103 protein-coding genes and 2 tRNA genes (1 of these 105 only partly in view) are annotated in these 111931 nt (G+C 33.2%); 57 read left to right on the top strand and 48 right to left on the bottom strand.

Features of this window, described 5'->3' with window-relative positions; genetic code table 11:
* Positions 1-776: 776 nt before the first annotated feature.
* Genes ABJD27_RS07665 through ABJD27_RS07655 form a run of 3 tightly spaced genes read right to left on the bottom strand, consistent with a single transcriptional unit; the run spans position 777 to position 2983 of the window.
* Complete coding sequence (locus tag ABJD27_RS07665) at positions 777-1586, bottom strand: DNA/RNA non-specific endonuclease (RefSeq protein WP_348172085.1); 810 nt, start codon at positions 1584-1586, stop codon at positions 777-779.
* A gap of 30 nt (positions 1587-1616) precedes the next feature.
* Positions 1617-2417, bottom strand: a complete 801-nt coding sequence (locus ABJD27_RS07660; RefSeq protein WP_348172088.1) for a tetratricopeptide repeat protein — start codon at positions 2415-2417, stop codon at positions 1617-1619.
* A complete protein-coding gene (locus tag ABJD27_RS07655; protein WP_348172091.1) occupies positions 2417-2983 on the bottom strand; it encodes a sigma-70 family RNA polymerase sigma factor in 567 nt (188 codons plus the stop codon). The genes ABJD27_RS07660 and ABJD27_RS07655 overlap by 1 nt, the downstream gene beginning before the upstream one ends.
* A 90-nt stretch (positions 2984-3073) precedes the next feature.
* Here ABJD27_RS07655 and ABJD27_RS07650 point away from each other — a divergent pair, with 90 nt between their 5' ends.
* On the top strand, positions 3074-3529 hold the full coding sequence (locus ABJD27_RS07650; protein WP_348172094.1) for a hypothetical protein: 456 nt from the start codon (positions 3074-3076) through the stop codon (positions 3527-3529).
* 103 nt (positions 3530-3632) lie between these two features.
* Positions 3633-6263, top strand: a complete 2631-nt coding sequence (locus tag ABJD27_RS07645; protein WP_348172097.1) for a CHAT domain-containing tetratricopeptide repeat protein — start codon at positions 3633-3635, stop codon at positions 6261-6263.
* Between the two features lie 55 nt (positions 6264-6318).
* Here the strand turns inward: ABJD27_RS07645 and ABJD27_RS07640 are convergent, their stop codons facing one another.
* The 4 genes from ABJD27_RS07640 to ABJD27_RS07625 form a co-directional block, all read right to left on the bottom strand.
* On the bottom strand, positions 6319-6525 hold the full coding sequence (locus ABJD27_RS07640) for a hypothetical protein (protein ID WP_348172100.1): 207 nt from the start codon (positions 6523-6525) through the stop codon (positions 6319-6321).
* 111 nt (positions 6526-6636) lie between these two features.
* Positions 6637-8217 carry a vitamin K epoxide reductase family protein gene (locus tag ABJD27_RS07635; RefSeq protein WP_348172102.1) on the bottom strand — a complete coding sequence of 527 codons (1581 nt, stop codon included), beginning with the start codon at positions 8215-8217 and terminating at the stop codon, positions 6637-6639.
* Between the two features lie 87 nt (positions 8218-8304).
* Positions 8305-9105 carry a hypothetical protein gene (locus ABJD27_RS07630; RefSeq protein WP_348172105.1) on the bottom strand — a complete coding sequence of 267 codons (801 nt, stop codon included), beginning with the start codon at positions 9103-9105 and terminating at the stop codon, positions 8305-8307.
* A complete protein-coding gene (locus tag ABJD27_RS07625) occupies positions 9102-9665 on the bottom strand; it encodes a sigma-70 family RNA polymerase sigma factor (protein ID WP_348172108.1) in 564 nt (187 codons plus the stop codon). The genes ABJD27_RS07630 and ABJD27_RS07625 overlap by 4 nt, the downstream gene beginning before the upstream one ends.
* Before the next feature lie 113 nt (positions 9666-9778).
* Between ABJD27_RS07625 and ABJD27_RS07620 the strand changes: the two genes are divergently transcribed.
* The 15 genes from ABJD27_RS07620 to ABJD27_RS07550 all read left to right on the top strand — a co-directional run bounded on the left by ABJD27_RS07620 (position 9779) and on the right by ABJD27_RS07550 (position 29669).
* A complete protein-coding gene (locus ABJD27_RS07620; RefSeq protein ID WP_348172111.1) occupies positions 9779-10234 on the top strand; it encodes a hypothetical protein in 456 nt (151 codons plus the stop codon).
* Between the two features lie 61 nt (positions 10235-10295).
* Entirely contained in the window at positions 10296-10703 is a 408-nt protein-coding gene (locus ABJD27_RS07615) for a hypothetical protein (protein ID WP_348172114.1), read from the top strand.
* Between the two features lie 133 nt (positions 10704-10836).
* On the top strand, positions 10837-13512 hold the full coding sequence (locus ABJD27_RS07610) for a CHAT domain-containing tetratricopeptide repeat protein (RefSeq protein ID WP_348172117.1): 2676 nt from the start codon (positions 10837-10839) through the stop codon (positions 13510-13512).
* A 42-nt stretch (positions 13513-13554) separates the two neighbouring features.
* On the top strand, positions 13555-13917 hold the full coding sequence (locus ABJD27_RS07605; RefSeq protein WP_348172120.1) for a hypothetical protein: 363 nt from the start codon (positions 13555-13557) through the stop codon (positions 13915-13917).
* Positions 13914-18092, top strand: a complete 4179-nt coding sequence (locus ABJD27_RS07600) for a T9SS type A sorting domain-containing protein (protein ID WP_348172123.1) — start codon at positions 13914-13916, stop codon at positions 18090-18092. Before ABJD27_RS07605 ends, ABJD27_RS07600 begins: the two co-directional genes overlap by 4 nt.
* A 4-nt stretch (positions 18093-18096) precedes the next feature.
* Positions 18097-18834, top strand: a complete 738-nt coding sequence (locus ABJD27_RS07595) for a hypothetical protein (protein ID WP_348172126.1) — start codon at positions 18097-18099, stop codon at positions 18832-18834.
* A gap of 2 nt (positions 18835-18836) precedes the next feature.
* Positions 18837-20834 carry a S8 family peptidase gene (locus ABJD27_RS07590; protein WP_348172129.1) on the top strand — a complete coding sequence of 666 codons (1998 nt, stop codon included), beginning with the start codon at positions 18837-18839 and terminating at the stop codon, positions 20832-20834.
* 59 nt (positions 20835-20893) lie between these two features.
* Positions 20894-21145 (top strand): hypothetical protein, encoded by a 252-nt coding sequence (locus tag ABJD27_RS07585; RefSeq protein WP_348172132.1) that lies wholly within the window; start codon positions 20894-20896, stop codon positions 21143-21145.
* A 383-nt stretch (positions 21146-21528) separates the two neighbouring features.
* A complete protein-coding gene (locus ABJD27_RS07580; protein WP_348172135.1) occupies positions 21529-21720 on the top strand; it encodes a hypothetical protein in 192 nt (63 codons plus the stop codon).
* Between the two features lie 154 nt (positions 21721-21874).
* On the top strand, positions 21875-22471 hold the full coding sequence (locus tag ABJD27_RS07575) for a hypothetical protein (protein WP_348172138.1): 597 nt from the start codon (positions 21875-21877) through the stop codon (positions 22469-22471).
* A gap of 108 nt (positions 22472-22579) precedes the next feature.
* Entirely contained in the window at positions 22580-22954 is a 375-nt protein-coding gene (locus ABJD27_RS07570; RefSeq protein ID WP_348172141.1) for a hypothetical protein, read from the top strand.
* 5 nt (positions 22955-22959) lie between these two features.
* Positions 22960-25050 (top strand): M64 family metallopeptidase, encoded by a 2091-nt coding sequence (locus ABJD27_RS07565; protein WP_348202021.1) that lies wholly within the window; start codon positions 22960-22962, stop codon positions 25048-25050.
* 3 nt (positions 25051-25053) lie between these two features.
* Positions 25054-28587, top strand: a complete 3534-nt coding sequence (locus ABJD27_RS07560; RefSeq protein ID WP_348174132.1) for a T9SS type A sorting domain-containing protein — start codon at positions 25054-25056, stop codon at positions 28585-28587.
* 318 nt (positions 28588-28905) lie between these two features.
* Positions 28906-29091, top strand: coding sequence for a hypothetical protein (locus tag ABJD27_RS07555; RefSeq protein WP_348174130.1), 186 nt, complete (start codon positions 28906-28908; stop codon positions 29089-29091).
* Positions 29092-29462: 371 nt separating this feature from the next.
* Entirely contained in the window at positions 29463-29669 is a 207-nt protein-coding gene (locus ABJD27_RS07550; protein ID WP_348174128.1) for a hypothetical protein, read from the top strand.
* Positions 29670-29745: 76 nt separating this feature from the next.
* Here ABJD27_RS07550 and ABJD27_RS07545 read toward each other — a convergent pair whose 3' ends face one another.
* Positions 29746-30846 (bottom strand): ABC transporter permease, encoded by a 1101-nt coding sequence (locus ABJD27_RS07545; protein WP_348174126.1) that lies wholly within the window; start codon positions 30844-30846, stop codon positions 29746-29748.
* Between the two features lie 4 nt (positions 30847-30850).
* The gene (locus ABJD27_RS07540) at positions 30851-32986 is read right to left on the bottom strand and encodes a carboxy terminal-processing peptidase (protein WP_348174124.1); all 2136 of its coding nucleotides are present in this window, start codon (positions 32984-32986) and stop codon (positions 30851-30853) included.
* A gap of 196 nt (positions 32987-33182) precedes the next feature.
* On the opposite strand from ABJD27_RS07540, the gene surE reads away from it, so the two are divergent.
* From surE to lpxB, 3 genes are all read left to right on the top strand, one after another.
* Positions 33183-33956: a 5'/3'-nucleotidase SurE gene (surE, locus tag ABJD27_RS07535; RefSeq protein ID WP_348174123.1), complete on the top strand. Its 774-nt coding sequence runs from the start codon at positions 33183-33185 to the stop codon at positions 33954-33956.
* A 127-nt stretch (positions 33957-34083) separates the two neighbouring features.
* Positions 34084-34371, top strand: a complete 288-nt coding sequence (locus ABJD27_RS07530; protein WP_348174121.1) for a hypothetical protein — start codon at positions 34084-34086, stop codon at positions 34369-34371.
* 142 nt (positions 34372-34513) lie between these two features.
* Entirely contained in the window at positions 34514-35626 is a 1113-nt protein-coding gene (gene lpxB, locus ABJD27_RS07525) for a lipid-A-disaccharide synthase (RefSeq protein ID WP_348174119.1), read from the top strand.
* 227 nt (positions 35627-35853) lie between these two features.
* On the opposite strand, the gene ABJD27_RS07520 is transcribed toward lpxB, so the two are convergent.
* Positions 35854-38880: a DUF4062 domain-containing protein gene (locus ABJD27_RS07520; RefSeq protein WP_348174117.1), complete on the bottom strand. Its 3027-nt coding sequence runs from the start codon at positions 38878-38880 to the stop codon at positions 35854-35856.
* 244 nt (positions 38881-39124) lie between these two features.
* Between ABJD27_RS07520 and ABJD27_RS07515 the strand changes: the two genes are divergently transcribed.
* Positions 39125-39598 (top strand): C40 family peptidase, encoded by a 474-nt coding sequence (locus tag ABJD27_RS07515; protein ID WP_348174115.1) that lies wholly within the window; start codon positions 39125-39127, stop codon positions 39596-39598.
* A gap of 161 nt (positions 39599-39759) precedes the next feature.
* Here the strand turns inward: ABJD27_RS07515 and ABJD27_RS07510 are convergent, their stop codons facing one another.
* The 5 genes from ABJD27_RS07510 to ABJD27_RS07490 all read right to left on the bottom strand — a co-directional run bounded on the left by ABJD27_RS07510 (position 39760) and on the right by ABJD27_RS07490 (position 47390).
* Positions 39760-41424, bottom strand: coding sequence for a S8 family serine peptidase (locus tag ABJD27_RS07510; RefSeq protein WP_348174114.1), 1665 nt, complete (start codon positions 41422-41424; stop codon positions 39760-39762).
* A 14-nt stretch (positions 41425-41438) separates the two neighbouring features.
* A complete protein-coding gene (locus ABJD27_RS07505) occupies positions 41439-43616 on the bottom strand; it encodes a prolyl oligopeptidase family serine peptidase (protein ID WP_348174112.1) in 2178 nt (725 codons plus the stop codon).
* 75 nt (positions 43617-43691) lie between these two features.
* Positions 43692-45332: a S8 family serine peptidase gene (locus ABJD27_RS07500; protein ID WP_348174110.1), complete on the bottom strand. Its 1641-nt coding sequence runs from the start codon at positions 45330-45332 to the stop codon at positions 43692-43694.
* A 70-nt stretch (positions 45333-45402) separates the two neighbouring features.
* Complete coding sequence (locus tag ABJD27_RS07495) at positions 45403-45615, bottom strand: hypothetical protein (protein WP_348174108.1); 213 nt, start codon at positions 45613-45615, stop codon at positions 45403-45405.
* Positions 45616-45719: 104 nt separating this feature from the next.
* A complete protein-coding gene (locus ABJD27_RS07490) occupies positions 45720-47390 on the bottom strand; it encodes a helix-turn-helix domain-containing protein (RefSeq protein ID WP_348174106.1) in 1671 nt (556 codons plus the stop codon).
* A gap of 441 nt (positions 47391-47831) precedes the next feature.
* On the opposite strand from ABJD27_RS07490, the gene ABJD27_RS07485 reads away from it, so the two are divergent.
* From ABJD27_RS07485 to ABJD27_RS07450, 8 genes are all read left to right on the top strand, one after another.
* Complete coding sequence (locus ABJD27_RS07485) at positions 47832-48293, top strand: hypothetical protein (protein ID WP_348174104.1); 462 nt, start codon at positions 47832-47834, stop codon at positions 48291-48293.
* A gap of 564 nt (positions 48294-48857) precedes the next feature.
* The gene (locus ABJD27_RS07480; protein ID WP_348174102.1) at positions 48858-49310 is read left to right on the top strand and encodes a hypothetical protein; all 453 of its coding nucleotides are present in this window, start codon (positions 48858-48860) and stop codon (positions 49308-49310) included.
* A gap of 4 nt (positions 49311-49314) precedes the next feature.
* Positions 49315-50484 (top strand): hypothetical protein, encoded by a 1170-nt coding sequence (locus ABJD27_RS07475; RefSeq protein WP_348174100.1) that lies wholly within the window; start codon positions 49315-49317, stop codon positions 50482-50484.
* Positions 50485-50538: 54 nt separating this feature from the next.
* Entirely contained in the window at positions 50539-50712 is a 174-nt protein-coding gene (locus ABJD27_RS07470; RefSeq protein ID WP_348174098.1) for a hypothetical protein, read from the top strand.
* Between the two features lie 303 nt (positions 50713-51015).
* A complete protein-coding gene (locus tag ABJD27_RS07465; RefSeq protein ID WP_348174096.1) occupies positions 51016-51522 on the top strand; it encodes a DinB family protein in 507 nt (168 codons plus the stop codon).
* A gap of 215 nt (positions 51523-51737) precedes the next feature.
* On the top strand, positions 51738-53762 hold the full coding sequence (locus ABJD27_RS07460; RefSeq protein WP_348174094.1) for a ComEC/Rec2 family competence protein: 2025 nt from the start codon (positions 51738-51740) through the stop codon (positions 53760-53762).
* A gap of 174 nt (positions 53763-53936) precedes the next feature.
* On the top strand, positions 53937-55658 hold the full coding sequence (locus ABJD27_RS07455) for an AraC family transcriptional regulator (RefSeq protein ID WP_348174093.1): 1722 nt from the start codon (positions 53937-53939) through the stop codon (positions 55656-55658).
* 114 nt (positions 55659-55772) lie between these two features.
* Positions 55773-55991: a hypothetical protein gene (locus ABJD27_RS07450; RefSeq protein WP_348174091.1), complete on the top strand. Its 219-nt coding sequence runs from the start codon at positions 55773-55775 to the stop codon at positions 55989-55991.
* Positions 55992-56196: 205 nt separating this feature from the next.
* Here the strand turns inward: ABJD27_RS07450 and ABJD27_RS07445 are convergent, their stop codons facing one another.
* From ABJD27_RS07445 to ABJD27_RS07425, 5 genes are all read right to left on the bottom strand, one after another.
* On the bottom strand, positions 56197-56907 hold the full coding sequence (locus ABJD27_RS07445) for a GLPGLI family protein (RefSeq protein ID WP_348174089.1): 711 nt from the start codon (positions 56905-56907) through the stop codon (positions 56197-56199).
* A 64-nt stretch (positions 56908-56971) separates the two neighbouring features.
* Entirely contained in the window at positions 56972-57220 is a 249-nt protein-coding gene (locus tag ABJD27_RS07440) for a hypothetical protein (protein WP_348174087.1), read from the bottom strand.
* A gap of 806 nt (positions 57221-58026) precedes the next feature.
* Positions 58027-58566, bottom strand: a complete 540-nt coding sequence (locus tag ABJD27_RS07435) for a thioredoxin fold domain-containing protein (protein WP_348174136.1) — start codon at positions 58564-58566, stop codon at positions 58027-58029.
* Between the two features lie 103 nt (positions 58567-58669).
* On the bottom strand, positions 58670-60262 hold the full coding sequence (locus ABJD27_RS07430) for a peptide MFS transporter (RefSeq protein ID WP_348174086.1): 1593 nt from the start codon (positions 60260-60262) through the stop codon (positions 58670-58672).
* 42 nt (positions 60263-60304) lie between these two features.
* Complete coding sequence (locus ABJD27_RS07425) at positions 60305-62500, bottom strand: S9 family peptidase (protein ID WP_348174084.1); 2196 nt, start codon at positions 62498-62500, stop codon at positions 60305-60307.
* Positions 62501-62820: 320 nt separating this feature from the next.
* On the opposite strand from ABJD27_RS07425, the gene ABJD27_RS07420 reads away from it, so the two are divergent.
* Together ABJD27_RS07420 and ABJD27_RS07415 are read left to right on the top strand one after the other, a co-directional pair.
* Positions 62821-64128 (top strand): hydroxymethylglutaryl-CoA reductase, degradative, encoded by a 1308-nt coding sequence (locus tag ABJD27_RS07420; protein WP_348174082.1) that lies wholly within the window; start codon positions 62821-62823, stop codon positions 64126-64128.
* Complete coding sequence (locus ABJD27_RS07415) at positions 64128-65033, top strand: GYDIA family GHMP kinase (protein ID WP_348174080.1); 906 nt, start codon at positions 64128-64130, stop codon at positions 65031-65033. Before ABJD27_RS07420 ends, ABJD27_RS07415 begins: the two co-directional genes overlap by 1 nt.
* Positions 65034-65107: 74 nt before the next feature.
* On the opposite strand, the gene ABJD27_RS07410 is transcribed toward ABJD27_RS07415, so the two are convergent.
* The 7 genes from ABJD27_RS07410 to ABJD27_RS07380 all read right to left on the bottom strand — a co-directional run bounded on the left by ABJD27_RS07410 (position 65108) and on the right by ABJD27_RS07380 (position 72737).
* Positions 65108-67228: a peptidylprolyl isomerase gene (locus tag ABJD27_RS07410; RefSeq protein ID WP_348174078.1), complete on the bottom strand. Its 2121-nt coding sequence runs from the start codon at positions 67226-67228 to the stop codon at positions 65108-65110.
* 77 nt (positions 67229-67305) lie between these two features.
* Positions 67306-68604, bottom strand: coding sequence for a hemolysin family protein (locus ABJD27_RS07405; protein ID WP_348174076.1), 1299 nt, complete (start codon positions 68602-68604; stop codon positions 67306-67308).
* The gene (locus tag ABJD27_RS07400; RefSeq protein ID WP_348174074.1) at positions 68605-68799 is read right to left on the bottom strand and encodes a hypothetical protein; all 195 of its coding nucleotides are present in this window, start codon (positions 68797-68799) and stop codon (positions 68605-68607) included.
* Positions 68796-69368, bottom strand: coding sequence for an LPS export ABC transporter periplasmic protein LptC (lptC, locus tag ABJD27_RS07395; protein ID WP_348174072.1), 573 nt, complete (start codon positions 69366-69368; stop codon positions 68796-68798). The genes ABJD27_RS07400 and lptC overlap by 4 nt, the downstream gene beginning before the upstream one ends.
* Positions 69368-70750, bottom strand: coding sequence for a hypothetical protein (locus tag ABJD27_RS07390; RefSeq protein ID WP_348174070.1), 1383 nt, complete (start codon positions 70748-70750; stop codon positions 69368-69370). Before ABJD27_RS07390 ends, lptC begins: the two co-directional genes overlap by 1 nt.
* 18 nt (positions 70751-70768) lie before the next feature.
* Positions 70769-72019: a hypothetical protein gene (locus ABJD27_RS07385; RefSeq protein ID WP_348202020.1), complete on the bottom strand. Its 1251-nt coding sequence runs from the start codon at positions 72017-72019 to the stop codon at positions 70769-70771.
* Positions 72012-72737 carry a type III pantothenate kinase gene (locus ABJD27_RS07380; protein ID WP_348162193.1) on the bottom strand — a complete coding sequence of 242 codons (726 nt, stop codon included), beginning with the start codon at positions 72735-72737 and terminating at the stop codon, positions 72012-72014. Before ABJD27_RS07380 ends, ABJD27_RS07385 begins: the two co-directional genes overlap by 8 nt.
* A 349-nt stretch (positions 72738-73086) precedes the next feature.
* Between ABJD27_RS07380 and ABJD27_RS07375 the strand changes: the two genes are divergently transcribed.
* Positions 73087-73608 (top strand): hypothetical protein, encoded by a 522-nt coding sequence (locus ABJD27_RS07375; RefSeq protein WP_348162195.1) that lies wholly within the window; start codon positions 73087-73089, stop codon positions 73606-73608.
* A gap of 67 nt (positions 73609-73675) precedes the next feature.
* On the opposite strand, the gene ABJD27_RS07370 is transcribed toward ABJD27_RS07375, so the two are convergent.
* Together ABJD27_RS07370 and ABJD27_RS07365 are read right to left on the bottom strand one after the other, a co-directional pair.
* Entirely contained in the window at positions 73676-73897 is a 222-nt protein-coding gene (locus tag ABJD27_RS07370) for a hypothetical protein (RefSeq protein ID WP_348162197.1), read from the bottom strand.
* A 99-nt stretch (positions 73898-73996) separates the two neighbouring features.
* A tRNA-Phe gene (locus ABJD27_RS07365) sits at positions 73997-74069 on the bottom strand.
* A 227-nt stretch (positions 74070-74296) separates the two neighbouring features.
* On the opposite strand from ABJD27_RS07365, the gene ABJD27_RS07360 reads away from it, so the two are divergent.
* From ABJD27_RS07360 to ABJD27_RS07280, 17 genes are all read left to right on the top strand, one after another.
* Positions 74297-74632, top strand: coding sequence for an arsenosugar biosynthesis-associated peroxidase-like protein (locus tag ABJD27_RS07360; protein WP_348162199.1), 336 nt, complete (start codon positions 74297-74299; stop codon positions 74630-74632).
* Between the two features lie 46 nt (positions 74633-74678).
* Positions 74679-75737: an arsenosugar biosynthesis radical SAM (seleno)protein ArsS gene (gene arsS, locus ABJD27_RS07355; RefSeq protein ID WP_348162201.1), complete on the top strand. Its 1059-nt coding sequence runs from the start codon at positions 74679-74681 to the stop codon at positions 75735-75737.
* Positions 75738-75741: 4 nt separating this feature from the next.
* On the top strand, positions 75742-76431 hold the full coding sequence (locus ABJD27_RS07350) for a DUF2064 domain-containing protein (RefSeq protein WP_348162203.1): 690 nt from the start codon (positions 75742-75744) through the stop codon (positions 76429-76431).
* Positions 76432-76554: 123 nt separating this feature from the next.
* Entirely contained in the window at positions 76555-77040 is a 486-nt protein-coding gene (locus tag ABJD27_RS07345; protein WP_348162205.1) for a rhodanese-like domain-containing protein, read from the top strand.
* Between the two features lies 1 nt (position 77041).
* A complete protein-coding gene (locus tag ABJD27_RS07340; protein WP_348162207.1) occupies positions 77042-77656 on the top strand; it encodes a TIGR04282 family arsenosugar biosynthesis glycosyltransferase in 615 nt (204 codons plus the stop codon).
* Between the two features lie 19 nt (positions 77657-77675).
* The gene (locus ABJD27_RS07335) at positions 77676-78383 is read left to right on the top strand and encodes a T9SS type A sorting domain-containing protein (protein ID WP_348162209.1); all 708 of its coding nucleotides are present in this window, start codon (positions 77676-77678) and stop codon (positions 78381-78383) included.
* Between the two features lie 8 nt (positions 78384-78391).
* Positions 78392-79204 (top strand): purine-nucleoside phosphorylase, encoded by an 813-nt coding sequence (locus tag ABJD27_RS07330; RefSeq protein WP_348162211.1) that lies wholly within the window; start codon positions 78392-78394, stop codon positions 79202-79204.
* Positions 79205-79313: 109 nt separating this feature from the next.
* Positions 79314-80282 carry an arsenosugar biosynthesis arsenite methyltransferase ArsM gene (gene arsM, locus ABJD27_RS07325; RefSeq protein ID WP_348162213.1) on the top strand — a complete coding sequence of 323 codons (969 nt, stop codon included), beginning with the start codon at positions 79314-79316 and terminating at the stop codon, positions 80280-80282.
* 134 nt (positions 80283-80416) lie between these two features.
* The gene (locus tag ABJD27_RS07320) at positions 80417-81256 is read left to right on the top strand and encodes a phosphate ABC transporter substrate-binding protein (protein WP_348162215.1); all 840 of its coding nucleotides are present in this window, start codon (positions 80417-80419) and stop codon (positions 81254-81256) included.
* The gene (pstC, locus tag ABJD27_RS07315; protein WP_348162217.1) at positions 81240-82109 is read left to right on the top strand and encodes a phosphate ABC transporter permease subunit PstC; all 870 of its coding nucleotides are present in this window, start codon (positions 81240-81242) and stop codon (positions 82107-82109) included. The genes ABJD27_RS07320 and pstC overlap by 17 nt, the downstream gene beginning before the upstream one ends.
* Complete coding sequence (gene pstA / locus ABJD27_RS07310; protein ID WP_348162219.1) at positions 82102-82947, top strand: phosphate ABC transporter permease PstA; 846 nt, start codon at positions 82102-82104, stop codon at positions 82945-82947. The genes pstC and pstA overlap by 8 nt, the downstream gene beginning before the upstream one ends.
* Entirely contained in the window at positions 82947-83753 is an 807-nt protein-coding gene (locus ABJD27_RS07305) for a phosphate ABC transporter ATP-binding protein (RefSeq protein WP_348162221.1), read from the top strand. Before pstA ends, ABJD27_RS07305 begins: the two co-directional genes overlap by 1 nt.
* A 164-nt stretch (positions 83754-83917) precedes the next feature.
* Positions 83918-84829 (top strand): DUF547 domain-containing protein, encoded by a 912-nt coding sequence (locus ABJD27_RS07300; RefSeq protein ID WP_348162223.1) that lies wholly within the window; start codon positions 83918-83920, stop codon positions 84827-84829.
* A 6-nt stretch (positions 84830-84835) separates the two neighbouring features.
* Positions 84836-85564: a TIGR04283 family arsenosugar biosynthesis glycosyltransferase gene (locus ABJD27_RS07295; protein WP_348162225.1), complete on the top strand. Its 729-nt coding sequence runs from the start codon at positions 84836-84838 to the stop codon at positions 85562-85564.
* A 23-nt stretch (positions 85565-85587) separates the two neighbouring features.
* On the top strand, positions 85588-86703 hold the full coding sequence (locus tag ABJD27_RS07290) for a helix-turn-helix domain-containing protein (RefSeq protein ID WP_348162227.1): 1116 nt from the start codon (positions 85588-85590) through the stop codon (positions 86701-86703).
* Positions 86704-86812: 109 nt separating this feature from the next.
* Positions 86813-87307: a hypothetical protein gene (locus ABJD27_RS07285; RefSeq protein WP_348162228.1), complete on the top strand. Its 495-nt coding sequence runs from the start codon at positions 86813-86815 to the stop codon at positions 87305-87307.
* Between the two features lie 2 nt (positions 87308-87309).
* A complete protein-coding gene (locus tag ABJD27_RS07280) occupies positions 87310-87876 on the top strand; it encodes a YceI family protein (protein WP_348162230.1) in 567 nt (188 codons plus the stop codon).
* Between the two features lie 110 nt (positions 87877-87986).
* Here the strand turns inward: ABJD27_RS07280 and ABJD27_RS07275 are convergent, their stop codons facing one another.
* From ABJD27_RS07275 to ABJD27_RS07245, 7 genes are all read right to left on the bottom strand, one after another.
* Positions 87987-88502 (bottom strand): VOC family protein, encoded by a 516-nt coding sequence (locus ABJD27_RS07275; RefSeq protein ID WP_348162232.1) that lies wholly within the window; start codon positions 88500-88502, stop codon positions 87987-87989.
* 14 nt (positions 88503-88516) lie between these two features.
* Complete coding sequence (locus tag ABJD27_RS07270) at positions 88517-89785, bottom strand: outer membrane protein assembly factor (protein ID WP_348162234.1); 1269 nt, start codon at positions 89783-89785, stop codon at positions 88517-88519.
* A 73-nt stretch (positions 89786-89858) separates the two neighbouring features.
* Positions 89859-91133: a POTRA domain-containing protein gene (locus tag ABJD27_RS07265; protein WP_348162235.1), complete on the bottom strand. Its 1275-nt coding sequence runs from the start codon at positions 91131-91133 to the stop codon at positions 89859-89861.
* Between the two features lie 101 nt (positions 91134-91234).
* Positions 91235-91972, bottom strand: coding sequence for a hypothetical protein (locus tag ABJD27_RS07260; RefSeq protein ID WP_348162237.1), 738 nt, complete (start codon positions 91970-91972; stop codon positions 91235-91237).
* Complete coding sequence (locus ABJD27_RS07255) at positions 91959-92963, bottom strand: glycoside hydrolase (protein WP_348162239.1); 1005 nt, start codon at positions 92961-92963, stop codon at positions 91959-91961. Before ABJD27_RS07255 ends, ABJD27_RS07260 begins: the two co-directional genes overlap by 14 nt.
* 253 nt (positions 92964-93216) lie before the next feature.
* A complete protein-coding gene (locus ABJD27_RS07250) occupies positions 93217-94137 on the bottom strand; it encodes a hypothetical protein (protein ID WP_348162241.1) in 921 nt (306 codons plus the stop codon).
* A 96-nt stretch (positions 94138-94233) separates the two neighbouring features.
* On the bottom strand, positions 94234-94944 hold the full coding sequence (locus ABJD27_RS07245; RefSeq protein ID WP_348162243.1) for a DUF547 domain-containing protein: 711 nt from the start codon (positions 94942-94944) through the stop codon (positions 94234-94236).
* Between the two features lie 262 nt (positions 94945-95206).
* On the opposite strand from ABJD27_RS07245, the gene ABJD27_RS07240 reads away from it, so the two are divergent.
* The 4 genes from ABJD27_RS07240 (at position 95207) to ABJD27_RS07225 (ending at position 99467) form a co-directional block, all read left to right on the top strand.
* Complete coding sequence (locus ABJD27_RS07240; protein WP_348162245.1) at positions 95207-96508, top strand: FAD-dependent oxidoreductase; 1302 nt, start codon at positions 95207-95209, stop codon at positions 96506-96508.
* 11 nt (positions 96509-96519) lie between these two features.
* Complete coding sequence (locus ABJD27_RS07235; protein ID WP_348162247.1) at positions 96520-98118, top strand: 4Fe-4S dicluster domain-containing protein; 1599 nt, start codon at positions 96520-96522, stop codon at positions 98116-98118.
* 137 nt (positions 98119-98255) lie between these two features.
* A complete protein-coding gene (locus tag ABJD27_RS07230; protein ID WP_348162249.1) occupies positions 98256-98567 on the top strand; it encodes a hypothetical protein in 312 nt (103 codons plus the stop codon).
* A 15-nt stretch (positions 98568-98582) separates the two neighbouring features.
* The gene (locus ABJD27_RS07225) at positions 98583-99467 is read left to right on the top strand and encodes an MBL fold metallo-hydrolase (protein ID WP_348162250.1); all 885 of its coding nucleotides are present in this window, start codon (positions 98583-98585) and stop codon (positions 99465-99467) included.
* 8 nt (positions 99468-99475) lie between these two features.
* On the opposite strand, the gene ABJD27_RS07220 is transcribed toward ABJD27_RS07225, so the two are convergent.
* The 7 genes from ABJD27_RS07220 to pdxA form a co-directional block, all read right to left on the bottom strand.
* Complete coding sequence (locus ABJD27_RS07220) at positions 99476-100174, bottom strand: hypothetical protein (RefSeq protein ID WP_348162252.1); 699 nt, start codon at positions 100172-100174, stop codon at positions 99476-99478.
* A 123-nt stretch (positions 100175-100297) separates the two neighbouring features.
* Positions 100298-101644 carry an acetyl-CoA carboxylase biotin carboxylase subunit gene (gene accC, locus ABJD27_RS07215; protein ID WP_348162254.1) on the bottom strand — a complete coding sequence of 449 codons (1347 nt, stop codon included), beginning with the start codon at positions 101642-101644 and terminating at the stop codon, positions 100298-100300.
* A gap of 103 nt (positions 101645-101747) precedes the next feature.
* Complete coding sequence (gene accB / locus ABJD27_RS07210; protein WP_348162256.1) at positions 101748-102236, bottom strand: acetyl-CoA carboxylase biotin carboxyl carrier protein; 489 nt, start codon at positions 102234-102236, stop codon at positions 101748-101750.
* A gap of 31 nt (positions 102237-102267) precedes the next feature.
* Complete coding sequence (locus ABJD27_RS07205; protein WP_348162258.1) at positions 102268-103263, bottom strand: beta-ketoacyl-ACP synthase III; 996 nt, start codon at positions 103261-103263, stop codon at positions 102268-102270.
* A 171-nt stretch (positions 103264-103434) separates the two neighbouring features.
* On the bottom strand, positions 103435-103635 hold the full coding sequence (rpmF, locus tag ABJD27_RS07200; RefSeq protein WP_299678189.1) for a 50S ribosomal protein L32: 201 nt from the start codon (positions 103633-103635) through the stop codon (positions 103435-103437).
* An 11-nt stretch (positions 103636-103646) separates the two neighbouring features.
* A complete protein-coding gene (locus ABJD27_RS07195; RefSeq protein WP_348162260.1) occupies positions 103647-104192 on the bottom strand; it encodes a DUF177 domain-containing protein in 546 nt (181 codons plus the stop codon).
* A gap of 112 nt (positions 104193-104304) precedes the next feature.
* Positions 104305-105381, bottom strand: a complete 1077-nt coding sequence (pdxA, locus tag ABJD27_RS07190; RefSeq protein ID WP_348162262.1) for a 4-hydroxythreonine-4-phosphate dehydrogenase PdxA — start codon at positions 105379-105381, stop codon at positions 104305-104307.
* A gap of 61 nt (positions 105382-105442) precedes the next feature.
* Here pdxA and ABJD27_RS07185 point away from each other — a divergent pair, with 61 nt between their 5' ends.
* Positions 105443-106030 (top strand): riboflavin synthase, encoded by a 588-nt coding sequence (locus tag ABJD27_RS07185; RefSeq protein WP_348162264.1) that lies wholly within the window; start codon positions 105443-105445, stop codon positions 106028-106030.
* On the opposite strand, the gene ABJD27_RS07180 is transcribed toward ABJD27_RS07185, so the two are convergent.
* From ABJD27_RS07180 to mce, 3 genes are all read right to left on the bottom strand, one after another.
* A complete protein-coding gene (locus ABJD27_RS07180; RefSeq protein WP_348162266.1) occupies positions 106031-106276 on the bottom strand; it encodes a hypothetical protein in 246 nt (81 codons plus the stop codon).
* Between the two features lie 365 nt (positions 106277-106641).
* Positions 106642-106715, bottom strand: a tRNA-Ile gene (locus tag ABJD27_RS07175).
* 47 nt (positions 106716-106762) lie between these two features.
* Entirely contained in the window at positions 106763-107173 is a 411-nt protein-coding gene (mce, locus tag ABJD27_RS07170) for a methylmalonyl-CoA epimerase (RefSeq protein ID WP_348162268.1), read from the bottom strand.
* 106 nt (positions 107174-107279) lie between these two features.
* Between mce and rbfA the strand changes: the two genes are divergently transcribed.
* The gene (gene rbfA, locus ABJD27_RS07165; protein WP_348162270.1) at positions 107280-107672 is read left to right on the top strand and encodes a 30S ribosome-binding factor RbfA; all 393 of its coding nucleotides are present in this window, start codon (positions 107280-107282) and stop codon (positions 107670-107672) included.
* Positions 107673-108878 carry an FtsX-like permease family protein gene (locus ABJD27_RS07160; protein ID WP_348162272.1) on the top strand — a complete coding sequence of 402 codons (1206 nt, stop codon included), beginning with the start codon at positions 107673-107675 and terminating at the stop codon, positions 108876-108878.
* Here ABJD27_RS07160 and dusB read toward each other — a convergent pair whose 3' ends face one another.
* Both dusB and ABJD27_RS07150 read right to left on the bottom strand, forming a co-directional pair.
* The gene (dusB, locus tag ABJD27_RS07155; protein ID WP_348162274.1) at positions 108879-109871 is read right to left on the bottom strand and encodes a tRNA dihydrouridine synthase DusB; all 993 of its coding nucleotides are present in this window, start codon (positions 109869-109871) and stop codon (positions 108879-108881) included.
* 93 nt (positions 109872-109964) lie between these two features.
* Entirely contained in the window at positions 109965-111203 is a 1239-nt protein-coding gene (locus tag ABJD27_RS07150; protein WP_348162276.1) for a M28 family peptidase, read from the bottom strand.
* A 45-nt stretch (positions 111204-111248) separates the two neighbouring features.
* Between ABJD27_RS07150 and ABJD27_RS07145 the strand changes: the two genes are divergently transcribed.
* Positions 111249-111931: the 5' portion of a hypothetical protein gene (locus ABJD27_RS07145; protein WP_348162278.1), read on the top strand. It continues 427 nt past the right edge of the window; 683 of the gene's 1110 nt are visible here — the first part of the coding sequence; the start codon lies at positions 111249-111251; the stop codon falls past the right edge of the window.

Below are 111931 nucleotides of genomic sequence, written 5' to 3'. Positions count from 1 at the left end.
TAGATTCATTAAAAAACTAAAAGCCTTTTTTTTTAAAACGGGGTGGTTGTTCTATAGCATTTGTAGTTTTTTCGACACAAATGGTAGAGAACTTTCCGTGCAATTGCAATCTTCTTTATATGTAGTAAGTTAGATGGTAATCAAGTGAATGAATGGTAATAAAAAGAAAATAGACCGCTACGCTGTTAGATCATAGAAAATAGATTCATTAAAAAACTAAAAGCCTTTTTTTTTAAAACGGGGTGGTTGTTCTATAGCATTTGTAGTTTTTTCGACACAAATGGTAGAGAACTTTCCGTGCAATTGCAATCTTCTTTATATGTAGTAAGTTAGATAGTGACCTCGATACTATTTTGTACGTCTCAATTGCTACACTTATTCGACTCTCAAAATCACTCAGCCACCTATAAAGAGTATAGACCGCTACGCTCTTAGATCATAGAAAATAGATTCATTAAAAAACTAAAACTCTTTTTTAAAAATGGGGTGGTTGTTCTATAGCATTTGTAGTTTTTTCGACACAAATGATAAAGAACTTTCCGTGCAATTGCAATCTTCTTTATATGTAGTAAGTTAGACGGTAATCGAGTGAATGAATGGTAATAAAAAGAAAATAGACCGCTACGCTCTTAGATCATAGAAACCTTTCAAAACAGCTATAATTCAATTGGATTAAAATAGAGTAATGTTCTATTTTAGAGTACTACTCTATTTTTAAATTGCTATAGTTGTGTGAAAAGTAGTTATCCGCTTTCGCGAAAGCGTACAAAGAAAATTTACTTAAAACTCCACTGTTTGTAATCTGAAGAGGCTTCTAGTTTTGCCTCTGTTGCGTCATCCAGTTTTGGAAAGAAATCAATTCCTGTAAGTTGTTCTATATGGTCTACAGAAGTGACAAAGCTGTATAAAGGTTCTTTGGATTCTTGGTGATCCATTAAAAAAGCAATCATTCTTGGAGTGCCTCCTGTACGATCATAAATGATCTTATAGAAGGATGTAGGAACAGTAACTTCTTCAGTTCCTATACTCGTAGTATCATCTTTTAAAACACCGCCAGTAACCACAAAAACACCATCATATTTTTTTGCCCAATAGCGTACTTTTTGTTCTAATCTATTCCATACGCCTGCATTAAAGCTATGTTCTTGTGGCGTAATATTACTGGTTAAAAAGGTTTCGTCATAGGCTTCTTTACTAAACTCTCTATCTCCTGCAGGACATAAATGCCCACGATCATAGCCCGATTTTTTATAATTACGCCAGTGTGCAGAGGCTGTTTTTACAGCAGGGTCTACTTCAAAATAAGGACGTTTAAAATCACTATTGACTACTTGTGATTTCTTGAGTTCGTACCCCACCCATTCTGCTTGTTCATGGGGCTCACTATAACTCAAAGAATAATAATTATGATGAATCACTTGCCCTGTCGTAGAACTTGGCAAAAAATAACTGTTGGTGTTTCCCTTTTCCTGTGCACCAGCTTCTACAATAGGTTCATCTAGTTTTTGATTGGCATATTTCTCAAAAGCTAGGTATCCTAACATAAATAGGATCACAAGAAGCGGATAGGTATATTTTCGTTTCATTACCGCAAATATCGTTTACACAATAAAGAATCACAATTTTCCTAGAAGTTCTTTTGCTTCTATATACTTATAATTGGTAGAATCTTTAAGAATACGCTCAAGGGTTTCTTTTGCTTCTGAGATCTTATCAAATTTTAAATACGTCAACGCTTTATACCATAATGCACGAGAACGGTCAAGACTTTTCGATTTCTCTAAAAGATCAAATTGCGAGATTGCTTCTTTAAGGTTCTCTTTTTCTGAATAGATTAATCCTATATAAATATATACTCTAGGGTCTAAATCTTTTCCTGTACTTTGAATATATTCTTTAAAACTAGATAATGAATTATCTAAATCCCCTTTCTTAAAGTAAGAAGTTGCTTTTGATGCAAGTGTTTTATCATCTGATCTTGATATGAAAGAAGGTAATTCTGTTGTTTGGTAATAATCGTTATATAAGCTTGTATTAGGGTTTCCAGTAAATAATAATCCAAATAATACAATTATTACTGCAGCAGCAGATAGCATATAATATAAAGAGCGTGTTTTAGGTTTTTCCTTTTCAGAAGTTGCCAAATATTCTTCTTTTACTTTTAATAACTTTTTTTTTAAAACTTCTCCTTCTTCGCTTCGTATATAGGTATCTATTTCTTTTTTATAAGCACTATCAAAGAAAGAATCATCATCATAAGTAGTATCAGTAAGGTGATGGTTAAGTGATTTATACAATATCACTTCTTCTTTCAATTCTGTATTTGCAGCAATATCTTTCTCAAATCGAGTCATCTCATCCTCAGTCATAGTCTTACTGAGATACGCTTCTATTTTTTTATGTATATCTTCTTCCATTATGATTTGAGTTTTGCATAGTTACTATCTTTCTTAATCAAATCTCCAAGACGTTTTTTACATTTAAAAATACGCTGAAACGCCACATTTTCAGAAGCATAATTAAACTTCTTTACAATACGGTCGTAAGGTACTTTTTTAAAGTAATCTTTTAATAACTCCTTACAATTAGGAGATAATAATGTTAACTTTTCTTCAAAAAGATCCCATCTTTCTTGTGCGATAATAGCTTCACTATGATCACTTTCTTCACTTTTATGTGCTAAAACTTCTTCATTTCTTACCCATCTTTTTTTGGAATTTAATTCTTTACGCCATAAATTTTTACACGTCGTAAATAAATAGGCTTCAAAAGAAGACTTAATTTCTATATTACTCAATTTCAATCGAATACTCAATTGATACAATGCATTCTGAAAAACTTCTTCTGCGTCTTGTTGCCCTCCCTCATTTTTAAGTACAAAATGCCTTACTTTTGGAAAAACAGATATGTAGATTGCTTTGATGGTTTTTTCATCACCAGTTCGCAATCCTTCAAGAAATTCTATACCTTTTTCTTTAATCATATATTAAAAAAGAATTGTTAGGGGGGGGGTAAGATTATGAATCTTTTAGAACAGAAGGACAAAATAACATATAAATCTTAAAAATTAATTATGAAAACAAAAAAAATAATGTTATCCCTAGTAACTCTAGTTTTAATAATTACTGGTTGCTCAACAGAAACAGATTCACTTACAACAGAACAAGCAAATAGTAATCTTACTGTTGAAACAGTAACACTAGAAGATTTTGAAGATCTAGTAACTATCACCGATTTAAATATTGAAAATTCTAATCGTTTCTTTACTAATTGTATACAAGAAGAGCGTTATAGAATAAATTGGATAGGAGGAGCTGCTGTTGGTGTTGCAAACTTTGAAGATACTAGAGAGTTAACTAGATTACATTTTGAAAGTTTAGGACTTGATATAGCATTTCGCCTAACTCCAGCAACAGACTTAGAATTGTGGATTTTTAATTATGAAGGGTTTAATAATGGGCTTATATGTCCAGGGTCTACAACAAGAGAAGAAGTTGAAGGAAGTGACGTTGTCAATGCAGAAGAATAATTTTATTAGTTATAAACTAAAAAGATTTTTATCGGTTTTATGTTTAATATCTATTACGATCTGTATACACAGTCAAGAAGATATTTATGTAAAAATTAAAGCGTTGCCCATAAGTGATAGCTTAATTAGTCAAAAATTAGATTCATTACTTTTAGAAAATATAAGGGAATCGAATTTTGATGATTTTTCAATAGTAAGTAATCGATATGCTTCTTGGCTATATAATAGAAAAAGGGTTTCTAAATCATTAGAAACCCTTAACTTATCTATAAAATATCATAGAGGAGATACAATAAGTCTACAAAAAAAATATTATAAATTAGGTGTAAATTTATATAATACAGGCCAGTTTCAGGAAAGTTTACAGGCTCATCAAGAAATTTTTAAACTCTCAAATAACACTACTAGTTCTTTAAATGCTGATGCATATATTGAAATAGGAAGGGTTTATTATAAGAAAGGAGATCTTCAAGCTGCTATAAGATATTATGATATTGCTGAAGCTATATTACTAGAGCTAAATGAACCTCAAAAACTAGTAAGATGTTATTTAAACGCTCATAACGCATATAAAACTCTTGATATAAATAAAATTAAAGAAACAACATTAGCAAATCTTTTAAAAGCTGACTCTATAAGTAATATCCATTCTATTTCGTATATCAGAAAATATTCCATCAATAGAGCTTTAGGAGATCATTATGCTAGATATGGTATAAAGGACACTACCCAAGGTCTCATACATTTAAATAAAGCCCTAGAATTAGCTACAAAAAGACACGACTCTACAAGAATTGCACAAGTATATACCAATTTAGGGTTACTCTATGACACTTCAAATAATAAAAAAGCATTGTATTATAATGAACTTGCTTTAAAATTCTCCAAAGAGCAAAAGAAAAAAGCAACTATCTATGAAAATTTAGGCCTAAATAATGCTCTTCTTGGGAATATAGACATATCCATTAATCAGCTCCATAAAGCTCTTGAACTTTTAACAGGAAACAGTTTTAAAACAATTACAAAAGAGCAACAACATACAATACTAAATAAATATTACAGTGATAGTAATTTATGGATTATGTTGGGTAATTTATCTGAGGGGTATTTATTAGCATATGAAAAAACTAAGAATAAAGAACAACTAAAAGAGTCTATAAAATATGCTCTAATTACTGATGATCTTATTGACATCTATAATAAAAATAGTCAAGAAGAAGTTTCTAAACTTATATGGAGAAAAAAAGTGACTGAGGTCTATAGTCGTGCACTAAGAGCCTGTTTTCTATATAATGATACTGAGCATGGTTTACAGTTTATGGAGAAAAATAAAGCTCTGTTATTATATGAAGAAAATATCTCTAGAAAAGAAAAACAGAAATTAAAGTTACCAGATGTCTTAATTCAAAAAGAATTACAAATCAAAAAACAAATTAAAGAATTAGATCAAGGTGAAAATATCAAAATTACAGAATTAAGAGATGCGCTTACTCACCTTGAAGATAGTATCAAATCTATATATCCTGATTATGTAAAAACTTTAAAACCTTATCAACCCCTTTCTAATGATGATATTCAAAACACGTTAACATCTAATCAAGTTTTAGTGGAATACCATATTAATATAGATACAGGCTTCGGAATCTATCCTAATCCAAATAAGGGGTATATTATTTTTATTTCTAAAAATGACCGTCATTTTTTTGAAATAGAAGATGTTGATATATTAAGAAGCCACATACAGGAATTATCAGATATCAATGCAAAACCATTTGTACTTCAAAATGAAGTCACAGAATACAATAAATTATCGCATACTATATTTGATAAACTATTCCCAAAAGAAGTAAAAACGTTTATCAAAAACAAAGAGCTTATTATTATTCCTGATGATTTTTTGACGAGGATTCCATTTGAAAGCCTTGTTATCTCAGAGAGTCAGAAAAACATAAAGTATCTTATTCAGGAAAATCAAATTAGTTATAAGTATAGCTATACGTTTCATCAGGAGAATAGTGTTTTAGCAAATATGACATCAAAAAAGTATAATTTTTTAGCGTTTGCCCCTATAAATTTTGACAATCAAAATCTTATTGAACTTGTAAATAGCAGCACTGAAGTTGACAATATCAATACTCATTTTGAAGGTACTGTATATCGTAATAATAAGGCTACTAAAGATATTTTTTCTAATGCTTTAGGAAAGTATAATATTATTCATCTTGCTACACACGCAAATGCAAATGATACTATAACACCTTGGATAGCTTTTAGTGATGAAAAAATATATTTAGATGAATTAAGCTTATATCAAAATGATGCATCCTTAATTGTATTAAGTGCCTGTAATACAGGTACCGGAAAAATAGAAGAAGGAGAAGGAACGATGAGTCTTTCTAGAGGTTTTTTTTACGGAGGTGCACAAACTACAGTATCATCACTTTGGAGAGTAGACGATAAAGCTACTGCAGAAATTATGGGTGATTTTTATAAGAATCTACACGAAGGGCAATCTAAAGCAATGTCTCTTCATAACTCCAAAATAAATTACTTAAATAATCATTCTGGCTCTGAGCTTTTGCCTCATTATTGGGCATCATTTGTATTATTAGGAGAAACAGGGCCATTACCAGAAAAAAACTGGACACTACACATAGTCGTATCAATAATCATTGTATTATTTATTTTCATTCTTATGCGTATATATGTATCTAGAAAACAAAAAAGACAGTAAAGTATATTAGTAAATGCCGTTAAGAATAATACGTAACGGCATTTACATTAGAGTTTTAGCAATCTGCTCCTCCTCCTACTCCGAAACATATTCCAAATCCAGGAACACATCTAACTTGTCCTGGGCAGAAATCACCATTTTGCTCACAATCTAAATCAGAATTACAACTGATTGGCGCTCTTGATCCGCTTCCATTTAGCCCTCTTTGATCAGACTTGTTTAATTCTTTAATCCCCTCTAGTTTTAAAATGTTTTTTAACATAATATAAAAATTTATAATTAATTTTACTGTGAACATTTTGAGACACTCACAGTTTGTGTCTGTCCTTGCAAGAATGTTTTAGAGCCTAGTGAACGCTAGGCTCTTTTATATTTAAACCACAATTTCTTTATGTAAGGTAGTTTGTTGTTTTAATGTTTCTATAAATAAGAATAGATCTTCATATTCATAATACTTTCTAGGAAACTTCTGATTCCCCAATAATGTCTCTGGTGTATACTGTATATCATTTTGTTTTGCTAGATCACGATGTATTTGTAGTATTTGATCATCCATAAGCAACATATCATTTGGACTACCGTATTTTCCCAACCATTGATCTACGTCCCTATTCGCAAACCAATCTTTAAGTATGATAAAAGCACTTTTAGAATCTTTAGAATATTCTTCTAGTATTCGTTTTGCTATTTGAGTCGATGGATTTTCTTGATCTGCAGGTGTATTAAAAACAAATTGAACTCCAATACTTTCTGGATATTGTAATAGTAATTTATCGTATAGTTCAAAAGCGTCTACGCAATAACCACATAGAGGATTGGTGTATGCAGTTATTTGTATTGAAGCTTCTCGAGATCCAAAATAGACTTGAGCTTCTTTAGGTACATGTTTTAAAGTATTATTAATTCCTTCTCTCAATGCTGTATTAAAAAAAAGAGCGTTTCTTTTAAATTTTAAATACTCTTTTTTCACAGTAAATAACTCTTCATTTCTTTTGATTAGAGGCTTTACCTGATACCACAAAACGCTTAATGCAAAAGTGATCGCAGACATTTTTAATATATGATTAAATGAAAAATCCCAACTTGAGAATGTAAAAAATAACATTCCAAATTGGGATATCAGCACCACTGATATTAATAAGCAAAGGCTACACCATTGTTTTAACTGAACTCCTTGTAGATATATAGAATATCCTACAACCAACAAAGATCCTATAGAAACTACAAAGAGCACGTTAGTATAAACCCCTAAAAATGTAATCGTAAAAAAGAGACTCCCAAAATATATAATCGAAGCATCTCCTAAACCAAACCCTTTACCAATATTGCCTTGTTTTGAGGTAATAACTGTGCTACAACTTTCTGCTTTAGAAGAAAATGCACCACACACTTTTGCCGTAAAATCATCTTTTAACCCTACACTTTCTTTAGTTACTAAATAACTTAATAATAACCCTACAACTGTTAACAATGCATATACTACTTCTGCAATTGTATTCAAAGTCATAAGTAGAATCCCTACAACTAAAACACTTATATATAGTATTGATTTTTGAAAAATGACAAACTTTTTAAATGAAGTAGACACTTCATTTTCTTCTTGTTCTATTGCAATAATAGTCCCAGTCCATATTTTAGAAAAATCTTCAACAGAAAGGTTTTCTTTTTTATTGGTTATCGTTCTTATAAATAAAAATTGTTTCTTTTGTGTTACAAGTACAAGTTCTGTAGCTCCCTCCTTTTCTATAAGTGCCAAAAATAATTTAGGTAATTGTGGTAATCCATCTTTAGGAATATTAGCGGCTACATTATCTACTCCAAAATAATCAAGTGTATCTGTAATAGCTTTTAGGCTAGGGTAATCTTCATGAGAACGTAATTGAAGAGAGATATCTTCTTTTGAAAATGAGTTCTCATTTGATTGCAATAAAAAGCGAAAAACTAATTCGTCCATACGTAGATGTTTTTTATAAACACCTATATGTTCTAGACAAAAAGAATTCTTACCCTAAAAAATGAAAAAAAATTTAAATAAAATAAATTACAACTTCTCTAAAAGCGCTTGTGCTTCTTTATATTTATAATTTGAAGATGATTTTTGTATTTGAAGTAAGGTCATTTTTGCCTTTTCTTTATCTTCTATTTTTAAGAAAAGTAATGCTTTATACCACAATCCCATAGAAGCATCCATTAAGTCGCTCCTTATAAGTTGGTCAAAAGTAGCTTCTGCATTTTGAGAACGCCCTAACTCCATTTCAGAAATTCCTTTATAAAGTAACACACTCGCTTTATTGTGTACTACAGAAGCTACTTTAGGAGTAAGTATTGCTAACGCATTCTCATAATTCCCTGCTTCAAAATACTGCTCTGCATCTACAAGTGAAGTGTCTTCTTCTGTTCCACGTGATGCTAAAGAAGGGATATCTGATACTGTATAATACGCTACATATAATTCTTGAGGTGTTTGCTGTTGTGGCATTAATACGGCTATAGTAATCAATATAGCAACAAGAGCGGCACTAAGGTAATACAACCAAGGGCGTTTATTATTTGACGTGCTTTTTTTATAATTGCTTTGTGCCTCTGCAATTGCTTTTTTAAGTTGTGCCGTTTCTTTATCTCTATATAACGCTTCGTATTCTTGAAGTCGTTTTGGGTCTACATTTTTTGCAGAACTCCAATTATTTTCTGAGAGTGACTCAAAGAGTTGTTTGTGTATAAGTACGCTTTCGCGAAAGCGTATATCTTCAGACATCCGTTTTTCTACAAGTGCTACTTCTTCGGTAGATAAATGACCTAACAAATAGGACTCTATGTGCTTATTTTCTTCTTCTGGATTCATAATTCTTTTAAGGAATTATAACGATGGTCGCTGGTTATGGTTTGTGTCAACTTTGCTTTGCACTTAAACACGCGCTGTCTTGCAACAGTTTCTGAATTATAGCCCATTTCTTTAACAATGCGCTCGTACGAAACCTTTGCAAAAAACAGTTTGAGTATTTTTTTGCAATTTTCGGATATAGCTTCTAGTTTTTCTGTGAACAATTCCCATCGTTCTTGCTCAAATGCGGCTAGTGCCATATCTCGTTCTTCATGATGAAGTTCCATAACTGCATCTTCTGTTACCCTTGGTTTGTTTTTATTTAATTCTCTACGCCATAAATTTTTACAGGCTGTAAATAAATAGGCATCAAAACTACTCTTAATTTCAAAAGGTTCTCTACGGTAACGAACTGCTATTTGCAGTAATGCTTTTTGAAAAATATCTTCGGCGTCTACTTGCTGTCCTTTGTTTTGTATCACAAATTTCTTCACTTTAGGGAAGATTTTTGCATACATGACGCCTATTACTTTAGCGTCATTTTCAAGTAAAGCATTGAGAGCCTCTGTGTTATCAAGCATTCGTTAAAAATGATTAGGTAGACAAAAATAAACTTTTATATTTATGGGTAACAAATAATAGGATCATGTAACAGATATTGTATAAAATAAATATTAACCCTAAACTCATTTTTATGAAAAATACCATTTTAAAATTTACATTTCTATTATTTACTTTTATTTTAACAATTAGTTGTAGCGTAGAGCAGGAAAATGCTCCAGAGCAAGAATTGATCACCGCAAACTTATTTGGTGATCAAACAGAAACACCTTGTATAGATCCTAATTTAGACACTGATGGATATGGTATAAATATTTTTTTTATAGAGTATGAGCCTGGATTAACTAGAGAAGAAAAACAGGTTATACGCGCTCCATATTGTGGTAGTATTATCTCTATAGAATTATGTGACATGAATCCTAATGCTGAGATCTGGACAGTAAGAGGACCTTGTCACAACAATGGTCCTCTCCCATTAGTATGCCAGCCAGGGATGATTCCTCCTGTAGACCCTGATTTAAAACAAGCTTCACATGCTAGTGATTGTCGAAATACAGGTATGACAGATATAGACTTAATTACAAACTAAATAGATTAATAAATTAGAAGTACGGAACAATACCCTATACTTTTAATCCTAAACATTTTTTATGAAAAAAAACATTTTAAAACTTACATTTCTACTATCAATTTTTATTTTAGTTATTGGTTGTAGTACCGAAGGAGAAAATCCTGTCGAAGATCAAATAACTACAAATTTATTTGGATTTGATGATCAAACTGAAATTGAAACGTGTGCAGATAGTTCCCTCTATATACCTGAAAATTGTATATCATATATGTATATAGAATATAGACAAGGCACCACAAATAAGCAGAAGTCCGGGATAAGGGCTCCTTATTGCAATTTTATGCTTGCCGTAGATCAATGTGATATCAACCCAAATGCTGAGATTTGGACTATATTAGAGCCTTGTATAGAACAACCAAGTGTAATACCACCAGTAGATCCTGATTTAGAATCTATCGTATACCCTTCTGTTGGTCTTTGTTTATAAATATTTTTAATAACTCAAATTATAGTATTTATAAAATATGTATTTTGAAAAACATATACTTATTTAAAAATAAAATTTGAAATTATTACAGAATATATCTATTTGGCTTTGTGTGTTGTTTTATATAAACAATATGCAAAGCCAAAATTATTTTGACACATATAACTCACTATATGCTAACCAAGGGTATACTTCTAAAACAAAAGTAGATAGTTTACTAACACTATGTGAATCTTCAAAAAATTATAAAGATTATAGTACTATTGCTTCACAATTTTCAATTGAAATTTACAAATCGAATCTCAAAGAAGCTATTCATTATGGAGAGCTTGCTTTAAAAAAATACCCTACATCTAAAGTAAAAGATTCTATCTACGCTACGTTTCGCTTTCGTCTAGGTTTTTTCTATAGTGTAACTAAAGAATATGACAAGAGTAACGAATTATATCTTCGTATTATTGAGGAAGGAATTGACCAAGCTAGAATAGCCCAGTCGTATTCTCGATTAGGTCTTTATTATAATGTTATAGGTGATTATTACAAAGCCGAAGAATACTTTAAAAAAGGCATTTCTATTTTAGAGGAATTACAAGATTATTCAAAACTAATTAACAACTATAATAATCTCTATCTGGTATATTCCAATCAAGGCCCCAAAGCGAGTCTAAAAAGCAAAAAGATATTAGATCGTATACTTGCGCTTGAATCAGATGGTTTCATCACCATAAAACCTTCTAGAAAATCTGATATATACACAAGATATGCAGATTATTATACTCAAACAGAAACGTTTGATTTTGAAAAAGCAAGGGATTATCATTTCAAAAATATAGAGTTACTCAAAAGAGAAGGAATTACTCATAACAACTGTTCTATATATATTAATTTATCAGATCTTTATAATATTGCAAAAAAAGATAGTGCTAACTATTACATTCAAAAAACGCTAAAGAATTGCCCTCAAAATGCTGAATACTCTTATCATCATCTAAGTCAGTATCATAGATATAGAGGAGATTTTGACAATGCACTAAAAGCCATACAAGAATCTCTTACCATAAGTACAGGCATAAAAAACACTAAGACAACTACGATATCAAGTGCTAAATTAAAAGAAACAAAAAACAAAAATTATGTATTTACGGCTTTTGTAGAAAAAGCACATGTACTAGAGCAACTATACTTAATAAATAAGGACTCCAATTACTTATCACTAGCCCTTGATAATATCCTAATGGCAGACATATTAATTGATATTATACTAGAAGGAAGTAGTGAAGAGAAATCCCAATTACATTGGAGAGACAGGGGGTCTTTATTATATATACAAGGTGTTAGAATTTCTAACATGCTTAATAAGTATGATACTGCTTTTTATTTTATAGAAAAAAACAAAGCATTAATACTTACCTCTGGGATTTCTATAAAAGTTAAGAACAAGCAACTCCCAGACTCTATTCAAAAACAAGAGCAAGAATTAAAGAAAGCTATTTTAGCATTAGAAACTACGATTACACAAACAGAAGATGTAACAATACAAAAGGAGAAACACGAGTCTCTCTTTCATCTAAAAACTCAATATCAAGATCTAACTGATTCTATCACAATTGCCTTTCCTTGGTATTCAAAAAACACGTTAAAAGATCACTTAACAACCATAGATGAAGTACGGTCGGGCCTAGACAATACAAAAGCTATTATTTCTTATATATGGGGAAGAAATCAAGATGACGATACAGAGTCTGTATATGGGATGTACATCGACACAGATATCACTGAAATTTTTGAAATAGAAAACCCTGATATACTTAAAAAAAACATCACCCAATACAGAACTGCTATAGCTAAGCCATTTGAGACAACATCTGAGCAACATAAATATCAAATAGCAGCACAATCATTATTTAATATTTTAATCCCTTCCAAAACAATAAAAGCGGCTATTACTCATAAAGAATTACTAATTATTCCAGATGGAGAATTACAGTATATTCCATTTGAATCATTCTTACTTTCTAAAGACCCAACAGACTATTTTATTACATCAAATAAGATAAATTACTCCTATTCATTATCGTTTTCAAAAAGAAATGAAGTGCTTCAACGAAAATATGATACCGAATTTACAGGATTTGCTCCTGTACAATTTTCTTATGACGATCTATATTCTTTACCTAAAAGTAATTTAGAAATCAGTGCTATAAAAAAGAATATAGAAGGCATTTCATTTCTAGAAGAGATGGCTACAAAAGATAATTTCCTGACCAAGTCAAATAGTAGTAAAATAATTCATTTAGCAACGCACGCAGATGCATCCTCAAATCCCTGGATTGCATTTCGAAATACTAAATTACAAGCCCACGAATTATACTCATATCAAAATAATGCAGAGCTTGTAGTACTCAGTGCTTGTAATACGAGTGTCGGAGATATTGCCTATGGTGAAGGTGTGATGAGTCTAGCTAGAGGTTTTTTCTATGCTGGAGCAAATACTGTCGTATCTAGTTTATGGGAAACCAATGATAAGGTTACCGCAAAAATTATGGATTCATTTTATTCATATATAAAAGAAGGAGACTCTAAATCTGATGCATTATATCAAGCAAAACTCGATTATATACATGATAGTAATTTATCAAAACAATCTCCATATTATTGGGCTCCATTTATTTTAATAGGTGAAGCAGACACATCTCTATACACTTCTAACACAAAGACATTTTACGTTCTTATTCTTATAGGTATCATCCTTATTATTTTCATTTTATATAAAAAAAGAAAAAAAATATATTTCTTGGGTAACAAATAATAAACTACAGGAACAACAAGGAGAAACACTTAAAAAGTCTCCTTGAACAATATTATTACTTATCGACTACAGGTACTATCAAGAATCAATACGATTACTATTGATCAGAAAGAACTTGTGTTTCAAATACAAGGGTACCTATCGTATGTAAATCTTCATACTATTATAGGTGTTCTTCCTCATTTTCCAGATAAAAACATAGCTTATTTGAGAACAGGTCTATCTGCGAGTTTAGGGTTTACGCTTATAGGCCTGATCTATAAAACAGAAAAGTTCACCTCAACTTGTACTATTCATTCTCAATACGCTTTCGCGAAAGCGTACCAAACCTTCAACCCTTTTTGTGAACAACGCACCTCTATTCATCAATCACTAAACAAACACTCAAAAATTACATTATTATGAATAAAATCATACTATTTATTCTATGCGCTTTTAGCATATCCCTGAATGCAACATCAAATCGATCTTCTAGTATCTCTTCTACTGGAATTATCGCAGATTTACGTTATATGGATGTTTCAGTAACGGCTGGGTCAAACCAAATAGATGCTCGGAATGGGTATCTTTTTACAGCTGCAGACGTTGGAAAATTAATAGCTATTAAAAAAGGGCACCATAACCCAAGTTCAACTGCTGAGATTCCATTTACAACACCTGGACGTATTGTCACTGTAACAGCTCAAGTAACAAGTGTATCTACAGACGGTACTTCTGCAAGTATAAATGGTGTTGCCCCTAATCAAGGCATAGATACAAGGGCGTATGTATACACCAACAATTATGATGCATTACAAGCACTTATAACTGCTGGTGGAGAAATTACACTTAGCCAAAATGGAATTATTGGTGTCAATCCTTTTTATCACAACGATTATACAGAAACAACAAATAAAGCTTTAGTCTTTCCAGATAATGTAACAACAACGATTAGAAATACTAGTAATGCTCGTATTAAACTATGTTCAGAAACTATAAACTGGGATTACAAATTTGCATTATTTGCTAGTCAAGTGAGTAATCACGATATAAAGCTTGACGTATCATGTATTCCACCTGATGAAGCGAGTACGAGATGGGGAGGACAATGTTCCTTTTTTACAACCACTTTATTTTCTGTTAATGGAGCAGAAGACTCTGTCCGAACTATTGAATTGAAAAACACAACTCCATTAACTAGTGATATAGATACTGGTACGGATCCTTTCTGGAATTCTTATTTCAATGGGGTAAAAGGAGGTATTGAAGGCACTACTAGCTATCAAGAAATTTTTATTCTTAATGACGATCCAAATGCTGAAGTTAGAACTAGAAATGGGGGAATCTCTCAGTTTGGTGGTGATTCTCAGATCACCATTACAAATCTTAAAGTAAATTATAGCGGACATTACATAGGTGAAAATGGAAGAAGCTTTACTTCTGAAGGCATCTATACCGAAACTGATGGAGGACGTTGGCTGTTTGATAATTTTAAAATTGAAAATGGAGTTCTAAAACCTACTAATCCTAACGCAGATTTTTCTTGGTATGATTATGTCGCACCTTCTAGAGCTATGGGAGTACGTATTAATGGAGGGCTTTTTTATCAATTTCACATAGATAGTCCTATGGAACCAAATTTAGCAGATATCATAAACGGACACAATTTAGATATTTCTAATACTGGACTACCAAATACAACTAATGCAACAATAGTCATCCAGTTTCATGATGACAATAGACCAACTCCAAGTGAGACTGTTCCAAATCCCCCTAGTCGTTTAATAATAAGTTCTAACACTGTAAGAACCTTTGGACATCCTAATTATGTTCATCCAGATGTAGCTTTTAGAATTACAAACATAACCAGCGAGTTTGGACACTGGAGGTATTATGCGACTGGAAATCAATATTTGATAGATCCTAACGACGTTAGTTTAGGGGAGGTAGATACTATTATTAAACCTGCATTTTCTGAAATTTATGACTCCAATATTCAAGGTACGGGATTACAATTTCAAAACTTTGGAGAAGGGACTAATAACCAAGAAGTAGCTAATGCTACCCGAGGGACTTTAAAAGTGGTGAATAGCGATATAAAAGCTCGATTGATCTTTGGAGAATTAGAACTCACAGATACTGAAATTGACGGAGAACATGTTTATGTTAATAGTTTAACGAGCAATGGTGGAAATCGTCTTGAATTTCAAGTAGTTGATGTTTATGATTCTGACTTTATCAGTCTTAATGATCACTATGATGGGAACTTAGTTCGTTTTTTAAAAGAAGACGTTTTAGTAAAATTTGACAACACAACTTTTGGTACAAATTACGGAGGAGAGCATTTATTTCCTTATGTCCCTAATGGAACATTACATTATCTAAATAATACTGATAACACCAATCGTCTCCCTAGGTTTGACAATAGTATTAATGAAACCTATTCTAATGAATTTACTGAAGAAAGCACTGTTATTTTTGAAAATTGTGAGTTTGCACATGTCGATGGTAATTCACTTTTTTCTAAAGGTTTTAATAACGGAGTCATTAGAGATGGTGCAAAAGTAGAATTCAGAAATTTCAAATTCAGAAATGCTATAGGTTTAGGAAAACTCATACGTCCATATTTTGCTCCTGAGACTAAAAATAATGGAATGGCAGATATTCCAGTAGGTGATGAACTGGCAGTCTACATATTCAATAAAACACATGATTTACCATATTCTTTTGATGGATCAGATATTAATGCTATTGGTGCCAGAATATCATTTTCTAATCAACACACCTTAGCCAATAAATCAGCAAGTATTATTGTTCCAACATTTACAATAAATGGTTCCGGACATCACTTTTTTACTACAGATTGGGCAAATGGTGCCTATGTAGATGGAGAATTCACACTTCGCATCACGGATGATTTTGTTCGTTTCAACCCATATTATACCAATGGAAATACGAACAACAAAAGATCAAACACTACACTTTCAAATTTAGTATTAAATACATCAGGAAAAAGGCAAAATGGAGAGGTCATTCGTTTTAAAGTAGATCCTAAACAAAATAGAGTCATAGAGATAGGTTCGACATTGGGCGGAAATCCAATAGACAAATATTATGTAGACTCCGATCCAACAGGTACACCTGGTCTTGATGGAGAAATTGTGTATTTAGAAGGAGATGATACTACTTTTTGGACACATGCAGTATCTCATACTGATATTTCCAACACTTCACATACTGTAACACCAGAACTCGTTGACGGACACACAGAAATTGAAACCAACATTCATTTTTCTATAAAACAAGAATTACGATCTGAAACACCATGGGAAGATTTTGAGTTTACGCTTACAGACGACAATGGGGATACACACACGTTTACAAATTCATCAACTGGTTTTTTTAGAACAAATCTTGGTCTAAGTACCGAAGTCCATCCTGAGTATATAAAGCATTTTTGGACATTTGAATCACAAAATGAAACTGGTAGTATATTGTGTTATATAGAAAATCGTACTGGGAAAATTATATTCGAACAAGAACTCCCTTTTGGACTTGCTCCTTTACAAGCATTGACTATTACTAAAGGTTGGAAAGTAGCTTCTCAAGAATGGATTCCTAGCACAATGCCTTCAGACTGCCAAGTAGATATCTTATTTGATTTTGAAACTGCCGAGCAAGATTATAGTGATGGTAATGACTGCACGATGTTTCCTTTTGGACACTTTAATCCTGCTTGGAATACAGCATTCCCATGGAAGGCAACTAAGTATCACGCCGCTCACTATATCGTAACAGATGAAGCTGTCTATAATGCGCAAGGTTGTAATTATGAAAACCTATGGATGTTTCCTAATGGCACTTATAATAACAATCCAGCAGATGCTTCCAACACAGGAGGAGAAAACTTTGTTATGCTATGGGCTCAAAAACAAATAGGAGCTCCTGAATACAATGGTATTACAACAACCATAGATGGATTAACTCCTGGAGAATATTACGAAATAAGCTTTGAGCACTCCCCTATTTCTACATCGGCTTCTGGAGGTACAAGACAGACGGAGTTATTACAATATATGCCTTTAGTAAATTTTGGAGGCACAGAAGTTTCTGATACACCCGTGAATTATCAGATATATTCTACTACGTATACAAATCAATGGTATACCACTACAATAGTCATGCAAGCTACAGCAGCATCAGAAACACTAAGTATTGAGTTTCCTATACTACCAGATCCAGCCAATATTGTTAATGATGGTTATGTAGGAATAGACAATATTAGAGTTACCTGTAGTGATACCTCAACAGGGAATAGAACGGTTTTGAGTAGTTCAGAAATAACTACTAAAGAATCTTCAAATAAGCAAATAGCGATCTATCCTAATCCTACTACTGATATTCTTCATATAGAATTGCTAGACTCTTCTAATCAAATAAAATCCATTGAACTATTTAATATTCAAGGACAACTGGTTTGGAAAAACGAAACCATCAAAGATCAGTACATCAATATCTCTGATCTTAAAAAGGGAATATACTTCATCAATATTCAAACTAACAATCAAGATTTAATTATTAAAAAAATTATAAAACAATAAACTCATGAAAAAACTAACACTATTAATCGTATTACTTACAATAAGTATAGCAGCAACAACAGCACAAACAAATGTATTTCCCGATGATGGAAATGTAGGAATTGGCACTACTGCGCCAGTTCAAGAACTAGACGTAAATGGAACAACAAGAACAAACCAATTAATTGTTGGGGATGCAGCTACCATCCCATCCTTTGCAAACGCATGGCTTGAAGGTGGTTTCTCTTCACAGCTATTTTTCAACACTACATCTAGTCCTGTTGATGAAAGAGTTTGGGCTATGTCTGCCATTAATGGAGACTTTAAAATATTTGCAGAAAACGATAACCTATCTGCCTTACAAGAAGCTTTTGTCATCAATAGAGGGACAGGAATTAATATAGAAAACGTGTTGTTTCCTAATGGAAATGTCGGAATAGGAACATCCTCATTTGTTGATGGAAATGACACGTATCGTTTTTCAGTAAATGGAAAAATAAGAGCACATGGTGTTAAGGTGTATACCACTTGGGCAGATTATGTATTTGAAAATGATTATGATTTAAAATCTCTAGAAGAAGTTGAAGATTTCATTAAGCAAAATGGCCATTTACCTAATGTTCCTTCAGAAGCAGAAGTTCTTGAAAACGGTATCGAATTAGGAGCCATGAATGCTAAGTTATTGGAAAAAATAGAAGAGCTCACACTATATATTATTGAGTTAAACAAAAAGATTGAGGAATTAGAAACTAAAATTGACTAAATATGAAATACATAAAAAATGTAATCCTATTTGGAATATTAGCTTTTTCACAATTGATATATAGCCAGGATTTTAAAGAATTCTACATTGAAGTAGCTGAGGAAAGTTATGTTCCAAAATATGATAAAGTAAAAAATAGATTTCTAATCAATAAAGAACTTAATGATTCAAAATCGATAAATGATATTTTAGATGAATTGAACATATCCAATTGCATCAATATTAAAGAGATTTATGACAACGTAAATACTACTATAGTAAGAATCAATATTCATCTAGGAGATGAAAAAAGAGTACTCTTATTAGTGACAAAACTAGTTAATGATTTTAGTCACTATAAAGGCTTTGAAGAGTTAACCACTTATGAAACCTTGTTGATGCCTAATGATTTTGAGACCTTGGATGCAAGCACTCAAATAAGTCTTGATTCAAACGAACAGAATGACTTAATCATGATAAGAGCACAAGAAGCATGGGATATTGAATCTGGGAATGAAAATGTTTTAATAGGAGTTAGTGATACAGGCTTTCATGTTAATCATCCAGATCTGCAATCAGAAATTGTGGGTGGCTTAGGAAATTATGATACAGGCGTTAACCCTACTGCTTATTATGATCCATCAGTTCATGGATCTGGGACATTAGGGCGTGCAACAGCAGCTACCGATAATGGAGAAGGAATATCTTCTATTGGTTTTGATACAAAAGCTGTTGTTAATAGAGGGTTATCTGTATACGCTATGCAAGAGCTATCTTTAATAGGTGCTAGAGTAGTCAACGGTAGCTTTGGTTCTCCTTCAACTACCAATGGTAATCAAAACGATCAAAACAGAATTAATAACATTGTTGCTAATGGAACTGTTGTTGTCTGTGCAGCGGGTAATGGCCCCTACAGAGGAGGAACCATAGGAACGAATGGTATTTACACTAATGAAAGCTATGCAAGTAGATATGTGTATCCTGCTTCATATGGAAATGTGATTTCTGTTTCAACAGTGGGTAATAAAAATGATATTGGAGTTGATACTGATGGTGATCCACAAACGTATGATAATTGGAAAGACGTACATCTTATTAAACAGCCATTTCCTTACACATATCATGGTACTGATATTCCCATAAGCGAGACCAATATATCATTTCAACATAATGATTCTATAGATATTGTTGTTCCAACTTATTATGGCACTCCAGCAATTAAACCAAGAGAAGACGTTAATGACCAATATAGAAATCCAGGTCTTGGAGGCACATCATGGGCAGCTCCTGTTGTTGTAGGAACTATAGGATTAATGGTTTCAAAAAATTACTGTTTAGATCCTAAAGAAATTGAGACCATTTTAAAACTTACTGCTGTTAAAATAGATACAATCCCTGAAAACCTACCTTTCTATGGTAGACTAGGAGCAGGAAGATTAGATGCATATGAAGCAGTAAAAATGTCTAAAGACATGGCTGAAGAATTTGGAACTGTAGAGGTAAAAGATAGAATTTTATATCGCCCTTGGTTTTATAAGCTTACAACTGCACCTTATGAAATAAAAATGAGTAACAACTCTGTTTCTGGTACTTCTAAATTAAAATTTAAGGCGAGAAATAATATTGAAATATTGAGTGGTGATTACTCCCCTGAGGATGGAGGCTACATTAATTTAAACATTGATAGTTCATTAGTATTGAATTGTGACCCTCCTCAACCATATATTCCTCCTGTAGATCCAGAACCTATAGATCCAGAGCCAGGAAATGGTCAACCTACAAATGAAGATGTAATGCTTTCACCAAACCCTACTAATAGGCATTTTATAGTAGAATTAAATTACGACGATGATGAAGTTTCACAAGTTTTAATACATAATTCCCTTGGAGTACTGGTAATGGATGTTACAATAAATGAGCAAGAAGAAATAGATGTTTCAAGTTTAAGTACAGGTTTATATTCTGTCAAAATATTTACTACTCAAGGGTATGAATTTAGTAAACAATTAATCAAATATTAAGTTTTCATACTGACCAAAAAAGAACAAAAATTCAATAAAAACAATTAAAATTAAGCATCATGAAAAAAAAGAAAATCAAACTTCAATTTGATAAAAAAGTGATTTCTAACTTGACTAAAATACAAGGAGGTCAAGAAATAGGAGTCGGGACGCTTTCTAACGCTCCTGATGCGCAAAGTATATGCCTATGTGGACCAACTACAGATCCTAATAATACAGTTCCTACTCCTACTGATCATCCAGCTGGTTCCTGCATACAAATTATTTGTACTGATATTAATCGTTATTCTTTAGATCGAAGAGATTGCTAAAATCTAATATGATCATTAGTTAAATTAAAAAAGAAGCTATCTGAAAAGGAGTGATTTTCGTCAAACTGAACTTGTTTCAGTTTCTCATAATACTAGCAGTTGTTGAGATAAGATTTTGAAATAAATTCAAAATGACGCACCAAATTACTTTTCAGATAGTCTCTACAATCATTTTTTATTTTTATTTCTGATGCTTTTATACGCTTTCGCGAAAGCGTATACATCTACATTTTCAAAATTTCATGGCTCTTCTGTATTAGAAAGCTACAAGACTAACGATGCTTTATCTCATTGATCTAAAAATATTTCTCTCGCGAAGAATAGACACAACCTGTGAGTGTCTTTAAATGTTCACAGCAACTATCATTTTATAAATACTTATTATGTTAAAAAACATTTCAAATTTAGGAAATACACTTAGTAAAGAACAACAACAAAATACTTTAGGAGGTATGAAACCATTTGGAGAAGTAGTATGTCTTGCTCCTTATATCAAGTCTTCAGAAGAAGAGCCATGTAACAGAGGGTATCATCCTCATCCTACGATGGGACATTGTATTTGTTGTAGAGATTAATAACACCTCACAATTACTAAGGGGTGCTTTGTATAAGTTCCCCTTAGTTCATCTACCAATCTAATTGATAAACCTTAATGTAACTAACTACACTTTTTTATTTGAATTTTCTTAGTAAAAATCAATTGAAAAACACACATAAAACAATCACATCATGAAAAAAACAATCACATTCATTTTCGCATTCATTGTATCTGCTTCTTTCTTAATTTCTTGCTCAACAGAGACAGAAGAAGAAACGATTGGATTAGAAGAAAAAATAACAGATCAAAGTTTAGAAAGAAGAGGCACTACTACTGGGCATGTTAATTTTTGTTATGCAGAAACGGTACCAGTAAGCCCTTCGGCAATGACTCTATGTTCAGACGTTTATTCTTTAAATGACATCACAGTAAACGTACCCTATAATGCTGAAACTAATGACATCGTAGATGAGCTAAAAGGCGTTTTTTACTGCAATGAAGAATTCAGTACTTGTATGGGAGCTCCTCAACCTCTAGAAGTATGCTCGGTAACCTTTAGTATTGAAGAGAGTCCTAATCTTTTTGGAACGTATGATTTTTTATCTGATGACATTAGTCCAGCAATATCTAACCAAATAAAGCAGCATTTTGCTTGTGTTGCAAAAGACTATGGTGATTCTACATATTCAGAGTATCAAATAGCGCATGTAACTTTCTATCAAGATCAGCTTTTATGTGATAATTGTACTAGGTATCTCGTGGCTCAAGTAAGCTACTATGTCTACTAAAATAATTGTTTAAAAACATAAAAATCAAGTATGAAATTTATTCTTCAGTTGAGCATTTTACTGCTTTTCTTTCAATCAAGTTATGCTCAAGAAAAAACAACATCGCGCATGGCATTTTTAAATTATGCTATAACACAAAATGATAATGGAACATATGAGATCAAACTCATTAACAAAAAAATTGTTGAGGGGACCTTTAAAAAGAAAGCTTATAAAAAGTATACCTCTACAGACAGGTATATTTCTTGTAACCAACTAGATGGAAAATCAAATACGCTTGACCTTTTTGAAATTAAAGACCCATTAAATACATATGTAGAATACGTGAATGGGGAAGAAAACTTAGCCGTAAAAGAAATTTATTTAAAAGAAACTGTCTTTTTTGTAAGAATACCATTAGAGAAAGAAGCGACAGAAATTAGGCTAACCATGGTCGATCCTACAAATAAAAGGGCAACCCAATTGATTACCACAAAAATCTAACATATATGAAATCAATATACTTAACAATTCTATTATTTCTGTTAGGAACTACTACGTTACTGGCTCAGGTATTTCCAGTTGAACCTATTCAAATTAATGGCCCTGAGGAAAATAGAATTAATCTAGTGATGCTACCTGATGGATATACCTCAGCTGAGTTAGATAACTTTATTAATGATGCTACGGACTTTGTCACTGAGCTATTCTCGCAATCGCCATACCAAGAATATCAAGAGTATTTTAATGTGTATGCAATCAGAGTACCTTCTAATGAAAGTGGAGCAGATCATCCAGATACGGCTTATGATGAAAATACAGCTATAGAACTTACCGATGTAGTCGACGTAGATAATTACTTTGGATCTACATTTGATTATTTTGACATTCACAGATTACTGGTAGCGACTAACACAGTAGCTATAACGAATGTACTAGCTGATAATTTCCCTAATTATGATCAAACTATGATCTTGGTCAATAGTCCTGAATATGGAGGAAGTGGAGGAAATTTTCCTACAGCGTCGTTGCATTTTCGATCAAATGAAATAGCCATTCATGAGTTAGGCCACTCTTTTGTCCAATTAAGAGATGAATATTGGGCGGGTGATTTTTATGCAGAAGAAGGCATAAATATGACACAAGAGTCAGACCCAAGTTTGGTTCGCTGGAATAATTGGGTAGGCGATGATAATGTAGGTGTCTATCAATATTGTTCAGCACCAACTAGTTCTTGCTCTACTTGGAATAGACCTCATCAAAACTGTAAAATGCGATTGTTAAATAACCCTTTTTGTGCTGTTTGTACAGAAGGGACTATAGAAGCAATTCATGAGTTAGTTGAGCCAATAGATAATTTCTATCCCGCAAATAATACAACCATTTTAATTTCAGATGATCAAACATTTCAGTTACAACTAGTCCCTACAACAAATTTAAAAATCACGTGGGAGCTTAATGGAAACATTGTAGCAAACGATATATCTTCATTAAACCTACAAATCAGCGATCTTAACACAGGAGGAAATACACTTACCGTAAACGTTGAAGATATCACGCCTATGTTACGTGTAGATACTCATGAAAACGTACATAATTATCAAGTTACTTGGAATCTCGAAATAGCAACTTGTCCAATTAACGTCTATGGTAATTTTGACACTGCAGATGCAACATATGCCGATAATGATTTATGTACTGCTTTCCCTTTTGGACATTTTAATGCTGCTTGGAATACACCGTTTCCTTGGAAAGCCATTGAGTACTACGCTGCCTATCACGTATTATTAACCGAAAACTATTGGGATCAGTATAATTGTACTTCTATTGTAAATCAAGGTACCGGAACAAACATCTGGATGTTAGGAAGTTCAAATCCTATTGACACTTCTCCTTCGGGTAATGAAAGCGTCATGGCTTTTTGGGCAAAACGTAAACATAATGAAGCATTCTATAGTGGAGTACATACACAACTAGATGATCTAGAAATTGGAAAAGAATACAGTCTTACTTTCTATGATTCTCCCGTATCTACTCCTGGAGGAAGACAAACACCAAATCTATATTACAAAACCAAAGTAACTCTTGAAGATGGTAATGGTATACAAACAGAATGGGATGGACCTGAAGCGTATTATTACAGTTTTAGCACAACAGCTCCAAATACTTGGTACGCAAGAGAAATGACTTTTGTTGCCACAGATACAAGTATGAAATTAACTTTATCATTCCCTCTCTACCCAGATCCTAATAATATTGTAAATGATGGATATGTTGCCATCGACGATATTAAAATAAACTGTGTAGAAACGATTACAACTGTTTTTGAAAATGATAATAGTATAGTTACAACCTCAGATAAAGATCAAATTGTAATCTATCCAATTCCTACAAAAGAGCATCTAAACATAGAACTATTAAACACATCTAATCAAATAGAAACCATTGAGATTTTTAATATCCAAGGACATCTTGTATGGAAAAATGAAGCTTTTGAGAATACTACAATCAATATCTCTAATCTTAAAAAGGGAATCTACTTCATCAATATTAAAACTAGTAATGAAGCTATAGCGATTAAAAAAATTATAAAAGAATAAATTATGAAAAGAGAATCTACATTACTTTTTTTCTGTTTTTTTATTTTGGGATGTTTACACGCCCAAATAAACAGTGGTTCCCATACTTGTAAGGAATTTGCATCTAAAAAACAGCCTTACTTACATTGTCAGAATACCTCACATTATGATGAGGACAAAAATCACAGTAAAGAAATGTCTGCGATGGATCGCTTTGGAAATTATTATTGTACTGAAGTACTTAATACTAAAAATAAATCTACTACTCAAAAAAGAGTAACTACCGGAGGGCATTTTAATACTTTCTATGACAACACTCCTACTCCTTTTAGACTAATTATAGATCAGGTTTTTGAAGACCTTGAACAGCTATTGATCTTTCAAAAAGATTGTGATGGAAATTTTCCTCAAGTAGTTTTTACAATTCAAATGGTAGACTTCTCAGATGAAGGTACAATTGCAATAGAAGATCAACCATTAGCGACTGGTACCGCATTATATGCTGCTAATACAAGAAGAGGTACTATTATTAGAGGAGATGTGTGGAATAAAATAAATTTAGGAACAGGTTATAACACAAGTTCTAATGATGGTATTATCCAAATAAATCAAAATTTATTAGACTCTTTTTATATAGATAATCTTGTTGATGATATAAATAATGACGGAGTCATGGATGTAGATGGAACTAATCTAACTGGAGATTTCTATGACCTTTATGGGATTATCCAGCACGAAATATTACATGCCATGGGATTTATCTCATTTCTAGATGAACATGGTAATGGAATTACATCTAGTGATTTTATATCTCCATTTGATACATTACTTTTTAATAACGCTATACCCTTTATAGATACATCTAATCCATATGACTGGGATATTTCTGCAGGAATTAATCCTAGTGTAGCATTTCAAGATCCATGTCCTACAAATACGATTCAAACAACAAGTCATACATTCCCATTACACAGTATGGATAGTGATGGTAATTTTGTACAACCATCTCATATAAATGACACTAACAATTGTACAAATGGCGTAAAGTATATCATGTCCCCTTCTTATTCGTATTTAGAATATAAACGACTACATCATGATGAAGTACGTATACTTAATGAGTTAGGATACCAAACAACATCAACGTATGGATCAGAATTTTTAATTACTGACAACACAACTCCAAATCCAAATAGAGATCCTAATTTCTCTGCAAGTAATATCAATATCGCCTATGCAATTGATGACCCTTGTGAAGAAGAAAGTTACTTTACATTTAATGAATGTGATGGTCCATTGTATACCATAGATGTTATACAAAACGATATCATAGCTTCTAATTACAGTATTGTGAATACCGAAGTGATTAATCTATTAAAACCTGGTAATATCACAATAGCAGATAATATTCAGGTTGAAGTACAGAATAATACAAATAGTATTACCCTAAATTATATAGATCAAGGTCTACTTGGAAGAGAGTATAAGTTGCGTTATCAACTTATAGAAAATACTACAGGTCGGTTAAGTAATCCTGCAATCGTAACATTTAAAATACTTCCTTGCTCAGATCATTTAGTGGATTTTGACTGTATTTCTGAAAATACAGATTGTAATTTAATATGTAATTCTGAATTCATTACCGATTATGATTTACCATCTCATCCTCTTGTGCTTAATAATACTTTTTCAAGTGGGACAAGAGTTCCCTATGATTTTATGCCTGGATGGTATCCGATAAATCATAGAGCAAGATACTTTTTTGATGTCTATAACCTTACAAATTTAGTTGCTCATATACCTGCTATTACTGATGATATAGTTAACAATAATGGAGTTTTTGCTTTGGAAGGAACAAAAGGAGTCATGACAAAATTAACTTCTAACTTACAACCTAACAAGCGTTACATAGTAAGTCATTTTAGTAAAGGGCTGAGTGATGAAGAGGTAAAAAGAAGGTATCGTATTGGTTTTTTTGAAGATATAGATCAAGACACATATTATCCAGACGCTCCTCCTCAAGAAAATTCACCAAGTTATCTAGCACAGTTAGTAACAAATTTCACTTCAACCTCTGATCAAATTTCACAACACGTGTATTCATTTGTTACTGATAAAGAATATGAAGGTGCTTTTGTTTCTGCAAGAAACTCTGCATTTATTTTATTTGATCACTTAGAAATTATTGAAGATACTATTCAAGAAATTGAAACAGAAGTTGAAGTTGACTGCTCTCTAAATGAATTAACAACGATTGGTACAAATTTATGCACTGTCAGAGGGATGAATTTTTCTTGGTGGTTAGCTGGTGATGATGACCTTTTTTATACCAGTGATGATATCCAACTCACACTAAATGATACTGACCTGATTACTTCGGACAATACCTCACCAATAGCTAATGGTTCAGAATTAACCATTAGCAACATTACCTCCACAGAAACGTATCAGTTAAGACGTAACATGGATGAGACAACTGGTCTGCATTATACAGAAGCAAATGGCTTGATTGATACGGTAACTATTCCTGCTGCTGACACTACTAGTTTCATTGATAGTATAGATATTCAAGTTTCTTGTATTGAAAACTGCCAAGTAGATATCTTATTTGATTTTGAAACTGCCGAGCAAGATTATAGTGATGGTAATGACTGCACGATGTTTCCTTTTGGACACTTTAACCCTGCTTGGAATACAGCATTCCCATGGAAGGCAACTAAGTATCACGCTGCTCACTATATCGTAACAGATGAAGCTGTCTATAATGCACAAGGTTGTAATTATGGAAACCTATGGATGTTTCCTAATGGCACTTATAATAACAATCCAGCAGATGCTTCCAGCACAGGAGGAGAAAACTTTGTCATGCTATGGGCACAAAAACAAATAGGAGCTCCGGAATACAATGGCATTACGACAACCATAGATGGATTAACACCTGGAGAATATTATGAAATAAGCTTTGAGCACTCCCCTATTTCTACATCAGCTTCTGGAGGCACAAGACAGACTGAAGAATTACAATATATGCCTTTAGTAAATTTTGGTAGCACAGAGGTTTCAGATACACCTGTAAATTATCAAGTTTATTCAACCACTTATACAAACCAATGGTATACCACTACGATAGTCATGCAAGCTACAGCGACTTCTGAAACACTGAGTATTGAGTTTCCTATTATACCAGATCCAACTAATATTGTTAATGATGGATATGTAGGCGTAGATAACATTAGGATTATGTGTAGTGATGCTCCTATCACGACTGAAGCTATGGAAGTCTTAACCGACATAGAACCAAACAGTAAAGAATCTCTAGATAATCAGATTGTGATTTATCCTAATCCTACAGAAGGAGAACTCTATATAGAACTTCAGGGTAAAGCAAACCAAATAGAAACAATAGAAATATTTAATACACACGGACGTCTTCTTTGGAAAAAAGAAATGGTAAACAGTAACCATATTAATATAGCTACCCTTAAAAAGGGCATGTATTTTATGAAGGTAACGTTAAGAGACACGTCTTCTTTTATCAAAAACGTAATAAAAATGTAATTAGAACATATTATGGCTTAAAAAAGCGAACTACTCTTGAGTAGTTCGCTTTTTTGGTTTACGTTTAGAAAGAGAAGGTTTTTTAAACAATAAAGTAGCAGAAACGTTAAAATTCACAACTATTCGTTGTTAAAATTCACATTATCAGATATTTAACTATAATATTTTTTTATTTTTAAGTAAATAAGCATTTTCATCAATCATTTGACTATCAAACTACTATAAATGTAGTATAAAAATACTCTTGCAAGGATAGACACAAACCTTGGGTGTCTTTAATGGATCAAGGCAATCATTAAAAATCAAAATGTTTTATCTATGAAAAATTTATTAAAATTAGGAAAAATCCTAAACAGAACTGAACAATTATCAATTAATGGAGGGATAGGAAATGCCTGTCAAATATTTGTTTGTGAATCTGACAGCGATGGCTGTTGTTGTTATGATAATCCAAATAGAGCTGATGGAAGAGGAACCTGTATGAATGGAATGTGCTGTGATTAAATAACCATATAATAGGCTTAAACCAAAATATTTTTTTTGTGGAGAAATAGACAAGACTATTGACATGTCTTTAATCAAAATTTATTCATTTTAAATCTCACTAGTATGCTAAGAAATATTTCAAACATAAGAAAGATACTTAGCACCTCAGCTCAAAAAGTACAACAAGAAATAATTCTTGTATTGCTTGTTATGACCATTATGTTCTCGTTTCTAGAGATAAAATTGAGCTAGGAAATTGTTTTGATAATTGCCAGCAAACCACGTGTTAATATTGATTACATATATCACACGCGTACATTGCTAGGATAGATATATGATGAGTATCTCTAATTTTTCATCAACATACATGAACCATAAATACAATTATTATGTTAAAAAAAATCTCAAATTTAAACGGAGTTCAAAAATTGAACAACAAAGAGCAAAGAGAAATTAAAGGAGGTCTAAATGATTCTAGGTGCCCTATATACACAGCAAGGGAATGTAGAGATTGCGGTGGCTTCCCTCTTAGTAATGGATGCTGCTTAGGTACCCAAGCTGTACATTCGTGTCTTACTGGAGGAGGTGAAGATTAATTCTACATAAAATAAATAATGCCAAGGTATATATAAACCTTGGCATTATTATATATCATCATTATTTAAAAATAGATTAACTCTTCACATCCAGTGCATCCCTCAAAGCATTTCCTACCAACATAAATGCCATTACAAGTAACATAATAGCTAACCCAGGGATGACAGCTAAGTAGGGTTTTCCTAAAATAATATAGCTATAATGATCTTTAATCATAGCTCCCCAACTAGGCATAGGTGGTTGTGCTCCTATTCCTAAAAAACTTAAACCACTTTCTATAAGAATAGCTCCTGCAAAATTTGCAGCAGAAATCACGATAAGAGGCGCCATAATATTAGGAAGAATATGTCTTAAAATAATACGTCCATCTGTATATCCTAAAGCTCTTGCTGCAGTGACATATTGCATTTGTTTTACTCCCATAACCTGTCCTCTCACCACACGTGCAACCTCAACCCACATCGTCAATCCTACAGCTATAAATACTTGCCAGAAACCTTTCCCTAAGGCCAATGTAATAGCGATCACTAGTAATAAGGTAGGTATAGACCAAGTCACATTAATAACCCACATAATAGCAGTATCTATTTTTCCTCCAAAATACCCAGCAACTGCCCCCATAAGTACACCTATAAGAAGGGATATAAAAACGGCTACAAAACCTATAGAAAACGAGATGCGAGTTCCCACAAACATACGACTCATAAGGTCTCTACCATATTTATCGGTTCCTAATAAGAATTTTCTTGAGGAGATATTCGCTTTCGCGAAAGCGGACACAGCAACCCCTTCTTCCATATCCAGTCGCTTAGAAATTCCTTTTATATCATCCCCAGCATATGGCGTATACATAATATAATCATTCTCTAAGGTATAATCTGTTATTGGAATTTCTGTATCATTATTACGCTTTCCAAAGAAAAGAGAACCTATAGAAAATGATTCCTTTTCTAATGTAGAAGGAATCGTAAGCATCGTTACTGAAAAACCTGGAGATCTAGAGTGTATAGACAGATGCATTTGGTTTGCATTCTGGCTATTATCCGGTGCAATCACATAAGCAAATAGTGCAATAAGACCGCAAAACACAATATAGCCCAAACTCAAAACGCCCCAAAAGTTCTTCCTGAACTTTTGGAGCGCTAAACCTGTAAGAGAGTTTGTGGCTTGCGACATAGAATTAATCTTTTATCGCAGCTATTTTACTCTTTCTTATATTATTGATCTTTAAGTCTTCTAGCACATTAATTGCTTCCTCTACATAAATATCTTTTGCAAGACTTTTGTGCCAGCGTTCTCTCTTTTCTTTTAAGATTGTGTCATTTTTAAACAACTTTAATTCGTAAGGTAATGAAGCATATGTAAGATTAGAATCATAATCATCTATAGCGTCAAAATGCTTTGTGTCCTCTTCACTTTTAAGAACTCTAGCTTTATATCCTTCGAAGCTTAAATCCCACTTTGTTTCTTCTCTACGTTGTTTAAGCCATTGTGCGTACTCATTAATAAGTTTAAGTTGCTCACTTTTTGAGATACGAGCTACACTACTTTCTATTGTTTTCTCATAATCTATATAACCATCCCAAGCATCATAAGTCGCTGCTCTAATTCTATCCCAAGGTAATGGGTTTTCTTGATCACGCTCTCCTATATCAATATAGCTGTATAAATCTGGAACGATAACATCACTCTTTACTCCTTCTAGTTGTGTAGATCCACCATTAACACGGTAAAACTTCTGAATTGTTACTTTAAGTGATCCCATATCTCCGTGATCATTTGAACGTAACCATCTATTAAGAGGGAAGAAACGTTGTACAGTTCCTTTTCCGAAGGTTTGTTTTCCTCCTATAATGATGGCTCTTTTATAATCTTGCATCGCTGCTGCAAGGATCTCACTAGCAGAAGCCGAGTTTTCATTTACTAAGATCACAAGAGGTCCATCCCATAATATTCCTTTATCTTCATCATACAATGTATCTGGCTCTTCTCCACTTGTCTTAACTTGTACAACCGGTCCTTCCTTGATGAAAAGCCCTGCCATATCTACAACCGCTTTAAGAGAACCTCCGCCATTATTACGTAGGTCTATAACGAGACCTTCCATACCTTGTTTTTTAAGGCGTATAATTTCTTCTTTGATATCTGTTGCAGCATTACGTCCATTTTGATTTTCTGTATCAAAATAAAAACTAGGTAGATTAATCACCCCATAATTATGATCATCTTTTCTTACAGAAGCAGATTTTGCATACGTCTCTTCTAGTAATACAACATCTCTAGTGATGACAATATCTTTGATACTTCCGTCTATTTTACGCTTTACATTAAGGATTACTTTGGTGTCTTTAGGGCCTTTAATAAGTTTGATCGCATCATCAAGACGCATCCCTTGTACATTGGTAGCTTGCTCATCTTCTTCTTGTGCTACTTTTAATATAATGTCTCCTGCCTGCAATTCTTCCTGTCTCCAAGCGGGTCCTCCAGAAATAATATCGGTTACGTGAATTTCTCCACTTCTCTTTTGAAGCCTTGCTCCTATTCCTTCAAACTGACCACTCATACGTTGGTCAAATCGGTCTTTATCTACCGGTGCAAAATAATTAGTATGTGGATCATACTCCTCTACAATTGCATTTAAGAATGTCGCAAAATAATCTTTACGTTCAAGTTCATTAGTAAGATCAAAGAAGTCCTTCATTGTTGTTGTTAAGTCTTCTCTTACTTTTACCTCAACTGCTTTATCAGAAAGAATTTCTTTACCCTCTTCTGCCTCGGCAGTTTTGGTTTGAGTATCTTTCATATCATAAAAAGAGCTAAGAGCATTGAGCTTTAATTGTAACCTCCAGCGCTCTTTAATTTCTTTTTTATTCTTTGCAAACTCTAACTTCTCGTAGTCCGTATCTATCGTTTCATTTTTTGTAAAGTCAAAAGGTTTAGAAAGCACTGCTTTCTGAGCTTCTTCTGCTTCTGCAAATCGTTGTACAAAACGGGTATAGGTAAGATCAAAAAAGGTAAGATCCTTTTGTTTTACCATATCATCTATTTTGTCTTTATATACTGCAAACTCTTCGATATCTTTTTTATGAAAAAATCGTCTAAAAGGATCTAGTGCATCTATATAATCTTCAAAGACGGACTCAGAAAAAGAGTCGTCCATATCTTTTGCATCAAAATGACCACGTTCAATAACGTAAGAGATAAGATCTAATAATAATTTGTCCTTCTCAGGATCTTCTATTTCTTTTGTAGTAAAACTACAGCTCGCTACAGAAAACAATAATGCGAGAGCTATTAATTTTAAATTCCTTGCCATATAATCGAGTATTTGCATTTTTTAACTACCAATGTACATTAAAAATTGTGCCATCTTTTACCATACCGTCGTAATTTTTTGTTAAACCTTAAGTGACACCCTATCAATTTAACTTTAAAAAATAAGATCAAAATTGAATTGATTTTAGGAAAAGCAATTTACGTATTTTAGCAGATAGAATCCAACTAATAATTGAATGACTGACAAACCTCTTATTCTTGTCACAAATGATGACGGAATTACGGCCAAAGGAATACGCACACTCATAGATGTTATGCTCACTATAGGCGATGTGGTGGTAGTAGCTCCCGACAGCCCTCAAAGTGCCATGGGACACGCCATTACTATAAACGACACCTTGTATTGTGACCCTATGGAACTCGACGCACATGCCACTCATAAAGAGTATAGCTGTTCTGGCACACCAGCAGATTGTGTAAAGCTTGCTACTCAGCAAATTTTACCTCGCAAACCAGATATCTGTGTAAGTGGGATTAATCACGGGAGTAATTCTTCTATTAATGTAATTTATAGCGGAACAATGAGTGCTGCCGTAGAAGCGGGTGTAGAAGGTATTCCAGCCATTGGATTTTCCTTATTGGATTATAGTCCTAATGCAAATTTTGACGCATGTAAATCCTTTGTAAAAGAGATTACACTAAGCGTATTAAAAAACGGACTTCCTAAGGGAATTGTCCTCAATGTCAATATCCCCAAGCTTCCATTTTCTGAAATCAAAGGCACTAAGGTATGTCGTCAGGCAAAAGCGATGTGGGTAGAAGATTTTGATAAACGTACCAATCCTCAAGGGAGGGATTATTATTGGCTTTCGGGAGAATTTAAAAACCAAGACAAAGGAGAAGATACTGATGAGTGGGCACTTGCACAAGGATATGTTTCTATTGTCCCTGTACAATTTGATCTTACGGCACATCACTTTATACAGGAGCTTAATACGTGGGAATTTTAAGCTTATTTATACGGGGAATGTACATTTTTACGCTTTCGCGAAAGCGTCATAAGGCACATCCTAAAAATGATCCCTATTTTTGCATACATTATCTAACTCAACATAGCGAAGACCGCTATCTTTACTTATGAAAAAAGACGTCATTACAGGAGCGATCGTAGGACTCATTGCAAATACCATAGGGGCCACATTATATGCTTTGTTTTTAGCTTCTAAATATGGAATAACACTACTAGAGGTATTACAAAATGCTACAGATGATGGATATTTTGGTAAGATAGTCACCTTAGGTGCTGTACTTAATCTTGTTGCCTTTTTCATTTTTATAAAAAAGAAGCAAGATTATAAAGCGCGTGGGGTATTAATGATTACTGTATTAATCGCTGTTGCGATCATGGTTCGTAAATTCTTATAATTTGAAATGAGCATAAACAAATTAAATTTGTTGTTTATCAATCATAATAATTACATTTTTTATGCGAAAGCATAGCGGTTGATCTAAACAAGAAATTTTTATTTATTTCGTTTTCAATGAAATAAAAATTTTAAAAAAATAAATGAAATATTACATACTTGTAGGAGAAGCTAGTGGAGATTTACACGGATCAAATCTTATGAAGGCTTTGTATCATGAAGATCCAGACGCAGACATTCGTTTTTGGGGAGGCGATCTTATGCAAGATGTAGGTGGTACACTGGTCACTCATTATAAAAAACGTGCCTTTATGGGCTTTATAGAGATTATTAAAAATCTCTTTACGGTCTTAGGTTTTATAAGTGATTGTAAAAAAGACATTGCGGCTTTTAAACCAGATGTGATTATTTTTATAGACAACTCTGGATTTAATCTCCGTATTGCAAAGTGGGCAAAACAAGAAGGGTTTGTAACCCATTATTATATCAGTCCGCAAGTATGGGCATCACGTGCAGGGCGTGTAAAAACCATTAAGGAAACTATAGATCATATGTATGTTATTTTGCCTTTTGTAAAAGGGTTTTATGACAAGTATAACTATCCTGTTCATTTTGTAGGACATCCTCTTATTGATGCGATTGCGGGTCGTACACAAGCAGATCCAGATGCCTTTGCAAAAGAACATCAACTAGACGAGCGTCCTATCATTGCGCTGTTACCAGGAAGTCGTAAACAAGAAATAAATGCTATGCTTAGTGTGATGCTCAGTGTGGTAGATGACTATCCTGATTATCAATTTGTGATTGCAGGAGCTCCTAGTCAAGATGCCTCTTTTTACAAACCCTTTCTTAAGAATAGTCAGGTACGTTTAATCATGAATAAAACGTATGATGTATTGAGTTTTGCAAATGCCGCCCTCGTAACTTCGGGTACTGCAACGCTAGAAGCCGCTTTGTTTAAAGTACCGCAAGTGGTGTGTTATAAAGGAAGTCGGATCTCGTATGAAATTGCCAAACGGATTATCAAACTAGAGTATATCTCGCTGGTGAATCTTATTATGGATAAGTCTGTAGTGACAGAACTTATCCAGAATGACTTTACTACCAAAACGCTGAAAGCATCTCTTACCTTAATACTAGACGACTATCATCGTGCGGCTTTATTTCTAGATTATTATGACCTAGAACAAAAACTAGGTGGTCGTGGCGCAAGTTCTAAAACAGCGAAGATGATTGTGGGACATAGTAAAGATTAAGAATATAGACCACTGCGCTGTTAGAACATAGACGATTCCTATAGAAGCACTTTAATAAGCATAGTTGCATCCTATTTTCGCGAAAAGCGAAAACCACACCATTCCCTTTATATCATTTTTCTGAATTAAAAATAGAGTAACACTCTAAATTAGAGTACTACTCTATTTTTGATCTATGTTCTATGCTCTTTTATCTCTTCTCTCTTCTCTCTTCTATAATAAAAAAGCTACTCTTCTTCTTTTAACTCCTGTTCTTCCTCTTTTTCCTTTCTAAGTTGTGCAATGGCTTTTACAATTTTGGCTTCTATAGGGTTCGGTGCATCTTTTGTAGGATCATAGGGTGGTAAATCTGGAGGAGTGGTTCCTAGTTTTAAAAGGAGTTTTTTAGTTCTCTCCAAGTAAAAACGGTCTACATAGGGCTCTCCTTCTCCCCAATATTTTTTATACGCTAATAAAGCATGATCTGTAGCCTTTTGGGTATCCCCAATGGCTTCCCATAATTGAGCCAATGAAAGATGGTGGGGATTTCTCATTTTCTCAAGTTCCAACGCTTTTTCTTTAGGGTTTTGCAGCGTTCCTAGTTTTAGTTTTGTTAACGCTAATAACGTTTCTTCTTGAGGTTCTACTTTACCAGTTTTTCGAGCCATCATAACAGCTTCCAAAAGGTTTTTTTCTGCTCCTTTCAATTTATTTTTATCTATATTCCATACACCTCTGAGTAATAACAAACGTCTAATTACAGTTCGATTTTTACCTTTTCTCGCTTTTTGTTCTGCATGTATTAAGTCTTTTTCTTTAAGCTTTCTTATTCGATATTGATAATTACAAAATACACTTTCAGCTGTTCCTAAACGATATAAACTTCTAGACCAAGATTTGTTAATGTTTTTTTCTATCCACTTCCATTCTTCATTTGCTTTTTTATATTCTCCTATAAAAATTAAACAATAAAAATAATTACACCGTCCTAAAAATTCAATTCCTTGTGAATACACCAATATTGATCCTTTGATAGCAAGTATAATATACTTTATACTTTTCTTTGGCATAGTAATTCTCAGAAAAAAAACACTCATCGAACAAAGAGTAACTAAAAAGTTATGAGAATACATTCTCTCTTTCAATTCATATTCTAATATATTATTAAACATCATTAGTGCCTTTTCTATTTCTCCAGAATAACCTATACTAATAGCGGCCGAGTTAAGAATTATACTACTTGCAGCTTTACTAACTCCTTCAGGCATCTCACTCCAAGAATTTAAAAAAAAGGGGCGTAAAAGCATAAGGTTCTCATTATGAGCCTCTAAATTAAACTTAATTGCAATTGACAATTCACCTACATAAATTTCATAAGCTTTCTGAAACTCTCCCATTTTGAGCAATGTTCTAACAATATGTATTCCATTACTCACATCTTCTAAGGTTTCCACTTCTTCATAGGGTTTATGTGCTTTTTGAGAAAAATAATCTACTACTAGCTGTCCATACGCTACGCGTTTTTCTGATTGGAGACTTCCAGCGACGACACCTCGTACTACAGGATGGAGATTATACGTGCTGCTCAAGTGATCGTATTGTACAAACCCTCGTTGTTCCAAATTCTTTACCGTTTCTTTTAATAAAGAAATGGCTTGAGGTTGTGATACATTTTCTGCTTCTATATCTAGATGTGGATTAAAGGCACAAAGTGTAGGGTAATCTATAACATCCGTAAGCATGGATAAGGTAGAGAGTAATTGCTTACTCATAGGATGTAAGCTTTCCAATGCTGTTTTAAGAATATGGTTTCTCTTTTGAACTAAGTCTAAGGTTCCTAAATTGAGTTTCCCACCACCTAACTCAGGATCATCTACCCATGCATCAAAATTATCTCTATCAGGTAAGTAATCTGTGATTAAGCCTGCCAATACGCCAATGACTAAAGGGTGACAATCACAATTTTCAGAAAGATAGTTTTGTATTTTTTTACTATCCCCAGAAACACCACAAGATTTGATCAAAGCTTCAGCATCTTTAGGGCGTAATCCTGTTAAAGGGAAACGCTGTACCCCTGCAATAGGTAAATTAGAAGGGTTGATCAACACTTTAGGGATGAGTCGTGAGCTGATTAAAATTTTAGATGGTGCAACTGAAGCTAATGCTAAAATTAAGTCATCATCTTGTGGGCGGATAGCCGCACAGGGATTTCGATCACTCATGATATCGGTAGGGTCATTCACCTCTTCATCTAGAATTTCAGCTGCATCAATCCTGTGGTATGCCACTAAAACTCTTTCTAATCCATCTAGAATAAACAGCCATGGTTTTGCTCTAAGATGTGCCAGTAACAATTCTGTGAGTTCTGGCATTTTCTTCTTCTTAAACTCCCCCAATAATTTTTGTGTCATATACGCCAAAGCATGTCTACAAAAGTCAGACATCAATGCTCCACGTTCATAAAACGAATACCAGAATTTCCCTGCCCAATCGGTACGTGTTTCCGAAGCGTGATTATTTGTCCATTCCCAGGTCAACATACTTTTTCCATTCCCGCCTATCGCCTCAAAAAGTAAGACAGGATGCGGGTCGGAAGCTTGTGCCCAATCATTTAGTTTTTCTAATTCTGCTCTTCGTCCTACAAACTTATGAGATCCTATATAGGGAGGTTGCGCATAGAGATTAGGAGGGATATTAATGATATTTTCTGTTTCCTTTTTTTTCTCAAGAATATCTGGAGTAGTGATAACGGGAGCCTTCTTTTCTGCTATTTCCCTGCGCAATTGTGCCATGACATGAGGCGCTTCTTTTGCAAAATGCGTTAGGTCTTCAAACTCAATATAAATCCGCCCTTTCTTGGCTTCTTTCTTAAAATCTTCCAGCTTTTCTATTTTAATCAGATCAGTTTCTACATCATGCTTTTTTACGGGATGATCATCGTGCATAATAAACATAAGCGTAGGCAATCCTAATGCTTGTGCTTTTTCATACTCTAACCTTGTGATCGAATACCCATGAGGGTTTAAGGTGTTAGATTCTATGATTTGTCCATACCTATGGCTTATTAAACCGATATAGGCAGCACTTTTCTCCACCATACTCATAGAAGAACTATAGACAGAATCATCTGTTCTAGCAACGTGCGATTCCATTCCTACGACATGCAAATCTTCTTTTTCTAGCGCGTCTTTTATAACCTTTCTATGTTTCTCTAAATCGCGAAAAGTACTAGAAATCATTACCCCATAATAGGAATTGGTGGCTGGAACGGTCATAAAAGTATTGTTTTTAAAACATGTATACTGTGTGTTTTGGAGAACGATACGTAGCCTTCTCCACACATCGACTAATGTAAAAGCCTTTGATATGTTTCACATACTCACTTATACTGATTTTTATATCATCATTTCTAAGGATTCTATACGTTGTCTTATACTCTTTGGTTTTAAAATAGCATTTTCACAACCGTTATATTTTCCTCATATTTGTTTTACCCAAATCAGGATACAACGATACTTTATGAAAAAACTATTCCTCTTTCTTTTTACAGCATCTCTACTTGTTTCTTGTGGCGGTTCTAAAAAAACAGTTTCAAAAAAACGTAACATTCCCAAAACCGAACGTGTGGTTTTACACGCACAAGCATTTAGTGGGACCAAGTATAAATTTGGCGGGACAACTTCAAAAGGAATGGATTGTTCTGGATTGGTATATGTGGCATTTCAGAAAGAAAATATTGTATTGCCTCGCGTTTCTCGCGATATGGCAAAAAAGGGGAAACCCATCTCAAAAAGCAGTGCAAAAAAAGGAGATTTGGTATTTTTCAAAACCAACAAAAATAGCAAACAGATCAATCATGTAGGATTGGTCACCGCTGTAAAAAGTGGGCAGATTTACTTTATACACTCTACCTCTTCAAAAGGAGTACTCACCTCTTCACTAGAGGAACGGTATTGGAAACGAGCCTTTGTAGAAGCAAGAAGAGTGTTGTAAACTACACTTACTTCACAGTGTATAACTCTTCCTGCAACAGATTCCATTACGTTAGGAATGACAAAGAGTTAGTGATAGAAAAAAACCATTATAAGACAATTTTATAATATATCATTCACCAAATGCTCATAGAAAGGGGTCACCTAATCGTTTGGGCAAATTTATTTTTTCTTCTTTGCTTTCACAAATTCTTCTGCCATCAACATGGCATTATAGGCATTTACAATCTTACCTGATTTTGAGAGCTGATTAAAAGGCAACTGCTGATCAGGGTTTTCTTTAGTAGGTACATCCACAAGAATGTCATACTCCACGCCAGAATCCATAAGTATTTGTTTTACTTCTGAGGCTTTAAGCGATGGGTAGTATGAAAAAAGAAGGGCAGCTACACTACAAGTTACAGCTGAAGCCATAGAAGTCCCTTGCTCAAATCGGTACTTATTTCCTGACATAATAGTGTATATACTATCAGCAGGAGCAAATAAGTCAACGTTTTCTTTTCCATACGAACTAAAACTACTTTTTAGTCTTTTATCTAAATATCGTGTTGAGCTCCCTACTTTAATAAAGTTTGATACAATTTCTTTTCCTGTTAATAAACCTCTATCATCTGGAAAGTTCATTATGTCTTTTTCATCTAGATTTGTTGATGTATTACCTGCAGATGTGACTATAAGTACATTATTTTTTTCAGCATATGTAATCGATTCTTCAATCCATTCATTGTTTAATGAAAAGTTTTTACCAAAACTCATATTTATTACTTTAGCACCATTATCAACAGCATACATTATTGCTATTGCAATATCTTTTGTGTGTCTATCCCCATTTATTGAATTCACTAATGGCATAATTTTAATTTGAGGAGTAAAATTATAAACAACATCATCATAAAAACAAAAACCTAAGGCACCAGAGACTCTAGTACCATGAGTGTATTTATCTGTATTAAAATTTATATTACCATTTCCGTAAATACGATCTTCAATATCATTAGGATTGTCATTTTGTATTATTCTTTCATTATAATACGGATTAACAGCTTTCTCTATTCTCTCTTTCGCTTCTTTTTCGTAAATAGAAATATAGCTTTCAGTTATACCATACTTCTTAGCCCCATACATCTTTTTTATTTGTAATTGTAAATATTCATCTTCTGGATGTTGTTTTTTAAGGCTATCTAAATCACCTAATTCGTAATCTAAATCAGGAAAGTACTTCCTTAATTCTTTTAACCCCTCTGTTCTAACCCTCCTAATAAGTTTAGAGTACTCTAACTCTTCGTTGGCGTACTTTAACTTACTCTCATAGATTGATTTAGCTTTAAGGTAATTTTTCAACTTTAAAGAATCTTCAACTACAAAATCATTTTCAGAAAACATTGAAACAAATTTGGCATATACTCTAATATATTCTTCATGTTGAAAATCGCTAATCTCCCCATCATCATTTCCTAAAAAATTCCAACCATAAACATCATCTTTATATCCATTATTGTCATCATCAACATTGTTATTAGCAATTTCATCATCATTAACCCAAACACGTTTTACCAATCCCTTATGAGAAATTTCTACTGGAGTATCTAAAAGTGCAATTATTACTTCTTTACCTTTTTTATCTTTTAATAATTTTGAATATGCAGTATTAAAACTTAAGCCAGGGATTGTGTCTTTTTCTATATCCAGATGTTGCCAGTTCTTTTCTTGAGACTCCGTTAAGGGTTTTACCTTAACCAGCTTACTCCAAGATACTTGGGTGTCTTTTTGTTGTGCTTGTGAAATGATTGTAGAAAAAAGAGTCAGAAAAACAATAAGTATTCTCATGTAAGGAATATATTTTATTCTTTTAATTGATAATCTGGATGCCCTGTTTGCCAGAGGGCAAAAGATAAGGTATTTGCAAAAAGCTTATAAATTGAATTAGCAGAACTGACACTTCCTCCATGACCAGACTCAAAATCAACATTAAATAAAATGGGCTTTTCTGATGTAGTACTAGCTTGAAGTCTAGCAACAAATTTTGCTGGATCCCAAACCACAACTCTTCCGTCTTTAGCACCTGCATAGACATATACAGAAGGATACTTTACCCCTTTTTTTATACTATGGTATGAGTCCATATTAAAAAGTGCTTTAAATTCATCTTCTTTTTTAACTGTCCCAAATTCCTTAATACTATTCAATCCATTTGGTTGAATTTCTGATCTAAGCATATTCATGGCTGGAGATATAAAAATAGCTGTCGCATACAATTCTGGCCTTGTGGTTATAGCTTTTCCAGCCATTATTCCACCAGCGCTAGTTCCCCATACAGCAATCTTAGAAGGATTAGTATATTTTTCATCAATTAAATATTCTGTAGTAGCAATCAAATCTTTCCAAGTATTTGATTTATTAGTTTTTGTTCCATCTTTATACCATTTGTCACCTTTTTCTCCACCACCACGCACATGAGGAATTACTAAAAGTCCTCCTTTAGTTACCCAAGTTAGAAATAAAGAATTAAAAAATGGTTTTAAAGACGTACCATATGAACCATAACCGTATAATAAAACTGGATTTTTAGAATTTAACTCTACATATTTTTGTTTTACTATAGAAACTGGTAACATGACGCCATCATGCGATGGTATCTCAAATTCAAGAACTTCAAGGTCATTAAAATCGGAGTAATCTATAGGTTTGTTTAAATTCAACTGATCGAATTTATTCTCTTTTATACTATACTTATAAGTTATAGGATTATTTAACCAGCCACTACTAACTATCCATAAATCAGAAAATTTAGCACCTAGGCTTGAAATAGTAATTTTACCCGATTTTGTAGGCATATTTATAATTCTTGTAGTAATACCATCTGTAAAATAAAGAGTCGCTTCAACTCCGTTTCTTTCTACTACATAAAACACTCCATCTTTTGTAAGTTCATAATCAGTTATTGATTGATTATTCATCGGCTCTGCAATGACTTGGTATTCTTCAAAATCAGGTTGATGTATATTAGTTTTTGCAAGTTGATAGTTGGAATTATTTAAAGCAGTTAAAAAATATAAATTATTTTTAGCAGGAATAAATCTTCTAACTTTATGCTTTTTCTTAAATAATGGTTTCCAAAGAACAGAAGTATCAGCTAAATCTTCCACTCTTTTATAATACGTGTCTTTAAATCTTGAAGAGCCACCTACTTTAGCATAAGCATATATATCTTCTTGATGATATATTGAAATTGCAGGAAAATCTTCTTTTGATAAAATTAAATTTTTATCAGTTCCAGCTTCTAAAATTACATTACGTATATCTGGGTTTGTACCTAAAGAATATAAAACAGATTTAGTTTCTAACCAATAGTCAGGTGAATTGGGATTAGTATGAGGAATATAAACATAAATAAAACCACTGTCATCTGGCAACCAATTTACTCCATAAAATGAAACTGGATCTGTATTTTGAATAATTGTATTATCTATACTTCTTGACTTCACATCCAAAATAACAATAATTCCAATTTCATCTCCACCTTTCACTAGACTTACTGCTATTCTATCTCCTTTCCAATTTGGTTTAATATAGTTAATATTATACCCTTTAGTAATAGCATTATCTGAAGGGTTAAATAAAAAATGCTCTTTGCCTCTCAAAGAATCTCGATATGCAATATAAGCTACATTTAATTGTTTTTCTTTTTTTAAATAAAAATACTTACCGTCGTTTGTTTTCTTTATTCCATAAATACGGAAGAGACTGTTTTGATTAAAAGATTTTTGCGTTTTAATTAAAGAATCTCTTCCATTTAATGAGTCTAATATCTTATTCGCAAGAATTGATTGATTTTTCATCCAATTAGACACAATACTATCTTTTGTATTTTCAATATTCCTATATGGATCAGAAATAGTAATACCGTGATAGGTTTCTGTAATTTCCTGATTAGCGATAAAAGGATATTTATAGTTCTCTTTTGAAGATGTACAAGAAATGGTAATGAGAACTAGTACAACTATTAGGATTTTATTCATTGGATTTGATAGCATATACGAATATGGAGTAAAACATATATTTTTGATCATAGCTAGGGGTATGATATATGGATATTATTTTTTCTTCTTTTCTTTTACAAATTGCTCTGCCATCAACATGGCATTATAGGCATTTACAATCTTACCTGATTTTGAGAGTTGATTGAAAGGAAGTTGTTGTTCTGGATTTTCTTTAGTAGGGACATCTACAAGAATGTCATATTCTACACCAGAGTCCATAAGGATTTGTTTTACCTCTGAAGCGGTAAGCGATGGGTAATAAGCTCGTATAAGAGCTGCAATACCTGACACTAAAGGGCTAGATAACGAAGTTCCACGTTCCCATTTTGTTTTATTGAATGGAAGGAGTGTTTGAATAGAATCTCCAGGAGCAAATATATCTACTTGCTCCTTTCCATAATTAGAAAATCTACTTTTTAATCTTTTATCTAAATGTCTAGAAGAAGAACCTACTTTTATAAAATTATTACTAAACTCAATATTACCCTCAGTATCATTAGGATAATTATAAATAGAAGGATTATCAATGTTATTATATGAATTTCCCGCAGAAGAAACAATAAGCACTTCATTTATCTGAGCATATAAAATCGCATCTTTCACCCAACTATCATGAGTTGAAAACTCTTTGCCAAAGCTTAAACTAATTATAGAAGCTCCATTATCAACAGCATATTTTATAGCTACAGCTATATCCTTATCAGGATTTTCTCCAGATCCAGAAATAACAACAGGCATAATTTTAATAGGAGACATTTCATTATTTTCTTTAAAATATTCATAAAAACGAGCAAGGATACCACTAACTATAGTACCGTGCGTTGCTTCATCTAAGTTAGAAGAAACATTATTATTACCATAATAGATATCATTAATGTTATATGGGTCATCTTTTTGAAGTGATCTATCATTAAAATCAACATTAAGGGTTTCTACCAGATATTGAGTTGTCTCTTTTTGATATTTTAAAATAGATTCATAATTCCAATTATTTTCTAGAAAACCTATTAAAATTTTTGAATATTTTTTAACTATTGAATCTGAAGAAGAATTTATTAAACTATTAAGGTCCCCAACAGTGTATTTATTCTTTTTAAGAAGAGGAACTATTATTTTTTCTTTTTCCGAAACTATTCTTTCAAGCATATCGGCATATTCCTTATCCTCTTTAGCTTTTTTTAGCTTACTATCTAATTTTTTCTTAGCACGTTCATACTCTTCTAGGGTGATTTCTACAGTAAGGTTTTTATTTTCATAATCTCTCACTACTCTCACATACTCATTTACAGAAGCAGAACTAGAAATTCCTTGATTATTCCCTCTAAAATTCCATCCTTGGATATCATCTACATATCCATTATTATCATTGTCTATATTATCACCTTCTATTTCTTTAGAGTTTCTCCAAATTATTTCCGATAGTTTATCTGAATAGATGTCTATTTCTTGATCTAAAATAGCAATTATTACAGGAGTTATTTTTCGTTTAGGAAGGGTTTCAATCGCTCTACCTAAACTTACACCAGGAGTTGTATCTTTCTCTATGTCAAGATGCTGCCAAAATAAATTAGAAGAGTTCTTAACCTCTATCTGTTTTATCTCTTTAGAAAAATTAGTATATCTCTTATCATCATTACAAGATATTTGTATAAAAAACAGACTATACAATAGTAAATATATCCTTTGTATTCTCATAGATTTATTTCTGTATACAACTAAAGAGGAGAGAAGTATTTATCTTCTCTTTAGTTGTATATCAAGTTAATTATTGATTTTCGTTTCCTTGCCCATTTGGGACTTCCTCCTCTACCCAATCTGCTGAATCATTTATACATTTCCTTACTTTTCCAGGTGCTGGAGCTTGCGGATTTGTTGTATTATTCCCATCTCCAGTGGGACCATTACCTCCTTGAATATTATTTAAATCACTGATTCTTGAAATTATAAATTTTCTAAAAGAAATTTCATTTTTTTTCATTTTAATATTATTTTGATTACTTGGTAAATCTAATATTCATTTTAAAAGTAATCTCTAAAAATTTAGGAGTTATACATCACATTCGCGAATTCAATGTATTTTAATCAACTTTTCTTATTGAGTTCTTTAATAAAAAGAGAAGGCTTAACTTTAGTAAGTTTTCGAAATGCATTTGAAAATGATGCAGGATTATTATATCCCGATTCAGCTGCAATAGCTTTAACTGTATAATTCCTAAACATCTTATCGCGTTTTAATCGATCTATGGCATATTCTACACGCAATATATTTATGTATGATGAAAAGGTCAAGTTCCTTTTATTATTGATAACGTAAGATAAGTACTTAGGGTTTGTTTTAATTTTTTTTGACAAGTTTTGAATTGTAATATTGGAATCTAAAAACCCATTATTCATTTCAAACTCTTCAAGGGAATTTGAGATTTTTTGAATTATATCATTCCCTATATTTGGATAAGATTTAGGTTTTATATCTTCATTACTAATTAATATAGTTTCAGATTTATTTTCAATTAGATAATCTAATCGAGCTTTAATTTTTTTCTTTTTAAAGTATTGATATATAAAAGCACTAGTTATTAATACTAAAATCAATATTGTAAAACTTATTATTTTATTTGATAATTGATTTCTTTTTTCTGATTGAGCTATTTCATTATTTTTTTCTTCTATAACTAAAGGGATATCATGATTTTTATAAATCCTTTTTGCTAAATTTAAGTTATATGAATTAATAATACTATCAAGTCTGAATAGACGTTTAGAATAATACAATTCTAAATCTATTTTTTTCGCTTTATTATAATAGTTAATCAGTATAGGGTACATTGATCTAATTTCGGGAGTTAGATCATTTTGAATATTAAAAATTGAGTCTACAATTTTAAATTTTTTCAACCCCTTTATAGTATCGTTTAGGAACAAATAGCTTCTTCCTTGATAAAAATTAGATTGGGATAAATTAATTAAGTCATTTTGTTTTATCAAAAAGGAATCTAATCTTGATAACTTCTCTATTGTCTTATTATAATTCTTAGTATGAAAACTTATATACCCTTCGTTCATCAAAAAAAAGTTGTACATATTATTATTAGTTTTTTGTGCTCTTTCTAACCCTAGTACATTGTAGTATACAGCTGAATCTATTTTATGTAGGTGCATGTTAGCATCTGCAAGTCCAAATAAGCTTAATAAATAATTATTATTAGTAATTTCGATAGAAGTGCTATCAATGTTTTTTTTAAACAGATCTATAGCCCCTTCATAATCTTCTACTCGATTTTTCAAAATAGCAATTCTATAATTAATTTCAGGTAATAAATCTTTATTAGGATATTTTTTTGCATACGACTGTCCAGCAAGGTAATTTTCAAATGATTTTAGAAACTCTTTTCCTTCAAAATAAATTTCAGCTTTTTTCATATAAGCTAAAGCAGGATGATAAGCATTCGGTTTGATAGAAGACAACTTTATTACACTGTCCGAATGAGCTAAACCTACTCCATTTTGGTTCAACTTTAATTGTGCTAATAAAAAATGCCCTGTAATTCTTACTGTAGTATCAATTTTCAGTTGTCCTAACTCTATTAATTTATATCCATAAATACTTCTTACTTCTTCGTTTCTTTCATCATAATACTTAGAAATCAACTCACTAACACTTAAATCCTCGTTAATATCTTTATTTAGTTGCCCATAAATTTCATTCGGAACAAATAAAATTATTATTGAAATTAAAATTTTGGATAGAAACATTTGAAATTTTAACGAATTATATAACACAATTATACAACACAATTAACAAAACACATCATATTTCTAAATATCAGAACCTTGAATAACATCAAATTCACGAATTAAGCCTATAAATTCAAGAATTTTGACTTATTGAACTTGCTCTTCATCTAAAAATCTTTCACTTTTGACCTATCAACAATAACAAAACCATCATTAGGTTTTCTCAAAAATCAAATAGTGACAAAGTAAATATCCTATAAAAAAGAGAATCCTTCTACAAGGTAAAAGATCTCACAGTTTTCGAAAAAACAAACTAATGCCTGTCATTATAAAATAAAGACACAAATGTTTTAAAACAGGTAACGGTTTACCCAATGTGAGGTGCTCTCACTTAAAACTAAGCCGCGGTCACCGAAAAGCGAATGAGTAGGCAGCAAAAATCAATTAAAGTTTTAGTATATGAAAAAAATAAAAATATTTATAACGTTAACAATTATAGCGATCACAGGGAATATAAATGCTCAGGCACAAGATAATTATACAATCACAGAAGGTCCAATTATTATATCACCAACAATGAATGATAATTCAACTATTCTAGAAATTCCAGATGTATGGAAAAACAAAAGAAGTGCAAAAAAAACAAATTCTGGAGGAATCAAAACTGTCACAAAATTCATGAAGGAATTCGACGGATTAGTAAAAATTAGCTTTGATAAAAATGGAGTTACACAAATACTAGTTCCTAAGAGTAAGAAATTTCCTAAAGATTTATTAACTAGTAATACTATCTCTAATACGAGAGATATTGGTGATTGTCCAAGTGCAAATAATTGTCTTTTTGATACTCAAACGGAGGCAGGCACTGTACTTTGTATTGTTTATTCTCCACTGTGTCACTTATTGAGTTTATTCTTCTAAATTAATATTGAAGCGGTTTAAATTTTTTCATTTAGAAGCTTTATTTATCATAAGACATAAACAACTTGTATTTTATTCATTAGAATCAAAAGAATTTAAACCGCTTCAATATTTTAAAAAACTATTTGTCCAATTAGAATAGAAAATCAGTATTTCAGAACTTTGTATAAATAGCTATTTAATTAACCTAAAGTTAAAAAATATGCCAAATTTCATTTCAAGTATTCTATTATTAGCAGTATTAGCATTAATAATATATGCTTTATATGTATTGTTCAAAAACTCTAAAATGAAACAAAGTAATAAGATTATTTGGATCATCATCATCATTATGATGCCTCTCATTGGAGCAATTCTTTTTTTGATAATAAATAAAAAATAACTTTTAACATGTTTATTTTGATTTAAAATATACCAAAATCGAATACCAAAATAGCTTAAGTCTGATCAATTTTCAATAAAAAGTAATGAATCTTTTTTAATAATTATTAAATACATTTTCGGGTTTTAAATTCTTAAAGCGTCATTACTGAAAGATGGCGCTTTATATTCAAAAAAAATCATATGAAAACAATACTCATCACACTATTCTTAGTGTGCAATATTACTATTGCCTTTTCTCAAACCACAATGATCACAATTGGAAGCAGAACTGGCTGTACAGGCAGAGGAATTTGTACGATAACAAATACTCCTGATACAGACAATAAGACTGTAAACACAAACAATGCTTCTTTTATTCACATCAAAGAAGGAACTACAGTTTTACGAATCTATAGAAATAAACTTACGCAAGATGAACAAGATCGCGTATTAGGAACATCTATTACATCAAAAAACAAAGATTCATTACAATTTATAATGGAAGAAGCCTTGTCCCTATCTGAACAAGTAACAGCTATAATTTCAATCACACGCTCAAAACAGATAACTGAGTTAGAAGCAAAAACATACCCTACAATCATTACAGAAGATTATATCGATATCACGATTATAGAACCTAACACAAAAGAATAACAGTATGAAAATCATCATATACATCACTATCATTTTATCTCTTTGTGGTATTCAAAAGATCTATGCGATTACAGACACCGTTATGATCAAAGAACCCTCCATAGAAGAATATATAACACAATTATATATTGAGATAGAAAAAACCAAGGCAACCTATCAAGAAAAGTATATGAACATCTCTCTTGAGTTATCCAAAGCCAATCAAAGTATTGTAGAAAGCAATACTAATGACCAAAAACTATATTGGTTATTAGAAAAAGGCAAGCTTAAGGAAGAAAGGGAACGTCTCAAACTGAATGAACTTTCAGATTTAAGTAAAATACGATATATCAAAGGTTTACAAATCATCAAAATTTTATATGAAAAAACCCTTGCGCTAGACCATCATTTTGCATCTGTAAGTACGTTTCATGAGATTAATAAAATTGCCAACCCTAACAATTATCCAGAATTTAAAAATATTAAAGAAACTATAGGCGCTAAAGCAGATAAAAAGAAAGGTTTTGACCTTACTAATATCTTAGGGAATAATATTTATGCATCGGTAGCTCATTCGTTTATTTCTCTATTTACTAGTGATGGAACTTCTAAAACACAAAAAGAAGAAAGCCTTAAAGATGTAGAGTGCATTTTAGATTTTACCCTACGGATGCACAATGACCTTAATACGATCTATTTTGAAACGGTATTTCTGCAAAAAAGTAATGACAATATCATCATTGAGTTGCAACAACTCTTTGTAGACTTTACAAAACCTATCAAATATAAAACACCATTAAAAGAATGTCGTAATAGTGATGATTGGGATAGTGTAAGAGAACATCTAGACACCTATTTAGAGACACTCAATGAAGCTTTGGCAGATGATAGTAAACGTTACAAAGCACATAAAATGCAAATTAATTTAGAGTTTCCTATAGATAGGCTTTTACAATTTATTACACAGTACAATGCTTTTATAGATCAGGGAGCAAAATTTTATGAGAAGTTCGGAATTATGCTTGATAGCTACGAGAATGAAAAACAATGTGCAAGTAAGATTCCTGTGGAATATAAAAAACTCAAAGAAGGTATTATTGTGGCAATAGATAAATTCAATACAGCTTATAAGCCTATAGAAATTAATGGGAGTAAAATGAAAGAAGTGCTCTACGGACTTAATGAATATGATTAACCAAAAAATATTTCAAGAGCAATAAATCAATTTACGATCAACACAAAAGTAAATATGGAAACAACAATCATCGAAACAAGTATAGACTCTATATTCTGGCAAGTCTTTTTAGTCATCTTTATAATTTTGATGATATATCTAATCATTAAAGCAATAGGTTTTATAAAAAAGGCATTTCGTTATATAGATATACAAACAGGACACTTGAAAAACAAAAAACATGGATAATCAACTCCTTTAAAACAAAAAGGAGAAGGGATGTTACAATCTAATTTTTATGAAGCGCATAAAGTAAATATTAGGAATTCCCTTCTCCATATTATAAAACATACACCAAAATAAAACAAATAAAGCGCTAATACCTTTTAGTTAGTTTGGTATTAGTTAGGGGACTGTTTTTAAAAACTATAGCACGCGCGCTATGATATTATATATCCCTATACACTATATATAAATATTATAGGTTATAGTTTTTAAAACAGTAAACCAATATAAACTATCCGTCGTATAACTTAAAGACACTAATGAATTATGAATACTAAAATCATTGATATTATAAGTCAGTTTAACTGCATTCATGAAGGAGAGTTATGGGTAGGCACCAACTTTATGGACAAAGTTTCTGGAATTACAGAGGGTACTGCTTTTATACGTCCTATTCCACAAATACACAGTATAGCAGAGATCATGGCACATCTTACAATCTGGAACCAAGACACCGCTTATAAAATAAGAAATAAAAAAGGAAAGGTACTCGATAACAGTCCTGAGAACTGGAGATCAAATGCTACATTACAAGAAATAGGATGGTCGCAACTCAAAACAGATTATGAGCAAAGTATCTTAGAAATTGTAGTCCTTTTAGGAAGTAAAAGCGATACATTCCTACAAGAAACTTATAATGATATTGATTTTAAAAAAGAACAACCATTTCAGTTTGCAATAGATGGTCTCTTACATCATACTGTATACCATTTGGGTCAAATAGGCATTACCATCAAATTACTTATAAGCAAAGAATTACATGTACCATTTTAAACCTAAAAGAGACATCATACATATTCACTTAAAGCTTATTAACTAAATCTAAACAAGGTTAGTCTGGTTTAAAATGACATCTTTCAGAATTATAAAAAATAAAATTAAGATGATTAAATAATCTATCATCAATTACGCTACCCCATTCATATGATAACACAATAATAGGTGCTGCCATTTCTAACAGGTTGATACCTTAGAAAAGCACGCCTATTTTGAATCATTTTAATCTTCTTTTTGGGAAAGCAACATCTGCATTTATTCTAGGTATTATTGTTAGCACCTATATATCTATATCGTTCTCTCTTCTTATTAGTAGTATCATTATTTTATGCATATTCCTTTTTACTTGTCATGTTTTAGCTCAAAAAAAACAACAGTGGTCTATACCTTTTGGTATAGGAATTCTACTATTATTTTTTAATATTGGAATTCTAAATACATCAATCAGAAATCCATTATTAAACCTCTCCCATTACACACACAAACAAGACACAAATACACATACATTCCTTTTCTCAATAGAGGGAAAGTTAAAACCTACAACATATCATAATAAATATGTTGTTATTCTTCATCAGAAAGATAGTATACAAACAGCAGGTAACGTCTTACTCAATATACAGAAGGATAGCACAATGTCATCCTTAGAAATTGGAGAATGGTATTATATCCGAGCTCCTATAACAAATCTCCCAATTCCTAAAAACCCATACCAATTTGATTATGGACAGTACTTAAAAAGAAAACAGATATATGGACAATTCTTTGTAGATAAACAAGAGATACTATCTTCTAATCAAACATCAGAAAACATGTGGGTATGGTCTTCCCGCTTTCGCGAAAGCGTACTCTCAAAACTTAAAAGAGAAAAATTCACCCCAGATCAATTGGTTATTATCAAGGCATTACTCTTAGGGCAACGACAAGGGATTGACAAAGAAATAAGCACTCAATATGCAAATGCTGGAATGATGCATATACTTGCTGTTTCTGGATTGCATGTAGGAATTATATTGCTTCTATTACGGTTTATTACACATCCTATTGCCTTTCGAAGAATTCGTTGGATACGATCAGGAATTATTATAGGGTTATTATGGTTCTTTGCATTTATCACAGGATTATCTCCTTCTGTATTAAGAGCTGTTACCATGTTTAGCTTTTTAGAAGTAGGTGATACACTAGGTGGAAAACGAAAAACCAATGATGCGCTTTTATTTTCTGCTTTTATTTTATTAATTATAAACCCATCATTACTGTATGAAGTAGGTTTTCAATTGAGTTACACTGCTGTTATTGCCATCTTATGGATACAACCTTGGTTATATAGTTTTTATACTCCTAAATATTATATCCCTCGTAAAATCTGGGGTATTATCACCGTAACAATTGCTGCCCAAATAGGAGTTGCACCTTTAAGTTTGTTTTATTTTCATCAGTTTCCAGGTTTATTTCTACTTTCTAATAGTGTTGTATTACCATTCCTGGGTATTCTGCTATCTATAGGAGTCCTTATAATATGTCTAAGTGCATTCTCAATATTACCAGACTGGTTAGCTATTTTCTATGGTAAAATTATCGACACTTTAAACCATTTCATACAATGGATAGCAATTCAAGAAGCTTTTGTCATCACCCACATATCTTTGACCTCTCTAAGTATGTTTATGATATATGTCATACTCATAGCTTCTATAGCATTATTAAAAAAATATAGTTATAAAAAAATCTTGACACTATTTATAATCGTATTAATAAGCATATCTATTAATAACTATAATAAATATTATGGTGAGGAATCACATCTCACTATATTTCATAAAAACAGACAAACGCTAATTGGAATATATACAACAAACGAAATAACAGTATATACAAGAGATAGCACCTATCAATATAAAGATGATAATCGTATAGAAGCATACCAAAATACTTTCCCTTTAGATAACATCTGTGTGCTTCCTATGCAAAATTATTTTAGCATAAAACAAAAAAAGCTACTCGTGATAGATAGCTTATCTATCTATACTATTTCTGGTATGCAACCCGATTATGTTTTATTAAGTCAATCACCCAATATCCATCTAGATCACCTTATCTCCTTATATCCTAATACAACGATTATAGCAGACGGTACAAATTACAAAAGTGATATCACTCGTTGGAAGGCAAGTTGTGCGCAACAAAAAATCCCTTTTCATAGCACGTATGAAAAGGGGTTTTTTAGAATACCATAAGGATTTATTCTCAGAAGTATATTTAAAATAATCATGATAGCATTGTCACATATCCTGTGTTGTCATGTCTATATAATCACATCTTAGTCCATGCTTTTTTTTACTACACGACCAGTTTGAAATATGTTCTAAGTTTTCTTTTCAAATTGACTAATTTAGAAATTAAAAAAATTGATGATCCTATTATTCAAGTACTTAAACGCCATATTAAAAAGCGTACCTCTTTTCCTCCAGATTCTATTACTCTGCTTTCTCTCACAGATCTGTATAGGTCAAGAAGAAAATTTTACCATCCCAGATTCCCTTAAGGATAAAAGCTATGAGTATTTGTTTAAGAAAAGCATTAACAATTATGAAGATACACTTACTTCAACGCTATATCTCAACACCTACCTCAAAAAAGCAATTATAAATAATGATAAATATGAGAAATCCAGTGCTTTAAATTACCTTTCTTATTATGAAAAAAATAAAAATGACAAATTAAGACTTCTAAAAAAATCATTAAAAGCTACTCAAGGACTAGATAGTATATATGCTGTCACTTCTCATGTAGCACTAGGTATTCATTATCATAGGTATTTTGAATATGACAAAGCACTATCTCATTATCTCACAGTGCAGGAGCTTTCCATAAAATATGGTGATAAAAATTATGAACATATTGCTTTAGATCGAATAGGTATCTTAAAAAAAGATATTGGAAAACATGACAAAGCTCTGGAATTGTTCAAAAAGCGCTATACTTATGAAAATTCCAAAACGCATAAAGATTCATCACAACTAGCTATAATAGTCTTACGTCTTGCAGAATCAATGCGTTATAATAAAAAGCATGATTCTGCCTCTTATTATTACCATCATTACATCCTAAATAAGATTCCTTATTATCATGATATCTTGACTTTAAATGAAGGAATTAATCTGTATGAGAGTGGCAAATTTGTTGCATCTGAAACATTATTGCTTAAGGCTGCTTCAGAATTAAACTTTAATGATCTTTTTGACAGAAATTACTATATACTATCGCAACTCTATCTTGGAAAATTAAAGCTAAACTATTATAAGGATTCAGAAAGCGCAAAAACATATTTGCATCGAGTAGATTCTCTTTTAGACAAAACGAATATCATAATCCCCGAAACCAGAGAAGTCTATGAATTTTTTATGTCTGATTATAAAGAGCATAAAAACGATAGTGCGTATTTCATTATGATCAATAAGCTATTACGATTTGATAGTCTTGTTGCAACAAGAAAGATACGTATGAGCGATAGACTTCATTCAGAATTTGATACTCCAGGATTATTAAACAATAAAGAATCTCTAATTAAACGATTAGAAAATAAAACAGAAAAGCTAAATACTAGAACACTTTACCTTATTGTCTTTGTCATTCTATTAATCGGCATATCCGTTTTTCAATTCAAAAAGCATAGGGCTTACAAAAAAAGATTTAATCAAATCATCACTGGAACAAAGAATAAAAAAGTGAGGAGCGTATCTAAAAACAAACACGTACTTTCAAAAAATATCACGATAAGTGAGGAGCTTATCGATTCCATACTAGGCAAGCTGGAAAACTTTGAAAAAAAGAAAGGTTTTTTAAAAACAAATTTAAAAGTCACATCATTAGCAAAAAGATTTTCTACCAATACAAAATATTTATCCGAAGTTATAAAGATACATAAAGGAAAACCCTTTGTGCACTATATCAATGATCATAGGATTGATTATATTCTAAACGAATTACAAGAGAACAACATCTTACGACATTATACAATCAAAGGCATCGCAGAAGAAGCCGGCTTTAACACTTCTGAATCTTTTGCCGCTGCATTCAAAAAAAGAACAGGACTTAAACCTTCTTATTTTCTAAAAAATCTAAGGAAATAAAGCATGTATTGTTTATCGAAATTCGCGAATTTCGATAAACACATGATATTACGAAACTAGTTAAATACTTAAAAAAGATAGATTTGACAGCATAACTTTTAAAATTAAGGAACTATGAAAAAAATGAAAATGCAACTGCGTATTGAGAAGACAACTATTTCCAGATTGACAAATCTTAACACCATAAAAGGAGGAGACACTACAGGTACTTTGGATTGTCAAATCATTAGTGAGTTTCCTCCTGGTTGTCCACCACCAATAACAAAAAAAAGCTGTCCTCCCTGTGCATTGACAGGAACAGAAATAGGAGGAATGACTACAGATTGTCCTTAAATCTTTGTAATATTCATAATGATTATATCTATTGAAATAAACCTTTTAGAATATATAAATTCTAAAAGGTTTTATTACTAGCTTACTAAAGCTTATAAACATAATTGCAAACAATATTCTCGATATTAAGAAAGTTCTTTTGGTCACTTACCAAAGCCTACGGATGCCGATACACAAATGCATTTTACCGACTCTATTTACTTCACTAGAAACCGCTGTTCTTTCGCATTCTTTTTGATAATTTGCGATATGCTTCTTTAGTAATCACTTCTCCTTTGTTTGGTGTTTTTATTTTATTTTTGGGTAGTGTCTTGAACTCAAGGCTACTTAACTGCAATGAGAACATCTTTTTCTCAACTTCTACAATTAACCCCGGAAGTCCTCCATATCCTTCAGGACCAAAAGGAATCGGTACATTGGGCGCAAACCAGACAACTATCGGTTTCCCGCCACAATCAAAACAATTAAGAATCGCTTTTATACATTCAAATTCTCTTATTTTTTTTCGCTCTTTAGTGATAGTAAATTCCAAGAACAAATTATCCTGAATACGATACTCCTTACCCAAACCAAAGAATGTTCTGATAGACACATCCTGCTCTTTGTTCTGATAATGTACTCCTTTATCTGTTAACGCTTTGGCCAATTTTTGACTCAACGCTGTACTGTTTCCAGTACTTAATTGTTCTTCCCTATAGTACAAACTCTCTTTGGCATCAAAATAAAGTACAAAATCAAAGTCTTTTGAAGCGTTTAAGATCTGCTTTATAATAGCATTAGCTTCACCGTCATTTTGATCCAGTATGGCATTTACGTCTTTAGGAATAACACGATACTGAGCTACTCCTGACTTTTGTGACTGTACATTTACAAAAACAAATAGGCTAAGTACACTACTTACTAAAAAATTCCTCATTATTAAATTATTAAGAAGGGTCTTCGTTCTATTAATAGAATAAAGACCCCATGTTTAAGATTAATTATTCAAGTATCTCGTCCATATTTTTACATGCAAAATATACGGCCCAATAAACGTCGTCATCGCATAGTACTGCACCACATGCAGCTACTTCCGCAATAATAGCCAATGCAATACATGGATCCCCCTCTAGAGTTAGATCACTAAATACAACTTCCTCTGCAGGCGCTACATTTACTTCGGCAGATGCTTCTGTAGCTTTAGTAATAGTCGAAAACATACATAGCCCAAAAGCTAGAATTAAAAACATTTTTTTCATTTTAAAAAAATTTAAATAGTTAGTAAAATATTTAGACTTAATGAATATGAGGTACCATCTATCCAGCTAAGAATTTGAATTTTCTATGACATCGTCAAAGAATTAATATACCGCGACTAATTATAGACACTCGCAGTTTATGTCTATTCCTCGCGAGAGAATATCGTGTTGAAGCATAAAGCCAATAGAAGTAGTTTCTATCACAGTACAAATGCAAAATCATAAAATGGGGAACTAGTCCTGTGAAAATCTGACAACTACACTAATAAAAGGCTCTGGAGTTTCAGTTTATTTTTTAATTTTAGATATCTATTAATCAATTATTTATGATTGATCATATCTAAACATTGCCTTACAAATCAACAAAATAAAATGTAGTCAAACAATCTTGACTTATTGGAATTCGCGAATTTCGAGGACGATTTTATCGGCTAATCTTTATATTTAACTCGGTAGTAATAAAGTTCGTTTTATTTTCAAAAGATTGTATGCGTGATAGACGATCACTAGTCATAGTATGAATACAATCTTTCTAGTACATGAGAAATAAGATCTTACGAATGGATGTTGCGCACCGGTATAGATTATAAATCACAGACGTGTATCTACTTGTCTACTGTATAAACATCGTTTGAGGTTTTTAGTACGCTTTCGCGAAAGCGAACCAAAGATCATCATAAAAAGGTATAAAATACTTCTCTCCCATATACTTATTATTTACTATGAGATATGCCCAACAAAAAATCCCTTTTCATAACACGTATGAAAAGGGATTTTTTAGAATACTGTAAGGAGGTTTACTCTCCAAAAGTGTATTTAAAATTATCTTGATACGCTTGCCACTTGTCTTGTGTGGTCAAGTCTTTATAATCATCATTTTGGATCATCTTAAGGAAAATCTCCAGTTGGCGAGGCGTTTTATATCCTACTACTGGCTGAATATAATTACCTTGTTCATCAAAGAATACAATACTAGGATATCCTCTAAGCTTCATAGCCTGTGCAAACTCATGTTGGCTATTACGTCCACGACGGTTAGGATCATGTCTAGGATTGGTATATACATTATCTAAGTAGTTGACCTCTTCTGTCCCCTCTGCATTAAACTTTACAGGATAATAATGCTCATTAATAAAATCTGCTACTTCTTTATTCCCAAAAGTATTTCGATCTAGTAATTTACACGGGCCACACCAAGTAGTGTACGCATCTACAATGATTTTTTTAGGCGTTTCCTTTTGTGCAGCAAGTGCTTCATCAAAAGTCATCCATTTTATTTCTTGTGCCGTTAATGTGCTCACAAAAAGGAATACACACATATAAAGTAAATTTCTCATCATCAGTATTTTTTTCTATGTCTCTATGTTTGTCTATCCCTTACAAACAAAAAACGTTCCAAGATAAGGAACGTTTTCTGAAAATATATAATGTGTTACAAGATTAACGTATCCCGTGCATTTTCCTTAACAATGTTTTATTTAAAACTACTAGGACTATTCCTGCCGCAACAGGTATCAATGTAAATATCAAGAAGAATGTAGATAGTCCATATTCTTCACTAATTGGATCAATATAACTAGCAGTCCAACCACCAATTACTCCTGCCAAAAAGTTTGAGATAAACCATACTCCAAACATTAATCCTACCAATCTAACAGGTGCTAGCTTACTCACATAGGATAACCCTACTGGAGAAATACATAATTCTCCCAGTGTATGAAACAAAAAGGCTAGAATCAACCAAATCATACTTACACTTGCTGTTTTTGCCCCATCAGGAATAGCCATTGACCCATACGCTAGGAAAGCAAATCCTAAACCTAGAAGCACAAGTCCAATCGCAAACTTAATAGGTCCCGTTGGATTGAATTTTGTCTTCCATAACTTAGAAAAGAAAGGTGCAAAAATGATAATAAACAATGAGTTTAAAACAGAAAACCATGATGCTTTAACTTCAGTTGCATCACTAGAGAATTCTCTAACTAACATCCAAATAACGATCGCCCAAATGATAGCAAAACTAAGTCCTAACCATATATTTGAAAGTGCATATTTTTTAAAGGTTTGTTTAAATAATAAAAACAATACATAGGTGATCACCAAAAGAGGTACTACAGTAATAATGGTATTAACAATATTAAAGGTAGTAGCTGCTGAACCATCTAGAGCTCTATCTGTATAATCTGCTGCAAAAATGGTCATAGAAGAACCTGCTTGCTCGAAAGCCCACCAAAAGAAAACAGTAAACAAAGCAAAAATACCAATAACCATTAATCGATCCTTTACAACAGCAGAATTTTCAGCTTCTTCTACAGTATCTTGAATAGCTTCCTTCGTTTCTTCTAAACTGTCTTCAATCGCATCATCAAAATCTTCAGCATTTTTTGGTGACAATCCAATTTTCCCAAAGATTTTTTGAGCAAAATAAAATTGTAACATACCAAAAAACATAAATACGCCAGCAAGACCAAAACCATAATGCCATCCAACACTTTCTCCAATATATCCACATAGTAAAATACCTAAGAACGCACCTGCATTAATCCCCATATAGAAAATGGTATATCCAGCATCTTTTTCTTTTCCTTGATCCTTATACAATTGCCCTACCATAGAAGAAATATTCGGCTTAAATAAACCGTTTCCTAGAATAAGAAGTGTCAAACCAACGTAAAAGAAAAGGTCTACAAAAACCTCAAGAGCCATAGATGCGTGTCCAAGTGTCATGATTAATGCACCAAGAATAACCGCATTTCGATATCCCATGATCTTGTCTGCTATAATACCCCCAAGTACAGGAGTTAAATACACAAGTCCGATGTACCAACCATAAAGAAGCGTAGCGTCTGCTCTTTCCCAGCCCCAGCCACCTTCATCAGTAATAGAGGCTACCAAGAAAAGTACGAGTAATGCACGCATTCCGTAATAAGAAAAACGTTCCCACATTTCTGTAAAGAATAGCACAAACAGTCCGGAAGGATGCCCTAGCACTGTTTTTTGATTGGTTTCAGAACCTCCGTATTTAAATTCCATAGGTGTAAATATTAATTAATAATTAGGTTGTTATAAAGTTGATTATAATTTTTCTTTAATGAAGTTGGTCATCATCGTATAGAGATGATAGCGCGTATTTCCTCCAAAGATCCCATGGTTTTTATCAGGATAATTAAAGTAGTCAAATTGCTTATCTGCCTGTACAAGTGCCTCGACAAGTCGCGTTGTGTTTTGTACATGTACATTGTCATCTGCACTTCCGTGTACTAATAAGAAATCTCCTTTTAATTTTTGCACATGACTCATTGGAGAGTTAGTATCATACCCACTTGGATTTTCTTGTGGAGTTTGCATATAACGCTCCGTGTATATCGTATCATAAAAACGCCATGAAGTTACTGGCGCTACAGCAATTGCCATCTTAAAGGTATCTGCTCCTTGGAAAAGGCAGTTGGATGCCATAAATCCTCCATAACTCCATCCCCAAATACCTATTCTATTTGCATCTATATACTCTCTTTTTCCTAATTCTTTTGCTGCATCAATTTGATCTATTACTTCATATTTACCCAATTCTTTTTGAGTCATTTTTTTGAAGTCACGTCCTTTAAGTCCTGTTCCTCTTGGATCTACACAAACCACAATATAACCTTCCTGAGCAAGCATCTGGAACCAATAGTCATTTGCTCCTCCCCAACTATTCTTCACAGATTGAGAACCTGGACCAGAATATTGATACATAAACACAGGATACTTCTTGGTAGCATCAAAATCTAATGGTTTGATCATATAACTATTAAGATCTTCTCCATTAATGTTTAATGTAAAAAACTCTTTTGGAGATACTTTATAGGTATTATATAATGTTTTTAAAGCTTCATTATCCTTTATGGTTTTAAGTAATTTCCCATCAGAGGCATTGTGTAGTGTAAAACGCCAAGGCGTTGTTGCATCACTATACGAGTTTATAAAGTATGTAAAATCTGCGCTAAAATCTGCGCTATTTGATCCACTTTCTACAGCAAGTGATGTTTTATTTTTCCCATTAAGACTTATAGCATATACGCCTCTGTTTATAGAACCGTTTTCTGTACTTTGATAAAAAATACGTTGTGTAGTGGCATCATATCCATAGTAACTCGTCACTTCCCATTTTCCAGAAGTTACTTGATTTTTAAGAGTACCATCTGCATTATGATGATAAATATGATTCCATCCATCTTTTTCACTCGTCCATATAAAACTATTATCGTCTAGGAATGTCAAATCATTAGTAACATCTACATAGGCCGCATCTCTATCCTTAAGCGCTTGAGTCACTTTATTTGTCGCTGCATTATAAAACACTAATTTCAAATCATTTTGATGTCTATTAAGCGTTTGTAAAGACAATACATTAGGATCTTTGGTCCATTGTATTCTAGGAATATAATAAGCATCTATATTTCCTAAACTTAATTCTTTTGTGTTTACTACATTGGTTCCAGTAAGTGCTGCTCCTAATGAATAGATATGCAAACTTACTTTTGCATTTGCTTCTCCCGCTTTAGGATACTTAAATACTTGTTGTTTTTGGTATAATTCATTACCATATACATCCATAGAAAATTCTGGGACATTGGTCTCATCAAAACGAATATATGCTATACGTTCTCCATCGGCACTCCAATCAAAAGCACGTACAAAAGCAAACTCCTCTTCATATACCCAATCGGTAATTCCATTTATAATACTGTTTTTCTTCCCGTCAAATGTAAATTGTCCCGTAGTATTTGCATTGATATCAAAAACATACAGGTTATTATTTTTCCCATAGGCTATTTTTGATCCATCTGGAGAAAATGTAGGTTCTTGAATAAGGTCATCAGATACTTTGGTGAGTTTTTGAGAAACTAGATCATATACATAATACTCTCCAAGTGTAGATCGTCTATAAATAGATTTAAGCTGTGTAGATAACAAAACTTTTTGCTCATCTGCACTAAACTCATAGCTTATAAAATAATCCAATCCTTCGATATCTGTTGTACTTACCGCAGTACGTACTTTTTCTCCAGTTTCATAATTGTAAATATCAACAGAGCCTACTCGAGTATTTCTATCAAAATTTTGAACAGCGTACTCTTTCCCATTTGCTAGAGAGTGTAAAGCTTGTAAACGTTCTGTCCTAAATGTGTTCTTTTTCCAAATGTCAGCAACAGTAATTGACTTATTTTGTGCTGTAATGGTGGGGGATGCCAATAAGAATATGGCAATCATTAAAGTATAGATTCGCATAAAAATCGCAAAATTTTAGTAAAGGTTTTCCAATTTTACTAAAAAAAGATCAGAAAACACGCTATTTGGTGTTAAATACTATCAAATTGTTAAGAAATAACATGTATCAAAAAAAATACCAAAATCCTCATAAACCCATATTATGTTACAGTACTTCACTATGTACACAAAAAATACAAGTTAGTATACACCTCGCTTGACTCTATACATTACAAATTATGTATTTCCAAAGTCATTTCAAACGTTCATAGACTTTCTAGTGTATACTCTGGGTTTATGAACTTTCTGCCTATATTTGTGATGACTACAAACCAAACAGAATGACCAAAAAAATATCAGGTTTTTCAAAACTTTCCAAAATACAAAAGATTGACTGGCTCACAGACACCTATTTCTCAGGAAAAGAAGCCGCTACACAAGTGCTTAAAACATATTGGAACACCGATAAGAAACTACAACAACTTCATGATGAATTTATAGAAAACACCCTTACAAATTACTACTTACCCTTAGGTGTTGCTCCCAATTTTTTAATTAATGGGAAGCACTATACAATTCCAATGGCTATAGAAGAAAGCTCTGTTGTTGCAGCCGCAAGTAAAGCGGCCAAGTATTGGGGAGAGCGTGGAGGTTTTAAAACAACGATTCTAGGCACCACCAAAATTGGTCAAGTACATTTTACATACACTGGTGATAAAACAAGTTTACAGTCCTTTTTTACAGCAACAAAAGCCACGCTTATTAAAGATGCCAAACATCTTACGGCAAATATGGAGAAAAGAGGTGGCGGTATCATAGATATACAACTCGTAGACAAGACAGAATCCCTAGAAAATTACTATCAACTCCACTGTGAATTTGAAACCCTAGATGCTATGGGAGCCAACTTCATTAATAGTTGTTTGGAACAATTTGCCAAAAGTTTTGAAAGAGAGTTTAATGCAGATATACGCTTTCGCGAAAGCGAACTCTGCATCATTATGAGCATTCTCTCAAATTATGTCCCTAATTGCCTTGTAAGAGCTGAAGTGAGTTGTTCTGTAAATCAACTCACCGAAAAAAATATAGATGGGAAGGAATTTGCTGCAAAATTTGCGCAAGCCATCGCCATCGCCGAAGTAGAACCTTACCGTGCCGTCACGCATAATAAAGGAATTATGAATGGTATAGATGCTGTCGTACTTGCTACAGGAAATGATTTTAGAGCCGTAGAAGCTGGTGTACACGCATTTGCTTCTAAAGAAGGATCATACCAAAGCCTTACGCACGTAACTATTGAAAATGACATCTTTACTTTCTGGATTGATATCCCATTAGCACTCGGGACCGTAGGTGGACTCACAAAATTACACCCACTTGTAAAATGGTCTTTTGAGTTATTACAACAACCTAATGCAAAAGAACTTATGCAAATTATTGCTGTAGCTGGTCTAGCTCAAAATTTTGCAGCTATAAAATCACTTACAACAACAGGAATTCAACAAGGGCATATGAAAATGCATCTTATGAATATTCTAAACCAACTGGATGCCAATCCTTCTGAAAAAGAACAAGCGACTACCCACTTTAAGACACATCCAGTTACACATAGTGCTGTCGTTTCTTTTGTAAATAAAATAAGATCTTAATGCGCTCTTTTTATAGCCATGGAAAACTACTACTCACAGGAGAATACCTTGTTCTAGATGGGGCGACAGCGCTTGCATTACCCACAAAATTAGGGCAACAATTAACGGTCTCTAAAACGACAGGAAAGACACTTCATTGGCAAAGTATATTACACGATGGATCCGTATGGTTTGAAACAGAAATAACGACACCTTTAAAAAAACAAACCCATAAAGACAGTATTATTAATCGCTTATATGAGATTTTACTAGCTGCTCAAGTGCTTAATCCTACTTTTTTACAAGAAACTCAAGGTTACAAAGTAGTAAGTACATTAGAATTCCCAAGGAATTGGGGTCTTGGATCTTCTTCTACATTAATCGTAAATATTGCACAATGGGCTTCTATTAATCCATATGAGCTATTAGAAAAAACGTTTGGAGGAAGTGGTTATGATATTGCTTGCGCAACTACAGAAACGCCTATTACATACATACGTGCTTCAAATACTCCTACAGTAAATACAATTGTGTTTAATCCATCATTTAAAGAGCAATTATTCTTTATACATCTCAACCGAAAACAGAATAGTAGAGATAGCATTACACATTATAGAAACCTTCCCATAAAAGAAATAGAAAAGCATGTTGCTACTATTTCTTCAATAACTGAGGCATTAATTACAGCTCAAAATAATCTTCCTTTATTTGAAGAGTTAGTGTTTGAACATGAATCTTTGCTTTCAGAAATTATTCAGACGAAGACTATAAAAGAGCAATTTTTTCCTGATTATACAAGAGGAATAAAAAGTCTTGGAGGTTGGGGCGGTGATTTTATCTTGGCCATAGGAACTATAGAAGATATGAGCTATTTTAAAGAAAAAGGATATATGACCATCATCCCTTTTTCTGATATGATTCTCTAACATCTCAACTCAACATAAATGAAAAGGGATCGCATATGCGATCCCTTTTCATTTATACTGTGATATATCCTATATTAATAGAATACACCTCTATTGTCTTCAATATCTGCTGCTGCCTTAAGAGCTTCAATCACTTTTGCATTTACACCAGCTCTTGCGCTATTAGTTTGTTGAACAGCATATGTACCATAATTTTCTAGTACAGGAGCATCTGTCTTCTTAGTCACTTTTATAACATATATTCCTTTTGCCCCTTCAATAGGATTAGACGTTTCTCCTTCTGCAAGAGAAAATGCAGCTCCTACTACCTTAGGTTCATCTCCAGCTCCAGCAATATTAGGACTTGTCATATTAATAGAGCCAGAAGTCTTAACTGTTTGGCTTTGATTCTGTGCAATAGCATCTAATGTTGTTCCAGAGATACCAGTTTTAATTTGTGCAGCTTTCTTCTGATTACGTATAATAGGAAGTACTCTAGCAGATGCATCTTCTGAACGTTGTAATCCTTTATTAACTTTACGGGTTATCTGAGCTACTATATATCCATTATTCACTTGGAAACGCTTAATATCTCCTACTTTTGCATCTTCTTCAAAAGACCATTGTACAATAGGACGTTGTGTCCCTTGCCCTGGTAAAGTCTCATCCATTACTCCAATATTATTTACTGGACGCACTAAATAACCGTTTTCTATTGCTAAAGCTTCAAAATCTCCTTCACCAGCTCCAATTTCAAATTTTTGAGTATTTGTATATACTTCAGAAATTGTTTGATCAGAAGGTAAGATCTCTTTTGCTACAGAAGCAATCTTAAGCACTTTTTGAAAATTCTTTTGTTCTATTATTTCTATAATGTGAAAACCAAAATCAGTTTTTACAATATCTAGAGAACCTTCATTATTATCAATGATATAATCTCTAAAATCTGGTGTATAAATATTTGGATTTTGAAAACCTAAATCTCCTCCTTTATCTTTATTAGAAGTATCTGATGAGAATGTTGCTGCTAATGTTGCAAACTTACTCTTATCTCTTTTTACAACACTTAAAATACTATCTGCTAACTTAGTTGCTTCTTCTTCTGTACGAGTTTCAGAAGAACGTAAAGCTCCTTGGTATGACACTAAAACATGACTAGCTTTAACTGAATCAGGCATTTGGCGTGTTTCAATAACACGATCCAACTTCATATAACGTCCATCTTTATAAGGGCCATAAATATCACCTGTTTCTAACTTAGAAATTGTGTCTCTTACAATACCAGCAAGGTCTTTTTTGAAGACAAAACGATCCGTGTATGGAAGGTCAGAGTTTTCGCTTAAAAATCCTGCTATATCAGTTGTCTCTCTAAGTCCAGCAAGTGTATCATTAATCTTTGTAGATCTATTATATGATATTAATTCTTTATTAAGAAGAGTCATCATAGATTCTTTAAGTGCATTCTCATCTTCAAGACTCGCTTTCTCTTCAAAATTCACAAAACGAATATCACGTGTAGCATCTGTCTGATAATCATCTTTATGTGCATTGATATACGTTTCTATCTCAGCTTTAGACACTGCTATATCTTCATCAGGAATGCTAGCATAAGGAATTTGCACAAATTGAATATCTACAGAGTTACCACCTAATCTATAGGCAACTTCGCCATCTTTAAGCGTAGCCCCTAATCCAGCTTTTACTAGATTATAGTATACGTTTTGCTTTTCTGTATTTGCAAGTGATTCTTCAAAAATGATCCAATCTTGATAATCTCTAGGATTTCCGCTATCTTTTAACGTAGCAATAAATTCCTGCATTTTACCTTCGCTATAATTTCCATCTGCATCTTGAAATCTAACATCATTTTCTAATGCACCTTTTAAAAGATCTGTAATACGGTCTTTCCCTATTTGAATTCCTAGTTCTTCGTACTGTTCTTCTAAAACCATACGATTTACTTCTTGATCCCAAACAGAGTTTACAGCTCTAGTGGTTGTCCCAGTAGGTCCTAAACGGCGTACTTGTTGTTCTACTTTACGAGCAAAATCTTCTCGATCAATATCTTCTCCATTGATAGTCGCAACAGTATTTTGTTTTGACGAATCAAAACCACCTTGATCAATGATACCTGAAAAGATAAATGCAAAAAGCGCTAATGCAATTATAAGTATTAGATATATGCTTTTACTTCGTATTTTATTTAAAATTGCCATCTGTCATTTATTTATTCTACAATAGTGGGCGAAAATACCATTTTCTTATAAAATAAAAAACAAAAAAGTGATAGGATTTACGCTTCGAGCAAGCAGATCTCTATAAGCTCTATTTTTGTATTAGAAGTCTCTAGAATATTGAACTGTAAGTGATCTATAATAATAGACACTCCTTCTTCAGGAATCTCTTCTGTATGACTTAACACAAGACCTCCTAAAGTTTCGTAATTTTCACTTTCGGGAAGGTTTAATTTATACGTTTCATTAAGGTAATCTACTTCTAAACGTGCAGATAAATGGTAGTGTCCTTCTGCAAGAACATCTTCTTTTAAATCTATTGTATCATGCTCATCTTCTATTTCTCCAAAGAGCTCCTCTATAATATCCTCTACTGTCATCATTCCACTAGTGCCTCCGTACTCATCAATGACCACGGCAATGCTTTTACGTTTCTTAGTAAGAACATTAAGAACATCTTTTACAAGCATTGTTTCCGGCACATATACCACAGGTAACAAAACACTACTTATTGTTTTAGGTTTTTTAAACAACGCAAAAGAATGTACATATCCTACAATATCATCTATCGTATCTTTATACACCAAAATTTTAGAAAGTCCTGATTCTATAAAAATAGTATTAAGCTTACTTGGTGTTGTATTTTCTTCTATTGCAATGATCTCTGTCCGAGGAATCATTACTTCTCGAGATTTTACTTCTGAAAAATCTAATGCGTTCTGAAAGATTTGAATTTCTGTGTCTATTTCTTCATGTTCAGACACAGATTCCATCTGTTCAGAAATATAATTCCCTAATTCTACTTTAGAAAAAGCCAATTGCACATCATCTCCTTCTGTTTTAAATACGTTTTTCAAAATAACATCGGATATCCAAATTACAAAGGAACTCAGAAAACTAAAAATGACATAGAAAAAATAAGCAGGCAAAGCAAAAAACTTCAAAAGCTTATTGGCGTATATCTGAAAAAATACTTTAGGCAAAAACTCAGCCGTAAGTAATATCACAATCGTAGAAATAATCGTCTGACTTAATAGACTGAAATCAGAAACAAAGGTATTGAGTAATTCAAAATTTTTACCGAAAGGCATACCTTCCAACCAATTTTGCAGCACATCTCCCATATAGTATCCATATACGACCAAGGCAATATTATTACCTAAGAGCATGGTGGCTATAAATTTTGAAGGCTTTGCTGTAAGGCGTGTAAGAATTTTAGAGAGAAAGTCTTCTTTCTTTTTTTCAATCTCAATATGAATTTTATTTGCCGATATATAGGCAATCTCTAAGCCTGAAAAAAAAGCAGAAAGAATGAGCGAAATACAAATAATCGCTATACTACTCTCAATTGTTCCCATTTAAGGACGATTTCTTTTTTCAAACTTTTTTCTAAAATGTCTTCTAAAAAAGAACATACCTATACTAATAACGGTAAAAAATAAAAACAGATAGGCATTATTTCTGTCTTCATTCCATTTTGAAAAGGTTTCGTAACCTGCTAATATTGCTATGATAGCATATATCCATTCTGTAAATTTTGCGTAGCGCATCATTCTTCTTCTGTGGTTTCTTTTACGTATTGTTTACTTACGTTGTTTAAAGATACAAAATTTGTAAAGTCTTTATCAGAATCAAACAAATCTCCAGCATTACGAGATCCATCTGCCGTAATAAGGGTATATGGTTGATCTGTAAATATCCAGTTATTAGATTGGTCCCAATATAATTGTTGTGCATTAAGGGTAACAGAGTCACTTGTAAATAGCGTTACATTCTGACGTAAATCTATCAAGTTTGTGCCTTTAAAACGTATTGCGTATTCTGAAGTGATGATATTTTCTTTACCATCATCATCTATAAAAACAACTTCTATTCCTTCCGGAAATTCTTCATAAGGGAAACTCGCATTTCCAAAATCTTTAAGCAAAGGAGTCTTAAGATGAGCAGTTACTTTACCAGAATCTGTATACTTAAGATTAATTCCAGTTCCTTCTGCAATAGCTGCATCAGACTTCATACGCATTTTACGTATCTCTTCTCCTTTTCCTTTACAACTAAAACACAAAGTCACAGCAAAAGCTGTGACTAAGTAGAGTATATATGTTTTTGTTTTTTTTATCATTATAGATTAGGAACTTTCACACTTGATCCTATCCAACATCCTATTCTAACTGTCTGACCTGCTCTGTTTCCATTAAAGATCATTGACTTATCAGGAGCTTTCCCTCTATATGAAGCTGCTGTTCCATTTGCTGTTTTTGCAAGTGACGGACTTACACGTCCTGCACGTTCTGCAGTATTTGCAGCTAACCAGTATACTGCTCTTTTATCAAATACTGAATCTCCACAATTATTTACACTAGAAGCATACATTGCTGCAATTTTCAAATAACATCTACCCATAGATGGGTTTTCTGCTAAGGCTTTATTATAAAGACCTCTTGCTTTTCCATAGCTTCCAGACTTTCTAGCTTTCTCAGCAAGTCTGTAGTATGATTTTGCTTTTTCCTTAGGATCAGTCTCAAGGTCGATCGCTTGTTGAAAATATCTTTGAGCTCCAGCGTTATCTCCTTTTTTATCGGCAAGAATACCTAAGTACTGTGCAGATTTTGCAGATGGCTCAAGGTTATGTAATTGTGTTACTAATTTTTGAAATAAATCAGAATCTGTACAATCTTTACCCGCAAGACGTCCTGCTGCTTTACGTATCCAATTGATATCATTCTTATTTTCTTCGTATCCTTTATTATATAAAGGAATTAAATTCTCACAGTTTCCTAGGATTCCCATTTCGGCATCCGTACCTCCAGCAAAAGTAGCAAAAGCTTTAAGGTTTTTACTATATCCACTTTTTCTTTTCTTTTCTTTTGCGGTCAATGCAGTACCTGACTCTTCCTTATCTAATAACTTCTGTAATTTAGAATCTAATTTAGTAGCTTCCTTATTAAGTTTTTCTTGAGTCTCATCATATAGATCAAATACGTCTTGAAGCGGTAATTGATTTGCTTTATGCAAACTTACAGCAAGCTTAAAACGAGTATAGATACTTTTTGAACTAGTAATAGATTCTGCATCTTTAGCAAATGCTGCATTAAAAGCATCATATTGAGACTTTGCTGTACCTATCTTATTATCAAAAAGAATTTGAGCTTGATCTGCTGCATTATCTCCTGCCGGAGTTTTTGCTGCAAAATATTGCTCACGTTGTTTTAAAAAGGCAATAAGATCTTGAGCTACTGCTGTTTTTTCTGCTCCTGTTGCTTTCTTAAGATCTGCTTTAAGTAAACGCTCACCATATTGGTATAAGGCCAAAGACCAGTTAGGGCAATCTTTTCTTAATTTTTCAAAAGAAGGCCTCGCTGCTTCGTAGTTTTTAACTTTTGCAGCTTCTACAAAAATAGAACCTGTTGTTATACACTCCTCACTTATTTGGGCGTTAAGATTTGCAGTTCCAGTCATCATCAGTACGATTGCTGCAAAAAGTGTAGTTAATTTAGTTTTCATAATCTAAGGTTTGTGCTGTTAATTAAATTTAGTTTGTCGAAACCAAGTATTATCGTTGAGGGATAAGCTAATCCCCACATTAAAGAAGTTTTCTTCTACCAATCCTGAATTTGTTGTTCCGCGCTGTCCGTACTCAAAAGTAAAATTAATATTACTTAATCTTCGTCCTGCTGGCAATCCAACTCCAAAAGATATGCCAAACTCGTTTATATCTTCATTTCCTATCTCAATCCCATTCTGTTCATAACGAAAACCTGCACGGTAAGTCACTCTCTCAAAGTAACTTGTAATAGAGTTGTATTTAGGAATATAAAATCCTCCTAATCTCACTTGAGATGCATCATCAAATCGCACATCTTCTAAAACAAACCCTCTATTTGTAAACGTACTAGTTTTCTGATTTGTATACTCTGCACCTACAAACCACTTTTTAGGCTCACCAATTCCCGCCCCTAATGTAATAGATGATGGAAAATCAAAATCTGTGTCTACTACTGGTATATCTATGATATCTATATCTTGTACTAATCCCAAGTTATTAAAAATTACAGAAGATATTTGACGTTGATTTTCGGCTTTAACATCAGATGCTGGTATATACTTTACAGAAGTGCGCAATTCTAATTTCTCAGAAATCATGCGATCATATTGCGCTGCAAGCTCAAAAGTAAACCCTGATATATCAGAGCGGTTACGTTCTCGAGTAGCTAGCTCTACCTCATCTTGAGTCCGAATTGTTTCATTTTGAATATTTCCAAAGTTATAATTTACACTAGCTCCTATATATAGACCTTTACCTACATTATACCCTCCTGCTAAGAATACTCTATTCACACCTCCTCTACCAGTAAATGTATTTACAGCATCAGATGTACTATTATCTAAGTCATATCCTACCGATGTAAAAGGAACAAGTCCAAAAGTTACTCCAGCTTTTTTTGAAATCGGAAATCCGAGTGCAAGATAATCTACCGTAGTAATAGATGTATTATCCTCTACATTATCTTCCTTAAGAGTCACTTCTGAATGTCCTCCTCCTATTGTAAAAGCTACATATCTTAAGCGACCTAGCTGTGCAGGGTTTAACAAGTTAATATGCAAACTGTCGCTATATAAGCCCATACCACCCATGGCACGGCTTTCATAGCCTCCTCTAAATTGTTGTGTCCCTATCCCAAAAAATGAGTAAGGTGATACAGTCCCGCCCTCTTGTCCATAGGCATTTCCAGCGATCACGAGCACTACTGCAATAATAATTTTTTTAATCATTCGTTCGTCTTAATATATAATTTAAGCCCTCCATCAAAAAATTAGAGTGCGCAAAGATGCTATTTTTTAATCGTTTTGACAAGATTTCTGCATCTCCTCCTGTCAAAATAATTGTATCTACCCCAAAATCGCTTTTATATTGATCAATTATTCCATCAATTTCTTTGGCAATTCCTATCATAACTCCAGAATGAATTGCCGTTTCTGTTGAGTCTCCAACAATTGTTTCTGGTATTTTCATTTCCAACAAAGGTAGATTTGCTGTCAAGTTATTTAATGTTTTATATCGTAATTGAACTCCTGGAGATATAGCTCCTCCTTTATAATGCCCTTCTGCATTTATAAAATCATAGGTAATACAGGTTCCGGCATCTATTATTAACCCATTTTTTCCTGAGTACGCTTTCGCGAAAGCAGCCACCAAAGCCAGCCTATCTACTCCTAATGTCTCTGGAGTTGCATAGTCATTTACAAACGGCAAAGGAGTCTTATGGGACAACAGTATTGTAGGAAATCGAAGCTGAACAGATCTAGCCTGTTCTTGCGACAACCTCCCCACAGAAGAGATAATTGCCTTCTTTACAGGGTAGTCTGCCACAAAATCGCCTAATTTTTCTACAAATTGAAGTAAAGTAATCGTTATTTTTGCGACTATAACATCATCGTCAAAAACAGCGACCTTCACTCTAGTATTTCCTACATCTATAATAAGTTGCATACCTTATAATATGGATTCAAAAATACAAATTGAAAAATACTACCCTGTTAACAGAATCGTAAAAGACCGTACTATTTTGAAAATTGGCACGTCATTAACAAAAATAGCGGGTTGTTAACACATAAATTCATTTTTAAGAACTTCAAAACCATTTTTTAGTAAGTTTGTAAACATAAGTCGATAACTTATACAATAACAACTTGCGCATTTATTTCATCACTAGAGGGAGTTAGAGGACATTTGTTTCATAATTAAAACTCAAAACCCCTTTAAATTATGAAAAAAGTAATTCTAGTAATTGCATTTGCCCTTGCAGTTCTTGTAGGTACGACTACAAATTCAACCCCAAATGAAAGACAAATTGACAAAGACAAATACGAAGTCCCACCAAACGGATAGGAAAAAGCGTCTTATTATTGGAGGTGTGATTGCAATAATTCTTGCAATCACACCTTTTTTATTTTATCTCTACAAATACGCCCCAGACAATTCTAAAATTTGGGAAACTACTTTATTTACGATTGAAAGTAAAGGATTTAGTAACGCACAAGCATATATACATGCTCTTTACACAAAAATCACCTTTGTAATTATCACATCACTATGGTTTCTAACCTCTAAAGATTGGTGGAAATGGGCTATCTTAATTCCATTAACAATGTTTTTATTTCAGTTACTAGGAGTTATAAATTATCAGATTTCATATATCGACAATTTTGATTTTTGGTACTCCCTCCCTATTATCATGCCTATTATTGTCTTTTTAATATGGATAAGTCGCGAACTTAATAAAACGATTGGTCATCTAGATCTTAAAGATGAGATTGAAGAAGAATTAGAAAACTACAAAAAGAACAACAACGTAAACTAGTCCTATATAAAATTCATAGTACATTTATAATAACATGTAATAGAGAACTATACATACCTCTATAGAATTATTCAGATGGTCTTCCTTTAAGTCGTTTTTCTATTTTTCGTTTTTTCTCTGTAAGGCGTTTCATCATATCCATCAATTCTGGATCTTTTGTTTCCTTATAAATTTCATTAAGAGCTAGTACAAGTCGCTTTGCTTCTCTAGATGCTACCACTCTATCGCTGGTAGACATATTACTCATTTTGGCATTTTCAAAATCTACTGCTTCTTTTAAGAGATCCATATCATTCTATTAGTTAGGTTCTATAAATATAGAAAAGAAGTTGAATAAAAGAAATAATATTAAAAACAAAAAACCCGATCAAATGATCGGGTTTTTCTGTGGTACCTCCAGGAATCGAACCAGGGACACACGGATTTTCAGTCCGTTGCTCTACCAACTGAGCTAAGGTACCTCGCTAATGCGGGTGCAAATATAAAACCTTATTTAAAACTGAACAACAACTTTTTACAAAAAATAAATATAGAATTGTATTTTTATACGCAAGCCCCTAAAATCAATAACTTAAGAAGCATAATTTTCTATTTTAAAAAAAATAAAATCATTTACTTAAATTTATCGTAAGTAATTGGACAGGATTACGATTAATTATACATTAGCTTGCGTAATTACGAACGAACTATGGCAGATCAATATTATGACCCAAAAGATCTTAGAAAATTTGGTAAGATCACAGAATGGAGTGAAGAGTTAGGCACTAAGTTTTTTGACTACTATGGTAGTGTATTTGAAGAAGGAGCACTTACAGCACGTGAAAAATCACTCATTGCACTCGCAGTAGCACATACAGAGCAATGTCCATATTGTATAGATGCCTATACCAAAGATGGGTTGCAGAAAGGAATCACAAAAGAAGAGATGATGGAAGCTGTACATGTAGGAGCCGCGATAAAAAGTGGTGCCACTCTTGTACATGGAGTGATGATGATGAATAAAGTAAATAAACTAGACGGATAAATTATTCGTAAACAATATAGAGTTCACTAAGTATGTGAACACGCTTATGGGAGCAACAAAGTCACTTAAGAAAAGCGAAAACGAACTAGCAGATGCAAATCGTCAGTTAGAAATACTTTCTAATGGTATTTTCAAAAATGGAGAGTTACCAACATTTGCAAAAAAAATAAAGGAAACAAATCAGTTTCCGCTACGTCCACGTAAATTAGAAATTCTACAAATCAATGTAGGATATATGTGTAATCAAGTATGTGATCATTGCCACGTAGATGCTGGTCCAGATCGCAAAGAGATTATGACTTGGGAAACCATGGAACAATGCCTCGAAATTATACGAAATACAGGAGCGCATACCCTAGATCTTACTGGTGGTGCTCCTGAAATGAATCCAAACTTTAGACGTTTTGTAGAAGAAGCTAGTAAAGCTGGGATTAAAGATTTTATAGTACGTAGTAACCTAACCATTATAAGAGCAAATAAAAAATACTACGATCTCCCTGAATTTTTCAAAAAACACAACGTACACGTTATTTCTTCTATGCCACACTGGACAAAAGGAAAAACAGACAAACAACGTGGGGACGGTGTTTTTGATAAATCTATAAAAGCGTTACAAGAATTGAATGCGGTAGGATATGGTATGCCTGATAGTGATTTACGATTAGATCTTGTATACAATCCATCTGGAGCTTTCTTACCAGGAGATCAAGCAAGCATGGAAAAAGACTTTAAAAAAGCGTTAATAGAGGATTTTGGAATTCAGTTCCATAATTTATTTGCTATTACAAATCTTCCAATTGCGCGATTTTTAGATTACCTTATTGCCTCAGAAAATTATGAAGATTATATGTATCAACTAGTAGAGGCATATAACCCAATGGCTGTTGCAAATGTCATGTGTATAAATACGATCTCTATAAGTTGGGATGGATGGTTATATGATTGTGATTTTAATCAAATGCTAGGACTTAAGGTAAATTCGAAAGTCAAGCACATTTCTGAGTATAACGAAGAAGTTTTAAATAATCGTGATATTATTATATCACAACACTGCTATGGATGTACCGCTGGTGCAGGAAGTAGTTGTCAAGGAACTGTAGCATAAACCTGTGAATCTGCAAAAAACTGCCATATTAATATTTGCTCAATCTGCTCAAAAAGAAGCAGCAAGTAAGCCATTTAAAAATGCGGCAAAGGTGTTTACGCAGTTAAATAAACATACGATTACCACAGTAAAAAATAGCAAATTACCCTATTTTCATACTACAGAAGAAGCCCAAGTAGGTGCCACTTTTGGAGAACGATTAACAAATGCTATACAATCGGTATACGACCAAGGATATGACAATGTTATTACAATAGGTAATGACACACCTCATTTACAGACACATCACATTTTAGATACTGCAAAAAAACTAGAGAAGCATTCCCTTATTTTAGGCCCTTCTAAAGACGGAGGGTTTTATCTTATTGGATTGCATAAATCTCAGTTTAATCCTACGACATTTTTACAACTCCCGTGGCAAACTAAGACACTTGTAAAAGAACTTCTAAATACATACACAGAAGAAATTGAGCAAACACACCTACTCACAACCTTAGAAGATATTGATATCGCTATAGATATTAAAACAATCATCAAAGAACTTCGCACAATAGGGAATAGAAAACTAAGACAATTATTAGAAGCTATTATTTCTATAAACCGCATAATTAATACAAAAAGGAATCCTTTTATAGAGGCATTCTTTCAAAATCTATACTACAACAAAGGATCTCCTATATCACTTCTCACTTAAAATCACATACTTTTCACAAGTATGATTTGTTTATTCCATAAACAAATAAGGTCGGCATTACATCAATACATATATGCATTTTTTCTATAAGAAAGATTGCACAACATTAGAAGTCATCCATAGATGAGAATACTCGTTATTATATTATTTTTTACACTATCTACTGCGATAGGGCAGGAATCTATTGATCTTGTTTTAAAAGAATATAATAATCGCACTGTGCCTTATATTTCGGTAGAACAACTACATAAAAACAAAGACACCTACCTCATCTTAGACACACGTAAAAAGGAAGAATTTAACGTGAGTCATATCCCTGATGCTGTTTGGAGTGGAGAGAAGTTGGATAATTACGCTTTCGCGAAAGCGTACCCAGACAAATCACAACCTATTGTTGTGTATTGTTCGATAGGAGTGCGTTCTGAAGATTTTGGCGAAAGCCTACAACGCTTAGGATACAAAAATGTATACAATTTATATGGAAGCATTTTTATGTGGAAAGACAAAGGGAATACTGTTTTGAACAGCAAAGGAAACCCATCAGATAGTATACACGTATATAGTAAAACGTGGTCAAAATATTTAAAAACTGGCATTAAAGTATATTAACGTGAGCACAGAAAACACAAATAACTTGCTTCTTATATTCACTCGAAACCCAGAACTAGGGAAAGTAAAAACACGACTTGCAAAAGGAGTTGGGCAAGAAAATGCGCTTACAATATATAAGCAGTTATTGCAGCATACACATGATATAGTGATCCAAAATAATTGCAATAAACGAGTAGGATACTCAGTAAAAGTAAGAGATCATGACATCTGGGAATCAAGTTCTTTTGAAAAGTTTGCGCAAGAAGGAGACGATTTGGGACAACGTATGGAAGATGCATTTAAAAAAGCTTTTTTAGATGGATACAAAAAAGTAATTATTGTAGGGAGTGATCTTTATGACTTACGACCTCGTCACATAGAAGAAGCATTTACAGCATTATCTACTCACAAAGCAGTCATAGGCCCTGCCAAAGATGGAGGCTATTATTTACTCGGAATGCAGCAGCATATCCCATCTGTTTTTAAACAAAAAGAATGGGGAAGTGATACTGTTTTAGAGAGCACATTAAACGATTTAAAATCATACACAGTTCACACATTAGAAGAACTAAACGATATAGACTTTGCAGAAGATTTAAAACCTTATCCAGAGTTTAGCAAATACATTAACTAATTAAACTACAATCGCAATCATGAAAAAATTTACTATCTCCCTTTTAGTCTTTATAGGCTTAACGACAATCACTCAGGCTCAATGTTTTAGAGAAGGTGCTCTTACAGCTATAGATGACCCCACTCAATATCCAGTAGAAGGCACCGCTTCTATTCTATTTCAAACAGACGGTACAAAACAAGTTGTTTTTGCAGATGATTTTGCAACCGTACAAGGTATAGAGTTACGTGTATTCCTAACGACCACAGAACGCCTTGGTCAAGGAGGTGCAGAATTACAAGTTACTACAGAGCCTTTACAAGATGATAATGGTGGTCAAGATATGAATGATCCTATTACAGGTATGAAAGTATTTGATGTTCCAGATGGTGTTAACCTTAGTGATTATGACTATATCATTATACAGTGTGTCCAAGCAGATGTATTATGGGGGCGTGCAAGTCTGGGAGCTAATCAAGGAGCAGATTGTGATACTTTAAATACAGAAGATCACCCATTTGACGCAGTTGCTATCTCACCAAATCCTATGCAGGATCAGTTTACAATTTCTGGACTTACTACCCAAGATACAGAAATAGTCATTTTTGACATTTTAGGAAAAAGAGTATACACTCAACAAAATGTAACAAATCAAACAATCAATGTTTCTTCATTAAAAACAGGCATCTATATGATGACTATGATTTCTGGAGATCAACAAACAACAAGAAAACTGATTATTCAGTAAATCATATTATGACAAAATTCATTCAAGAGACTACAGAATACCTTCAAAAGAAAGGATTTGAGAACCCAGAGATAGGTATTATTTTAGGAACAGGACTAGGTCAGTTATTAGACAAGATTGACATCATAAAAGAAGTTAGCTACAATCACATCCCTAACTTTCCGACAGCAACAGTTGAGTTTCATAAAGGCAAACTAATTTATGGTGAATTAGAAGGAAAAAAGGTCATTGTAATGCAAGGGCGTTTTCATTTATACGAAGGATACTCATTAACAGATGTTACTTTCCCAGTAAGAATCATGCATGCTTTAGGTATTAAAAAGCTATTAGTATCAAATGCGGCTGGAGCAGTAAATCTCGACTTCAAAAAAGGAGAGTTAATGCTTATTGATGACCATATTAATTTACAAGGCGGATCGCCTCTTGCTTTTAAAGGAGTAGAAAAACTTGGTGAGCGTTTTACAGATATGAGTGCTCCTTATGACACAACAATGAATGCAACATTAGAAAGCATTGCTTCTTCAAAAGGAATTAATTTACACAAAGGAGTATATACTTCTGTTGTAGGACCTCAACTAGAGACACGTGCAGAATACAGATATCTTAAAATAATAGGTGCAGATGCCGTAGGCATGAGTACTGTACCAGAAATCATTGTTGCAAATCATTTAAATCTTCCTGTATGTGCTGTTTCTGTACTAACAGACGAGTGTGATCCTGACAATTTAAAGCCTGTAAATATTCCAGAAATTATAGCTATGGCTGGAAAAGCAGAACCTGAGATGATTACTTTATTTACAGAATTAATAAAAAAAATATAAACGAAAATTAATACGACTAAAAAGTCCAAAATTAAGTTTCACAATAAAACTAAACGAAGAATTAAAGAATTGCTATGTGTTCTTCCCTAATAAATTAAAACTAGAAAATATGAGTTACCTAGATGCAACAGTAGATGTATATAAAGAAGCAGCTTTGACACCAGATGTAGGACTTTGCTGTACAACAAACCCTATTTGGGAACTTCCTGGACTGAAAATTCCAAGAATCATGCAGGAGATGAACTATGGCTGTGGTAGTACTGTAAATGCCAGAGATCTTACCAACGAACCTAAAATGTTATATGTAGGAGTTGGTGGAGGTATGGAGCTATTACAATTTGCCTACTTTAATAGACACAAGAGCGGTGTTGTAGGAGTAGATGTTGTAGATGAAATGTTAGAAGCTTCTCGTAAAAACTTTGTTGAAGCTGAAGAATTAAACCCTTGGTTTAAAAGTGATTTTGTAGATCTAAAAAAAGGAGATGCTCTTAATCTACCTGTAGATGACAATACTATTGATGTAGCTGCTCAAAATTGCTTATTCAACATATTCAAAGCAGAAGATCTAAAAAAAGCGATTGAAGAGATGTATCGTGTTCTTAAACCACATGGTCGTTTAGTAATGAGTGACCCTACTTGTGAGCAACCTATGAATGAAGAATTACGTAACGATGATAGATTACGTGCCCTTTGTTTAAGTGGAAGCCTTCCTATTTCCGAATATGTAAAAGCACTTACGGATGTTGGATTTGGAACTATAGAGATTAGAGCCCGTAAACCATATCGTATTCTTAATCCTGGTGATTATCCTACAGATGAATTAATCTATATCGAGTCTATAGAAATTGCAGCTATCAAAGACCCTATGCCAGAAGACGGGCCTTGTATTTTTACTGGAAAAGCAGCTATTTATTATGGTAGCGAAGAATATCTTGATGACAAAAAAGGACACATCCTTCTAAAGAATCAACCCCTTGCGATTTGTGATAAAACAGCAAATGATATCGCAGCTTTAGGACGTGATGATATCTTTATCAGTGAATCTACATACCATTATGATGGTGGTGGATGCTGTTAAAATATAGCTTATCTACTATTTAGACATTCGTTAGAACAATTCTAACGAATGTCTAAATCTCTATCAATCCAATTCATCCTAAAGTAAAAATTATAAGAGTATTTAAAACACTCTTAATTAAGATATCCCTAATTATGAAGCATCTCCTCTTATTATGCGTATTTGCTATACTAGTTAGTTCTTGTTCCAATTCTAGCTCTAACACCAAAACAATAACTATTGCTGGGTCAAGTACTGTATTACCTATTATCTCAAATGCTGCAGAACTTTATAAGGAAACACACCCTGATATAAAAATTATAGTAAATGCAGGAGGATCAGGAGTCGGTGTTAATCAAGTGGGAAGTCAAAAAGTAAATATAGGCATGATCTCTAGAGACATTACTTCTAAAGAAAAAGGATTGTATCCTTCCATACTATTTAAAACTCAAGCTATTGGGAAAGATGCTGTTATACCTGCAATCTCATCTGAAATATATGATGCTGGAATCACAACTTTAACATTAGAGCAAATTGCAAAAATATATAAAGGAGAGATTACTAATTGGAGCGCTTTGCAAGGTCCAAACAAAGACATTCTTGTTATAGATAAAGAAAAGTCTAGAGGCACTCGCCATGTATTTATGGCTACTGTAATGAATAACAAAGAGGCCGACGCACCTGGCGCAGATCTTGTCTTAGGCTCAAACAACGAAGAACAAACTGCTCTTGTACAAAGTGATGCAGCCATAGGAATGCTCTCTATGGCTTGGTTAAATAATGATGTTAAAGGTACTTCTATACAAACACCAAATGGAGAGCCTGTCGCCCCAACCTTATCCAATATTATAGAAGGAAAGTTTCCTATTACAAGAGATCTAACAATCGTAACAAATGGGAACCCTACAGGGGAGGTCAAAAACTTTATAGATTTTTTACTAAGCCCCCAAGGTCAATCTATTGTAACAGATAACGGATATGTCAGTATTAAATAATAAAATAGGAAAAGGCTATGTATTACTAAGCACGTATATCTGCGTAGCCGTTACGCTTCTTATTTTTATTGTTTTATTTTCTAATAGTTATGACGCGCTACATCAAGTAGGATTAAATCTTTTTACATTAGAATGGAATCCGTCTTCTAATAAGTTTGGTGTTTTATCTATGTTATATGGAACTATAACAGTGACCTTTATTGCTCTTATAATAGCCACACCTCTAGGAATATCAGCTGCTATTTTCACATCTCAAATGACTTCTTCAAAAGGTAGAATACTTATAAAATCTACTTTAGAACTCTTAGCGAGTATTCCATCTATCATTTATGGACTTATAGGAATTGCTTTTTTCAGCACTTGGGTCGCTTCCATTTTTGATTTATCTACAGGGCGCACATTATTTACAGCAGGCATTCTACTTTCTTTTATGATATTGCCTACAATTATTACACTATGTGATGATGCGTTACATAATATTCCTAAACACTATAGTGAGGCCTCTAAAGGGTTAGGTATGTATCCTTATGAAATTATAAAGAATGTTCTCTTACCAATTGCCTCAAGAGATATTGCCGGAGCAATTTTACTGGCTCTTGGACGTGCATTAGGAGAAACTATGGCCGTTATGTTATTAATTGGGAGCATTGATAAAATCCCTGATCCATTTTACAATATTCTTTCTCCTGGTCAAACCATCACTTCCAAATTAGGAAGAGAAATCGGAGAAAGTGCCTTCGGCTCACTTCATTTTAGCGCATTAAATACTATAGGGTGTTTGCTTATGGTGCTCGTTATTATCATTACAATAACTACCCAAGTACACTTTAAAAAAGAGCGTTTATATGAATAGAAAAAATATAAATAGCATTTTTAAAATAGGCATATGGTCTGCAGTTACTATATGTTTTGGAATTCTCTTTTTCCTAATTACTGTACTCGTCGTAAAAGGAATACAGGCCATTAGTTTTGATTTCCTATTTACATCTTCTAAAAACTTTGGTGCAGAAGGAGGAATTATGTATCAAATCATAGGGAGTATTATACTTGTCATAACAGTAATAGTTTTAAGTGCTCCTGTTTCTATTGGTGTAGCCATCTACAAAAGCGAGTACATAAAGAGCTCTTTTGTTCAAAATATGACAGACACGTTAATCTATACTCTAAATGGGATCCCTTCTATTATATATGGAATATTTGGATTAATATTTTTTGTAAACATCTTAAATACGGGTATTTCTTGGTTTGTAGGAGCTATTATATTAGCCATTATGATTCTCCCAACGATTATACTCTCTACATATCAATCAATCAATAGTATTCCAAATGCATTTAGAGAAAATGCGAATGCATTAGGACTTAATAAATGGCAAGTAATTACATCTGTTCTATTACCAAGAGCATTAAATGGAGCTTTTACAGGTTCATTAATAGGTCTTGCAAGAGCCATAGGAGAGACAGCTCCTATTATGTTTATAGCCACCGCTTTTTCTGGAGTAACCATCCCAGAAAGGATACAAGAACCTATAAGCACATTACCTACACATATACTCGCTCTCGCTCAACAAGCAACAAACCCTCAAGCATTACAAAATGCATGGGGAGCAAGTCTAGTTTTAATTACACTCGTTTTCTTACTAAGTATTTCTGCCCTTGTAAGAAGAATCCAATTTTCTAAACTTAATTACTAATGGATATACAAACAATAACACATAAAAACATTCAAACAGATTTAGGCACTGTTGAAATATCTATTTCTAATTTTAGTCTTGCATTTCATGCAACCAAAATACTAAAGGATATTTCTGTTCATTTTTACAAAAACAAAGTAAATACTTTGATAGGCCCATCTGGAAGTGGCAAATCAACCTTATTAAGATGTATGAATCGCATCAATAACACTACGGAAGGGATAACAACAAAAGGCGCTATTCTATTCAACTCTAAAGATATTTTTAAAGATAATAATGATTTAAGCTATTTAAGGAAAGATATAGGAATGGTTTTTCAGCGCCCTTGCGTATTTCCAAAATCTATATTAGAAAATGTAGTATTTGGAATTCAACACCTTAAAAAACTATCCAAAACTGATAAACTAAAAATTGCCGAAAAACACTTAAAGGCGGTATCATTATGGAATGAAGTCTCCGACAGATTAAACGAGCCAGCAAGTTCTTTATCTATAGGACAACAGCAACGTCTTTGTATTGCAAGAGCTATCGCTATAGAACCTAAAGTAATCCTAATGGACGAACCTACCTCTTCATTAGATCCTATCTCTTCAAAAACCATTGAAAACCTTATACAATCTCTAAAAAAACAATATACAATTATACTTGTCACCCATAATATATCTCAAGCACAACGTATTTCTGATCAAGTAACATTTATTTGTGAAGGGAACATTATAGAAACAGGAAGTGCAGAAAAACTGTTTAATCACCCTGAAAAAATACAGACTAAAACATACCTATCTGATAACTTTTGTAATTGCTAGCAAGTTTTATGAAACAAAAGAATTATTTACAAATGTAAAGTATGGCGTAAATTTTGGACTAAACACCTGTATTAAGAATACATTATATTAAAAATAAAGCGCACATAGAGATATATAAAATCTATAAAGAAATTAATTCCAAAATGTCCCTTAAAACTAAAAACATGAAATATTATATACTAGCAATAGTCATTGTTTCAGGTATATTAACAGCTTGCGGAGGAAGTAAAAAAATAGTATCCGCTCAGCCTACTAAAGATATAGCTATCGCAGAAAAAGACATTACAGAGCGTAAAGCTCCTGAAGTCGAGACAGATATCATTGATACTCCAAATACTCCTATAGAAGAGGCAAAGGAAGAAATCGAAGAAAAAGAGATCGAAGCCTCTGTAGTAAAAGAAGAAATAGTAAAAGAAATCCTCAAACCATTAGAAGCATTTGATCACACTTCATATGGCGATCTCGTTGTAAAATATGTATCACCTGAAGGTAATGTAGACTATGATGGTTTTAAAAGAAATTGGGGGGTTTTAAGAACTTATATAAAAGCTTTAGGCGAGAATATGCCAACAGATCAATGGACTAAAGAAGATAAACTTGCCTACTGGATGAATGCTTATAATGCGATGACTGTAGATCTTATTCTACGCAACTATCCATTAGCAAGTATCAAAGACATTAAAGATCCTTGGGGGCAACGTTTCTGGAAACTTGGCCAAAAGTATTACAATCTAAACGAAATTGAACACAAAATCCTACGTAAGATGGGAGATGCTCGTATTCACTTTGGCATCAACTGTGCTTCTTTCTCTTGTCCTCCACTTCTTAATGAAGCATTTACAGCTCAGAAAGTAGACACACAATTAGATGCCCTAGCTCGTCGTTTTGTAAATGATACCGAACGCAACACAATTACAGCAAATAGTATTGAGATTTCAGAAATTTTTAATTGGTTTGCAAAAGATTTTAAAACTAACGGATCGGTTATTGATTTTTTAAATAAGTATTCTGATACCCAGATTGCTTCTAATGCAAAAAGGAGATATAAAGATTATAACTGGTCACTTAATAAATAAACATATTTGGGAACTCCCAAAATATCAATAATAATACCCACGCTCAATGAAGCCGAGAATATCACTCGGCTTTTGGAGCATCTTATCATTACAAAGGCGACGCCGACACCTATAGAAATCATCACTGTAGATGGAGGAAGCAATGATGCAACAACAGATTTGATAGACAAATATATCAAACAAAATAGTCATCATACTTCCATAAAATTCACCGCTACGTCTTCCCCAAAAGGAAGAGCTAAACAAATGAATGCTGGAGCAATCATAGCAAAGGGGGAGATTCTTTACTTTTTACATGCAGATAGTTTTCCTCCAGAAGAATACGATCAATATATTATAAACGAGGTAAACAAAGGAAATGATGCAGGATGTTTCCGAATGCGTTTTGACAGTAATCACTGGTGGTTACGACTTGCCAGTTGGCTTACTCAATTTTCTTGGAGAGCTTGTCGAGGAGGAGATCAAAGTCAGTTTATTACAAAAAAATTATTTGAAGAACTCGGGAGATTTGATGAACGCTTCATTATTTATGAAGATAATGATCTTATAAATAAACTTTACGCTAGACAAAAATTTGTAGTCATTAATAAAAAGATAACAACCTCATCTAGACGGTATAAAAATAATGGTATCTGGAAATTACAATATCATTTTTGGGCAATTTATATAAAAAAGTGGTTTGGTGCTTCTGCAGAAGAACTACACGAGTATTATAAAAAGAAGATTGCTTCTTAAACGCACTTCATTATCTTAGAGGGGTGAAATCGGTTGACCTTATCTTAATCATACTATTATCTATAGGAGCTTTTCAAGGAATTATCTATGGTGCTATTTTATGCCAAAAGAAAAGCATGCATTTTTATGCAAATCGTTTTCTAGCAGCTATTCTCTTCTTTTTTTCTTATCGCCTTATCGTAGAAACATGCAAGGTTTTCGGGTATCTTCGATATGATTTCTGGTATCAAATCCTTCTAGAATACAATTGGATTTACGGGACATTACTCTTCTTTTTTGTAAAGAGTTATGTGCAACCAGATTTTCGCTTAAAGCGAAAAGATTACATCCATTTTTTACCCGTTATCATTGAAATCATTTGGAGTTTCTTTATAAAATCACAAAATTTTTACTGGGACGGTACACGAGAGAGTTTATCCTGGTTAGGGTATTACGGATATATGGCTTGGATGTTATATCCTACCATGTATATAATCTCAAGCATGCTTCTTATTTACTACACAACGAGGGCTCAAAAGCTACTCAAACATCTTCCTCAACAAGTAAAATACCAACTCATACAAGGCAAATTAGATTGGATCAATCGTGTTGTACGAGTCATAAAGATATTTGCCATTGTGTATGTGCTAGGGATTCTCATAGATTACTTTTTCTTTAATTTCGCCAGCAATCTATTTTATGGACACCCTGTCTTTATAGGAATGGCAATTATTACCTATTGGTTAGGAATCGAAGGATTCTCTAGACGCAAGGATGAAGCTTTTAAAATTGTTCAACAGCTTTCCGATAAAGAGCAAAAACAGTTAGAAAAAATTGCTGTAGGTATTCAGAAAATAATGATAGAAGAATCTTTATATAAGGATCCCGAATTGACGTTAAGTACGCTTTCGCGAAAGCTAAAAACAAAACCTTACCTGATTACAAAATCTTTAAATACCATACTTCAAAAAAAGTTTACAGATTATGTAAATGAACTTCGCATTGAAGAAGTAAAACGAGCATTACAAGATCCTAAAAACAACAATTATACACTACTTGCTCTCGCTTATGACGCAGGTTTTAATTCAAAAGCTTCATTTAATAGAGCTGTAAAGAAAATTACCGGAAAGCCTCCTAGCTCTCTAAAATCAACACTTTAACAGGTTCAACTTTAAAATTGAGACTTCAAAAAATGTGTCATTATCAGAATTGAGACGACTCGTATCTCTTTCTTAATTCATCTTTGTATCAAACAAAAACGTACAAACGATGAAGAAGTATCTTATTATATGTCTTGTCCTATGTACCACATCTCTCTTAGCGCAAAGAGACTGGAGTGGTCCCAAAGGAAACGAACCATTGCCCGAAAAGTTACAGAACGTTAGAAGAGCAATTGACGTGATTAATTTTCCTAAAGAAAACGATCCTATAAAAATTGGAGATCGTTATTATTGGAAACATCTTACCTCCATACTTTGTAAAGAAAGTCCTGTTGAGATTATAGATTATGGAGCGTATTTATTTTATGACGGCACTTGGAATCTTAGAAAATCATATCCTCTTAAAGAATTAGACAAAACTTTTGGCTCTAAAAAACAACAATTGCTTCAAGGAACTCCATATAGTTGGACAGATAATCAGCGCATAGGTAAAAACCTATATGGAGGTTGGGCTCTATGGTACTTTATAGGTATCACAGAAGACGGAGAAACTATTTGCGGTTACGACACCATTAACACAACAACCCATCTTTTAAACAACTAATTATGAAAACATATTTCAGCATACTCTTTATAATGATTACATCCATTATCTGGAGTCAAAATACACATACACCTACTCAAGAAAGCAATACACTCACTTGGCAAGGAAAAGCAGCTTTGGGAAGCTATACACCAGAAGGTACTCTAAAAATTAAAGACATAGAGATACAAGCGACAGATTCAAAACTACAAGCGCTTACTATTGTAGTAGATATGACATCTCTATATCAAGAGAACGTACAACTCTCTGGGCATTTACGTGGTAAAGATTTTTTTCACGTAAAAAAACACAAAACAGCTGTTTTTAAACTATTAAAATCTGTAGACATAACAAGTATTGATTGTATTCTTACTGGAGCAATGACAATAAAAGGCAAAACAAATACAGAGTTAATTGAAGTACGCATTACCAAAACAGAGACTCATATTACTATAGATTTTAATCACACTATGGACCGTACTCAATATGATATCAATTATAATTCTCCTTCTATTTTTAAAAGCCTTAAAGAGAATGTTATTGCCGATAATTTTACACTGAAAGGAACATTAGTTTTTACAGAAGAATAATAGCACTAATAATTTTATCATACTATTACAAGTATAAAAAAAGTCCTCAAGCTATGTACTTGAGAACTTTTTTTTACAGAAGTGTTATCTTATAATATTATAGGTATAGATTACAAATCCCCTATCAACTCTACAAATGTACCATCAGGATCCTGTATAAGCACAAATGTTTTTCCATCTGGCAATTGTATAGGTGTTTCACCCAATGTCGGAATATTATTTTTCTTAATACGTTCTATAACCAGTGCTATATTTTTAGGAAAGATTGTAATATACTGCATCCCTGTATCATCTTGAATATGTTTTTGTTTAGGGTGTGTAGCTCCCTTCTTAAAACTCATCAATTTCCATTGTGCAGCTGTAGGGTTATCTTCTAGTTTAAGTACTGTTACATCAAAAGGCAATCCTCCTGTAAGACCAGTACTTTTTCCTATATCACCTGTAACACTAAATCCCGGTACTTCTTTCATCCCTACAACCTCAGTATAAAAAATCTTTGAAGCCTCAAGATCAGAAACAACAACACCTATACTTATTCCATTTTGCTCAAAGTCAGTCTGTGCATTTATTGTCATACCCATAGTTACAACTATTAAAAAAAGAATTGTTTTTATTACACGTCTCATATGTACTATTTTAGTTAGAAGTATTGTCCAATTCCAAAGACTAATCCGCTGGTGGCTCCTTGGGTAATACCATATCCATAATCTACTCTAAAAGTAGCATTAAAGATCTTCTTATGAATAAATCGAAAACCCACACCTGGATAAATTCGTATATTTTGATCATCTCCAAAATCTCCAAAATCTCCTCCAGGATTACGCCAACTACCTGCATCTACAAATGCGTTACTTTGAATAGCAAACCAAGTCTTATCTACAAGTGTATATCGATATTCTGTATTAAGAACAATCACGCCTGTACCGCGATCAATCGTATTTCCTACCCCTCGAACATTTAAATTATTATCTACAGAAAAAGGTGCAAAAGGAGAGTCTGCATTTGTAGCTAGACCTCCACGCAATCTACTCGCCCAATTTCCTTTTTCGCCAACTCTCAAAAAGTATTGAAAATCATTCCACCAAATCAAAAAATCGGGTAATGTCTCATTACTTGCGATGACATACTGGATATTAAATGTACTCTTAAAGCCCGAAGTATATTGATAATAGTAATCCAAATTATCATACTCATATACTCCTTTAAACAATAACTTATCTACACTTAATGCTTGAGGAACAAGATCACTAGTTGCTCCAAAAAGATATTCATAATCTTCGTTAAAAATGGTTACTCCAGTTTCTATTCTATGCTTAAAGTTAAAAGAATATAGTCCTAAGATTTCAAATGAGGTGTTATTATATTTATAGTCTGCTGTGCCTTCCTCTAGAAATACAGGTTCTTGTGTCGTTAAGCTTTGAAAATTTAAAGCTAAACCTATCTTATTATTAAATACAAAAGGAGCTCGTAGGTTAAAACCAAACGAATCAAAAGTATCTCTTTGATAAAATCCTCCAAAAGCAATATTACGACCTAAAGTATTAAACTCATACAAGCCTACTCTATAAGCAAATTCATCATCATTTGTCGTATATACATTAAGTTGAGGGTTAATCGTAAAATTCTCTTCTATATTATAAAAGACATTATAACTATTAGTCTCATTAGAGTAAAAAACTTGATAATATGCATGAGAGACTGCTGGTAACCTTTTTAATCTAATAATATCGTGATCTAAAACTGTAGAATCTAGAACTTGCCCTTGTTTGGCATCACTTATTAATCTAACAAAAGAACTCTTAAGGCGCTTATTACCTTGCACTTTTACATCTTCTATATATTGCTCCTGAGCATATCCTTGTAAAGACAAGGATAGAAGAAAGAGTAATAGTATCGATTTTTTAAGCATTATCCTTTATAATCAGAATACGTAAATATAATTAGTTCAAACGCTAAAACTAGTATTATTGCAGTGTTTATCTTTAAAAAAACTGTCCAATCCCAAAAACAAGTCCACTTGTTTCATTTTCTCCGATACCAAAGCCATAATCCAATCTAATGACCGCATTAAAAATACGCTTATGTATAAAACGCACTCCTAGTCCTGGGTTAACACGAATCGTACTCCCATCAAAGAGTTGATTGACATCATTTCCTGGAGTACGCCAAGACCCTGCATCTATAAAAGCATTACTCTGTATTACAAACCAGCCTTTTTCTAAAAGTGTATGCCTATACTCGGTATTAATAACGACAGAAGCCGTCCCACGATCTACAGTATTTCCTACCCCTCTAATATTAATTTGATTATCCAATGCAAAAGGCGCAAAAGGAGAATCCTCATTTGTGGTATAAGACAAACGCAATCTATTTGCCAAATTTCCTCGCTCTCCAATTCTAAAAAAATACTCAAGATCATTTGTTCCTACAAAAGCATCTTCTAAGAATTCTTCACCTCCAGAATTAAATATATACTGAGCATTTGCTTGATTTCTAAAACCTGAAACATATTGATATTCTATATCCAGATCATTATATTCATACTCACTTATAATCCCTACACTATTTGCTTCTAATTGATCTGGCAATCCAAGATCTGGTTGATCTGGTTCTACTAAATAATCTTGACTTCCTACCGAAAACCCCAACTCTACTCTATTATGAAAATCAAACTCATAAATAAGACTTGCTTGAAATGCTTTATTTTGGAATCTAAAATCTTCAGAAGTTGAGTCATCATTTACAAAAATAGGTTCAAAAGTGACATTATCTTGATAGTTAATTCCTAACCCTAATTTATTTGTAAACAAAAAAGGTGCTTCCCAAAATATACCATAAGAATCAAAAACATCTCTAGAATAAAACCCTCCAATAATCTGTCCTCGTCCAAACAAATTAAACTCAAAAGCCGAAACCCGAAAAGCAACATCTTCATCGTTATTTGCTTGAGAAATTCGTATTCCAGGAATTATAGTAAAGTTTTCTACAATAGTATACGTAAGGTTATAATCTGTTTCGGAGTTTTTGACAATCGTTGACGTCGCATTGGCAACCCCAGCAAGTCTATTAAGGCGCTCTACATCTGTAGCCACTTTTAAGGAGTCATAAACGCTTCCAGGTTTTACTTTGACAAGTCGTTTTATAAAAGATTCTTTAGTACGTTTAAGTCCGTTTATTTCAATTTTCGTAATAATTGCTTCTTGAGATATTGCAAAAGAAGAGACCATTAAAACCAGCAAGAAGATGGTTTTTCTCATATCAATTTCGATTTTTGTAGTTTTTAGGATTTAGACGAAATATCTAGTAGATAATTACAAAGTATATTTATAAACACGTAATGACTTTACTACATTTAAGATCAGAATGTTGACTCAAAATTTACTTGTAATAATGTGTTTACCCAATTATCTTCACTCACTCCCATAAGCGTAAAACCATACGTATCTCCATCAATCAAATCTGGAGGAGTTTCTTGTGTAATATTGAGCACTACATTGTCCAATTCATAGTATCTAAATTGAGGTTCAAACGTATAAGTTCCAGAGAGCAATTCATTAGACACATCAGACACTACTTGAAAGTAAATAGCATCTAAAGGCTGTACAATAGTTTCCCATTTAAAAAGTGGTGTTCCTATTTGAGATTGATCAATAGCTACATCCATACTAAAATTAGTATTCTGAGATTGATGTCTTAATCGTATAGGATTTGAGAGATGTAATATTCCGCTTTCGCGAAAGCTAATAATCACCCATTTCTCTTGAGATGTTTGTCTTGTAAACGTTTTGAGATATCCATTAAAAAAATTCTCTTCTGGAAGATCTATTTGGACGTAATTTTGATAATCATTTTTATCTACACTTGCATTTTCTGTTTCAAAATAGCGTAAGTCTGTTGCGCCCGGTCTTGGGTATACATACGCAATAATCTCATTAGGGTTTACAGAACCCGATGCACAAGCTATGACATTATCTATCTCAATAGTTTGCTGAGCAACCAGTGCCGCTAATGTATCATTTTGTTCAATGACCGTGTCGTCAGAACCACAAGCAACTAGTAAAAATAAGAATCCAAATAATAGATTAATCCTTTTCATAATATTCTTTTATTACAACTTCTGCTGGTTTATTCTGAGGTGTAAATCTATTATTATTACTTCCTCCAGATTCTGAATGATGGATAAACCATTTCCAAATAAATCCACCTGCAAACCAATCTTCCTTCCAAAGTGCTTCAAAAGTCCCTCGTGTAGTATTTGTCTGTGCTTCTAGATTTACGGTAGTCACAGAATGATCTGAAGTCCAAGGTTCTTTTGCTGTAAAATCGACACTACGATATCCCCACTCCGTAAAAAGAATTTTCTTAGCATGTGTGTTTGAGAAAGCAGACAACTCTCCTTTCCACCATCGCCATCCATCTATCACACTCTCCACTGTTGGTGTCTCCATCTCCGACAATGGAAAATAAGCATCTACCCCAATATAATCCATCTCATCCCAAAAAGGAACTCGTTTATATTCATCCCAATTTGCGGCATAAGTAAGTTTTCCAGTATACACAGCTTTCACTTTTTTGATAAGACCTTTCCAGTATTCTGGGCGATTTGCAACAAATTGTTCTAGTTCTGTTCCTATAGAAAATAACTCAGCATTGGTTTCTTGAGCAAGTGTCGCATAATCAAGTATAAATTTGGAATACGATTCTTCAAGCATCTTCCATTTCTCTTCGGTATCCATTTTAAGATACCCAGTGTACTCTCCTCTCCAAATCCATATTTGAGGTTTGACCATCACTTTTATACCATTAGACTGCAATAACTTGATATAAGATTTTGCACCATCACGTCGCTCTCCAAACCATTGTCTATCTGTATTATAAACAACCGAAGGGTTATCTAATCCTCTTACAAACCCAAAAGGCATGACCGCAGCATAATTTGCCCCTACATGCATTACTGGTTTTACATGTTCTTGCGTGACTTTATCTCGTGAAGCGACAAAACTTATACCATTGATTTTTTCAGTTTGTGCTACACTATTTTGCACAAGAAAAAGAAAGATTATAAAAAAGCGAATACTTGGATGCATAGTTATTTTTTATGGATCAAATTACAGTATTATACAGATATCTCTGTGTTAAATTCATCACAACTTCAGCACCAGTATAACGTGTTAATATAAACGGTAAAAACCCTAAGTATAAATTAGGGTTACCAAAAATGTAATCTTAAAAAAGGCTCGCAAAGCTTCTATAACCGGTTTCAAAACTTTGCGAGACACTTGGATACGATAGCCTAGAAGATGTATAGGGGTACCTCGACTAGGCGATGTATACTATTTCTTAAAGGACATAACGAAGCCCTAGATTATAGGATTCTCCTAATCCTGAATCATTCCCTCTCGCAAAGTAGCTAAACAATGCCTCTACGTTTAAGGATTTTGTAAGTTGGTACTTTGCTCCAGTTCCAATAGCTGTTAAGTCTTGCTCAAAATCATTTCCTAAATCTATAAGTTGAAAATGCTGACCAAATACTTGTACTGTAAACTTAGAACTAGGGAAGTAACTTAAGAATACTCCAGGAGTAAGACGTAAACTATCATTTGCAAAACTTCCTTCAGATCTTCCATCACCAGTATCAAAAATTAAGTCATCTCCAAAATTAAATTCTGTATTTAGATCAAAAAACAATTGCCATTCATTACTACTTCCTAAAGGAAGATCATAGAAAAATCTGTTTTGAAATGTAAAACCATCTTGATCAAAGAAAACACCATCATCAAACTCACTATCAATAAGTGGGATTACAATAGAACTCTGAATAGAAAAATTACTTACACTTTTAAAAGGAACAAACTTAACACTAGGGGCTATACTTGTAATACCACTTCTAGCAGTTCCTCTCTCTCCATCAAAACTAAATACATCAAATGCTCCTCTTCCTCCAATAGTATTTGATCTAAACTCTAAAATAGCTCCTACACTCACTCTTCTATTTTCTGAAACCCCATAAAATACATCAAGTGTAGAGGTGAAAAAATTCTGTCTTGCGACGTCTATCACATCTCCATTACTATTTGCCTCTCTAGTTTGGGTAAATAAGTTATTAAACCATTTAATGTCAACTTGTCCTTTTCCTATCAATTTTGATGGCGTTAAGTTTTGTATTACAGAACCTCCTTGATCATCGTTATCTGTATCATCTTGTGCAAAGGCGCTTATGGTAAATAATGTAACTAACGCTAGTGTAAAAATCTTTTTCATTTTGTGTTTTTTGGTTTGTGCTTCCCAAACCTGATCATTTTCAATTATGCAGATCAGGTAGGAAGTCTTTTTATAAAAAATTGTATTCTTATAATGTTATTTTACTTGGTTTAATGTCCAATCATATGGGTAGTAAGAAACTTTTGCTTTTGCAGGAATTGCTTCTTTTCTAAATTTATTGATATAGTCTACTTCGTTCCCATTTTGAGTAAAGTCTCCTTTATACCATTCAAAGATTTGAGATAATTGGACTTTATTCCCCTTTACTTTAATAAAGTTAGGATTATTAAGTGCTATTGTTGTTTGTCTTTGTAATTGTGCTTCTAATTTTGCAGGGGTATATGCTTCATTAATAATAGGAGGGCATCCTAAACCTGCACATACTAATACAAAATGAAAACGTGCTTCTTGAGGAAATACTTTCCTAAGTAATTTGTTTTCAAGATCATTTAGCGTTGTTTTCGTACCACCTATCTCATGAGTTGTTTTATCAAAAAATCCATTTATTTTCAAAGGTCCTTTTACAGGATACTTCTCTACAATACCTTTTATTACAGTAATATTATATGCATTAATCCAAAAAGCCTGGTATGTTTTTGCATCGCTTTTTGAAACACGCACCCCTTTTGCGAGAGTTACAAGTTCATTAAGTGTTTCAGGGTTACTTTTAATAGTTTTATAATCTACACGTCCATTTTTTATATATGTACTAAAGAATACATCTGCTTTATTTATAAACGTATCTACATTTTGCCCGTAACTCACGGCAACAAATAATAAAGTAAAAAGAGTGGCTATTCGTTTCATTTTAATTTCAATTTTTATGTTGGCTTCTGTCGTTATTTTTTTTATAGTCTTACAAAACTAGTTGTCAAATTTTCCTTTTTTTTAAAAAAAAATCCCCGTAGTAAAAACCACATAGACCTTACATTTTAATTCATTATTTAAAATAATTCTAAATACAGGCACATTGTTAAGTTCATTATCTTTAAGACGACCTTAATTAGGAATTTTATTGCGATTGCTATTTATAATGCTTTCGCGAAAGCTAAAAAACAACTACCCTCATATGGAAGAACATATTGTTATCATAGGTAATGGAATTTCTGGCGTAACAACTGCTAGACATATTCGAAAGTTATCTGACAAAAAAATAACCATAATTTCTGCAGAGACCGATCATTTCTTTTCTCGTACAGCACTTATGTATATATACATGGGTCATATGAAATATGATATGACAAAACCATATGAAGATTATTTCTGGAAAAAAAACAGGATCGATCTTAAACGTGCTTTTGTAGAAACCGTAGATCATGCAAATAAACAATTACAATTTGCAGATGGAAGCACCATGGCATATGATAAACTTGTACTTGCAGTGGGTTCAAAACCCAACAAATTTGGATGGCCAGGTCAAGACTTAGAAGGCGTTCAAGGAATGTATTCAAAACAAGATCTTGATGCTCTAGAAAAAAATGCACCTGACAACAAAGCATGTAATCGTGCTGTTATTGTAGGAGGAGGATTAATTGGTATTGAAATGGCAGAAATGCTACGTTCTCGTAATATTCCTGTCACATTTTTAGTGCGAGAAGATAGTTTCTGGAATGGTGTATTACCAGCTGGAGAAAGTGGGATGATAAATCGTCATATTAAAAATCACCATATTGATTTACGCTTAGGCACAAATCTAAAAGAAATCTTATCTGACGAAAACGGACGTGCACGTGCCGTAGTCATCCAAGAAACAGGAGAAGAACTACCGTGTAATGTTGTAGGACTTACTGCTGGAGTATCACCAAATGTTGACTTTTTAAGAGATAGTGGTATTGAGCTAGGAAGAGGCATTAAAGTAAATCGTAAACTAGAAACAAATATTCCAGATATTTATGCAATAGGTGATTGCGCAGAACAGCACGAAGGTATCGGAATGCGTCGTCCTATAGAAGCAGTATGGTATACAGGACGCATGATGGGTGAAACACTTGCTCAAACTATTTGTGGCAATCCATTAGAGTACAAACCAGGTCATTGGTTTAATAGTGCTAAGTTTTTAGATATAGAATATCAAACATATGGATGGGTTTTTGGAAGACCACAAGAATACGAACAACAATTTCACTGGATTCATGAAGATGATACAAAATGTATTACTGTATCTACCCATAAAGACTCAGGAAAATTCTTAGGAATAAATACTTTTGGAATTAGAATGAGACATGAAGTCTTTGACAAATGGCTTACCGAAGAGCGATCTACAGATTATGTGATCGAACATCTAAAAGAAGCCAATTTTGACCCAGAGTTTTATAAATACTTCGAGCAAAATATTATTACTGCTTATCAAAATCAATTACAAACCACATAGTACTATATATAATGAATTCAAGACTAAACGAGAGTATGTCTCTAGCTAAGCCTAGTCCACAGGACATCTCTATTAAACAAAAAGTGGCACTTGCATTAGGTTTTCTAGGACTATTTATTATGGTGCTTGCCTTGGCAAATGTAGATATGCCTAATAAAGGAGTTTTTCTAACGATCGCTATAGGGCTTATTTCTACAGGAACTGTTATTTATGCAAATGACGCTTATCTTACCAAGTTAAAAGGGATTAAAAATGATGGATTATGGTTTAAGTCTATCTCTTCAAGAGGAACTTGGGGGTGGATTTTAGGAGTCATACTTACTGCATTTTATATTGTCTTATATTTTAAAGCAGAATTACTAGGACTTGGTAAAGATGGAGCAGCAAATACAGGGCTTGTCTCTTTATTTGACCCTTTAAGTAATCTCTTAAGTGGACGGCAAGCTAGCGAATGGTTTGTATACGGTGCATTATATACCGTTGCTATTATCATATTTGGATATAAGTTTATCTTAAAATATCGTCATAATCGTTACCAGCAATTACGTACTGTATCTGTCATGTCATTCCAATTTGCATTTGCATTTATGATTCCTGAATTAATGTATCGATTAAACTCAGATGTTCCTTATAATGATTTAAAGAACATGTGGCCGCTTAATTATTATGCTTTTGATCAATGGCGTGTAGATGGATTTATAAATTCTGGAACGATAGGTCTTGCCTTTCTTATACTAGGAATCCTATCTATTTTTGTGATCTCCCCATTCCTTACGTATAAGTATGGAAAACGCTGGTATTGCTCTTGGGTATGTGGATGTGGTGGTCTTGCCGAAACTGCTGGAGATGCTTTTAGATCTCTATCTTCAAAGAAAATGTCTGCTTGGAAAATTGAGCGTTGGTTAATACACACGGTCTTAGTATTTTCTGTAGTCATGACAGTAGGAGTCATTTACACCTATCTTGGATACGATCCTGACAAATATTGGTTTAATAGAACAACTTTTCTTGTTTTTATAGGAGTATTCTTAACGGCTATATTTGCAGTAGTGATGCTTTTTAAGCGTCAAGAATTAGGAAAAGATGCACGATATGGAGCAATAGGATATGCTTTAGTAATGCTACTTCTAGTTGTAATACACTTAACAGGAACAACAGATGAAATCTTTTTTATGCAAGCAGGAACACTGCGCTCTGCCTATGGATTATATATAGGTTCTATCTTTTCAGGAGTAATAGGAACAGGATTTTATCCTATCCTAGGAAATAGATCTTGGTGTCGTTTTGGATGTCCAATGGCTGCTGTCTTAGGTTTCCAACAACGTATGTTCTCTAAGTTTAGAATTACTACAAATGGAGGGCAATGTATCTCTTGTGGTAACTGTTCTAACAGTTGTGAGATGGGGATTGATGTAAGAGCTTATGCTCAAAAAGGAGAAAACATCGTACGATCTAGTTGTGTGGGTTGTGGTGTATGTTCGGCTGTTTGCCCTCGTGGAGTTCTAAAATTAGAAAACGGAGCATTAGAAGGCCGTATCAATCCTACAGATGTATTATTAGGAAATGACGTAGACCTAATGGATTATGTAAATAACAAGAAAGTGAGTTAATCTACTTACTGTTCATAGTTTGCTTTCGCGAAAGCAAAAAATAAATAAAAAACCGCCTCAGATGAGGCGGTTTTTTATTATACATTTAGAACTCAATTATTTTTTCAAAATCAATCAAAGAATAAACTTTACTCTATATGCATACTGTTATTATTGGAATAGAATTTCAAAAAAAGAGCAAGAGAAAATATGATGCTGATCATATTGAAAATATTATAGAAGACATTTCTCACAATCCGAAAATTGGAAAAAAAATACAAGCAGTTAATAATATCTATGTACTAGACATAGGACGTACTAAAGATAAAAAACACGAATATCAATTAGTTTATTATTATCAAGGAAAGAATACTCCATTATTCATTATCACTATTTTCAAAAAAAAAGAAAAAGATCTTTTATCTAAAATTATAAGTAGTTTAATTATTGAAACTTCAGCAAAAATTTGAAATTAAAACCTAATTATGAATCTAAACATTACAGCCTACTCCACAGCTTTATTTTCTACTTGGATTAATATAGAAGAACTAGGTCTTTTATTTGATGCTGGAGATGGAGTGACTTCTGGTCTATTACAAAAATCTGGAAAGATTAAGCATGTATTTATCACACATCCAGACAGAGATCACATTACAGGCTTGTTTCAATTAAATCAATTAAACACTAGAAAAGGATATCCTAAAATATATTACCCAAAACATAGTGGTTCTTTTCCAGCAATGAGAGATTTTCAACACAAATTTGATCCTCATATCCAAGGAGCAACTTGGCATGAATTAGAACATCTTGACACGATATCGATACGTAATGATTTATTTGTAGAAGCCATCCGCAATGAACATATAGAAGCTCCACAAGGCATATCAAAAAGTCTCAGTTTTAAACTATTTCAAACAAAACAAAAACTAAGGAAAGAGTTTACACATCTTGATGGCAAAAACATTAAAGATTTAATTAAAATAAAAGGCAGAGATGCTCTCATGGAAACGATTAATACTAATATACTATCATATGCTGGAGACACTCCTGTAGATGATTATAGTACATGGGATCATTCTGAAATATTAATTCATGAATCTACATTTCTTCAAGATCAAGAAGGCATGATTGTAAAAAGCAGTTCCAATAAGAACAAGCACAGTAAACTTAATGAAGTTCTGCAGATGGTTTCAGAAATCACTGTAGGTAAACTCATTTTAAATCACTTTTCATCTCGTTATTCTAAACAAGAGATAGATGCAAATGTTATTAAACTTTGTAAAGCGTATAATCTAAAGATTCCTGTTCATGTGATCTATCCAGGCGAGATACATCGTGATATTTTAAACACACGACCTATATATGAATAGATTCAGTCTTATTCTTGAGAGAGGAAATACGTAAAAAATACTTTTGCAGTATCAAAGGAAGGGCAATTTGTAACTAACTCATCTACATTTACATTATTCTTCTCTATAAATATCCTATCATTTAAGAAATAATCATCTCCTACTTTTTTATTAAATTCCGGATGAAATTGAGTCCCTAATAAACGCTGATTATAATTTATATACGCTTGTATTGCAGAATGATTATTTGTTGCCAAAACTTCAGATCCCTCTGGCAATGCTATAACTTCATCAAAATGATGTTGCCAAACATGTTCTTGTCCTTCAAGGTTTAGTATATCCTTAGCATTATTTACAAACTTCACACTTCCCCACCCTACTTCAAAACCATGAGGAGAAGATCTGACTGCCTGAGGGCCAACTAACGATTTACATATTAATTGGTGCCCATAACAAATGCCCATTTGCCAGATGCCTTTGTCTCTAGCATCTCTAATATACTTTATAGCCTTTTCTGTAAAAGGAACAGTGTCTTCTATAGACAATGCTGAACCTGTATGGATAATATGCGTATACTCTTTTTCAATTAAATCATCTGGAAAAGATACTTCTGTATCTATAAACAACGAAGACACATCCCAATGCTCTTCTGTCAAACAGCTTTTAATTGTAGGTGTTTCCAACCTATCTACTGAGTAATCGAGAATTAAAATTTTTTTCTTTTTCAATTTTTCTTATTTCAAGTGCACGATAAAGATACATATCGTAAGCAAAAAATAATCATAATGATATTTAAAAAAAACAAAAAAGCCGATCTCTTCAGATCGGCTTTTTTATATATAATTTCAATATTATGCTTCGGGTTTCATTTCAAAGTCTTCCATAAACTTTGTGGTATAGTTACCTGAAATATAATCTGGATGTTCCATTAATTGTCTATGGAAAGGAATGGTTGTTTTTATTCCTTCTATAACAAACTCATCAAGTGCTCGCTTCATTTTATTAATTGCTTCTTCACGTGTTTGTGCAGTCGTAATTAATTTTGCAATCATCGAGTCATAATTAGGCGGAATCATATAACCACTATACACATGAGTATCTATACGTATTCCGTGACCTCCTGGGGCGTGTAATGTTGTAATACGTCCTGGTGAAGGTCTAAAGTCGTTAAAAGGATCTTCTGCATTTATACGACATTCTATAGCGTGTAACTGCGGGAAATAATTTTTCCCAGAAATAGGAACTCCCGCTGCTGCAAGAATTTGTTCACGTATTAAATCATAGTCTACTACTTGTTCTGTAATAGGATGCTCTACTTGAATACGTGTATTCATCTCCATAAAATAGAAGTTACGATGCTTATCTACTAAGAACTCAACGGTTCCTGCTCCTTCATATTTGATAAACTCTGCAGCACGTACAGCGGCATCTCCCATATCTTTACGCAGCTTATCTGTCATAAATGGAGATGGCGTCTCTTCTGTTAATTTTTGATGGCGACGTTGTACTGAGCAATCTCTTTCTGATAAGTGACATGCTTTTCCATTACTATCTCCAACTATTTGGATTTCTATATGGCGTGGCTCTTCAATGAGTTTTTCCATATACATTCCGTCATTTCCAAAAGCAGCAGCACTCTCTTGTCGAGCATCTTCCCAAGCTTTTAGTAGTTCATCTTCTTTCCATACAGCACGCATACCTTTTCCACCACCACCAGCAGTTGCTTTAAGCATTACTGGATATCCAACTTCGATTGCAAGTTTTTGGCATTCTTCAAAATCGGCTATAATTCCTTCAGATCCAGGTACACAAGGTACTCCAGCGGCTTTCATAGTTTCTTTTGCACTAGCCTTATCTCCCATTTTATTAATCATCTCTGCTGTAGCTCCAATAAATTTTATATCGTGCTCTTCACAGATCTTAGAAAATTTTGCATTTTCAGAAAGGAACCCATAACCTGGGTGAATTGCATCTGCATTTGTAATTTCTGCAGCAGCAATAATATTTGCCATTTTTAAATAGGACTCGTGACTAGGAGGTGGTCCTATACAAACGGCTTCGTCTGCAAACTTGACATGAAGGCTTTCTTCATCTGCTGTTGAGTATACAGCAACTGTTTTTATTCCCATCTCCTTACACGTACGTATAACGCGCAGAGCGATCTCGCCTCTATTTGCAATAAGTATTTTCTTAAACATAGGTGTTCAATTTATTTTTAGGAAGCATACAGTATTGTATTGCTTATGTTTTGCTTTCGCGAAAGCAAACCCTTCCTAATACATTAAAAATACCCGTAAGGGATTATGATGGATCTACTAAAAACAATGGTTGATCAAACTCTACTGGTGAAGAATCATCTACAAGTATCTTTACAATAGTACCTGAAACTTCACTTTCTATCTCGTTAAAGAGTTTCATTGCTTCAATCACACAAAGAACATCTCCTTCCGAAATCGTTTTTCCTACTTCAACAAAAACTGGTTTATCAGGAGCGGGTTTACGGTATAATGTTCCAATAATTGGTGACTTTATAGTGATATATTTTGAATTATCATCTTCTGCTGGGGTTGGAACTGCAGGAACAGCCGTTTCAGCAGCTTGAGCTACTGGTGCAGAAACAGCTGGAGCTGTAGCCATTGCTGGCATATGTTGCACAAAAGTCGTAGCACCTTTTTCCTCATCGCTTCCAGTTTTAATGGTAATTTTAATATCATCCATTTCTAGTTTTACTTCACTAGCGCCTGATTTTGCAACAAATCTTATAAGGTTTTGAATTTCTTTTAAATCCATAGTACGTTTGTTAGTCTTTTAGGTTTTAATTTTAGGAGTTATAAGCCCAGGTCAAATAAATTGATCCCCAAGTAAATCCACCTCCAAAGGCAGCAAAAATAATTTTGTCCCCTTTTTTGAGTTGGTTTTCATAATCACTCATCAACAGTGGTAAGGTTGCTGATGTTGTGTTACCGTAACGGTGAATATTGATAAGAACTTTGTCTTCCTCAAGCTTCATACGTTTTGCGGTAGCGTCTATTATTCTTTTATTAGCTTGATGAGCAATAAGGTAACTTACATCATCTCCCGTCAGGTTATTACGAGCCATGATTTTATCACTTACATCTGCCATATTTGAAACAGCATATTTAAATACTGTTTTCCCATCTTGAAAGACGGTATGCTGTTTATTATTTATTGTTTCATGAGAGCTAGGGAGTATAGATCCTCCAGCATCTATTTTTAAAAAGTCACGTCCTACACCATCCGATTTTAAGATTTCGTCGTGTAATCCATATCCTTCTTCATTAGGTTCAAAAAGAACAGCTCCAGCTCCATCTCCAAAAATGATACATGTAGACCTATCTGTATAATCAATAATAGAAGACATTTTATCTGCACCTATTAATAATACTTTTTTATAACGTCCAGATTCTATATAACTAGAAGCTGTTGACATTCCATACAAAAAACTTGAACAGGCTGCTGTAAGATCGTATGCAAAAGCATTTGTAGCGCCTATTTGCGTTGCTGTATAGACTGCAGTAGATGCAACTGGCATATCTGGAGTTGCAGTAGCAACAATAACCATATCGATCTCAAGTGGATCAAGATTTGTTTTTTTCAACAAATCATTTGCTGCTTGAATAGCAAGGTACGATGTACCTTTACCTTCTTCTTTAAGAATACGACGTTCTTTAATCCCCGTTCTTGAGGTTATCCATTCATCGTTAGTATCGACCATGGTCTCCAAAATCTTATTGGTGAGCACGTAGTCTGGAACATATGCCCCTACAGCTGTAATTGCCGCTGAGATTTTATTCATTTGCTTCAGTTAGGTTATTACCATTCTATATCAAAAAGGACACAAAAGGGAGCGAAAAATACTAAAATTTGGTCAAAACGAACCAATAATTAACTTTTTTTACAAAAAACATATACAAAAAAAACCCCCACATCGTGAGAGTTTTTATGCTATATGGGTCATAGAAAGTTTTTAAGCTTCTACTTCGTCTCCAGTTTTATCAATAACTACTTGACCTCTGTAATATAATTTTCCTTCGTGCCAGTGTGCTCTGTGGTAAAGGTGTGCCTCTCCTGTTGTAGGATCTACAGCAATTTGTGGTACAGCAGCTTTGTAATGCGTTCTTCTTTTATCTCTTCTCGTTTTCGAGATTTTTCTTTTAGGATGTGCCATTACGTATACTCTTATTTATCTGTTAATAGTTTCTTTAATAAATCCCATCGGGGATCTGTTGTTGACTGATCGTCGTCTTCTTGTTCTTTTTTACCACCTAAACTTAATTCTTCAAGCTTATTTAGTATTTCTGATTTTAATGTTCCGTCTTTAACGCCAGGATGAATCCTTTTGTTTGGGACAGATAGTATGACTAGTTCATATATATATTGAGATACGTTTAATTCATATTCTCCATAAGGTAAAATAAGAATCTCTTCGTTTTCATCATTATATTCTTGACCAAACTTAACAACAATCTCAAAATCACCTTTTATAGGTTCATCATAAGGTTCATTAGTGAGATCACAATTTATATTCACAGTGCCATCAACTTTAAAATGCAATTGCATTAATGTTGCCTTTTTAACAAAGTCAAGATTAACATACAGGTTTGCACCATTAAAGTCATCAAATTCAAAATGATCAAAGAACGACTTGTCTATTTGATATTCAAAATTATGTTCTCCTTCTTTTAAACCTACATACTGTATGGTAAATAGTTTCAAATCTTTCATCACATCATCCGTTAGGAGCGTGCAAAGATACATATTTTTCTGAATTCCAAAACTTCTTACTGAAATTTATTTTCTACCTATATCTCATATATACAAAGAAAACATTATTTCTCTATTCTCTAGGGTTATGACGACCTTTGTTTCCTTGCTTACGGGGAGATACCTTTAGAACATTCTTTGTGAGTTCTGTATATCCCTGCCTCTTATTATAAATATCGATTGCTGTAAAAATTGCTTCTCTAAAAGAGCTATGATCTGCCTCACCTTTCCCAGCTATCTCATAAGCAGTACCATGATCTGGAGATGTCCTGATACGATCCAATCCAGCAGTATAATTGACACCCTTACCAAATGACAGTGTTTTAAAAGGAATTAAACCTTGATCATGATATGCTGCCAAAACCGCATCAAAATTCTTATAATTACCTGACCCAAAAAAACTATCTGCAGCATATGGCCCATATACAATTTTTCCAGTGCTTCTTATTTTTTCTAATGTAGGCACAAGTACTTTATCATCTTCATCTCCTATCACCCCATTATCCCCTACATGAGGATTAATACCAAGCAGTGCTATTTTAGGTAAACGAATACCAAAATCACTTTCCAATGTAGCATACAGTGTTTGCACTTTTTGCGTTATCACTTCTGGTGTTATATGAGTAGACACATCTTTTACAGCAACATGATCCGTAAGAAGTCCTACTTTAAGGTTATCTGTAACCATAAGCATCATAGCATCACCATTAAGCTCTTGCGCAAGATAATCTGTATGGCCAGGGAATTTAAAATCATCATTTTGTATAGACGCTTTATTAATAGGCGCTGTCACAAGAACATCTATATCTCTATTTTTGAGTGCTTTTGTTGCTGCTGTAAATGAAGACAGTGCATATTTACCTGTTTCTTCTGTTGCCTCTCCAAATTCTATCTTTACAGGCTCCTTCCACACGTTAAGCACATTTACCTTACCATCTATAACCTTAGACAACACATCTACACCATATAAGTTTACCTGGCTACCTAACTTCTTTTTAATAAAAGAAAGTGTTTTTACAGAGGAAAAAATGATAGGTGTACAAAAATCTAACATCATAGTTTCAGAAAAAGTTTTAAAAACAACTTCTGCTCCTATTCCATTTAAATCTCCTATAGATATTCCGACTTTAATTTTTTGATCTTTCTTCATTATATACCAGCTATGGGTTTTGTATTTTTACATCACAAAAGTAACCAAATTATAGTCATTCATGTTTACAGGTATTATTGAAGATTTAGGTAAAATTATCAAAATAGAAAAAGAGCAAGAAAATATACACATTACCGTAGAAAGTCGTCTTACTCCAGAACTTAAAATTGACCAAAGCGTTGCACATAATGGAGTGTGCTTAACTGTTGTAGCAATAGATAAAAATCAATACACCGTTACCGCTATTAAAGAGACATTAGAAAAAACAAATCTACACACATTGCAAATACAAGATGATGTCAATCTAGAACGCGCCATGGTACTTGGCGCAAGATTAGATGGACATATTGTCCAAGGCCATGTTGATCAAATTGGCATTTGCACTGGTGTAAAAGAAGAGGATGGTAGCTGGAGGTTTGACTTCTCTTACGATCTAAAATTATCAAACGTAACTATAGAAAAAGGGTCTATTACTATAAATGGTGTAAGTCTTACGGTAGTTGATTCTATAAAAAACGGATTTAGCGTAGCCATCATACCATATACATATGAGCACACCGTATTTAAAGACATCAAAGAAAACACAATTGTAAACTTAGAATTTGATGTAATTGGCAAGTACGTAAAAAGATTAACTGAAGCGTACTAATTACGCTTTAATAGTGCGGTTTTTATAAAAATACACAATACCTACTAGCAAACCAGCAGTTAGAAGCATCATTATATTTTCATCTAAAGGAACAGCAAGACCTGGAAGCGAAGGGATACGCTCTCCACCTGGTGCAGGAGGAGGAGGTGGCATTGGACCACCAGTCACTACTTCTTGGGCAAAACTAGTCGTTCCCACTACAAGCAGAATTAAGGTTAATACGAAGTACTTGAGTTTGGGGCTCATAGACTACAAAAATATATAATTCAAAATGTATTTCTATATAACGCTCTTACTATAGTGTTAGTATATTAAAAAACGTGCTTTTGGTCGACAATAATAAGCATTTTATCGGTAAAAACAAGCAAATACTTGTTTTTTTTGCAAAAAATATAACCTTCAACCCACACCGACAAAAAAAAACACCATAAATGCAAAGAGTAGCATTTTACTACATTTTACACGCATGATGGAGGTCACAAAATATATTATCCAAAGCGATTTGACTAAGATACACTTCCATTGTACTTTATGTGTTTTTATATAAAACAACTGTAACAGTAATTATCCTAACTCAAAAAACAAATAAAATACAATACTTCAAAAAAAAGTGGTCCCACTTGGGCTCGAACCAAGGACCCTCTGATTATGAGTCAGATGCTCTAACCAACTGAGCTATGGGACCAAAAACGGGTGCAAATTTATGACAAATACTCAATAGAGCAAAGAATTTTATTGCTTATTATTATTTTCTTGGCATAATTCTACCAAAACACCACCTGCAGTCTTAGGGTGAATGAATGCTACAAGCTTATTATCAGCACCTTGCTTAGGTTTTTCATTAAGCAATATAAATCCTTCTTCTTTTAATCGAGCCATCTCTTTTTCTATATTTTCGACAGCAAAAGCAATATGATGCACTCCTTCTCCTTTTTTATTAATAAATTTTGCAATAGGACTATCTTCAGTAGTTGCTTCAAGGAGTTCTATTTTATTAGGCCCTACTTCAAAAAATGAAGTACGTACACCCTCGGTAAGCACCTCTTCAATTTTATAGTGTGCTTTACCGAGCAATTTAGCATACAACAGATTTGACGCTTCAAGATTCTTTACTGCAATTCCTATATGTTCAATTTTATCCATCAATTTTAGTTTTAATATGAGTATGCTTTCGCGAAAGCGTATATTTTCCTATCGAAAACACAGAATACAAAAGTAGTACAATCTATAAAAAACGTATTTTTGCCCTATGGAATCAAATAGACAGAAAAAAGTAGCTGGTGTTTTGCAGAAAGATCTTGCAGATGTATTACAAAATGCCCTACGTGATGGTGGACACAGAGGAATAATTGTATCCATCTCTAAAGTAAAAGTCCCTACCGACCTTTCTATCGCAAAAGTATACATGAGTGTTTTCCCAAACGCCGAAGCAGAAAATATCTTACGAGAAGTAAATCTAGTTAAACCCATTATTAGACATGAAATCTCTCAACGCACGCGTCACCAATTAAGACGCATGCCTGAATTGCAATTTTACATAGACGATTCCTTAGAATATATGGATGGTATTGACAAATCCTTAAAAGGAGGAGATAATCCTATTGAAGATCCTTCTCTACTAGATCAAAGAAGAAAATCATAAATGCGGTTTTCCCTATATATTGCAAAACGATATCTCTTTTCTAAGAGTGGAACAAATGCAATTAATATTATTACATTAGTTTCTGTCATAAGCATCATTATAGGCACCGCAGTACTTCTTATTGTATTATCTGCTTTTGCTGGACTAAAAGATTATAATGTTTCTGTTACCTCTGTGATAGATCCTGATCTTAAAGTCTTTCCCTATAAAGGAAAAACAATCACAATAAATTCTGATCAAGAAGATGCGCTAGCAAAGACACCTGGAATTTTTTATTATTCTAAAGTTATAGAAGAACGCGCCTATCTTGAATATGATGGAAAAACACATCTTGGTTTTATAAAAGGAGTAGATGAGAATTATCTTAATGTAAACCGAGTAGACACTACATTATTTGCCGGAACTTGGCCTAGTGTAGGAGAACCCGAAGTTGCCATAGGGTTTGGAATACGACGTAGGTTATCTTTAGGAATTAGTGACTATGGAAACCTATTGAGAATTATGGTTCCTAAACCTGGTACAGGTCAAATTACAGATCCCTCACAAGCTTTTAATAGATCTAGTGCTGTTGCAAGTGGTATTTTTCAAGCAGGAGAATCTCTAGACAATGATCACCTATTTGCCAATATAGATTTTGTAGGCAATTTACTAGATTACCCTATAGATAAAATAAGTACTATTGAGATAAAGCTTACAGAAGATGTAAATGAAGTTCAAACAAGAGAGGCTATCAATGCAATTTTCCCAAACGCTATTACCATAAAAAACAGAACCGAACTAAACGATGCATTATACAAAATGCTCAACACAGAAAATTTAGCTCTATACTTTATATGTACACTTGTCCTTATTATTGCCCTATTTAGTTTTGTAGGTAGTATGATTATGATCATTATTGACAAGAAGGCAAACATCAAAACACTTTCTGATCTTGGTGCTTCATTAAGTGCAATACGTAAAAGCTTCTTCTTTCAAGGGTCGCTTATGATCATTATAGGAGGAGGTATAGGAATTATCTTAGGAAGCATCATTGTATTTGCACAACAACAATTTGGACTTGTAAACATTACCGCTTCACTTCCTTACCCTATGCGCTTTGAATTTCTTAATCTAATAATAGTATACACAACAATTCTTACACTAGGAGTTCTAGCTGCAAAACTAGCTTCTAGTAGAATAAACAATAAATTCTTGCATAAGGGATAATTACACAAATTCGTATCCTGCAAACTTTTTCTCGATAAGATCCATTGCCGCAAATACATCTTCACTATGATCACTTGTAACAAGTTTCATACGGTATTCTTTAAAATGAGGAATCCCTCTAAAATAGTTTGTATAATGCCTTCTAGTTTCAAATACTCCTAAAATCTCTCCTTTCCAATCTATAGACATTTGTAAATGACGACGTGCCGCTTCTATTCTTTCTTCTAAGGTGGGAGGTTTAAGTTTTTCCCCAGTATTCATAAAATGTTTTACTTCCTTAAAAAACCAAGGATACCCAATACTTGCTCTACCTATCATAGCTCCATCAAGCCCATACTTATCACGCATTTCAACAGCGCGCTCAGGCGTATTTACATCTCCATTTCCAAATACCGGGATATGCATTCTAGGGTTATTCTTCACGTCTGCTATAGGACGCCAATCGGCATCTCCTTTATACATTTGTGCTCTGGTACGACCATGGATAGAAATAGCAGCACAACCGACATCTTGTAATCGCTCTGCTACCTCAACAATTTTAATACTATCATGATCCCATCCTAGACGAGTTTTTACTGTAACTGGAAGCTTCGTATGCTTTACCATAGCCTCTGTAAGGCTTACCATAAGATCGATATCTTTTAAAATCCCAGCTCCAGCTCCTTTTGAAACCACTTTTTTTACTGGACACCCAAAATTAATATCAATAATATCAGGCCCACTCGCCTCTACAATTTCTACACTTTTAAGCATAGATTCTAAAACAGCTCCAAAAATCTGAATTCCTACAGGGCGTTCTTTTTCATAGATATCTAGTTTCATAACACTTTTTGCAGCATCACGTATTAAGCCTTCAGAAGAAATAAACTCTGTATACACTACATCTGCTCCTTGCTCTTTACACAATGCGCGAAAAGGCGGGTCGCTTACGTCCTCCATAGGTGCTAGTAACAACGGAAAATCTCCTACATCTATATCTCCTATTTTTGCCATGTTAATCTTTTAATTACCATCCTCTATAATGTGGATATCTATTACTTATATTATGTGTTTAAAATACGTCTATTCTGCTTTCGCGAAAGCGTATCAATCCTTCACAAATAATACTTCTTTGATTAGTTCCTCCCCTTTTCTATCAACAATTATCGTTGTTTCATCTCCTACATCATATGCAGAAAGTGCTCGCATATAGCTCATCATATCTACCACTATACTATCTCCCATTTTAATTACTACATCTCCTTTTTCTAATCCTGCATTTTGAGCAGCTCTACCTTCGCTCACCCCGTCTATACGCATTCCTTTACCAGAAAAAAGATAATCAGGAACAACACCCAATCCTACTTTAAAACTAGGTACAGATGCGCTTTCATCTTTTGTTTTTGTAAATACAAGCTTTCCGTTATTATCTAACTCTTCAATGATACGCAAGATATATTCCTCTATCATACGCATTCCTTCATAATTAAGCTTTTCACTATCATCTCCCGGTTTATGATAATCATCGTGCTGTCCAGTAAATAAATGCAACACTGGAATATCATTCAAATAAAAAGACGTGTGATCAGAAGGTCCTACTCCACTTTTATGCTCAGCAATTTTAAAATCTGTATTTACAGAAAAAATGATCTGCGGAAAAATAGGTGACGTTCCTGTACCATGAACAGCAATTGCCTTCTCTTCATTAAGTCTTCCTACCATATCCATATTAATCATATAATTAACTTCAGAAAGAGGTATTGTTGCATTTTTGGTAAAGAAGTTAGATCCTAACAATCCCATCTCTTCTCCAGAAAAAGCAATAAAAAGATAGTTATTACTCTTATAAGAATCTTCTTGAAGTCTCTGAGCTAGTTGTAACATGACTGCCACACCACTAGCATTGTCATCTGCACCATTATGAACAGCAGCTCCTTCTCTATGCAAAGACCCTTCACCACCCATGCCCAAATGATCATAATGTGCCCCAATTACAATGGTATTTAATGACTTATTATCCAAGTATCCTACTACATTAGTTCCTGTTATGAGGGAGTCATTTCCGCTTTCGCGAAAGCGTACCTCACCATGTGGATCATTTTTAGGAGCAAAAGTAAATGTTTGAAAAAAAGCATCTTCATTTCCTTTTGGAGACAACCCAATCGAAGCAAAACGTTCTTTAATATAATGTGCTGCTTTTAACTCCCCATCTGTACCGGTCTCACGACCTTGTAAATCATCTGAAGCAAGAAAAGTTACATCATTTTCTATTGTAACTGGAATGAAAACCTCGTTTTTACAGGAGATCAAATTCAACAATGCAAGACCTAAAATGAGTTTTTTCATAGAAGAATACTGTATTTTTGCACAAAATTAATGATTTATACTCGTATGAAACACTTTTATATAGTTGTCATCATTTTTGCATGTATTGCTTGCAAAGAAAACACATCACAATCAATTCCTGAAACCAAAAACTCAGAAACCGTTGTAAAAGTTCAAGACAATCCATTAATCTATCCAGAAGAAGTTCATTTTAAGAATATTCAACAAGTTACTTTTGGAGGAGATAACGCCGAAGCGTATTGGAGTTTTGATGATAAACAATTAATTTTTCAATCCAATTATGCAGATTGGGGATTAGAATGTGATCAAATGTTTTTAATGAATCTCGGAGAAACATTTGAAAATAGCAAACCCCCTATGATTTCTACAGGAATGGGGCGTACTACGTGTGCTTACTTTCTTCCAGACAATACATCTTTTGTCTATGGATCTACACATCTAGGAGATAAAGAATGTCCTGAAGTTCCTTTACGCAAAAACGGCAATTACGTCTGGCCTGTATATGACACTTTTGATATTTTTGTATCAGACCTTGAAGGAAATATTACAGGTCAACTAACAAATGAACCAGGTTATGATGCAGAAGCTACAGTATCTCCAAAAGGAGATAAAATCGTATTTACTTCAACACGTAGTGGTGATTTAGAACTATATACCATGAACATTGATGGATCTGATGTACAACAAATCACCGATGAATTAGGCTATGACGGAGGTGCATTTTTCTC

The organism is Dokdonia sp., from assembly GCF_039945015.1.
Lineage (GTDB): Bacteria > Bacteroidota > Bacteroidia > Flavobacteriales > Flavobacteriaceae > Dokdonia.
The sequence above is the reverse complement of the archived record's forward strand: the minus strand, read 5'-3'. Positions and strand labels throughout refer to the sequence as shown.

What these genes read in the sequence shown, in the direction of transcription:
- ABJD27_RS07665 (WP_348172085.1), bottom strand. Translation starts at nt 1,586, where the DNA reads ATGAAACGAAAATATACCTATCCGCTTCTTGTGATCCTATTTATGTTA.
- ABJD27_RS07660 (WP_348172088.1), bottom strand. Translation starts at nt 2,417, where the DNA reads ATGGAAGAAGATATACATAAAAAAATAGAAGCGTATCTCAGTAAGACT.
- ABJD27_RS07655 (WP_348172091.1), bottom strand. Translation starts at nt 2,983, where the DNA reads ATGATTAAAGAAAAAGGTATAGAATTTCTTGAAGGATTGCGAACTGGT.
- ABJD27_RS07650 (WP_348172094.1), top strand. Translation starts at nt 3,074, where the DNA reads ATGAAAACAAAAAAAATAATGTTATCCCTAGTAACTCTAGTTTTAATA.
- ABJD27_RS07640 (WP_348172100.1), bottom strand. Translation starts at nt 6,525, where the DNA reads ATGTTAAAAAACATTTTAAAACTAGAGGGGATTAAAGAATTAAACAAG.
- ABJD27_RS07635 (WP_348172102.1), bottom strand. Translation starts at nt 8,217, where the DNA reads ATGGACGAATTAGTTTTTCGCTTTTTATTGCAATCAAATGAGAACTCA.
- ABJD27_RS07630 (WP_348172105.1), bottom strand. Translation starts at nt 9,105, where the DNA reads ATGAATCCAGAAGAAGAAAATAAGCACATAGAGTCCTATTTGTTAGGT.
- ABJD27_RS07625 (WP_348172108.1), bottom strand. Translation starts at nt 9,665, where the DNA reads ATGCTTGATAACACAGAGGCTCTCAATGCTTTACTTGAAAATGACGCT.
- ABJD27_RS07620 (WP_348172111.1), top strand. Translation starts at nt 9,779, where the DNA reads ATGAAAAATACCATTTTAAAATTTACATTTCTATTATTTACTTTTATT.
- ABJD27_RS07615 (WP_348172114.1), top strand. Translation starts at nt 10,296, where the DNA reads ATGAAAAAAAACATTTTAAAACTTACATTTCTACTATCAATTTTTATT.
- ABJD27_RS07610 (WP_348172117.1), top strand. Translation starts at nt 10,837, where the DNA reads ATGCAAAGCCAAAATTATTTTGACACATATAACTCACTATATGCTAAC.
- ABJD27_RS07600 (WP_348172123.1), top strand. Translation starts at nt 13,914, where the DNA reads ATGAATAAAATCATACTATTTATTCTATGCGCTTTTAGCATATCCCTG.
- ABJD27_RS07595 (WP_348172126.1), top strand. Translation starts at nt 18,097, where the DNA reads ATGAAAAAACTAACACTATTAATCGTATTACTTACAATAAGTATAGCA.
- ABJD27_RS07590 (WP_348172129.1), top strand. Translation starts at nt 18,837, where the DNA reads ATGAAATACATAAAAAATGTAATCCTATTTGGAATATTAGCTTTTTCA.
- ABJD27_RS07585 (WP_348172132.1), top strand. Translation starts at nt 20,894, where the DNA reads ATGAAAAAAAAGAAAATCAAACTTCAATTTGATAAAAAAGTGATTTCT.
- ABJD27_RS07580 (WP_348172135.1), top strand. Translation starts at nt 21,529, where the DNA reads ATGTTAAAAAACATTTCAAATTTAGGAAATACACTTAGTAAAGAACAA.
- ABJD27_RS07575 (WP_348172138.1), top strand. Translation starts at nt 21,875, where the DNA reads ATGAAAAAAACAATCACATTCATTTTCGCATTCATTGTATCTGCTTCT.
- ABJD27_RS07570 (WP_348172141.1), top strand. Translation starts at nt 22,580, where the DNA reads ATGGCATTTTTAAATTATGCTATAACACAAAATGATAATGGAACATAT.
- ABJD27_RS07565 (WP_348202021.1), top strand. Translation starts at nt 22,960, where the DNA reads ATGAAATCAATATACTTAACAATTCTATTATTTCTGTTAGGAACTACT.
- ABJD27_RS07560 (WP_348174132.1), top strand. Translation starts at nt 25,054, where the DNA reads ATGAAAAGAGAATCTACATTACTTTTTTTCTGTTTTTTTATTTTGGGA.
- ABJD27_RS07555 (WP_348174130.1), top strand. Translation starts at nt 28,906, where the DNA reads ATGAAAAATTTATTAAAATTAGGAAAAATCCTAAACAGAACTGAACAA.
- ABJD27_RS07550 (WP_348174128.1), top strand. Translation starts at nt 29,463, where the DNA reads ATGTTAAAAAAAATCTCAAATTTAAACGGAGTTCAAAAATTGAACAAC.
- ABJD27_RS07545 (WP_348174126.1), bottom strand. Translation starts at nt 30,846, where the DNA reads ATGTCGCAAGCCACAAACTCTCTTACAGGTTTAGCGCTCCAAAAGTTC.
- ABJD27_RS07540 (WP_348174124.1), bottom strand. Translation starts at nt 32,986, where the DNA reads ATGGCAAGGAATTTAAAATTAATAGCTCTCGCATTATTGTTTTCTGTA.
- surE (WP_348174123.1), top strand. Translation starts at nt 33,183, where the DNA reads ATGACTGACAAACCTCTTATTCTTGTCACAAATGATGACGGAATTACG.
- ABJD27_RS07530 (WP_348174121.1), top strand. Translation starts at nt 34,084, where the DNA reads ATGAAAAAAGACGTCATTACAGGAGCGATCGTAGGACTCATTGCAAAT.
- lpxB (WP_348174119.1), top strand. Translation starts at nt 34,514, where the DNA reads ATGAAATATTACATACTTGTAGGAGAAGCTAGTGGAGATTTACACGGA.
- ABJD27_RS07520 (WP_348174117.1), bottom strand. Translation starts at nt 38,880, where the DNA reads ATGACCGTTCCAGCCACCAATTCCTATTATGGGGTAATGATTTCTAGT.
- ABJD27_RS07515 (WP_348174115.1), top strand. Translation starts at nt 39,125, where the DNA reads ATGAAAAAACTATTCCTCTTTCTTTTTACAGCATCTCTACTTGTTTCT.
- ABJD27_RS07510 (WP_348174114.1), bottom strand. Translation starts at nt 41,424, where the DNA reads ATGAGAATACTTATTGTTTTTCTGACTCTTTTTTCTACAATCATTTCA.
- ABJD27_RS07505 (WP_348174112.1), bottom strand. Translation starts at nt 43,616, where the DNA reads ATGAATAAAATCCTAATAGTTGTACTAGTTCTCATTACCATTTCTTGT.
- ABJD27_RS07500 (WP_348174110.1), bottom strand. Translation starts at nt 45,332, where the DNA reads ATGAGAATACAAAGGATATATTTACTATTGTATAGTCTGTTTTTTATA.
- ABJD27_RS07495 (WP_348174108.1), bottom strand. Translation starts at nt 45,615, where the DNA reads ATGAAAAAAAATGAAATTTCTTTTAGAAAATTTATAATTTCAAGAATC.
- ABJD27_RS07490 (WP_348174106.1), bottom strand. Translation starts at nt 47,390, where the DNA reads ATGTTTCTATCCAAAATTTTAATTTCAATAATAATTTTATTTGTTCCG.
- ABJD27_RS07485 (WP_348174104.1), top strand. Translation starts at nt 47,832, where the DNA reads ATGAAAAAAATAAAAATATTTATAACGTTAACAATTATAGCGATCACA.
- ABJD27_RS07480 (WP_348174102.1), top strand. Translation starts at nt 48,858, where the DNA reads ATGAAAACAATACTCATCACACTATTCTTAGTGTGCAATATTACTATT.
- ABJD27_RS07475 (WP_348174100.1), top strand. Translation starts at nt 49,315, where the DNA reads ATGAAAATCATCATATACATCACTATCATTTTATCTCTTTGTGGTATT.
- ABJD27_RS07470 (WP_348174098.1), top strand. Translation starts at nt 50,539, where the DNA reads ATGGAAACAACAATCATCGAAACAAGTATAGACTCTATATTCTGGCAA.
- ABJD27_RS07465 (WP_348174096.1), top strand. Translation starts at nt 51,016, where the DNA reads ATGAATACTAAAATCATTGATATTATAAGTCAGTTTAACTGCATTCAT.
- ABJD27_RS07455 (WP_348174093.1), top strand. Translation starts at nt 53,937, where the DNA reads ATGATCCTATTATTCAAGTACTTAAACGCCATATTAAAAAGCGTACCT.
- ABJD27_RS07450 (WP_348174091.1), top strand. Translation starts at nt 55,773, where the DNA reads ATGAAAAAAATGAAAATGCAACTGCGTATTGAGAAGACAACTATTTCC.
- ABJD27_RS07445 (WP_348174089.1), bottom strand. Translation starts at nt 56,907, where the DNA reads ATGAGGAATTTTTTAGTAAGTAGTGTACTTAGCCTATTTGTTTTTGTA.
- ABJD27_RS07440 (WP_348174087.1), bottom strand. Translation starts at nt 57,220, where the DNA reads ATGTTTTTAATTCTAGCTTTTGGGCTATGTATGTTTTCGACTATTACT.
- ABJD27_RS07435 (WP_348174136.1), bottom strand. Translation starts at nt 58,566, where the DNA reads ATGAGAAATTTACTTTATATGTGTGTATTCCTTTTTGTGAGCACATTA.
- ABJD27_RS07430 (WP_348174086.1), bottom strand. Translation starts at nt 60,262, where the DNA reads ATGGAATTTAAATACGGAGGTTCTGAAACCAATCAAAAAACAGTGCTA.
- ABJD27_RS07425 (WP_348174084.1), bottom strand. Translation starts at nt 62,500, where the DNA reads ATGCGAATCTATACTTTAATGATTGCCATATTCTTATTGGCATCCCCC.
- ABJD27_RS07420 (WP_348174082.1), top strand. Translation starts at nt 62,821, where the DNA reads ATGACCAAAAAAATATCAGGTTTTTCAAAACTTTCCAAAATACAAAAG.
- ABJD27_RS07415 (WP_348174080.1), top strand. Translation starts at nt 64,128, where the DNA reads ATGCGCTCTTTTTATAGCCATGGAAAACTACTACTCACAGGAGAATAC.
- ABJD27_RS07410 (WP_348174078.1), bottom strand. Translation starts at nt 67,228, where the DNA reads ATGGCAATTTTAAATAAAATACGAAGTAAAAGCATATATCTAATACTT.
- ABJD27_RS07405 (WP_348174076.1), bottom strand. Translation starts at nt 68,604, where the DNA reads ATGGGAACAATTGAGAGTAGTATAGCGATTATTTGTATTTCGCTCATT.
- ABJD27_RS07400 (WP_348174074.1), bottom strand. Translation starts at nt 68,799, where the DNA reads ATGATGCGCTACGCAAAATTTACAGAATGGATATATGCTATCATAGCA.
- lptC (WP_348174072.1), bottom strand. Translation starts at nt 69,368, where the DNA reads ATGATAAAAAAAACAAAAACATATATACTCTACTTAGTCACAGCTTTT.
- ABJD27_RS07390 (WP_348174070.1), bottom strand. Translation starts at nt 70,750, where the DNA reads ATGAAAACTAAATTAACTACACTTTTTGCAGCAATCGTACTGATGATG.
- ABJD27_RS07385 (WP_348202020.1), bottom strand. Translation starts at nt 72,019, where the DNA reads ATGATTAAAAAAATTATTATTGCAGTAGTGCTCGTGATCGCTGGAAAT.
- ABJD27_RS07380 (WP_348162193.1), bottom strand. Translation starts at nt 72,737, where the DNA reads ATGCAACTTATTATAGATGTAGGAAATACTAGAGTGAAGGTCGCTGTT.
- ABJD27_RS07375 (WP_348162195.1), top strand. Translation starts at nt 73,087, where the DNA reads ATGAAAGACAAATTGACAAAGACAAATACGAAGTCCCACCAAACGGAT.
- ABJD27_RS07370 (WP_348162197.1), bottom strand. Translation starts at nt 73,897, where the DNA reads ATGGATCTCTTAAAAGAAGCAGTAGATTTTGAAAATGCCAAAATGAGT.
- ABJD27_RS07360 (WP_348162199.1), top strand. Translation starts at nt 74,297, where the DNA reads ATGGCAGATCAATATTATGACCCAAAAGATCTTAGAAAATTTGGTAAG.
- arsS (WP_348162201.1), top strand. Translation starts at nt 74,679, where the DNA reads ATGGGAGCAACAAAGTCACTTAAGAAAAGCGAAAACGAACTAGCAGAT.
- ABJD27_RS07345 (WP_348162205.1), top strand. Translation starts at nt 76,555, where the DNA reads ATGAGAATACTCGTTATTATATTATTTTTTACACTATCTACTGCGATA.
- ABJD27_RS07335 (WP_348162209.1), top strand. Translation starts at nt 77,676, where the DNA reads ATGAAAAAATTTACTATCTCCCTTTTAGTCTTTATAGGCTTAACGACA.
- ABJD27_RS07330 (WP_348162211.1), top strand. Translation starts at nt 78,392, where the DNA reads ATGACAAAATTCATTCAAGAGACTACAGAATACCTTCAAAAGAAAGGA.
- arsM (WP_348162213.1), top strand. Translation starts at nt 79,314, where the DNA reads ATGAGTTACCTAGATGCAACAGTAGATGTATATAAAGAAGCAGCTTTG.
- ABJD27_RS07320 (WP_348162215.1), top strand. Translation starts at nt 80,417, where the DNA reads ATGAAGCATCTCCTCTTATTATGCGTATTTGCTATACTAGTTAGTTCT.
- pstC (WP_348162217.1), top strand. Translation starts at nt 81,240, where the DNA reads ATGTCAGTATTAAATAATAAAATAGGAAAAGGCTATGTATTACTAAGC.
- pstA (WP_348162219.1), top strand. Translation starts at nt 82,102, where the DNA reads ATGAATAGAAAAAATATAAATAGCATTTTTAAAATAGGCATATGGTCT.
- ABJD27_RS07305 (WP_348162221.1), top strand. Translation starts at nt 82,947, where the DNA reads ATGGATATACAAACAATAACACATAAAAACATTCAAACAGATTTAGGC.
- ABJD27_RS07300 (WP_348162223.1), top strand. Translation starts at nt 83,918, where the DNA reads ATGAAATATTATATACTAGCAATAGTCATTGTTTCAGGTATATTAACA.
- ABJD27_RS07285 (WP_348162228.1), top strand. Translation starts at nt 86,813, where the DNA reads ATGAAGAAGTATCTTATTATATGTCTTGTCCTATGTACCACATCTCTC.
- ABJD27_RS07280 (WP_348162230.1), top strand. Translation starts at nt 87,310, where the DNA reads ATGAAAACATATTTCAGCATACTCTTTATAATGATTACATCCATTATC.
- ABJD27_RS07275 (WP_348162232.1), bottom strand. Translation starts at nt 88,502, where the DNA reads ATGAGACGTGTAATAAAAACAATTCTTTTTTTAATAGTTGTAACTATG.
- ABJD27_RS07270 (WP_348162234.1), bottom strand. Translation starts at nt 89,785, where the DNA reads ATGCTTAAAAAATCGATACTATTACTCTTTCTTCTATCCTTGTCTTTA.
- ABJD27_RS07265 (WP_348162235.1), bottom strand. Translation starts at nt 91,133, where the DNA reads ATGAGAAAAACCATCTTCTTGCTGGTTTTAATGGTCTCTTCTTTTGCA.
- ABJD27_RS07260 (WP_348162237.1), bottom strand. Translation starts at nt 91,972, where the DNA reads ATGAAAAGGATTAATCTATTATTTGGATTCTTATTTTTACTAGTTGCT.
- ABJD27_RS07255 (WP_348162239.1), bottom strand. Translation starts at nt 92,963, where the DNA reads ATGCATCCAAGTATTCGCTTTTTTATAATCTTTCTTTTTCTTGTGCAA.
- ABJD27_RS07250 (WP_348162241.1), bottom strand. Translation starts at nt 94,137, where the DNA reads ATGAAAAAGATTTTTACACTAGCGTTAGTTACATTATTTACCATAAGC.
- ABJD27_RS07245 (WP_348162243.1), bottom strand. Translation starts at nt 94,944, where the DNA reads ATGAAACGAATAGCCACTCTTTTTACTTTATTATTTGTTGCCGTGAGT.
- ABJD27_RS07240 (WP_348162245.1), top strand. Translation starts at nt 95,207, where the DNA reads ATGGAAGAACATATTGTTATCATAGGTAATGGAATTTCTGGCGTAACA.
- ABJD27_RS07235 (WP_348162247.1), top strand. Translation starts at nt 96,520, where the DNA reads ATGAATTCAAGACTAAACGAGAGTATGTCTCTAGCTAAGCCTAGTCCA.
- ABJD27_RS07230 (WP_348162249.1), top strand. Translation starts at nt 98,256, where the DNA reads ATGCATACTGTTATTATTGGAATAGAATTTCAAAAAAAGAGCAAGAGA.
- ABJD27_RS07225 (WP_348162250.1), top strand. Translation starts at nt 98,583, where the DNA reads ATGAATCTAAACATTACAGCCTACTCCACAGCTTTATTTTCTACTTGG.
- accC (WP_348162254.1), bottom strand. Translation starts at nt 101,644, where the DNA reads ATGTTTAAGAAAATACTTATTGCAAATAGAGGCGAGATCGCTCTGCGC.
- accB (WP_348162256.1), bottom strand. Translation starts at nt 102,236, where the DNA reads ATGGATTTAAAAGAAATTCAAAACCTTATAAGATTTGTTGCAAAATCA.
- ABJD27_RS07205 (WP_348162258.1), bottom strand. Translation starts at nt 103,263, where the DNA reads ATGAATAAAATCTCAGCGGCAATTACAGCTGTAGGGGCATATGTTCCA.
- rpmF (WP_299678189.1), bottom strand. Translation starts at nt 103,635, where the DNA reads ATGGCACATCCTAAAAGAAAAATCTCGAAAACGAGAAGAGATAAAAGA.
- ABJD27_RS07195 (WP_348162260.1), bottom strand. Translation starts at nt 104,192, where the DNA reads ATGAAAGATTTGAAACTATTTACCATACAGTATGTAGGTTTAAAAGAA.
- pdxA (WP_348162262.1), bottom strand. Translation starts at nt 105,381, where the DNA reads ATGAAGAAAGATCAAAAAATTAAAGTCGGAATATCTATAGGAGATTTA.
- ABJD27_RS07185 (WP_348162264.1), top strand. Translation starts at nt 105,443, where the DNA reads ATGTTTACAGGTATTATTGAAGATTTAGGTAAAATTATCAAAATAGAA.
- ABJD27_RS07180 (WP_348162266.1), bottom strand. Translation starts at nt 106,276, where the DNA reads ATGAGCCCCAAACTCAAGTACTTCGTATTAACCTTAATTCTGCTTGTA.
- mce (WP_348162268.1), bottom strand. Translation starts at nt 107,173, where the DNA reads ATGGATAAAATTGAACATATAGGAATTGCAGTAAAGAATCTTGAAGCG.
- rbfA (WP_348162270.1), top strand. Translation starts at nt 107,280, where the DNA reads ATGGAATCAAATAGACAGAAAAAAGTAGCTGGTGTTTTGCAGAAAGAT.
- ABJD27_RS07160 (WP_348162272.1), top strand. Translation starts at nt 107,673, where the DNA reads ATGCGGTTTTCCCTATATATTGCAAAACGATATCTCTTTTCTAAGAGT.
- dusB (WP_348162274.1), bottom strand. Translation starts at nt 109,871, where the DNA reads ATGGCAAAAATAGGAGATATAGATGTAGGAGATTTTCCGTTGTTACTA.
- ABJD27_RS07150 (WP_348162276.1), bottom strand. Translation starts at nt 111,203, where the DNA reads ATGAAAAAACTCATTTTAGGTCTTGCATTGTTGAATTTGATCTCCTGT.